Origin of the sequence: Bradyrhizobium sp. WYCCWR 13022 (assembly GCF_030435535.1) — a bacterium.
GTDB lineage: Bacteria > Pseudomonadota > Alphaproteobacteria > Rhizobiales > Xanthobacteraceae > Bradyrhizobium.
Map to the genome: position 1 here is coordinate 1 of NZ_JAUIZJ010000019.1, position 113043 is coordinate 113043.

Sequence of the window (113043 nt, forward strand, 5' to 3'; positions counted from 1 at the left end):
CCCAAAAGGCTCAACCGCAGGGAATCACAACTGGCGAATTACGCAACAGGCCCACAAGGGGAGAAGGGAAGAACGCGAGCCGCGTAGCCCTCAGGCCTCCCGGACCACAGTCTTCAAATAGTTGTACGCCTTGATGATCTCGATCAGGCGGTCTTCGGTGGAGCGGTCGCCGCCGTTGGCATCGGGGTGGTGCTGCTTGACCAGCGCCTTGTACTTGGTCTTGACGTCGGCGAGCGTGGAATTCGGACCGAGGCCCATGACCTGGAGCGCCTTGCGCTCGGCGTTCATGACCTTGCGCGTTTCGGCCTTGGGCTCCGCCTCCGGACCCTTCCGCCAACTGGCGCGGCCGTTGATCTCGCTGAACATGCTGAACGGATCGGAGGCCATGTCGATCTCGGCTTCCGCACCCTTCTTGCCGCCGTTGGCGCCCATCTTCCAGGTCGGGCGGTGACCGGTCAGCGCGTCCTTCTGATAGCGCGCAACGGCGTCGGCATTCATGCCTGAGAAGAAATTGTAGTTCTGGTTGTACTCGCGCACGTGGTCCAGGCAGAAGTGCCAGTACTCGCGCTGGTTATCACGGCCCTTCGGCGCGCGATGCGCGCCCTTGTTCTGGCACCCGGCCCACTCGCAGGCGACCACGGTGTCCCGCGGCTTCGCCTCGGGCTGCTTGCCCCGCGGCTTCACACGGATGGAGTCGAAGAACTTTGATGAATCGATCGGCATGGCTGACTTTGACTACGCAATGCAAAAACCTTCAAGTCTTGACATCGCAATTAGCTGACTACCCGTAGCCGAAGTTTCACTTCGGCGTCGCTTGAACTACGGCCGCCGGAGACGGCCTTATGCAATTGACGGAGCGCGATCGCAGGATTTAATGGCACTCATGGTTATGAAAGACACTATCAGCAACAAGTTGCAGGAAGCTTTCACGCCGGAAAGCCTGCAAGTCGTCGACGAGTCACATTTGCATGAGGGCCACGCCGGCCATCGGCCGAGCGGCGAGACGCACTTCCGCGTTTATATCGTGTCTCGGGCCTTCAAAGGGAAGAGCCGGGTCGACCGTCACCGCATGATAAATGCGGCGCTGGCCGCGGAACTTTCCGGCAGCGTGCATGCGCTGGCCATCCACGCGCAGGCGCCGGGGGAAAATTAGCTCCGTCATTCCGGGGCGGCTCGAAGAGCCGAACCTCAGCTGCGCAATTGCGCACCGGGGAATCTCGAGATTCCGGATTCGATGCTTCGCATCGCACCGGAATGACTGAGGGGTCAGAACGACGTCCCCGCCCGTCTCGGCCTCGCCTCTTCCATCTCGGCCTCGCGCGGGACCGGAGAAATACGGAGCGCGGTGATGCGGTTGCGTTCGCGGCGGAGGACGCGGAAGCGGAAGCCGTGGAACGTGAAGCTCTGGCCACGATCGGGGATCGAGCGCGCTTCGTGAATGACGAGGCCGGCTACCGTGGTTGCCTCTTCGTCGGGCAGGCGCCAGTCCATGGCACGGTTGAGGTCGCGGATCGGCACCGAGCCATCGACCACGACGGAGCCGTCGGGCTGGGCACGTACGCCCGCGACCACCACGTCGTGCTCGTCGGAGATGTCACCGACAATCTCTTCCAGAATGTCTTCCAGCGTCACCAGACCTTCGACTTCGCCATATTCGTCGACGACGAGCGCGAAATGGGTCTTGCGGCGGCGGAACGCCTTGAGCTGCTCGGCGAGCGGCCGCATCTCCGGCACGAACCAGGGCGGCAGCGCGATGGTGGAGACATCGATGCGCGAGGTATCGCCGTCGGAGGCGCGGATCGCGCGCAGCAGATCCTTGGCGTGAAGCACGCCGATGATGTTTTCCGGCTTCTCGCGCCAGAGCGGGATGCGGGTGTATTCGGTCGCCAGCACCTCGCGGACCAGATCGTCCGGTGGCATGTCGGCGTTGATCATCATCATCTCGGTGCGATGGATCATGACGTCGGAGACCTGGAGCTCGCGCAGATCGAGCAGGCCGCCGAGCATGTCGCGGTCCTGCTTCTCCACCTTGCCCTCGTGGTGCAGCAGGTCGACCGCGCCGCGCAGGCGCTCGGTCGGCGACAGGATCGCCTGGTGCTCGCCGGCAAGACCGAAGCCGCGCATCAGCAGGCGGACGATGACCTCGACGATCCGCAGCAGCGGCCCCAGCACATACATCGTCAGCCGCATCGGGCGCGCGACCGCGAGCGCCATGCGATCCGGCGCGTTGATGGCGATGGTCTTGGGCAGCACTTCCGCAAAAATCACGACCAGCGCCGTCATCACGCCGGTGGCATAGAGCACGCCGACATCGCCGAACCATGCGGTGAAGATGGAGGTTGCCAGCGCGGAGGCGCTGATATTGGCGATGTTGTTGCCGAGCAGCAGCGCGCCGATCAGGCGCTCGCGCATGTCGAGCAGCTGCGAGACCACGTCGGCGTCGCGATTACCCTGCTTGGACAGCCGCAGCATGCTGGCGCGCGAGGCGCCGGTCAGCGCGGTCTCGCTCGCCGCGAAGAAGCCCGACACGAGTAGGCAGAGAATGACGATTGTGAATCCGAGCCAGTCCATGAATCACTCGACAGCCGTACAGCCGCGTAATCACGCCTTGAGGGCGAGCTTCTCTTTCAGGAAATCGCGCACCGGAGTCGGCTCGACATCCTTTGCGATGACGGCACGCCCCACGGCCTCCAACAGGATGAAGGTGAGCTTGCCGCGCTTGACCTTCTTGTCCTGCGCCATCAGCGCCATCAGCGTGTCGGCATCGGCGAGGCCTTCCTGCGCAAAGCCCGCGATGTCCTGCAAGCGTGTCGGCAGACCGGCTTCGATCAGATGGCGCTCGACGCGGGCCGCCTCAATCTCGCCGATCATGCCGAGGCTTGCGGAAAACTGCGCCGCCAGTGTCATGCCGATGGCAACGCCCTCACCGTGGAACAGGCGGTCGGAGAAACCGGTCGCGGCTTCCAGCGCATGACCAAAGGTGTGGCCGAGATTGAGCAGCGCGCGCTCGCCGGTCTCGCGCTCGTCGCGCGAGACGACGCCCGCCTTGGCGCGGCAGGAGGTCGCGATCGCATGCTCGCGTCCCGGGCCGCCCTTGAAGATGTCCGCGTGATTCTTCTCAAGCCAGGTGAAGAAGGCCTCGTCGCCGAGCACGCCGTATTTGGCGACCTCGGCATAGCCGGCGCGGAATTGCCGCGGCGACAGCGTGTCGAGCACGGCCGTGTCGGCGATCACAAGCACCGGCTGGTGGAAGGCGCCGAGCAGATTCTTGCCCTGCGGCGAGTTGATGCCGGTCTTGCCGCCGACCGAGGAATCGACCTGCGCCAGCAGCGAGGTCGGCACCTGCACGAAATCGACGCCGCGGCGCAGAATCGCGGCGGCAAAGCCGGCGAGATCGCCGACCACGCCGCCACCGAGCGCGATGACAAGATCGTTGCGCTCGATCTTGGCGGCGATCAGGGCTTCGCTGACCTTTTCGAGGCCGGCATAGGTCTTCGAGATCTCACCTTCCTCGACGACGACGCGCGAGGTCGGAACGCCGGCCGCCGCGAGCGAGGCCTCGGTCGGCTCGAGCCAGTATCTTGCGACGGTGCGGTCGGTGACGATGGCCGTGCGCACGCCGGGGCGCAACGCGGCGACGCGCTCGCCGAGCGAGGACAACACGCCGCGGCCGATGACGATGTCATAGGCGCGGTCGCCGAGGGCGACGTCCACGTTGACAGGATCGGAATGCTTCAGAGGCGCGGTCATCGAACGGCACTCGCGATGTCGGCAGGAGATTGGGCAGCCGGCTCGCCGCAGAGATGCGCGTGCAGCGTCTCGATGGTCTCGTCGACGATTCTGTCGTGCGGCACGTCGCGCGAGGCGATGGTGAGATCGGCATGGCTGTAGACCGGCTCGCGCTCGGTGAGCAGGCGCGTCACGGTTCCCTCGGGGTCCGCGGTCTGGAGCAGCGGCCGATCGGCGCGGCGCCGCACACGGCGCATGATGACGTCGTGGTCCGCCTTGAGCCAGATCGATATCGCCTTCGACGCGATGCGGCTGCGCGTCTCCTCGCGCATGAAGGCGCCGCCGCCGGTCGCCAGCACCACCGGCCCTCCCTCGAGCAGGCGGGCGATCACCCTCGCCTCGCCGTCGCGGAAATGCGGCTCGCCATGGCGCTCGAAAATCTCCGGTATGGTCATGCCGGCCGCCGCCTCGATCTCAGTGTCGGCGTCGACGAAGGGCAGCTTGAGCCGGGCCGCCATGCGGCGGCCGATGGTCGATTTGCCGACGCCCATCATGCCGACCAACACGATCGAACGCGTCCCGAGCGCCGACAGGATGTCGGCCTCAGGGCTCGCTTGTGCTGGGAATACGGCGTCCGGCATCATGTCGCTCGATTGGATCTCGCTCAAACTGCCGACAAAGGCGGCATCCGGGCCACCTATACGACCCCCTTGGGGCCCTCGCCAGAGGACTCTTGCCACGAAACGGCGAACATGTTGGATGATTTCATAGGTTAATTTGCAATCCTGAGACTTTGCCGAGACCTTGCCCGATGCCCAGCCTGTTCCGCTTCCTGACGGTCGTCGCCGTGATCGCCGGCATCGTCTACGGCGTGGTGTTCGCGCTGGCCAACTTCGTCAATCCGAAGCCGCGAGAAATGACGCTGACGATCACGCCGGATAAATTTCTCAAGAAATAGGAGTTAGCCTCCAGGGCATGCCCAAATCCTCCAGCAAGCCCTCCGATGCCAAGCTCACCGGCCTGTTCCTCGACATGCTGGCGGCGGAACAGGGCGCCGGGGCCAATACGCTCGATGCTTACAGGCGCGACCTCACCGATTTCTCCGAGTTTTTGGGCCGCGTCGGTCACAGCTTTGTAGACGCCGAGACGCAAGTCCTGCGCGACTATCTCGGCGACCTCGATGCGCGCGGCTTCAAATCCTCCAGCGTTGCGCGGCGGCTGTCGGCAATGCGGCACCTGTTCCGCTTCCTGCTGAACGAGCGCATCAAGACCGAAGATCCCGCGGCGATCCTGTCAGGCCCCAAGCGCGGCCGCGGCCTGCCAAAGGTGCTGTCGATCTCTGACGTCGATCGCATGCTCCGCCGCGCAAAAGAGATGAGCGAGGCGGCGGACGTATCGCCCTCGCAGCGGCTGCGGGCCTTGCGGCTCTATTGCCTGCTCGAGGTGCTCTACGCCACGGGCCTGCGCGTCTCCGAGTTGGTGTCGCTGCCGCGCTCGGCGGCCAAACGCGATGCCCGCATGATCGTGGTGCGCGGCAAGGGCGACAAGGAACGGCTGGTGCCACTCAACGAAGCCTCGCGGCAGGCGATGGCGGATTATCTCGCAGCAACGGAGGCCGCGAAAGGTGAGAAGAAGGGCAGCCTCACCGCCTCGAAATGGCTGTTTCCCTCCTTCGGCGAGAGCGGGCACCTGACGCGGCAGCATTTTGCCCGAGACCTCAAGGAGCTCGCGATCGCCTCGGGACTTCAGGCGCGCCTGGTCTCCCCGCACGTGCTGCGGCACGCTTTCGCCAGCCACCTTCTGCACAACGGGGCAGACCTGCGCATCGTCCAGACCCTGCTCGGCCATACCGACATCTCGACGACCCAGATCTATACCCACGTGGTCGAAGAGCGGCTGAAGAGCCTGGTACGAGACCTGCACCCGCTGGCGGAGAAGTAACCGCCGCCGCTCCGCGGCGGGCGAAACCGCCTTGACTTCGGCCACATCTCCGCAGAAACAGCCGTGGCCTTGTCAGTGATTTGGCGCGCTCTCGGGAGCGCACAGGTCAAGCCCTTGAAGAAGCTGCACTTCTCATCAAGAAGCCAACCTCGCTTCGCCTCCCAGTCCCGTCCCCCTATATTGAAACGATGCCAGACCAGATGCGCAGCTATCTCGACTTCGAAAAGCCCGTCGCCGAGCTCGACTCCAAGGTCGACGAGCTCAGGACGCTGGCTGCCTCCGGCACCGACATTGCCGAGGAGATCGGCCGGATCGAGGACAAGGCCGCGCAGGCGCTGGCCGACCTCTATCTAAACCTGACGCCGTGGCAGAAGACACTGGTCGCGCGGCACCCGCAGCGGCCGCATTTCAACGACTTCATCAAGGGCCTGATCACCGAATTCACCCCGCTCGCCGGCGACCGCAAGTTCGGCGAGGACGAGGCGCTGGTCGCCGGCTTCGGCCGTTTCCGTGGCGAGGCCATCTGCGTGATGGGCCAGGAAAAGGGCGATTCCACCGAGAGCCGCATCAAGCACAATTTTGGCATGGCAAGGCCGGAAGGTTACCGCAAATGCGTGCGGCTGATGGAGATGGCCGAGCGGTTCGGCCTGCCGGTGCTGTCGCTCGCCGATTCCGCCGGCGCCTATCCCGGCATCGGCGCCGAGGAGCGCGGCCAGGCTGAAGCCATCGCGCGTTCGACCGATGCCTGCATGGCGCTGACGGTGCCGAACGTCGCCATCATCACCGGCGAGGGCATGTCGGGCGGCGCGATCGCCATCACCACCGCCAACAAGGTGTTGATGCTGGAGCACGCGATCTACAGCGTGATCTCGCCGGAAGCGGCCTCCTCCATCCTCTGGCGCGACGGCAGCAAGGCGCAGGAAGCCGCCAACAACATGAAGATCACGGCCCAGGACATGCTGCGCTTCGGGGTGATCGACACCGTCCTGAAGGAGCCGGTCGGCGGAGCCCATCGCGACCCCGCCGCCATGATCGCCACCACCGGGGAGGCCATCGCCAAGGCCTTTGACGAGCTCCGCGGCATGGACGGCGATGCCATCCGCAAGCAGCGCCGGCAGAAATTCCTCGATATCGGCCGAAAACTGGGCTGATCCGCCCGGATTTTGGTGTCTCAGACGCGGTGCGCCCCCTCTCCCGCTTGCGCGGAGAGGGTTGGGGCGGGGTCTCTCCTCTCGCGACATTCCCAATGAGGCGCGAGCCCCCTTCCGGCCTCCCCCGCGCGGGGGAGGAGAAGACGGGCCGGTAACCCCGCATTAACCCTTTTTTTGCCCAAATCGGCGATCTCAGTACTGGTTTGGCTGCAAGTCCAAGTTCCGGCCCAGTTTAAGTCTTCGTTGACCACGCCGCCTCGCCAACGGGCTCGTGATCCCCGGTCGGGTTGCGACCCCAAGGTGCGGAGGTTAGAATTTTAATCAATGGCTTCAGGGCATAAGCGCTGGGGCTTGGTCTGAGAAAGTCCGGATGTTCCGGTCAGGCCATGCTTCGAAATTGGGGTTTGCGCTCCTTGCCCGGCACGTTGTGGGGTCCATCTTGAATTCTCGTTCGCTTGCTCGCGCGCTCTTGGCTTCGGTTGCGCTTGCCGCCAGCATTGTGCTTGCCGGCTGCGATACCGATCAGGTGTCGCTGGCGACCAACGCCAAGGCCAACCAGCCGGTCCCGCCGAAACTCGTCGCCGCGATGGGCGAGAAGGACATGGATCTCAATTCGCCGATCCTGATCCGCCTGTTCAAGCAGGAGGCCGAGCTCGAGATCTGGAAGCAGACCCGCTCCGGCCAGTTCGCGCTGCTCAAGACCTATCCGATCTGCCGCTGGTCGGGCGACCTCGGTCCGAAGGTGCGCGAAGGCGATCGGCAGGCGCCGGAAGGATTCTACTCGATCAATCCGAGCCAGATGAATCCGCAGTCGGCCTATTACCTCTCGTTCAACACCGGATTCCCCAACGCGTTCGACCGCGCGCTCGGTCGCACCGGCTCGCAACTCATGGTGCACGGCGATTGCTCCTCGCGCGGCTGCTACGCGATGACGGACGAGCAGATCGCGGAGATCTATTCGCTGGGCCGCGAATCCTTCTTCGGCGGCCAGAAGGCGTTCCAGTTCCAGGCCTATCCTTTCCGGATGACGCCGGTGAACATGGCCAAGCACCGCAACAATCCGAACATGCCGTTCTGGCGCATGATCAAGGAAGGCTACGATCATTTCGAGGTGACGCGGCAGGAGCCGAAGGTCGACTTCTGCGAGAAAAAGTACGTGTTCGACGCCGCCAAGGCGCCCGACGCCAAGCGCGATCCCGTGTTCGACGCCTCCGCCAAGTGCCCGGCCTATGTGATCCCCGAGGAGATCGCCAGCGCCGTGCGCGAGAAGGAGCAGCGCGACGAGGCCGAATACAACAAGCTCGTCGCCAGGGGCACGCCTGTGGCGCGCATGAACACCGGCATCGATGGCGGCATGAACAAGATCTTCGCGTCCAAGATTCCGGAAGGCTCGACCGGCCTGTCGGACGGCGCCGAAGGCAACACGATTCAGATGCTGGCGATGTCGAAGGCTCCCGGCACGATTCCCGGTACGGTCAATCCGCCGAAGCCGAACTTCGAGCCGACGGCCGCTGCCCCGCAGGGAGAGCCGGTCGTCGCCGTCAGCGCACCCGCGACCAACACCCGCGTCGCGTCGGTCGCGCCCGCCGAGAAGTCGGGCTTCTTCTCGAACCTCGGCCGCAAGATGGGCTTCGGCACCGCCGACACCACGGCGACCACGCCGCCGCCAAAAGCGACCGCGTCGGTGACGCCGGCCCCGGCGGCCGTCACGCCGCCGAGCGCGGCCTCCAGGCTCAAGGCCGCGGTAACCCGTTTCGTGCCCGGCCATCACGATGCCGCAAAGGACAAGCCGGCAGTTGCCGCCAAGCCCGCCGAGCCGGCAAAGCCCGCCGAGACCAGGGTCGCCGCAACGCGGCCTGCGCTGAAGCCGTCGGTGAACGATGGTTCGGGTGAGAACGCACAGATGGCGGGCGCCGCGCCGGTGGTGTCGTCGAATTCGTTCGACAGCCGGTTTGGAGCCTTGAAGTAGGCGGGCGCCCCTCCGCCCGCCTAAATCTACGGCGCCAGATACCGCATCAATTCCGGATTGCCCCTGACCTCGCCCGCCGCGCCTTGCAGCGCGACGCGGCCGCGATCGAGCACGTACGCGTAGTCGGCGACGCGCAGTGCCAGATCGAGGTGCTGCTCGACGATGATGACGGCGATGCTCCTGGCAAGCTCGATCAGGCGTTCGGTGATCTCCTCGATCACACCGATCCAGACGCCTTCGGTCGGCTCGTCCAGCAGCAGCAGTTTGGGGTCGCCCAGCATGGCGCGTCCGATGGCGAGCATCTTGCGCTCGCCGCCGGAGAGCGTGCCGGCGGGCTGGTCGAGGCGCTGGCCGAGTTTCGGGAAAATGGCCAGCACGCGGTCGACGGCGGTGGAATCCTTGTTGAAGAGCGAGCCGACCGCGAGATTGTCGCGCACCGACAGGCGCGCGAACACCGAATGCTCCTGCGGCACGTAGCCGATGCCGGCGCGCACCCGCTCCTCCGGCCGCCTGCGGCTGATATCGCGGCCGTCGAAGCCGACCTCGCCCTTCCACGCCGGCAATTCGCCGACGATGGTCTTCATCAGCGTGGTCTTGCCCGCACCGTTGCGCCCGAGCACGGCAACGCCGCCCCGCCAGGGGATGCCGAGGTTGACGTCGAACAGGACCTGGCTGCGGCCATAGCCGGCGTCGAGATGCTTGATGTCCAAAAATTCAGGCACGGCGCAGATAGATCTCCTGGACGGATGTGTTGGCCTGGATCTCCGACACGGTGCCTGAGGCCAGCACCTTGCCCTGGTCGAGCACGGTCAGGCGATCGCAGATGTCGCGGATGAAATCGAGGTCGTGCTCGACGATGACGAGCGAGCAGTGCTGTTTGATCGGCTGCAGCAATTCGCCGGTGACGCGGCGCTCCTCAAGGCTCATGCCGCCGGTCGGCTCGTCGAGCAGCAGAAGCTTCGGCTTGCCCGCCAGCGCCATCGCGATCTCCAACCATTGCTGCTGGCCGTGCGAGAGCGCCGCCGCCGCATCGAAGGCGCGGTCGGCCAAGCGGAATTGCGTCAGCATGGTCATGACCTGCTGGTGCAGCGCGCCGCGGGTGCGCGAGAACACGAGGTCGAGCAGCGAGGACTGCGCCTGCAGAGCAAGCAGAATGTTGTCGTACAGCGTCAGCGACGGCAACACCGATGTGATCTGGAATTTCAGGCTCATGCCGGCACGGGCGCGCTCGGTCGGCGTGAACGCGGTGATGTCGGTGTTGACGAAGCTCACCTTGCCCTGCGTCGGCGCTTCCGCGCCGGCGATGCATTTCATCAGCGTGCTCTTGCCGGAGCCGTTCGGGCCGATCAGGCCGTGAAACTCGTTCTCGCCGACGGTGAGCGCAGCGCCATCGAGCGCGGTGAGCTTGCCGAAGACCTTTGAGATGCCGGCGGCTTCAAGGAGCGGCATTCTGCTTCCCCTTGAGTTTGGCACCGAAACTGCCGACCCGCTCGCGCTCGCCGAGGACAAAGCTGATCAGGCCGAGCGGCCGGAACAGGATGACCAGCAACAGCAACAAGCCGAGAATGATCGGCCAGACGTCGCGGTAATTGTCCGAGAGCCAGAAGCTGACGCCCTCGACGATGACGGTTCCGATGACCGCGCCGATCAGCGTGCCGGAGCCGCCGAACAGCACGTAGAGCACCACCTGCGTCGAGACGACGACGCCGACCATGTTGGGCCAGACGAACCCTTCGTGGAAGGCGTAGAGGCTGCCGGCGAGACCTGCGATGGCGCCGCCGATCGCGAAGATGATCGCTTTCAGGTGCTGCGCCTTGTAGCCGAAGAAGGCGATGCGCTGCTCGTTCTCGCGCAGGCCCGCGAGCGCGAGGCCGAACTGCGAGCGCACAAGGAATCGGCAGAGCAGATAGACGGCGACGAGGATGCCGAGCACGAGATAGTAGAACGCCGGCCCTTCCGAGAATTCGTAGCCACCCAGCGTCATCGAGGAGATCGAGGGGATGCCGTTCTGGCCGCCGAGATAATACCAGCCGCGTGCGAGACGGTCAGCAGCGTAGGAACCGGTGAGCGTACCAAGCGACACGAAGATCACGCTGGAGGGATGCCGGCCCAGCAGCAGGAAGCCGCCGAGCAACAGTGCGAAGGTCAGGCCGATCAGCGTGCCCGCAGGGAGCACCAGGAAGATGTTGGTGATGTCCAGGTCGCGGGCCAGCAGCGCAACGCCATAGCCGGCCGAGCCGAAGAACAGGGCCTGACCGAAGCTCATGATGCCGGCATAGCCCCAGACGAGGTCGAACGACAGCGCGAACAGCGCGAGGATGACCACGCGCGTTGCGAACACCGTGAGATAGTCCTGCAGCACCAGCGGCGCGACGAGCGCGGCGACGAGCACCACGACCTCCACGATCGGCAGGATTTTTCGTCCGGCGACGGCTCGCGCCGTCGCTCCGCTGCTGGCCATTTCGACATCCGTCTCCCCGCCGATCTCGGCGGGGATCGCCTGTTTCACTGCGCCCATCGACTTCGGCATTCCAGTCTAGCATTCCTTGGGATCGACGAGACCGTCGCTGCGTCCGACGATCTCGTAATTGCCGCCCTTGGCGACCGCGGTGTACATCTTCATCTTGCAGTGCCGCTTGCCGGGCACCATCTCGGCAGGTCCCCCGGGACCTTCGGCGATCTTGGCGTGGTCGAGCGCGGCCGCGACCGATTCGCGGTCGATCTTGCCGGCTTCCTTGACGGCGGCTTCCCACAGCTTGAGGCCGCGATAGGTGCCGGTCGCCGCGCTGCCGGCCGCGAACAGGAAATTGCCCGGAAAATCCTTTTCATAGGCCGCCTGAAGCTTGGCGTCGAACGGGTTCTCCTTGGTCAGAACCTTGAAATAATCGAGGCAGCTCGCGAGGCCCTCGATCTCGTTGGCCTGGTTGATGTTGAGGGTGTTCTCGTCATAGTAGACGCAGGCGAGACGCCCGCCGTTCTTGAGGAAGCCGGCTTCATAGAGCTGCTTGAAGAACGGGCCGACACCCGGTGGGATGACGGTGTTGAAGACGACGTCGACCTTGTTGGAAATGATGCGGTTGACGGTCGAGGAGAAGTCGATCTGGTCGAGCGGATAGTATTCCTCGAACACGACCTCGCCGCCGTTCGCTTCGATCACCTTGCGGGCGTAGACGTTGAGCGTGTGCGGCCAGACGTAGTTGGCGCTCGGCAGCGCGAACTTCTTGCCGCCGTTCTTGACCAGCCAGGGAATGAACTCGTCGCACTGCTGCGCCGGCGTCGGTCCGGTGCAGAACAGATAGGGCGTGCACTCCTTGCCTTCGTAGAGCTGCGGATAGATGTAGAGGGTCTTGCCGCGCGCCACGATCGGGTCCTTGATCGCGTTGCGCATCGACGAGGTGATTCCGCCCAGCACCATGTCGACCTTGTCGCGCTGGATCAGTTTTCGCACGTTGCCCACCGCGACGGACTCATTCGACGCGGTGTCCTCGATGTAGAGCTCGAGCGGACGGCCGAGCAGGCCGCCTGCGGCGTTGATCTCCTTGATCACCATCTTGGCGACGTTGGCGTCGGCATTGCCGGCATAGGCGATTGGACCGGTGAGGTCGGTCGCGATGCCGACCTTGATCGGGGCTTCGGCCGCGTTGGCCCACGGCGCCGGGATCACCCAGCTGCCGACGCCGGTCGCGACCGCGCCGGACGCAAAGGCGAAATTGGACAGAAAGCGGCGGCGCGAGAGTTGGCGATCGAACATATGACTAAACCCCTTTTCCAGCGATGAGGCCCTGCGGCCGGAATTTGATGAAGGCAATGGCGAGAACGAAGACCAGGACATCGGCGACCACGGGCGCCATGATCCACGGTAGCGCAGCGCTGAGCGTGCCGATCACGCCGGCTCCAGCGACCGGGCCGATGAAGGAGCCGACGCCTCCGACCATGACGGCGACGAAGCCCTGGATCAGGAAGCGGATACCGAGATCGGCGTAGAGGCTGAACACCGGCACGATCAGCGCGCCGGCAAGGCCGGCGAGCGCCGATCCGAAGGCAAAGGTGGCGCCGTACATCAGAGGCGTGGAAATGCCCGATGCACGTGCCAGCGACGGGTTCTCCAGCGTGGCGCGCATGCGCAGCCCAAAGCTCGTGCGCGACAGCAGGAGATAGCAGCCGGCCATCACCAGCAGCGTGATGACGATGATGGTGAAGCGCCACGCCGAGATGTGCATGGTGCCGATGTCGATCGAACCGCCGATCGGCTCGGGCACGGTGAGATAGAAGCCGCCGATCAGGCCGCGCACGGCTTCGCGGATGATCAGGCCGAGCGCGTAGGTGCCGAGCATGGCGACGATCGGCGCAGCGTAGAAGCGCCGTATGACCAGCGCCTCGAGCACGAAGCCGAGCGCGCCGACCAGGAACGGTGCGGCGACCATGCCGGCCCAGATCGGCAGGCCGTTGGCGTAGGCGAGATAGGTGATGTAGGCCCCGAGCAGGACGAACTCGCCCTGCGCGAAGTTGAAGATGCCCATCATGCTGGCGATGATCCCGAGCCCCAGCACGATCAGGACGATGATCGCGCCGAAGCTCAGGATTTCGAACGCCGCGACGAACGCGTTAGCCATCTGATGCTGTTCCGTCCGTCTGCATTGATTCTCCGCTCACATCTTCTTCCAGTCGCCGATCTGCTCGAAGGCGTGCGCGGCGCGGTAGATCGTGGATTCCTCGAACATCCTGCCGACCAGCATCAGGCCAACGGGCAAACCGTCGACCATGCCGCAGGGCAACGACATCGCCGGATGGTGGGTGATGTCGAACGGCGCGGTGTTGGAGATCATCTCGAGCGCGCGGGCGACGTAGTCCTCGCGGCTGGCGGTAGGCTCCGGCAGCTTCGTCGCCTTCATCGGCGTCGTCGGCAGCAGCAGCAAATCGTAGTCCTTGAACGCCTTGTCGTAGGCCGCGGTCAGGCGCCGGGAGATGTTGAGCGCCTTGCCGTAATAGCGGGGACCGAAAGTGTTGTTGATGTAGGTACCGAGCATCAGGAACAGCTTCGTGGTCTCGGACAGCGAGTCCGCCTGCCGGCGCCAGCCGCGATGGAAGTCCATCAGCGTGGTCGAGTAGAGGTCGGCGCGGGAGAGGCCATAGCCGTCGCCATACATCATGGTCTGGGTCATGCCCTCGGTGCCGATCGGGGTCCAGATCGCGGGGCCGACGAGATGCATCGGGATCGAGACGGTCTCGACGGTGGCGCCGAGATCCTTGAAGCGCTTGGCGGCTTCGCGCACGCTCTCGTTGACGGCGGCTTCGGCGGTTGCCTGCTCGAAACCTTCCTTCAAGATGCCGATCTTCATGCCCTTGACGCCCTGGCCGAGCGCCTTGGTGTATTCCTCGACCTTCGGGGCCTTGATGCGCGGATCGTAACCGTCGTCGCCGGCGAGCACTTCGAGCAGCAACGCGTTGTCGGCCACGGTCGCCGTCATCGGGCCGGTGTGATCGACGAATATCTCGATCGGCATGATGCCGGTGTAGGGAACGAGACCCCAGGTCGGCTTCATGCCGTAAGTGCCGCAGAACGAGGACGGCATGCGGATCGAGCCGCCCTGGTCGCCGCCGATCGCCATGTCGACTTCGCCGAGCGCGACCACGACGCCTGATCCCGAGGACGAGCCGCCGGCCGAATAACCCATCTTGTAGGGGTTGTGCACGGCGCCGACCGCGTTGGTGTGGCTGCCGCCCGACATGCAGAACGATTCACAATGCACCTTGCCGGCGATCTCGGCGCCGGCATCGAGCATGCGCGTGACGATGGTGGCGTCGAAATCCGGGACGTAGCCTTCGAGCGTGGTCGAGCCGTTCATCATGGGCACGCCGGCCAGCATGATGTTGTCTTTCAGCGCGACCGTCTTGCCCTTGAGCTTGCCGCCGGCCGCACCCTTCACGGTCGACTTGCGGTACCAGGCGTTGCGCGGATTTTCTTCCGCCGCCGGCCGGTAACCCGGCGTGCGCGGATATTTCACCTCCGGCACCTCGTCCGGCATCGCGCCGACGAGGTTGTAGGCGTCGATCGAACCCTGCATCAGGCCGCGGAACGAGGCGACGTCGGCGTCGGTCAGCGCGAGGCCGCACTGCTCGGCGACGTCGCGAAGCTGGGCTGGCGTGGGAAGGACAACTGTCACGGCGCTCTCCTGGAGTTTCTTGAAACGAAAATTGGGCGCTGCCGCCCCGGCACGACGCACCACCGGCCTCGCCGAAACATTCAAAACGGAAATATTTTCCTTTTCAAGTATTATTTTGCGTTCGGGCCTCCGCGGATTGTCGCGCGCGTGTCAGATCGGCTTGATCAGCTTGAAGTCGAGACCATCGGCCTCGGCGAGATGCATCGGCATCCGCACACGCCCGTTGCGGACGGTGACCTGCCCGCGGGCGCCGCTGTAGACGATGTTGCGGCCGGCTGCGAGCATCGGCCCCATCGCCAAAGAGCCGGCCTTGTTGGCGACCGCTTCGAGAAAGCGCATGCCCTCGTAACCGGATTGCCCGACCGAGCCGATCGGCGGCGCATTCGGTCCGAACATCGCGCGATAGCGGCCCTGGAAGTCGTCGTTGGCGCGGGCGCCGGTGCCGGTGAAATAGCCGGAGGCGCAGAACATGTTCTCGCTGTTGTCAGCCCCAATGCCGAGCAGGACGGTGTCGTCCATGGCGCCTGCAAATCGCAGCGTGGTGGCACCCAAGCCGCATTCGCCGAAGGCGCGATTGAAGGTGCTGCTGTCAGTGCCGATCAGCGAGATCAGCACCACATCAGGCCGCGCGGCGCGGATGCGCGCCAGATGCGGCTCGTGATTATCCTCGCCGAGGGGAACGAACTCTTCGCCGACGACGTGGCCGCCGGTTTCCCTGATGTAGTTCTTCACCGCGCGGTGCGATTGCCAGGGCCAGACGTAATCGCTGCCGATCAGATACCAGCGCTGCGCCTTCTTCACGTCGGCGAGCCAGTGGATCGACGGTCGGCTCTGCCAGCGCGGCGTCTCGCCGATCGCCATCACGCCCGGCGTGCGCTCGCCACCTTCATAGACCGGCGTGTAGACGTAGGGGATACGATGCCGCGTGGTGACGTCGCGCAAGGCGACCCGGACCGCGCTGGTGTGCAGGCCCACGATGACATCGACCTCGTCGAACGCGATGGCCTGCTCGGCACGGTTCAGCACGTCATCGAGCGGCCCGCCGGCGTCGTAGACGGAAAATTCGATCTCGCGACCGAGGATGCCGCCGCGCTTGTTGATCTCGGCGACCGCGAGCTGCGCGCTATAGGTCGCGCAGGGGCCCCAGACCCCCGGGGATCCCGTGCAGCAAATGAAGCCGCCGACACGCAGCCTGTTCGTGCCACGACGCCGGAGAAAGGCGTGATCGCTCGGCGACAACGAGCCATCAGCCGCCGATGACGACAGATTCCTGAACAGCAAGGACGGCGGCAACGCCGGACCGCCGTGAGCCGGGAAATTTACCGTCGCGCGCACGCCAACTCCTGTCTGGCACCAGACCTGAAAGCACATTGAGCAGGCGGCCGCGGCATCCGCCCTTTTGTTGGGCAATGATCCTATTTTGAAAATATTGAATATTCAACAATTGAAGTGCATATAGATGCAGCATTGATTGCAAGACATTCACTCATTTGGGTCAAGACGAAGTCTTAGCCGTGGCAAAATCGAACGCTCCCATCACCGAACACCTCGCCTACCTGCTCGCGCAAGCCAACCGCGAGATCAACCGGCAGCTCGAACTGCGGTTGAGCAAGGAGGGAGTTCCCGTCGAGCAATGGCGCATCCTGAAAGTGCTGTCGGATGGCGACGGCCATTCGATGGGCGAGCTTGCAGACGCCGTGCTGCTCAACCATCCGACGCTGACCAAGATGATCGACCGCATGGTCTCCGACACGCTGGTCTATCGCGTGCAGGACCCCAACGATCGTCGCAAGGTGCTGATGTTCATCTCCGATCGCGGAAAGGTGCTGTGCAAGAAGCTCAACTCGCTCGCGGTGGATCAGGAAGAGCACATCCTGGAGAGCTACGGCGACAAGTCGACGAGCGAGTTGAAGCGGTTGCTGGAGAGCTTGATCGACAGCTCGAATTGAAGCGGTACCCAGCGACGGCGCGCGCGGCGCGCAAGTGTCTGCCGGCGCATTCAAGGGGCATTTCGTCACCCTTCCGCACGATGGCCAAGTGATGTAGAGTTCCATGCAGCCGCCATAGGGCAGTGCCGAAGGCCCAAGATATCGTTAGCGGCAATTTGCCCACGGCAGGGCGCGCAATCCTTCATTGATCTCTTTTGCGCCGGCGCTTTTTCATCACGCCGGATGGACTGCATACATTCATTCATCACTCGCTCCCGAGAGGAGAAGTCATCATGCATTTCTGTATGACAGGACAGTACACGCCAAAATCACTCAACAGCATCATGGAAAATCCCAAGACGAATCGCTACGAGGCGGCGAAGGCTCTGATCGAGGCTGCAGGCGGCAAGCTGATTTCGATGTACAGCACGGCTGCCGACGGGCCCGGCGTGCTCGTCATCTTCGACGTGCCCGACCCCAGTGCCGCACCGGCAATATCCGGCACCGTGGTGGCGTCCGGCGCCATCCACCATGTGAACCTCACGCGTCTGTGGACGCAGGATGAGATCACCAAGGTCCGGCAAATGGCGAGCGAACTGCGGGGCAAGTATCGGCCGCCCGGCAGCTAGAGGCTCCGCGTCACCTCACAGCGCAACGTAACGGATGCCCCGGAGCCAAGCCGGGGCATTGCGCCGGAGTTGCGCGCGCCACATGCGATCACCCGATTTGTTCGGCCGATCCAGCACCCGGAGACTGATATGATTGAATCGAGAGGCCGCGACGTACCGGGTCGCCCGGTCGAGCCGGGCGACGACAGTGGAGCGTCAGGCGCCACCTCGCGCCCCACCAGGTTTCACGCCTTAAGCGTAGCGCCCGTGGCAGTGCTTGAACTTCTTGCCTGAGCCGCAGGGGCAGTCCTCGTTGCGGCCGACCTTGCCCCAGCTGGCCGGGTTCTTCGGGTCGCGCAGCGCGGCGTCGGTGGCCTGCGGGGCCAGCGAGACGTTGGCAATGGCCATTTCATCTTCGCCGGTGTTCGGGTCGAACTTGTGCGCTTCCATCTGCGGCAGCACGGGAGCTTCCTGCTCCGGCGGGACGATCTCGACCCGCATCAGCTGCGCGGTCACAGCCTCACGCAGATGCGCGCTCATCTCCTGGAAGAGGTTGAAGGCCTCGGTCTTGTACTCCTGCAACGGATCGCGCTGGCCGTAGCCGCGCAGGCCGATGACCTGGCGCAGATGGTCGAGCATGATCAGATGCTCGCGCCAGAGATGGTCGAGCGTCTGGAGCAGGATGGTCTTCTCGACGTAGCGCATCACGTCGGGGCCCCATTGCGCGACCTTGGCCGCCATGTGCTCGTCCGCCTTGGTCTCGATACGCTTGAGCAGCTCCTCGTCAGCGATGCCCTCTTCCTTGGCCCAGTCGTCGACCGGCAGGTCGAGATCGAGCACGCGCTTCAATTCGTCCTTCAGGCCGGCGACGTCCCACTGCTCGGCATAGGCATGCTCGGGCACGTGCTTGGCGACGAGATCGTCGATGAAGGCATGGCGCATGTCGGTGACGGTCTCGGCGACGCTGTCGTCCTTCATCAGGTCGACGCGCTGGTCGAAGATCACCTTGCGCTGGTCGTTCTGGACGTTGTCGAACTTGAGCAGGTTCTTGCGGATGTCGAAGTTGCGGGCTTCGACCTTCTGCTGCGCCTTCTCGAGCGCCTTGTTGATCCAGGGATGGATGATCGCCTCGCCCTCTTGCAGGCCGAGACGCTGGAGCATGCTGTCGAGGCGATCCGAGCCGAAGATGCGCATCAGATCGTCTTCCAGCGACAGGAAGAACTTCGAGCGGCCGGGATCGCCCTGACGGCCGGAGCGGCCGCGAAGCTGGTTGTCGATGCGGCGGGATTCATGCCGCTCCGAGCCGATGATGTAGAGGCCACCCGGCTTCTTGACGGTCTTGGCCGGCTTCGAGCCCTTGGCCGGCTCGAGTTCGACGGTCTCCTCGGCCTTCAGCACGATGTCGCGGAAATGCGCGATGTCGGCCTTGATCTGCTCGATCTTCCTGGCCTTCTCGGCCTCGTCCTCGATGCCGGCGGTTTCCTGCTGGAGGCGCATCTCGAGCGAGCCTCCGAGCTTGATGTCGGTACCGCGGCCGGCCATGTTGGTCGCGATCGTGATGGCGCCGGGAACGCCGGCTTCGGCGACGATGTAGGCTTCCTGCTCGTGGAAACGCGCGTTCAGCACCGCGAACAATTTCGCCGGCTTGCCGGCGCGGGCGGCGGCGTAGAGCTTGTCGAGCGCGTTCTCCTTGCCGAAGTCGATCTGCTTGTAGCCGTTCTGCTTCAAGAATTCGGCCAGCACTTCCGACTTCTCGATCGAGGCGGTGCCCACCAGCACCGGCTGGAGCCGGGAGTTGGCGCGTTCGATCTCGGCGAGGATGGCCTGGTATTTTTCCTTCTGGGTCCGATAGACCTCGTCGTCCTCGTCGAGGCGCGCGATGGTCAGGTTGGTCGGGATTTCCACGACCTCGAGCTTGTAGATGTCGAACAGCTCGTCCGCTTCGGTCGCAGCCGTACCGGTCATGCCGGCGAGCTTCTCGTACATGCGGAAGTAGTTCTGGAAGGTGATCGAGGCCAGCGTCTGGTTCTCGGGCTGAACCTGGACGTGCTCCTTGGCTTCCAGCGCCTGGTGCAGGCCTTCCGAATAGCGGCGGCCCGGCATCATGCGGCCGGTGAACTCGTCGATGATCACGACCTCGTCGTCGCGGACGATGTAGTCCTTGTCGCGGGTGAACAGCGTGTGGGCCCGCAGCGCCTGGTTGATGTGGTGCACGACGGAGACGTTCTCGACGTCGTAGAGCGACTCGCCCTTGAGCTGGCCGGCATCGCGCAAGAGCGTCTCGATCTTCTCCATGCCGCCTTCGGTCAGCGTCACGGTGCGCTGCTTCTCGTCGACCTCGTAGTCGGTCTTGTCGAGCTTGGGCAGGAATCCGTCGATGGTGTTGTAGAAATCCGAACGGTCGTCGAGCGGGCCGGAGATGATCAGCGGCGTGCGCGCTTCGTCGATCAGGATGGAGTCGACTTCGTCGACGATGGCGAAGAAGTGCGGCCGCTGGACCATGTCCTCGAGCCGGTACTTCATGTTGTCGCGAAGATAGTCGAAGCCGTATTCGTTGTTGGTGCCGTAGGTGATGTCGCAGGCATAGGCCGCCTTGCGCTCGGCATCGTCGAGGCCGTGGACGATCACGCCCGTGGTCATGCCGAGGAAGCCGTAGATCTGGCCCATCCAGCCGGAGTCGCGGCGGGCGAGGTAGTCGTTGACGGTAACGACATGGACACCCTTGCCGGCGAGCGCGTTGAGGTAGACCGCGAGCGTTGCAACCAGCGTCTTGCCTTCGCCGGTCTTCATCTCGGCGATGTCGCCCTCGTGCAGCACCATGCCGCCGATCAGCTGGACGTCGAAATGGCGCTGGCCGAGCGTGCGCTTGGCGGCCTCGCGCACCGTGGCGAAGGCGGGGACGAGTAGGTCGTCGAGAGTCTTGCCTTCGGCGAGCTGCTTCTTGAACTCGGCGGTGCGGGCCTTGAGCGCCTCGTCGGAGAGTTTCGAGACCTCAGGCTCAAGCGCATTGATCGCGTTGATGCGGGACTGGTATCCCTTCACCCGCCGGTCGTTGGCGGAGCCGAAAAACTTGCGGGCGAGCGCGCCGATCATGCCTAGTTCCTGTGTTCGCGATTCAACCGCGTTGCAGCCAAGAAGTTGTCACCCTCCGGCCCATCAACTCACCGTGACGCCTTATGGTGCCAGAGCCCGGACTATCGGGGGTCATCCGCCATATGGGTGGGAATTGGGCTAGTCTGGGTTCAACGGCCAAAAACGCAGCAAAATAAACGCCATCGCCATGGTCGCGACCGCGCAGAGATATGGCCCGGTCAGGGCCTTGTCAACGGCGGGCGCATTGCGGCTAATTCATCATTTTGACAGACTTTTCGCGTTGCCAAGCCTCCGCGATTGGGCGAGTGTCCGCCGCGCTTAAGCAGCCCCTGCTTCAACATAAGGATTTTCCATGACCACCTCGTTCCCGGTAACCACCGGCCAGCGTTTTCGCCATGCATCCGCCCTGGCTGGCTTCCTGGCCCTGGCGCTGTCCCTGGCGTTCGCGGGCCCGCTCCGGGCGGCCGACGATCCGGTTCTGGCCAAGGTCAATGGCGCTGAAATCAAGAAGAGCGACGTCACCATGGCCGAGGAAGAGCTCGGACCGAGCCTCGCCCAGATGGACCCGGCGACCAAGGACGAGAACGTCCTCTCCTTCCTGATCGACATGAAGATCGTGGCCAAGGCGGCCGATGACAAGAAGGTCGCCGACAGCGACGAGTTCAAGAAGCGGATGGCGTTTGCCCGCAACCGCCTGCTCATGGACAGCCTGCTGGCCCAGGAAGGCAAGGCGGCGACCACCGACGACGCCATGAAGAAGGTCTATGAGGAGGCCTCCAAGCAGATCACCGGCGAGCAGGAAGTGCGCGCCCGCCACATCCTGGTCGAAACCGAGGACGAGGCCAAGGCGGTGAAGGCCGAGCTGGACAAGGGCGCCGATTTCGCCGAGCTGGCCAAGAAGAAGTCCAAGGATCCGGGCTCCGCCGACGGCGGCGACCTCGGCTTCTTCACCAAGGAACAGATGGTGCCGGAATTCTCGGCCGTCGCGTTCTCGCTCGAGCCGGGCAAGATCTCCGACCCCGTGAAGTCGCAGTTCGGCTGGCACATCATCAAGGTCGAGGAAAAGCGCAACCGCAAGGCGCCGGAGTTCGACCAGGTCAAGCCGCAGATCGAGCAGTACGTCACCCGCAAGGCCCAGGCCGACTACGTCGCCAAGCTCCGCGCCGAGGCGAAGGTCGAGCGGCTGGACCAGCCGGCGGCGGACGCGTCCAAGGATGCCAAGCCGGCCGATGCGAAGCCTGCTGATGCGAAGCCGGCCGACAGCAAGATGGCGCCTCCCGCCAAGAAGTAAGAATTCGCTGTCACTTCGGCGACGCGAAGAGTATTTAAGCCTACCAGATGCCCGGCCCCGCAAAGAGGGGCCGGGCATCTGCATATCCAGACCTCACCAAGGCACCCAGCGATGTCCTCATCAGTCTCCCCGCTCGCCCCGAAGAACGTCCCTGACATGCCCATGATCGCGGGTGTCCGTCTTGCGACGGCCGAGGCCGGCATCCGCTACAAGAACCGCACCGACGTGCTGCTGGCGATCATGGACAAGGGCACCGCGGTGGCCGGTGTCTTCACCAAGTCGAAGTGCCCGTCCGCGCCGGTCGAATGGTGCCGTGCAAAACTGAAGGGCGGCAAGGCCCGCGCCCTGGTCGTCAATTCCGGCAATGCCAACGCCTTCACCGGCAAGACCGGCCGCGGCTCGACCGCGCTGACCGCGAAGATCGCGGCCAAGGCCGTCGGTTGCAGCGAGAGTGAGATCTTCCTGGCCTCGACCGGCGTGATCGGCGAGCCACTGGACGCGACCAAGTTCGACGGCGTGCTCGGCCGCCTGACCGAGACCGCGGAAGCCGGCGATTACCTCGCCGCCGCCAAGGCGATCATGACCACCGACACCTTCCCCAAGGTCGCGACCGCGACCGTGAAGCTCGGCAAGGCCAAGGTCACCATCAACGGCATGGCCAAGGGCGCCGGCATGATCGCTCCCGATATGGCGACGATGCTTTCCTTCATCTTCACCGACGCCCCGATCGCGCCCGCCGCGCTCCAGGCGCTGCTCAAGGCCGGCGTCGAGGACACGTTCAACGCGGTCACGATCGACGGCGACACCTCGACCTCCGACACGCTGCTGGCGTTCGCCACCGGCGCCGCCGGCCAGCACGGCGCGCCCAAGATCAGCCGCGCCAGCGATCCGCGCCTGAAGCCCTTCGTGAAGGCCTTCAACCAGATCCTCGCCAATCTCTCCGAGCAGGTCGCTCGCGACGGCGAAGGCGCGCGCAAGCTGGTCGAGATCACCGTCGAGGGCGCCAAGACCAAGGCTTCGGCCCGAAAGATCGCGATGTCGATCGCGAACTCCCCGCTTGTGAAGACCGCGATCGCCGGCGAAGACGCCAATTGGGGCCGCGTGGTCATGGCCGTCGGCAAGGCCGGCGAGCCGGCCGATCGCGACAAGTTGTCGATCTCCTTCAACGGCATCCGCGTCGCCAAGAGCGGCGCGCGCGATCCTGATTATGACGAGGCGCAGGTGTCGGAAGCGATGAAGGCCCCGGAGATCGCGATCAAGGTCTCGCTCGGCCTCGGCAAGGGTCGCGACCGCGTGCTGACCTGCGATCTCACTAAGGAGTACGTCGCGATCAACGGGGATTACCGGTCGTAGGCCTCAGCCCGCGATGCGCGCGTCGGCGACCGCCTTCTTGAACAGCGCGTTCATCGCGTCCGAGATTCCTTGGGTCGGGCTCACCTCGAAATAGAGCCCGGGCGAGGCGCAGCTCTGCATGTTCTGCGCGATCTGGCTGTTCGGCGACGGACCGAACGGTCCCTGGTTGAACGGATCGATGTAGGTCATGTACCAGCTGTTGGTCGGCAGCTGCAGATAGGTGGTGTAAAGCACCGCGATCTTGATGCCGCGGTTCTTGATCGTGGTGCAGAGCGAGACGTCGATCGGCGACTGGCAGCGGCCGCCGCTCACCGTCGGCTTGGAGCAGGCGGTGTTGTATTCGTCTGCAACGCCGTCCGAGACGAAGAACAGATATTTCATCGGCGCCGCCGAGGTGCCCGCGCCCGGCGTCGTGATTGCCGTGTTGATCGCCGGGAATACCGTGCTGAACTGGGTGTCCTTGTCGGCGGTATAGGCATCGTTGTTGCCGTAGACGCCCATCAAATCGATGGAGCCTGCCGCGGTCTTGGCACTCGACAGGCTCGCCGACAGCGAGAACAGCGCGCGCAGGCCGATGGTCTTCGACGCGGCGCCGAAATCGTAGATCGCCATGCGGAACTGGTTCGAATAGGTCTCGGTGGCCGCAGCCGTGTCCATCAGCGACTGGGTCGCGCTGCGCAGCACGTCGATCCGCGTGGTCACGCCGAGCGTCTTGGCGAGGTTGTAGTAATTGTTCGCGTCATTGTAGTCGTGACAGGCAAAGGCGCACTTGTCGGACGTGTTGCTGACCATCTTGGTGACATCCGCCGGCGTCGCCGCCACGCCCATCGACGGCGAATTGTCCAGCAGGAGATAGAAATCGACATAAAGCGGCATGTTGGCCGTCGAGGTCGACGTGCCCGTCACGGTGAGCGCGGTCTTGCCGATCAGGCCGAGGAACATGGTGTTGATATTGGCGCTGAACGCGACCGTCGAGGTGACGGTCGAGCCGCTCTTGACCACGGTCGGCGTGACGCTGTTGAGCGTGTAGCCGGTCAGATTGGCGCGGTTGGCATCGAAGATGTTCTGGGCGTCGGTCACGCCGGCGGGAATCGAGCCGTCCGACGTCATCGAGCCCGCCGCCACAAAGGCCGGCGAGGCCTTGGCGATCGAGCCGACGCTGGCCGCATCGGCGGCGGCCTGAAGCTTGGAGCGGGTCTGGGTCGCGCGGGAATAGTCGATCGCGCAGCCGACCGCGGTGATCAACGGGACGCAGGCAATGGTGAAGATGACCGCGATATTGCCACTGTTGTCGCGGACGAACCGGCGAATGAGAGTGCGAAGCGCAGCGCGCATGGATCGGACCTGGAATGGTTTTATGAGTTCCCACTCTAGGAACCGCCGATTAAATATGACTTATTGAGACCGTAGAACGCGGTCCCCAACGGGGTTAACAGACGGTTACCGATGACCTCCAGCGAACGACAGTTGCGCATGGCCGACCTTAAATTGACACTGGTGGTGGCCTGCGCGCTGGTCGATGCCGACAAGCGCGTCCTGATCGCGCAACGCCCGGAGGGCAAGACGCTCGCCGGCCTCTGGGAATTTCCCGGCGGCAAGCTCGAGCCTGGCGAACGGCCGGAGCAGAGCCTGATCCGAGAGCTCCACGAGGAGCTCGGAATCACGGTCGCCGAGCCGTGCCTCGCGCCGCTCACCTTCGCGAGCTACGGCTACGAGACGTTTCACCTCCTGATGCCGCTCTATATCTGCCGGCGCTGGGAAGGCCAGGTCACGCCGCGCGAAGGCCAGACCCTCGCCTGGGTCCGCGCCAACAAGCTGCGCGACTACCCGATGCCGCCGGCGGACATTCCGCTGATCCCGCATTTGATCGATTTGCTGCTGTGAGGGCGAGCTGGGTCACGGACGCAGCTCAATCTCTCCCAGCCTTCTTCACCGCCTCCGCCAGGCTCGCCTTCGCCGATCCCGGCTTCAGCGGCTGCTGCTGGCTCGCATGCGGCGCCCAACCGGAGAGCCAGATGATGTCGAAGGTCGCGCGGATGCGGCCGTCGGCATCGGCGAAGCCTTCGGCGTAGATTTCGGCCATGCGCAGCAATGTCCTGCGACGGCTCGGCGTGCGCCGCCGCTCGATCAGCACATTGGTCGCGCCCATGCGGCGGAGATCCTGCATCAGCGCGAACGCATTGCCATAACGCACCACGACGCGGTCGACATCGGTCACCGGCAACGCGAAGCCCGCCCGCTGCAGCAGTGCGCCGATGTCGCGCAGATCGGCGAACGGCGCGACGCGCGGGGACACGCCGCCTTCGCATTCGGCCTCCGCCGCGGCAAAGGCCTGGCGCAGCTCGGTCAGGCTATCGCCGCCGATCATCGCCGCCAGCAGCAAGCCATCAGGCTTCAGTGCGCGGCGGATCTGCGCGAGCACGCCCGGCAGGTCGTTGACGAATTGCAGCGCCAGCGCCGAGACGACGAGATCGAGGCTCTCGGGTGCGAACGGCAATGTCTCCGCACCCGCCCCATCGAGCGCGATCCGTTCGATAGAAGGCAGCCGCGTGCGCAATCCGGCGAGCCCCTCCCCTGGTGTCCAGAGCTCGACTGGGGCATGAAACTCGCGCGTCACCGCGGCAAGCCGGTCGGACATGTCTTCTGCGACCCGGTCGAGCAGGAAGGTCACATCACCCAGCGCCTGCGCACGTCGCTGTCGCGTATGCAGCAAGGTGCGGTCGAACAGAGCGGGCGGGGTTTGCGGGGTCTGAGCCATGCCGCTGGTTACGCCGATCACGACGGTTCTGGCAATCCGTTGCATGCGGCGCTAGCCTCTCTCCATGGACGCCGACGCCGCCCGCACCCGCTCCATCGCTGCACCCCTTCGTGCCGCGTGGACGGCCGGCCGCCACGTGCTGTCGCGCGCCGCGCGGCTTGCGCTCGACATTGCGCTGCCGACGCTGTGCGTGTCCTGCCGCGAACCGGTCGATGGCGAGGGCGTGTGCGCGGCGTGCTGGTCACGGCTGTCGTTCATCGAGCGGCCCTATTGTCCGCGGCTCGGCATTCCCTTCGTCTATGACCCCGGCCCCGACATGCTGTCGATGGAGGCGATCGCGAGCCCGCCGGCTTACATGCGCGCCCGCGCGGCGGTGCGTTACGACGACGTCGCGCGCACGCTGGTGCATGCGCTGAAATACCAGGACCGGACGGATCTCGCGCCCGCCATGGGCCGCTGGATGGCGCGTGCGGGCAGTGAGCTGCTCGCGGACGCCGACATGCTGGTGCCGGTGCCCCTGCATTGGCGCCGGGCCTGGCGCCGCCGGTACAACCAGTCCGGCGCGCTGGCGCAGATCGTCTCACGGCAGAGCGGGGTGAAGGTGCGCGGCGATGTGCTCCGCAGGGTGCGCGCCACCGAGCAGCAGATCGGCCTGTCGCGGGCCCAGCGCGCCACCAATGTACAGGGCGCATTCCAGGTATCCCCCGACCGCCAGGCCGAAATCCAGGGCCGGCGCATCATTCTTGTCGATGACGTCCTGACATCGGGTGCGACCCTGGATGCCTGCGCCCGCGCCCTGCTGCGCGCGAAGGCGGCCCAGGTCGACGTGCTGGTCTTTGCCCGGGTTGTCGAGATCAGGTAAACTCCCATATAATTCAATGAATTCATGACATGAGAGCGCTGGACGACATGACCGCTGCTGTCGAGATCTACACCAGGCCGGGGTGCGGCTATTGTTCCGCCGCCAGGTCGCTTCTGACCCGCAAGAAGGCGGCCTTCACGGAATTCGACGTCGCCCAGAATCCGGCCTGGCGCGAGGAGATGTACGACCGCGCCGGCGAGGGCTCGACCTTCCCGCAGATCTGGATCGGCGGAACCCATATCGGCGGCTGCGACGACCTTTACGCGCTCGATCGCGAGGGCAAGCTCGACGGCCTGCTCGAAAGCGTGAAGGCTACGTCATGAGCGACAGGACCTTCACCGCTGCGATGATCCAGATGCGGACCGGCCTGTTACCCGAGCCGAGCCTCGCACAGGCCACCAAGCTGATTCGGGAGGCGGCAGCCAAGGGCGCCGACTACGTGCAGACACCTGAAGTCAGCAACATGATGCAGCTGAATCGCAAGGCGCTGTTCGAGCATCTGCAGAGTGAAGAGGACGATGCCTCGTTGAAGGCGTATCGCGCGCTCGCAGCCGAGCTGAAGATCCATCTCCATGTCGGCTCCCTGGCGCTGCGCTTCTCGGCCGAGAAGGCGGTCAACCGCTCTTTCCTGATCGGGCCCGAGGGCCAGGTGCTCGCGAGCTACGACAAGATCCACATGTTCGACATCGAGCTGCCGGACGGCGAGAGCTATCGCGAATCCGCCAACTACCAGCCGGGCGAGACGGCCGTCATCTCCGACCTGCCCTGGGGTCGCGTTGGCTTGACGATCTGCTACGACGTGCGTTTCCCCGCGCTCTACCGCGCGCTCGCCGAAAGTGGCGCCTACTTCATCACCGTTCCTTCCGCCTTCACCCGCAAGACCGGCGAAGCGCACTGGCACATCCTGTTGCGCTCGCGCGCGATCGAGACCGGCTGCTTCATCTTCGCGGCCGCCCAGGCAGGCACCCACGAGAACAAGCGCGAGACCTATGGTCACTCGCTGATCATCGATCCCTGGGGCGAGATCCTCGCCGAGGGCGACGTCGAGCCCGGCATCATCATGGCCAAGATCGATCCCGCCAGGGTCGAGACCGCACGCCGCGCGATCCCGTCACTCCAGCACGGCCGCCGCTTCGGCGTCTCCGATCCCAAGGCCGGGCCGGATCATCTGCATCTGGTGCGGGGATCGGCATGATCCGCTACGCGCTTCATTGCGACCGCAAACACGAGTTCGAAAGCTGGTTCCAGAGCTCGGCTGCCTATGATTCGCAGGTGAAGCGTAAGTTGGTAACCTGCCCGATCTGCGGCTCGGCCAAGGTCGACAAGGCGATCATGGCGCCGCGCATCGTCGGCAAGAAGGGGCGCGCAACACCTCCGGCGGAGCCGGCCACGACGCCGCCGCCCGAGGCTACGCAGTCTGGATCCACCTCGCTGATGATGGCGCAGGAGCGCGAGCTGCGCACCAAGCTGAAAGAGTTGCGCGACCACATCGTCAAGAACGCCGACAATGTCGGCGAGCGGTTTGCCAACGAAGCCCGCGCGATGCATTACGGCGACAAGGAGCACCGGCCGATCTACGGCGAGGCCTCGCCGGAGGATGCGAAGTCGCTGATCGACGAAGGCATCGAGGTCTCGCCGTTGCCGACCCTGCCGGAAGACCGGAACTGACGGTTGCTGTCGTTCCGGGGCGCAAAGCGCGAACTCGGGTGCGCAGTTGCGCACCTGAGAACCTCGAGATTGCGGGTTCGATGCTACGCATCGCCCCGGAATGACAGAGAGCTAGAACCCCACCAGCAGCGCTACGCCGACCACGATCAGCATGATGCCGAAAATCTCGCGCGATGCGATCGGCTGCTTGAACGAGTAATACGCAACGGCTTGCGCGAACAACACCTCGATCAGCGCGAGGGTGCGGACATTGGCGGCGGCCGTCAGCGCGAACGCAAGGAACCAGAACTGGGAAGCGAAGGCGCCCATGAAGCCGGCCAGCAGCGACGGCCGCCATAGCCCGAGGATCGACTGAAGCACCTTTGGCGCGCGCCAGAGCAGATAGATCGTCAGGATCAGCGTCTGCACGAACAGGCCGAGCACCAGCGTGAACGAGGCCGCGGTCACGAAGGAGATGCCGGGAACGTTGATGATCGCGCCGCGAAAACCGACCGCCGACAGCGCGAACGCCGCAGCCGCGACGAGGCCGGTGATGGTCGGCTTCAACTCGGCAAAACTCTTCTCGCCGCCGGGCCGCAGCGCGGTGATGACGACACCGACAGTGGCGACCACGATCGCCAGCACCTTCAGCCAGGTCAGGTGATCGCCGAGGAAGACGAAGCCGAAGATCGCAGTCTGGATCGCCTCGGTCTTCAGATAGGCGGTCGTCACCACGAAGGAGCGGTCGTTCATCGCGAGCAGCATCAGCCCGGTCGCAACGATCTGGCTGAGTGCGCCCAGCAGCAGCCACGGCCAGAATACTGATGGCGGCATGCCGATGTGATCGCCGGTCGCGACCAGCACCAGCCCCAGAAACAGCAGCGAGAACGGGAAGCCGAACAGGAAGCGGATATTGGTCGCGCCCCACGTCCCCAGCGGCTTTGTCAGCGACCGCTGCATCGCGTTGCGCGCGACCTGGCCGAGCGCAGCAACGACGGTGAAGGGAATCCAGAGGCTGGTGACGGTGAACATGGGTGGGGTGGCTGCTGCAGAAATGTTGACGCAACCTGCCGTCAGCACGGCAAGAGGTCAATCACGCCCACGTCATAGGAGCGATGCTCTCGCTACACTCTCCGCCGTCGTCCCGGCGAGTACTTAGAGACTGCTTGGCTTCACACCATTCCTTCCGCCACCACCATGTAGTTCACGTCCATGTCCGACGAAAGCGTCCATTTGTCGGCGAATGGCGAGTAAACCACACCGGTCTGCTCGGTGATGACGAGACGGTTGTCGAGGAGGTATTTGGTCAGTTCGTCCGGGGTGACGAACTTGTTCCATTCGTGGGTGCCGCGCGGCAGCCAGCGCAGGACGTATTCGGCGCCGACAATGGCGAGCGCAAAGCTCTTCCAGTTGCGGTTGAGCGTGGACACTACCATCAGGCCGTTCGGCTTCAGCATCGAGGCGCAGCGCTTCAGGAAGACGCCGACGTCGACGACGTGTTCGACCACTTCCATCGCCAGGACGATGTCAAAACGCTCGCGCGGGTCGATCTCCTCCACCGTGGTGCAGCGATAGTCGATCGACAGATGGCTCTTGCCGGCATGCAGCTTTGCGGCAGCGATGTTGCTGGCCGACGGATCGACGCCGATGACCTGCGCGCCAAGGCGCGACAGCGGCTCGCACAACAGGCCGGCACCGCAGCCGATGTCGAGCACGCGCAGGCCGCCGAGGCAGTTGAGACTGCGCACGTTGCGCTCGAACTTGCGGCAGGCGGCGTCGCGGATATAGCCGAGCCGCAGCGGATTGATCCGGTGCAGCGGCGCCATCTTGCCCTTGGGATCCCACCACTCGGCCGAGAGCTTTGAGAATTTCGCGATCTCGGCGGCATCGACGGTCGAGCCCGCCGGCGGGGAAGCAGTTGCGGAAGAATCTTGCTGCATGCTCATGGTTACGCGCGGTCCTACCGCGTGGTGATCGAACTACGGAAGGCGAGCGGAGAGGCGATGGTGCGGATGGTCTCGCGTCCTTCGCCGACGCCATTGATGGTCACGTCGCCGTAGTTGAGAATACGTCCGAGGATGGTCTGGTTGACGTCGACACTCTCGACCTTGTCCAGCGCCATTTCAAAGGTGCGGCGCTTGATGAAGCCGATCTTGTGCACAACCCGGAGATTGGTGACATCGGTCTCCGTGGTGAGGCGATGGAACCAGCCTTTCACCGTCCAGTAAAGGGCGGCCAGCGCCACCAGGCCGGAGCCGAGCAGGCACAGCATCTCCACGCTGTAGATATCGCTCCGGCGGGAGACCGCGAACAGGACCAGGGCCACGATCCAGGCCAGAATGGCCGGGAAATAGAAAATCCAATGCGCATTGGTCGAATACAGCACCCGCTCGCCGGGCTGCAGGATTTCGTCAATATAGCGCGCCATAACCTCTGATAACCCATTGCCCGGATTGGGCCCTGCAGGAACCCGCTTGCCCCCGGCCCCGCCCCTCTGTATACGCGCGGTCGGTATCCCCCAGGGCATCCGTCCGGCGCGGGTCACCATACTGATCCTCAAGAGGGAATGCACGCGTCGTCATGAGCCGTCTCGTGATGAAATTCGGCGGCACGTCCGTCGCCAACATCGAACGTATCCGCAACGTCGCACGCCATGTGAAGCGTGAGGTCGACGCCGGCCATGAAGTGGCGGTGGTCGTCTCGGCGATGTCGGGCAAGACCAACGAACTGGTGGCCTGGTGCACCGAGGCCTCGCCGATGCACGACGCGCGCGAATACGACGCCGTCGTCGCATCCGGCGAACAGGTGACCTCCGGCCTGCTGGCCATCGTGCTCCAGAGCATGGGTATCCAGGCCCGCTCCTGGCAGGGCTGGCAGATCCCGATCAAGACCAGCGATGCCCATGCCTCGGCCCGGATCGAGGGCATCGACGGCAGCGAGATCATCTCCCGTTTCAAGGATCGCAAGGAGGTCGCCGTCATCGCCGGCTTCCAGGGCATCGATCCCAAGACCAACCGCATCACCACGCTCGGCCGCGGCGGCTCCGACACCTCGGCCGTGGCGGTCGCCGCAGCCGTCAAGGCCGACCGCTGCGACATCTACACGGACGTCGACGGCGTCTACACCACCGATCCGCGAATCGTGCCGAAGGCCAAGAGGCTCGACAAGATCGCGTTCGAGGACATGCTGGAACTGGCTTCCCAGGGCGCCAAGGTGCTGCAGGTGCGCTCGGTGGAACTCGGCATGGTCCACAACATGCCGATCTTCGTCCGCTCGAGCTTCGACAAGCCCGAGGACATCGACCCGCACGCCAACCAGCCGCCCGGCACGCTGATCTGCGGCGAGGAGGAGATCATGGAAAATCACGTCGTCACCGGTATCGCCTTCTCGAAGGACGAGGCCCAGATCTCGGTGCGCCAGATCGAGGACAAGCCCGGCGTCGCCGCGTCGATCTTCGGCCCGCTCGCCGAGGCCAATATCAACGTCGACATGATCGTCCAGAACGTGTCGGAAGACGGCAAGACCACCGACCTGACCTTCACGGTGCCGGCCGCCGACTACGTCAGGGCCAAGGACACGATTACCGCCGCCAAGGCCAAGATCGGCTATGCCAGGCTCGACACCGCGACCGACGTCGCCAAGATCTCGGTGATCGGCAGCGGGATGCGCAGCCATGCCGGCGTCGCCGCCCAGGCGTTTTCAGCCCTCGCCGGACGGAATATCAACATCCGGGCCATTACAACCTCCGAGATCAAGTTCTCGGTTTTGATCGACACCGCCTATACCGAGCTTGCCGTGCGCACGCTGCACACGCTCTACGGCCTCGATCAGGCCTGAAGCGCGACCGTCGTCGCGCTTCAAGTTCTTGTTTGAGCACGGTCTCTCCGGAAAACCGCTTCGCATTTCCGGACCATGCCTGGACTAATTTTCTCTTAGCGGTCGCAGCAAATGCGAAGGTGTACACACCTTCGCGTTTGGCAGGCGTTTTGCTTGGCAAAACAAGCCTCAATTCGCTATACGGCGAACAGGGTGGGCTGCCGCAGACTGTGTCCCAGTTCAGGCCGCTGATTCGGTGCAAGCACTGAATCTCAAGAGGATTTGGGTTTGCGCCTGCGCCGGACAAACAAATTGATTGTTTTTCTGGAATTTTAGGCCAGCCGCCGGCCAATATCGCCGGGCCGGCAGACGGAGGAGATTGACGGTTCATGCGGAGCGCGTCGGGAGGTCCCCGCGTCTTGTTGAGACGGCTCCGCGAAACCATGGCGGAGCAGGTCTCGGCCCAGGAGCGGCTGGACAAGATCGTGGTGCTGATCGCCGCCAACATGGTGGCCGAGGTGTGCTCGGTCTATGTGCTGCGCATCGACAACACCCTCGAGCTCTATGCCACCGAAGGTCTGAACCGCGAGGCGGTGCACCACACCGTGCTGAGCGCCCATGAGGGCCTGGTCGGCCTCGTCGCCAGCGAAGCCACGCCGCTCAATCTGAACGACGCACAGAGCCACCCGGCTTTCTCGTTCCGCCCGGAGACCGGCGAAGAGATCTATCACTCCTTCCTTGGCGTGCCGATCCTGCGCGCCGGCAACACCCTCGGCGTGCTGGTGGTGCAGAACCGCGCCAAGCGCACCTATGTCGAGGAAGAGCTCGAGGCGCTGCAAACCACCGCCATGGTGCTGGCGGAGTTGATCGCCTCCGGCGAGTTGTCCGCGCTGGCCCAGCCCGGCCTGGAGCCGGCCGCGCGCCATTCCACGCAGAAGGCCGGCGCCATTCTCTCGGAAGGCATCGCGCTCGGTCATGTCGTGCTGCACGAGCCGCGCGTCGTCATCAAGGACTATATCGCCGAGGACCTGCCGAAGGAGATCAAGCGGCTCGACGCCGCGCTGGCCAAGCTGCGCTCGGATCTCGACCGCATGCTGGAGCGCGGCGACGTCGCCGAGGGCGGCGAGCACCGCGACGTGCTCGAAGCCTACCGCATGTTCGCCAACGACCAGGGCTGGTCGCACAAGCTGCACGAGGCGGTCGCCACCGGTCTTACCGCGGAAGCTGCGGTCGAGCGCGTCCAGTCCGACACCCGTGCCCGCATGCTGCGCGTGACCGATCCCTACTTGCGCGACCGACTGCACGATCTCGAGGATCTCGGCTATCGCCTGATGCGGCAGCTGGTCGGTCAGGACCATGCGCCCTCGCGCGAGCAGATGCCCGACAATGCCATCGTCATCGCGCGCGCGATGGGCCCGGCGGCGCTGCTCGACTACGACCGCAAGCGCCTGCGCGGCATCGTGCTGGAGGAAGGCACCGCCAACTCCCACGTCTCGATCGTGGCACGCGCGCTCGGCATTCCCGCGGTCGGTGAAGTCCCGAACGCGCCCGGCATTGCCGACCCCGGCGACGCCATCATCGTCGACGGCACTTCGGGCTCGATCTATGTGCGCCCGTCGCAGGAAATCGAAGCGGCTTATGCCGAGCGGGTGCGTTTCCGCGCCCGCCGCCAGGCGCAATATCTGGCGCTGCGCGACCGGCCTTGCGTGACCAAAGACGGCGAGAAGGTCGAGCTGCTGATCAATGCGGGCCTCGCCATCGACCTGCCCCATATCGACGACACCGGCAGCGCCGGCATCGGCCTGTTCCGCACCGAGTTGCAATTCATGGTCGGCCAGAGCCTGCCGCGCACCAGCGACCAGCTCGCGCTCTACCGCGCCGTGCTGGATGCCGCAGGCCAGAAGCCCGTCACTTTCCGCACCCTCGACATCGGGGGCGACAAGGCGCTGCCATACATGGAAACGGTGATCGAGGAGAACCCCGCGCTCGGCTGGCGCGCGATTCGCCTCGGGCTCGATCGTCCCGGCCTGTTGCGCGGCCAGATCCGCGCGCTCTTGCGCGCCGGTGGCGGCCGCGCGCTGCGCATCATGTTTCCGATGATCTCGGAGGTCGCCGAGTTCGATTCGGCGAAGGCCCTGGTCGAGCGCGAGCTGACATATTTGCGGCAGCACGGCCACACGCTGCCGGAGCGCATCGATATCGGCACCATGGTCGAGGTGCCGGCGCTGCTCTATCAGCTCGACGAGCTCCTGAAGAAGGTCGACTTCATCTCGGTCGGCTCGAACGATCTGTTCCAGTTCCTGTTCGCGGTCGACCGCGGCAATGCCAAGGTCTCCGAACGTTTCGACACGATGTCGACGCCGATCCTGCGTGCGCTGCGCGATATCGCGCAAAAGACGCAGGCCGCGAAGAAATCGCTGTCGCTCTGCGGCGAGATGGCCTCGAAACCGATCGGTGCGCTGGCGCTGCTCGCGATGGGCTACCGCTCGCTGTCGCTGTCGGCGACCGCGCTCGGCCCGGTCAAGGCGATGGTGATCGACCTCGACGTCAAGAAGGCCGCAGCGATGCTCGGCCCGCTGCTGGATGCGCCGACCGGCAGCGTCTCGATCCGGCAGAAGCTGACGGAATTTGCCGAGGCCGAGGGCCTGGCGTTGTAGCGGGCCTGCCGCCCGTTCTCGCCCTCTCGCCTCCCTCCGCCATTTGAGACTGAACCGATGTCGTCACTCCCCGAAGCCAAACTGGACGTTCTGCTCGCGCATCACGCTTCGCTCGAAGCCGAATCGCTCGGACAACTCTCGTCCGAACGCTACGTACAGGTCACGCGCGAGCTTGCCGAGATCACCCCGCTGATCGAGGCGGTGAAGACTTATCGCTCAGCCGTCAAAGAGCTCGCCGACACCGAGGCGCTGATCGCCGATCCCGCGACCGATGCCGAGATGCGCAGCATGGCGGAAGCCGAGCGCGACGAGCTCAATCCGAAGATCGAGGAACTGGTCCAGAAGATCCGCATCGCGCTCCTGCCCAAGGACGCCATGGACGACCGCAACGTCGTACTGGAAATTCGCGCCGGCACCGGCGGCGACGAGGCCTCGCTGTTCGCCGGCGATCTGTTCCGGATGTACGAGCGCTTCGCGAGCTTGCAAGGCTGGAAAGTCGAGGTGATCTCGGCGAGCGAAGGCACCGTCGGCGGCTACAAGGAAATCATCGCGGAGGTGCAGGGCCGCGGCGCATTCTCCAAGCTGAAATTCGAATCCGGCGTGCACCGCGTGCAGCGCGTGCCCGACACCGAGACGCAGGGGCGCATCCATACCTCGGCGGCCACGGTCGCCGTGCTGCCGGAAGTCGAGGATGTCGACGTCGAGATCAAGAACGAGGATCTGCGCATCGAGACCATGCGCGCGCAAGGCGCCGGCGGCCAGCACGTCAACAAGACCGAATCGGCGATCCGCATCACCCACATCCCGACCGGCATCGTGGTGATGATGCAGGACAGCCGCTCGCAGCACAAGAACCGCGCCTCCGCCATGAACATCCTGCGTTCGCGCATCTACGACGCCGAGCGGCAGCGCGTCGACGCCGCGCGCTCGGCCGAGCGCAAGGAGAAGGTCGGCTCCGGCGATCGCAGCGAGCGCATCCGCACCTATAACTTCCCGCAAGGGCGCGTCACGGATCACCGGATCAATCTGACGCTCTACAAGCTGCCGCAGGTGATCGCAGGCGAAGCGCTCGGCGAACTCACCGATGCGCTGACCACCGAGCACCAGGCCGCTCAGCTTGCCGCGCAAGGGGCGGCGGCATAACGGGGCCTACGACGCTCAGGCGTCGCCGGGCTCTCCGAACGACTTCAACAGACGGCTCAGCGCCGAGCTCGGGACGCGGCGGAGTTCCTCGAGGTTTTTCCGCGAGAGCGCCTGGAGCTTCTGCTCACCCTTCTTCGCAAGCCTGAGGTGTACGCGTCTGGCGTCTTCGGGATCGGCGACGCGGCTGACCAGTTCCAGCTTTTCGAGCCGGTTGATCAGTTCGACGGCGGAGTGATGCCGGATCAGCAGAAACTTCGCGACGTCTCCGACAGTTGCCGGGCCCGGACGGACAAAGCCCTTGATGCCGAGCAGCGCCTGGTGCTGCGTCGGCGTCAATCCCTGCTTGACGGCAGCCGCCTCGCTGAATGCCAGAAAGCTGCGGATCTGGTAGCGAAACTGCGCCAGCGCTGCGTAATCCGAATCACGCATCGCACTGCCGGTGCGCCTGGCTGACGTCACCACCTTGGACCGCTGCGCCTTCTTCGCCTGAGCCATGCCCCACCTCGACCATGCCGCCCGCCATGGCGGGAGGCTTAGCCTAAAGTAGCAAGCGGCCGCGACCGGACCAACCGGGCGGTGATACCGATGCACATCTATCCGATCGTCTATTCGAAGCTCGAGAGCAGGATCTTCACCAGGATGACCTGAAACGCGATCGGAATTCGCACGCTTTTCCTCCTGACAGACCGCTGCAGCGCGCTGACGATCTCGGTGCTGGTCAACGCGCCAGAGGCTGCGTTGGCGATCAGCTTTTCCCACATCTCGGACAACGAGCCGCCGGACTTGATCACCGGCTTGATGGTGACGCCGCAGCCCTGCGCCCAGTCGACGATTTCCCGTATCGTATGCGGCCCGCAATTGCGCGCGGTCGCGAGGTGCTCGGCGGTCAGCGCGCGCAGCAGATCGCGCGAGGGCGACCAATTCCCCTTCGGCGGCTGCTCGCCGGTGAGCTCGAGCGCGAGCTCTTTCAGGACGTTCTGGGCCCGCACGCCCAATCGCTTCATCGGTGCCGGCGCGCGCTTGGCCTGAACCGCGCCGACGGCGGGTCCGCGCTCACCAGCCGGGCGATTGCGCGGCTCGGACGCGCGAGCGGCATCGCTACCCTCCCCCGAAGGCCGCGCAGCCTCCTTCCGCTCCGTCTCCTGCGGCCAGGCCTGTCGCTTCCGGCTGCCCATCACTGTCGTTTGTCGCGCCATTTCCCTTGCCGAACCCGCCAGCCTCGTACTCACAAAGACTAATATATATCGCGATCCGATATGTTTTCACGACATAATTTCCATCGTTCGACCAAAGGCGAAATTGACAGAAGGCCTTCACAAGCAATGCTTGCGTCCAAGAGCTACACGCGGATGTGACGTGCCCGGCGCGCGCAGGCCTTCGAGGTCGGCCGCCGCCGGACAACTCGTGTTTTGCCTACAAACAAGAATGATGTTCGGAGGAACCACCATGACTGACGATCTCATCCGCCGCGGCCTTTCGCGCCGTGGTCTGCTCCAGACCACCGCAGGTCTCATCGGCGGCTCGGTGCTGCCCGCGATGCCCGCCTTCGCCGAGGACAAGCCGGCGATCGGCACCTATCCCGCGGGCGTATCGGGTTCCACTGCCTTCATCGGAATCTCGGTTCCGCGCACCGGCACATACGCCGTGCAGGGCGAGGACGAGCTCAAGGGCTATCAGCTGGCGATCGAGCACATCAACGAAGGTCACGAGCTGATCAAGAAGATCTCGCCGAAGACCAGCAAGGGCGTGCTCGGCAAGGAACTGAAGTTCGGCGTCGCGGATTCCGCGGCGAAGCCCAACGAAGCCGTGCAAGCGCAGCAGCGCTTCATCAGCGAGAACAAGGCGATCATGATCACGGGCGGCACGTCGAGCGCCGTCGCCGTGGCGTTGAACAAGCTGGCCCAGCGCGAGCATGTGCTGTTCGTGTGCGGCATCTCCGGCTCGAACGACACCACCGGCAAGGACTGCGTGCGCTACGGCGTTCGCCAGAACTTCTTCGGCCAGACTGCTGCGGCGGCGATCGGCCCGGTGATGGTGCGGGAGTTCGGCAAGGGCAAGAAGGCCGCGTATCTGACCCCCGACTACACCTACGGCCACACCGTCACCAAGTCGATGCAGGACTTCCTCGCGACAGCCGGATGGACCACCGTCACCAACCAGGTCGCCCCGCTCGGCGCGCCTGACTATTCCTCGTATCTGCTCAATGTCGCCAACTCCGGCGCCGACGTGCTCATCAACGTGAACTGGGGCCATGACGCGGTGCTGTCGACCCAGCAAGCCAAGCAGTTCGGCGTGCTCGACAAGATGAAGCTGGTGGTTCCCTACCAGGTGCCCTTCATCGCGCGCGAGACCGGCGGCCTGATGCAGGGCGTATTTGCCGCGACCGATTACTGGTGGACGATCGAAGACAAGTTCCCGCTTGCCAAGATGTTCAACGAGGCCTTCGAGAAGAAGTACGGCTACAAGCCGGAATGGGGCGCGGAGAACGCCTATGTCAGCTTCGCGCACTGGGCCCACATGTGCGAGGAAGCCGGCAGCTTCAATCCGCCGGACGTGATCAAGGCCTACGAGAAGGGCGAAACGATCCCCTCGCTCGTCGGCGACGTGCACTACCGTCCCGAGGATCACCAATGCGTTCGCCCGGTCATCATCGTCAAGGGCAAGCAGCAGAAGGACATGAAGAGCAAGGAAGACTGGTACGACGTCGTCGAGATCGTTCCGGGTGAAGGCCTGATGCAGAAGCCCGACGCGTTCGGCTGCCATCTCGGCGACTACACCTGAGCCCGAGCTAACCCCTGTGACGCCGTAGGCCACCCTCTGGACCTGCGGCGTCACCTTTTTTGACGCAGCTCAAACGCGCGTCACAACGGCGATCGTCGCATGATCAGTTGGCCTAACCTCGTTTCGCAGCTTTTCAACGGGCTCGCGCTCGGCGCTCTGCTCGCGCTGATCAGCTCCGGCCTGACCATCATCTACGGCACCCTCGGCGTGCTCAACCTCGCGCATGGCGCGATGTTCATGATCGGCGGCTATGCCGGCTACGTCACCTACCAGTACACGGAATCGTTCATCCTCGCCGTCATCGCTGGCTCGCTGTTCGTGATGCTGCTCGGCGTGGTGATGGAACGCGTCATTATCCGCCATTTCTATCACCGGCCGCACGAGGACCAACTGCTGGTGACGTTCGGGCTCGGCATCTGCTTCGTCGAGATCGTGCGGCTGATCTTCTCGAGCCAGTCGCTGGTGGTGCCGCCGCCGGCGCTGTTCCAGGGCATCACCAATCTCGGCTTCATGTTCTATCCGACCTACCGCCTCGCCGTGGTCGGCATCGTCGCGATTGCGCTCGGCGCGCTGTTCATCGTGCTCTACCGGACCCGCCTCGGCATGATCGTGCGCGCCGGCATCGAGGACTCGGTGATGGTCGATTCGCTCGGGATCAACGTCTACCAGGTCTTCATGGTGGTGTTCGGCATCGGCGCGATGGCCGCAGGCTTTGCCGGCATCGTCAACGCGCCGGTGGTGTCGCTGACCCCTGGCGTCGGCGACGACATTCTCGTCGAGACCTTCGTCGTGGTGGTGATCGGCGGCGTCGGCTCGTTCCCCGGCGCGATCCTCGGCGGCCTGATCGCAGGCGAGATCATCAGCGTCACCTCCATGTTCAACCCCGGTTACGCCTATGTGATGCTGTTTGCGGCAATGACGCTCGTGCTCGTGGTGCGACCGCATGGCCTGCTCGGCGTGCAGGGCCGCGAATAAGTGATCCGCCGATGCTCAAGCAACGCCCGTTCCTGATCGAGACACTGACGGCCATCGGCCTGATCGTGGCTCCCTTCGTACTGCCCCATCTCGGCTTCGCACCGAACACGGTGAACCGGATCCTGGTCTGGGGCCTGTTCGGCCTCGGCTTCGACATCCTGTTCGGATTCACCGGCCTGTTGTCGTTCGGCCAGTCCGCCTTCTACGGCACCGGCGGCTTCGTCGCCGCATACCTATTGACCCGCACCGGCTTCAGCAACGTGCTGGGCGCGCTGGTCATCGGCATGATTGCAGCGGCAGCGACCGGCTATCTGATCGGCCTGATCGCACTGCGCCGCACCGGCATCTACTTCGCCATGATCACCGTGGCGATCGCGGAGGTGTTCTTCTTCGTCGAATTCAATCCGCTCTCGGATTTCACCGGCGGCGAGAACGGGCTACCGGGCGTACCGACGCCGAGTTTCAATCTCGGCTTCACCACCATCCATTTCACCAATGGTTGGTCGCTCTATCAGTTCATCGCGCTGTGCTATTTCGTCGGCGTCATCATCGCACTCCGGATCGTGCGCTCGCCGGTCGGCGCCATCTTCAGCGCGATCAGGGACAATCCGCTGCGCGCCACCGCGGTCGGCCACAACATCCACGGCTACAAGCTGACCGCCTTCGTGATCGCCGCCGCTTACGCGGGTTTCGCCGGCGGCCTGCTCGGCGTGCTCCAGGCCTTCATGCCGCCCGACGCCTTCACGTTCGACACCTCCGGCCAGCTCGTGATGCAGACCGCGATCGGCGGCCGCGGCACGCTGTTCGGGCCGCTGGTCGGCGCGACCGTCTGGCTATTCCTGCAGGATTTCCTCCAGTCCGCACTTGGGCTGGGAGCGGCCTGGAAGCTCGTGCTCGGCGTCGTATTCGTGCTGCTGGTCTGCTTCCTCCGGGGCGGCATCGTCGGCGGCCTCGTCGATCTCTACGGCCTCGTCTCGGGCAGGCGCGCCCGTAAGGCTGCCGAGAGCGAGGAGGCCGAGGTCGAGACGCCTCAGCAAGCGCCGCCTGCCCCGATGCAGGCCAAGGAGGTCGAACACCCCGCCTATTCCGGGCCGATCCTGAAAGCCACCGGCCTCACCAAGCGCTATGGCGGCCTCGTCGCCAACAGTGACATTGATTTCAGCGTCAATCAGGGCGAATTGCGCGGCATCATCGGTCCCAACGGCGCCGGCAAATCGACCTTCTTCAAGATGCTGACCTGCGAGATCGCGCCGACCTCCGGCCAGATCGTCTTCGAAGGGCGCGACATCACGGGATTGAAGGTCACGGACGTCTGCCAGCTCGGGCTGACCAAGAGCTACCAGGTCAACCAGCTCTTTACCGGCCTGACGGTGCGTCAGAACCTGACGATCGCCGCCCTCGCCGAGCTGCGCGGCAAATTCCGGCTCGACCTGTTTCGCTCGCTCGCCGGCGTCAAAGGCCTGACGGAGCAGGTGGCGCACACGCTCGCGCTGGTCAACCTGACCCGGCGCGCCGACACGCCTGTCTCCGAGCTCGCCTATGGCGAGAAGCGCAGGCTTGAGATCGGGCTTGCGCTGGCGACGTCACCGCGCCTGCTCCTGCTCGACGAGCCGCTCGCCGGCATGAGCCCGCGCGAGCGCGTCGAGACCGTCAAGCTGCTCAAGTCGATCGCGCGCGGCCGAACCATGATCATCATCGACCACGACATGGATTCGCTGTTCGAGCTGGTCGAACGTGTGACGGTGCTCCAGGAGGGCAAGGTGCTGATCTCGGGAACGCCCGAGGAAATCAAGAATAACGCGGCCGTGCAGGAAGCCTATCTCGGCGGCGTGCATGGGGAGATCGCCGCATGAGCCTGATCGAGGTCAACGGCCTGAACAGCTATTACGGCGATTCCCACATCCTGTTCGACGTCGACCTGCATGTCGAGCGTCACGAGGTGGTGGCGCTGCTCGGCCGCAATGGCGCCGGCAAGAGCACCACGCTGAAGAGCCTGATGGGCGTGGTGACGCCGCGCAGCGGCAGCGTGAAGTTCGACGGCACCGATGTCGCCGGCCGCAGGAGCCACAAGATCGCGCAGGCGGGCATGCAGCTCGTCCACGAGGAGCGTCGCATCTTCGGCAGCCTGTCGGTCGAGGAGAACATCCTTCTCGCCGGCATCACCGCGCCAAAGCGCTGGCCGCTCGGGCGCATCTACGAGATGTTTCCGCGGCTGAAGGAGCGGCGCGGCAACCGCGGCACCGAGCTCTCCGGCGGCGAGCAGCAGATGCTGGCGATCGCACGCGCCTTGGTTCGCGATCCCAAGATCGTGCTGCTGGACGAGCCATTCGAGGGACTCGCGCCCGTCATCGTCCACGATCTCGTCAAGGCCTGCCGCGAGCTCGCCGCCGCCGGCCAGACCATCGTGCTGGTCGAGCAGAATCTGGCGGCGACGCTGGCGCTGGCGACGCGGATCTACATCATCAACAACGGCCATATCGTCCACGAGGGGCCGGCGCAGGAGCTCAAGGCCCAGCCAGAGCTGCTGCAGCGCTATCTCGGCGTTTAGCTCCCAATTGCCACAATCATCCGCTTGGCGTGATCTGCGAGCACGGCCATGTCTTCCTTGCGCGTCTGCGCGGGCAGCAGCTCGACGCCGGCCCTGACCGGCATGACGTGCATGTGCAGATGAAACACCACCTGCCCGCTGGCCGGCTCGCTGAACTGCTGGAGGATGATCCCTTCCGCGTCGAACGCCTTCATGCCCGCAACCGCGATCCGCTTGGCGGTCCGGGCCACCGCGGCAAGATCGTCGTCGGCAATGTCGAGAATGCCGCGCGCCGGCGCCCTCGGAATCACCAGCGTATGCCCGGGCGAGCGCGGCATGATGTCGAGGAAGGCGAAGCTGCGGTCGTCCCTGAACACCTCGAAACAGGGAATCTCGCCGCGCAGGATCTTGGCGAAGACGTTCTGACTGTCATAGGCGTTCATTGACGTTCTCCTTTGCAGCGCGGTGCGCGATCAAACGCGCTCCTTTCCATTGACGCAAGCAAGGCCGCCGATCTATCCACGATGCCAGGCAGGATGGTTCCCTTGGCGACAGGTTTCGATTCCGGACACAGCATCGAGAGCGCGCGGCGCGCGCTCACGACGCGGCTGCAAGCAGCGGGTATCGAAGAACCCTCCCTCGATGCACGCCTGCTCGTCGGCGCCGCGCTGGGGCTCGATCTGACCGGGCTGATCACGCAGGCGACGCGGCAACTCTCGCTGGACGAGGCAGCGCGGCTCGAGGGATACGCGCAGCGCAGACTCGCGCGCGAGCCGGTCGCTCGCATTCTCGGCATGCGGGAATTCTGGGGCCTGTCGTTCCGACTGTCCGAGGCTACGCTGGTGCCGCGGCCGGATACCGAGACCGTGGTCGAGCTGGCGCTCGAGATTTTTCGCGAGCTGGCGATCGCTGGGCGGCGACCCCGCATCGCCGATATCGGCACCGGGTCCGGCGCGATCCTGCTCGCGCTGCTGCACGAGATTCCCGATGCGTTTGGCGTCGGCACCGATCTCAGCCTGACCGCGCTTCATACCGCCAGAGGCAATGCCGCCGCCCTCGGCCTTGCCGACCGTGCCGGCTTCGTCGCCTGCTCCTACGCGGCGGCGCTCTCGGGTCCGTTCGATCTGATCGTGTCGAACCCGCCCTATATCCCCGCAGGGGAAATTCCGAAACTCGGCATCGAGGTGCGCGAGCACGATCCGCATCTGGCGCTCGACGGCGGCAATGACGGTTACGACGCCTACCGCGTCCTGATCCCGCAGGCGGCCGAGCGGCTCGTCCCCGGCGGCGCCCTGATCGTCGAGGCCGGACAGGGCCAGGCCGCGGATATTGAAACCTTGATGGCAGCTGCCGCGTTATCGATCGACCGGCCGCCCAAGGCCGACCTGGCAGGCATTCCCAGGGCCGTCTCGGCCCGAAAAATGCCCCCATAAAAGCCGGATTGGGCTCTAAAAAACCTCTTGGAATATCCCGTGGGAACGACTACGTTCCGGTCAACACATCGGTGCCGGCCCCGTAGACCTACGGGCGAAAGCCGGGCTCTCGGGCGAGAGCTTTACTGATTATAGGTTCCAAGCCGCAGGTCCTGTTGAGCGCGATGGCCAGAGGCGCCGCGCTGCTCTCCGACCGCAAAGTGAACGAAAGCCTGATATTGCGCTTGAAGACTTACGCAGCAAAGCTGGGCTTGTTTCGGCAAGCGATATGAATGGGTTCGCTGGCAATGAATGCTGGCGGGTGGGGAACGCGTCTTTGTTGAACGCGACGGTCGACGAACATTGGCAGGGTTCAATCCGCTCCAGCGCGCGGTGCGCGCGAGGCTTGTGAACCGCTGTCACCAGGTCACTCCTAGCAATCAGTAATGCGTGCAACCTTTAGGGCTGGAATTAAAGGCAGGACATGAGAAACGGTCAGAACAAGCAGCGGATGCGCAACCGCAATAACAACAACAATAACAACAACCGGCGTGGCCAGAACCCGATGACCCGGGTCTACGAATCGAACGGCCCCGACATCAAGATCCGCGGCACCGCCTCCCACATCGCCGAAAAATATCTCCAGCTTGCGCGTGATGCGCGCTCCTCGGGCGACCCGGTCGCCGCCGAAAACTACTACCAGCATGCCGAGCACTATTTCCGCCTGATCGCAGCGGCGCAGGAACAGTTCCGCCAGAGCCAGCAGCCGCGCGGCGACGAGCCCATCAGCACCAGCAGCGACGATAGCGATGACGACGGCGAGAATTTCTCGGCGTTCGGCCAGGAGCCCGGCTTCGTTCCGCAGCCACCCCAGCAGCAGCAGCCCTTCATGCGCGACCGCGACGGCCAGCGCGATCACCAGCGCGACTATCAGCAGCGCGACAATCGCGATAGCCAGCAGCCCTATCAGCGCGACCAGCAGCAGCCGCGCGAGCACCGCGAACGCGACCATCGTCCGCAGCCGCAGTATCATCAGCAGCCGCAACCGCAGAACCAGCCGCAGCCCGTCGTCGCCGACGCCGGCAGCGTCGATCGCCTGCCGTCCTTCATCACCGGCGCACAGCCGCAGACGAACGGTGCGCCCGGCGGCTTCGAAGGTGGCAATGGTGGCGGCGGTGGCGAGCGCTATCCGCGACGGCGCCGCCGGCCGCATGGCGGTCCGCGCCCCGAGCGCGAGGCCGCTCCGGCCGCGACCAGCGACGATCTCGCCCCCGGCGAGTAAGCCGCACCCATCCCCGATCTCATGGACTGCTTCGTCCCGGCTTCGCCGGGACGATTTGTTTTCAGGTCCGCGTTACAGTCGTCGAGGACGGCACCAGCACCGGCTTCAGCGAAGGGATCAGCCGCGCCCGTTCGCGCTTGGCGGGGATCGCACGATAGACCTGCTTGGTCGCTTCGACGATGTGGACGCCTGCGAACGGCAGCGAGAGCGCAGCGCCCGCTCGCTCCCACATCTGCGCCGATTTGAGCACCCAGCGGCCCGCATAAGGCGGCATGAACAATGCCTCGCCCCAGCCGGTCGGCGTGAACCAGGTCTGGCGCAACAGGTCCGTGATCTGCGAGCGCGAATAGGGTCGGCCGTGGCCGAACGGCGTATTGTCGCTGCGTGTCCACACCCCGCGCCGGTTCGGGATCACAGCGATGACGCGCCCGGACGGCGAGAGCACCCGCCAGACCTCCCGCAGCAGCGCGGCGGGATCATCCGACATCTCGAGCGCATGAACCAGCAGGATACGGTCCACCGCAGCGTCGGGGAGCGGCAGTGAGAACTCGTCGACCAGCGTGGCCAGCGCGGGCCGCCCCGTGGGCCATTTCAACACGCCCTGGGCCGCCGGCATGAAGGCGATGCAGCGCTCGGCGTCTTCGCGAAACAGCCCGAGATAGGGCGTCGGATAGCCTACGCCAAGCACGCGCTGGCCCTCGGCGCCCGGCCAGCGCTGCCTGATGCCGCGATTGATCATCTGCCGCGCCACGATACCGAGGCGGCGGGAATAGAACTCGCGAAGGTCGACGACGTCGATGGTCATGACGGCAATGTAACATGCACAGGGCGCTCGCCGCGCGCTGAATATTGCATTGCCTGCGCAACGTTAACGCCATATTTGTCTGGCGGGGCTGAGCGCGATGGAGATGTCATGGCCGCCGAAATTCGTACTTTCACCTGTTTAAACGACAATTTCGGTTATCTGATCCACGATGTGGAAACCAAGGCAACGGCGTCGATCGACGCCCCCGAGGCCGGTCCCATCATCAAGGCGCTGGAGCGGGAGGGCTGGCAGCTCACCGACATCCTGATCACCCATCATCATGGCGATCATGTCGGCGGCGTCGCCGAGCTCAAGCGGAAATACGATTGCCGCGTCGTCGCGCCGCACGACAAGACGACGAAGATTGCCGATGTCGATTTGCGCGTCGCCAATGGGGACGTGGTCAAGGTCGGCTCGCTGCTGGGGCGCGTGCTGGAAACGCCCGGCCATACGCTCGACCACATCTCCTACGTGTTCGACACCGAGAAGACGCTGTTCGCCGCCGATACGCTGTTCTCGATCGGCTGCGGCCGCGTGTTCGAGGGCAACTATCCGATGATGTGGGACTCGCTGTTGAAGCTGCGGGCACTGCCCGACGACTTCAAGCTCTATTGCGGCCACGAGTACACGGCGTCCAACGTCAAATTCGCTCTCACGGTGGAGCCCGACAATGCGGCGCTGCAGGCGCGCGCGGCCGAGGTTGCGAAGCTGCGAGCGGACAACAAGCCGACGATTCCCTCACTGCTTGGTGATGAGAAGCGAGCAAACGTGTTCCTCCGCGCTGATGAACCGTCGGTCGCAGCCAGGCTACACATGAAGGGCGCGGAGGCCGCCGCGGTGTTCGGCGAGCTGCGCGAGCGCAAGAACAAGTCCTGAAGATTAAATCCTGACGGGGATCGATGCCGACCGCAGCCGAGATCATCGCGCGCCTCGAACTCCGCCCGCACCCCGAGGGCGGGCACTATCGCGAAACCTTTCGCGACCAGACCACCGACGCCAACGGCCGCTCACGCTCGACCCTCATCTATTTCCTGCTCGCGCGCGGCGAGCGCTCGCACTGGCATCGCATCGATGCGGTCGAGACCTGGCATTATTACGCCGGCAGCCCGCTGACGCTGCGCATCGCCCATGAGGGATGCTCGCAGCACGAGGTGCGCCTCGGCACCGATCTTGTCGGCGGCGAGCGGCCGCAGGCGATCGTACCGGCGGATGCATGGCAGATGGCGGAGACGTCAGGCGAGTGGACGCTGGTCGGCTGCACCGTGGCCCCCGCTTTCGAGTTTGCAAAGTTCGAGCTCGCGCCGAAGGGCTGGGAGCCTTGATCTCAATCTGAAATCGGGTGGGTTCGATCGGCTTCCCCCACTACGACAGCGCTTCCAATCAAAAGGAGCGCATGATGCACGGAACACTCGGTCCCGCTGCCGTCCAGATCGACCCGGCCATTCTGTATTTCGGAACGCCGGTCGTCCTGATCGGATCGACCAATGACGACGACTCTCACAATCTCGCACCGATGTCCTCGGCGTGGTGGGTTGGATGGCGCTGCATGTTGGGGCTCGCGCGCAATTCGAAGACCACCGAGAACATGATTCGCACCGGCGAATGCGCGCTCAATCTGCCCTCGGCCAATCTCGTCGGCGCCGTCGACCGCCTCGCGCGCACCACGGGCTCCAACCCTGTACCGCCTGGAAAACTCTATCGCGGCTATCGGCACGAGAAGGACAAGTTCGAGCTCAGCAGCCTGACGGCATTGGCGAGCGAAACGATCCGGGCGCCGCGCGTGGCCGAGTGCCCGGTGCAGATGGAAGCGAAGGTCGCTCATGTGCGCGAGATGGCGCAGGACGATGCAGCCTGGGGCGGCAATCTCACTGCGATCGAGGTCCGCATTACCCGCGTGCACGCGCATCCCGACATCATGATGGATGGCTCAAGCAACCGTATCGATCCTGACAAATGGCGGCCGCTGATCATGAGCTTTCAGGAGTTTTATGCCCTGACGCCGCAACGCTTGCAGCGCTCCGAGCTTGGACAGATCCCGGAGGCGATGTACCGGCCTCCGGGCTGGCAGCCGGCGCGTTGATGCGCTTCAGCGCTTCCGCAGCACCATGTCCTTGGCTGCGATCAGGCCGCCACCGGCGATCAGGATCGCGGCGACAGCAATGTTGGCGCTGGCTTTGGCGAAGCCGGCGGCGATGAGGAAGCCGGTCGACAGCAGCGGCGTCGCGTAAGACGCGGCGCCGAGAACGCGAATATCACCGCGCTTCATGCCGATATCCCAGGCGTAGAAGGCCGCGCCGACGGGACCGATGCCGAGCCCGACCACCGCAAGCCATTGCAACATGGTCTCGGGCCAAACCGTGGTCTCCAGTCCAGCATGCATCAGCGCGGCGAGCGCCGATGTGGCGAGGCAGAAGCCTGCGACTGCGTCGGTCGGGACAGCCTTCAATCGCCGCGACAAGACCGAATAGGCGGCCCAGACAAAGGCGGCGATGAACGCTGCGATCAATCCCGGCACGGCGCCCGGCGCGAAGCCCGACGTATTGCCGGCAAACAGCAGCACGGTGCCGACGAGGCCGAGCACGGCACCGATGATGTGATGCACGGCCAAGCGCTCGCCCGGAAGGAAGGACGAGAACAGCACGATCAGCAGCGGCCACATGTAGTTGAGAAGTCCGGCTTCGGCCGGCGGCGCGAAACGCAGCGCGAGGAAATACAGCGCATGATAGCCGAACAGGCCACCGACGCCGACGACCCAGACGACCAGCGGCTGACGCAGGCTCTTCGCGGCGTCGCCGCGGCCAATCCAGGTCAGCAGCCCAACGAGACCGCCGATCGCAAACGTCATGGCGGCAAGCTGAAAGGCCGGGATCTTGCCGGTGGCCACCGTCATCACCGACAGCAGCGACCACATCAGGATCGCGGTCAGCCCGATCAGGGTGGCGGTGCGCGGGGTCATGAATCACAAGGCTCTGAGGACGCTTATGCCCGGCACGAGGCCGGGCATTTGCGTCTTCACTATCGCCTTGTCATGCCCAACGCTACAAGCTTGATTCCTGTCAGGCCTGATACTGGCCACCGTTGATGGACAGCGTCGATCCCGTGATGAAGCCGGCTTCGTCGGCCGCCAGGAACACGACCGCGCGCGCGATCTCCTCTGGCTCGCCGAGCCGGTTGACCGGGATCTGCGGGATCACGTTTTTCTCCAGGACGTCCTTCGGCACCGCCTGGACCATTTCGGTGTTGATGTAGCCGGGGCAGATCGCATTCACTGTGATGCCGCCCTTGGCGTTCTCGAGCGCGAGCGCCTTGGTGAAACCGATATCGCCGGCCTTCGCCGCGGAATAGTTGACCTGGCCGAACTGGCCCTTCTGGCCGTTGATCGACGAGATCGAGATGATACGGCCGAACTTGCGGGCACGCATGCCCTCGATCACCTGGCGCGTCATGTTGAACAGCGAACCGAGATTCGTGTTGATGACGGCGTTCCACTGCTCGAGCGTCATCTTGTGGAAGGCGGTGTCGCGCGTGATGCCGGCATTGTTGACGAGCACCTCCACCGGTCCGAGATCGGCCTCGACCTTCTTCACGCCCTCGGCGCAGGCATCGAAGCTGCTGACGTCCCATTTGTAGACGGCAATACCGGTCTCGGCCTTGAACTTCTCCGCCGCCGCGTCGTTGCCGGCATAGCTCGCCGCAACCCTGTAGCCGGCCGCCTTCAAACCCTTGCTGATCGCAGCACCGATGCCCCGCGTACCACCCGTGACCAATGCAACACGTGCCATATCGTATTCCTTCCCTTGGACTCTTCGGACGTTTCTGACGTGATCGTTTTTTAGTGGTGGATTATGCGGCTGCTTTGACGGACATCAAGAACAAAACGCCCGGCGTTGAGCCGGGCGTTTGTATTTAGTCGAGGCTTGCGCGGTTGCGAAGAATATTTGATTTGCAACCGCCGCCTTTTTAGTCGCGTGCAACGCACCCACTCATGTGTGCAGCGCACGCGCAAGTTACGCGTCAGTGTGGTGTCAGCTTCAGTCGCGCGCGAGACACATCGCGATACCCATGCCACCGCCGATACACAGCGTGGCAAGGCCCTTCTTCGAATCGCGCTTCTGCATTTCGTGCAGCAGCGTCACCAGTACGCGCGCGCCTGATGCGCCGACCGGGTGGCCGATCGCGATCGCGCCGCCATTGACGTTGACCTTGGACGTATCCCAGCCGAGGTCCTTGTTGACGGCACAGGCCTGCGCCGCAAAAGCCTCGTTGGCCTCGATCAGGTCGAGATCGCCGACGCTCCAGCCGGCCTTCTTCAGCGCGGCGCGCGAAGCCGGGATCGGGCCCGAGCCCATGATCTTCGGATCGACGCCGGCCTGCGCCCAGGACACGATGCGCGCGAGCGGCTTCTTGCCTTCCTTGGCGGCCTGCTTGGCGGTCATCAGCACCACGGCAGCGGCGCCGTCATTGATGCCGGAGGCCGAGCCTGCAGTGACCGTGCCATCCTTCTCGAAGGCGGGGCGAAGTTTCGCCATCGCATCGAGGGTGGCGCCGTGACGCGGATATTCGTCGGCGCTCACGACGACGTCGCCCTTGCGGGTCTTGATGGTGACCGGCACGATCTCATCGTTGAACTTGCCGGCCTTCTGCGCAGCTTCAGCCTTCTGCTGCGAGGCAACGGCGAACTCGTCCTGCTGGGCGCGGGTGATCTGCCACTGCCGCGCGACGTTCTCGGCAGTGTTGCCCATGTGGTAGCCGTTGAAGGCATCCCACAAGCCGTCCTTGATCATGGTGTCGACGAATTCGAGGGCGCCCATCTTGACGCCGCCGCGCAGGTACTGGGCGTGCGGAGCCATGCTCATGGACTCCTGGCCGCCGGCGACCACGATCTCGGAATCGCCGTTGAGCAGCGCCTGGTAGCCGAGCGCGACGGTCCGCAGGCCCGAGCCGCAAAGCTGGTTGACACCCCAGGCCGGGCTCTCCACCGGAATACCGGCGCCGATCGAGGCCTGGCGGGCGGGGTTCTGGCCCTGGGCGGCGGTGAGGATCTGGCCCATGATGACTTCCGAGACCCGGCCGGGCTCGATGCCACCGCGCTCCAACGCAGCCTTGATGGCGACGGCGCCGAGATCGTGTGCGGGAAGGGTCGCGAAGGCTCCGTTGAAGCTTCCGACCGGGGTGCGGGCGGCGCTGACGATGACGACATCGTCTGACATGGGCATCTCCTGAGGCTTGAGGTTCTGAAGAAAAGGGGCAGCCGGGCGTTGGAAAATGACCCGTCAGTCTCGTCCGGCATCCTGTTAACGTCATTGAACCATGTCAATGCCGCAGCGCATTCAAAATAGCGTTCTTGGCGCTTTCGCAAGCAGGTTTTTGCTGTGCGATTAACCGTGCCGCACAAAACGGTAGCGTGAGCCCTTTGAAAATGCTTATTTTGTTGCGTTGCGTACTCTTCCCGCCCTGCGGCATTGGCCGCTGGGTTCCCGTTCTCAGCGTCTTTCAAGTGAGAGCCCATGGCGAAATCAGACCAACCCACCACCATCAAGAAATACGCGAACCGCCGGCTCTATAACACCGGAACGAGCACCTATGTGACGCTGGAAGACCTCGCCGCCATGGTCAAGGACGGCGAAGATTTCCTGGTCTATGACGCCAAGACCGGCGACGACATCACCCGCTCCGTGCTCGCCCAGATCATCTTCGAGCAGGAGAACAAGGCCGGCCAGAACCTCTTGCCGACCACCTTCCTGCGCCAGTTGATCCGCTTCTATGGTGACAGCATGCAGATGGTGGTGCCGAAATATCTGGAGCAGTCGATCGCGACGCTGACCCAGGAGCAGGAGAAGTTCCGCAAGCAGATCGCCAACACGCTGTCCGGCACCCCCTTTGCGCCGCTGGAAGAACAGGTCCGCCGCAACATGGAGCTGTTCCAGCAGACCTTCTCGATGTTCAAGCCCTTCGCCCCCTCCGCGGGGCGCCCGGCAACCCCGGAGCCGGAGCCCGATGCCAACGCCCCGGCGGCGACGGACAGCAACATCGACGACCTGCGCCAGCAGATGAAGGACATGCAGGAACGCCTCGAGCGGATGTCGAAGAAGGACGAGTAGGCCTCGCCTTCGTACCTGCGCGTCCGCACATGCGGGCGCGCGAACTGACAATTGATTGCGGCGTCGCCACTGTCGCGCCACCATCCCGGCAAAGGGCCGGAGCCGCCATGTCCGACCGAACCACGCACTGGCAGAACGTCTACGCCACCAAGGGCGAGGCCGAGGTCAGCTGGTTTCAGGATAGCCCGGCGATCTCGCTCGAGATGATTCGTGCAGCCAGTCCGGATCATGACGCTGGCATCATCGACATCGGCGGCGGCGCGTCGCGGCTGGTCGATGCCTTGCTGCACGACGGATATCGCGACGTCGCAGTGCTGGACCTCTCCGCCAACGCGCTCGATGCGGCAAAGAAGCGCCTCGGTACGGCCGCCTCAATGGTCGACTGGATCGTTGCCGATGCGACCACGTGGCGGCCGGCAAAGACCTGGGATGTCTGGCACGATCGCGCAGCGTTTCACTTCCTGACCGATCCGCGCGACCGGGCCGCCTACGTCGAGCGCCTGCGCTCGGCGCTTGCGCCGGGCGGCCAAGTGATCATCGCGACGTTTGCGCCTGACGGTCCGGAGAAATGCAGCGGCCTGCCGGTGCAGCGGCACGACAGCGCCAGCCTTTCCGCGGAGCTTGGCCCGGAGTTCTCGCTGGTCGAGACCCGCAGCGAGACCCATCACACGCCGTGGCATTCGACGCAGGCCTTTCAGTTCAGTCGGTTTCGGCGGCGCAGCTAGCTCGCGTCAGGCCGCCAGCTTCAACGCATGAGCAAAGTCCCAATATAGCTTGCGCGCCCTGGTGTAGAGCGGGCCCGGCTTCAGCTCGCGCTGGTCGATGCGAATCACCGGTGCGACTTTCGCAAAATTGCCGGTGGAGAAGATCTCGTCGGCGGCGAGGAAATCCGCATAGCGCAGCGTCTTCTCGACCACGGTGATGCCGTCGCCGCGGAGCAGGCTGATCACGCGCTGGCGCGTGATGCCATTGAGGAAGGTGCCGTTCGGCACCGGCGTGAAGACCACGCCGTCTTTCGCCATGAACACATTGGAATTGCCGAACTCCGCGACGTTGCCGAGCATGTCGAGCATCAGCGCGTTCTGGAAGCCGCGCGAGGCCGCTTCCGCCAGCGCGCGCGAATTGTTCGGATAGAGGCAGGCGGCCTTCGCGTCGACCGGCGCGCATTCCGCCGTGGGCCTGCGGAACGGCGACAGCGTGATCGCATTGCCTGTCGGTTTCGGCATCGGTGCCTCGTAGATGCAAAGGCACCAATCGGTGGTTTCGGGATCGAACAGCACGCCGCCGCCCGAGCCGTTCTGCGCCCAATACATCGGCCGGACATAGAGCTCGGCATTCGGCGCAAAGCGCGCGATGCCTTCGCTCGCGAGCGTCATCCAGGTGGCGGCATCGACCACCGGCTTCAGGCCAAAATTGATCGCTGACTGGTTGGCGCGGGCGACGTGGCGATCGAGATCGGGGGCGACGCCTTCGAACGCGCGCGCACCGTCGAATACCACCGAGCCGAGCCAGGCGGCATGCGTACGCGGTCCCATGATCGGCACGTTACCCTCGTGCCATTTACCATCGAAGAAGGTCCAACTCGGCGAATATTCGATCGGCTTCTTGATCTCGGCCATATCAGGCCTCCCCTCGAAAATATCCGGGTACTATTGTCCCAATTTCTAAACGATTTGCTGTGGGGAAGCACCACCTCTCCCGTCCAGGAGGTTAAGACACCATCGCGTCCGAACCGGCTATAATGCCGGGCACGTCACGGAGTTTTCCCATGCCGCTCGATCCGCTCGCAAAGCGCTTGTTGACCATGATGGCTGCGGCTGCGCCACGGGCGCCGAGCCGGCCGAGCGTCGAGGCACGGCGGCAATCGCTGGCGAAGCTGATGCAGTTCGCGCGAGCCGAGGCGCCCGAGGTGGCCGCGTCCGACGGAACGCTGCCGGGCCCCGGCGGAGAGCTGCCCTATCGGCTCTATTCTCCCGCGTCGTCAGGCGAACGCGCGCCGGGTTTCGTGTTCTTTCATGGCGGCGGGCTCGTGGCCGGCAGCGTCGCAACGCATGACCGCATTGCGGCCGCGCTGGCACATGCGACCGGCTGCCGCCTCGTCTCGGTCGACTATCGGCTCGCGCCCGAGCACAAATATCCCGCCGCCGTCGACGACGCGATCGCGGCCACCGAATGGGTCGCGCGAGAAGCTGAAACGCTCGGCATCGACGCCGAGCGGCTGGTGATCGGCGGCGATTCCGCCGGAGCCACGCTGGCTGCGATCGTGTGCCAGGAGGCAGCGCAGAGCGCCGGCCTCTCTATCGTCGCGCAATGCCTGATCTGCCCGGTGCTGGATTTCGAGGAGACCTCACCCTCGCGGGAGGCGTTCGCGGAAGGGCATCTGATCGACCGCGTCACGATCGAGGCCGATCTGGCCGACTATCTGCCCGAGGGACTGGATGCCGCCGATCCGCGCATCTCGCCGCTGCGCGCGACGCGGCTCACGGATCTGCCGACCGCGATCATCCACACCGCCGAATTCGATCCGATGCGCGACGAGGGCAATGCCTATGCGCGCAAGCTGCTCGCCGCCGGCGTCGCCGTCGAGCATGTCTGCCACGACGGCATGGTTCATAATTTCCACGCCATGGGCGCGATCCTGCCGCAGGCACAGCTCGTGCTGTCACAGATCGGCGAGCAGGTCAGGCGCGCGGTGGAGAAGTAGTCACGCGCGCGCGTCGAGCACGGCCCTGGCCGCCTCGACATAGTCAGGCCAATGCGCGGCGGCGACGGCCGCCGGAGCCGCGGCAGGGCCCGCCAGGCCAGCGAGCAGGAAGCGGCGTGACGTGTTCATGGCTGTTGTCCTTCAATTGTCAGACCTGCACTCAGGCGTAAGAGGAGTCAGGACGAGCACGGCGCGGTAACCGGGCACTTCGATATCGTCCATCGTTTGCGGATAACGCTTGACCAGGCAAACGATCACGTTCCAACTAACAACGGCTCCGTCATCAAATCGTCGCGCGTCGGATTGTCACGTGTCTCATTGCAGCCGATCGACCCGCTCAGCCCTGCGCGTTGTCGCGACGGGATTGCTTTGTGCGACGATCCCGGCCGGCGCCGCCCGTGCTGCCGACGAGGAGGACTCGCCGGCAAAACCGGCCGTTCCCAACATCTATCTCGATCTCCGCACGACCTATGCCACGATCCCTGCGGGCACGCTCGGGCTTGGCTTCGGCAACAGCTCCCTCTCAGCCGCGTTCGAGGCGCTCGCGGCACAACGTGGCGTGACCCTGCCGAACGGCTTGCCGGCCGCAAAATCGATCGCGGTCGACCTGCCGCTGACCGTGGATGTCAGCGACCGCGTGTCGCTGTATGGCGGTGTCTCCGGCTCGTCGACGAACATCGGCGGCGGCTGGTCGTCCTTCGATATCACCAGCTGGAACATCGGCGTGCAGGCCGATCTCCACCAGCAGAACGGCGGCAAGATCCCGACCATCACGTTGCAATCGACGCTGACGCAGTCGGTGCCGAACGAACAGGGCATGACGAATTCGTTCAACAATGTGCTCGAATTCGATTACGCGCTGGACGAGGACGAGACTCGGGGCTGGCTCGCCGGCATGCAATACACCCACACCGACATCGCGAGCCTCGTCGCCCGGATCAAGCCGAACACGATCCTCTATGCCGGCGGCTACTACCAGTGGCCGAACGACTGGAAGTTCACAGGCCGCCTCGGCGTGCAGTCATTCGGCGGCGCGCAACTCGCCGGCCGGACGCTCGCGGAGCCCTTCACGCAGCCAATCCTGCGGCTCGACCTCGATCGCATGGATGACAATGACAATCGCCTGTTCGGGATCACCGCGCAAATCGCGTGGATGCCGAAGCCGTCCTACCAGGTGACCCTGCGCACACCCCTCTACGCGGTGCGCAACTAACAGCGAACCTGGGAATTTTGTAGGTTCCGCGTCAACCGGTCGTTAATCCTCATTCGAAAACATCGAGAGTGTTAGATTACCGCAAGTAACCTTGCGCGACACTCAGGCGGCTTTTCGCATGAAGTTCAGCGTCGGAGACTGCGAATGTCCCGCTTGGTCACGGAACGGACGTTCCTTGCTGGGAAGATCTTCTTCAATTTCGGCCAATCGTCGATCGACTGTGTCGTGCGTCGGCTGTCCGAAGAGGCCGCGACACTGGAGATGGAAAGCGGCCTCGGCGTGCCCGAGCGCTTCCAGCTCAGACTCGCGGGGCGCGAGACCCTGGCCTGTCGGGTGGTTTGGCGGTCCGACCGCCAAGTCGGGGTCGCCTTCGAACAGCCCGGCGGCGAGCACCCGACGGGCGAGGAGCGCGACCGTTCGTCCGACGCGCTGATGCGCGGCCAGATGTTGGCGCTACGCGCCGCGCTCGATCATGTGCCGACCGGGATCGTGCTGCTCGACACCCACCTCAGGGCCCGCCTCATCAACCGCTCGTTTCGCCAGATGTGGCACCTGCCCGACGAGGTTGCCGACAGCAATCCATCCATTCTCACACTGCTGCATCACGGACGTGACATCGGAGCCTATGAGGTGCCGGATCCTGCCCTCGATGCCCATGTCAGGGAGCGTGTCCGCGTCATTGAGGCGGGCGATCCGACACCGGTCGATGTACGTCGAACCAATGGCGATGTCGTGCGCGTACAGTGCACGCCATTGCCCGACGGCGGGCGCATGCTGACCTATACCCCGGTCACCGATATCGTGCGTGCCTCGGACGAGCTGAAGCTCCTGCGGGACGCCCTGGAGAATGTTCAGGACGGCGTTCTCCTGCTCGATTCCAGCCTGAACGCAAGCTTCATGAATCTGCGGATGCGGCGGTTCTGGGAGGTGAGCGAAGAGGAGGCCGCCGCCCGCCCGGCCTATGCTTGGCTGGTGAGCCGCGCGCACCGCGCCAGTGCACCGGACCTTCCGGCGAACGAGCTGGCAAAATTTCCGACCAAGCGCGTCGCCGAGGTCATGGCCGGCGATCACGTGCGCGACCTTCAGACGCCCGACGGGCGGCGGATCAGGGCCCATTGCACCACGATGTCGAACGGCGGCCGCATGTTGACCTATGTCGACATCACCGATCTCAACAACAAGGCCACCATGCTGGAGCGGCTGGCGACCACCGATCCACTCACGGGCCTGTTCAACCGTCGGCATTTCCTGGGGGCACTCGATGCGGAATGGAGCCGCTTCCAGCGCTACTACCGCTCGGTCTCGGTCCTGATGCTCGACATCGATCATTTCAAGTCGGTCAATGATCGCTACGGCCACGCGGTCGGCGACGAAGCGATCAAGGCCGTTGCAGCCGCATGCAACGAGGGCAAGCGCAAGTCCGATCTCGTCGGTCGCATTGGCGGCGAGGAGTTCGCGGTTCTGCTGCCCGAGACCAGCCTCTCACGCGCCAAGCTCGTCGCCGAGCGAATCCGCAAGCGTGCGATGGCGACCCGGCTGAACGCGCATCAGGTGCAATTCGGCGTTACCGTGAGCATCGGCATTGCCGAGGCCACAGTCGGCATGTCCGGCATCGACGCGCTGATGGGTGCGGCCGATCAGGCGCTCTATCAGGCCAAGGACGAAGGCCGCAATCGCTGTGTCGCCTGGACGCCCGAGCCACCTGCAAGCAAGGCGGCGGAGTGATAAGGACGCGGCGGCACCGTTCCTGGCGCGGACCGCGGCCCCGGCTATGACGCAGGGCTTCATATGCTCTGCGGATTTCCGACGTCGTCGACTGTGAGCGTCAACGGCTCACCCGTCGCGAGGAACGACGATAGGGCCGCCTCGACCGGCCCCGGATCGAGGCCGCGGGCCTTCAGCCAATTCGGCTCATAATAGGTCTGCCGGTAACGCTCGCCGGAATCGCAGATCAACGTCACGAGCGATCCGGTCTGGCCTGCCTTTCGCATTTCCGAGGCCAACCGGCACAGCACAAGGAAATTGGTCCCCGTGGAGCCGCCGACCGCGCGGCGCAGCCAGCGCGACAACACGTTCATCGCGGCGATCGTCGCCGCATCCGGGATCTTCATCATGCGGTCGACCACGCCTGGCACGAAGGACGGCTCGCAGCGCGGCCGGCCGACGCCTTCGATCAACGAGGGACGCTCGCAAACACGCGAGCGATCCTGCGCGCGGAAGCAGTCGAAGAAAGCGGAATGCTCGACATCGGCAACGCATAGCCGTGTCGGATACTGGCGATAGCGCAAATAGCGGCCGATGGTGGCCGAGGTGCCGCCGGTACCCGCTCCCATCACGATCCAGTCCGGCAGCGGCCGCGGTTCGCCCTTCAATTGCGTGAAGATCGATTCGGCGATGTTGTTGTTGCCGCGCCAGTCGGTGGCACGCTCGGCGAAAGTGAACTGGTCCATGTAGTGACCGTCCAGACGCGCGGCGAGCGCGGCCGCCTCGGCATAGAGCGCGCGGCCATCGTCGATCAGGTGGCAATTGCCGCCGTAATGCTCGATCGCGGCGATCTTCTCCGCCGAGGTCGTGCGCGGCATCACGGCGTAGAAGGGCACACCGATCATCTGTGCGAAATAGGCTTCCGACACCGCAGTGGAGCCGGACGACGCCTCGACAACGGGCGTACCTTGGCGAATGTGGCCATTGCAGAGCGCGTAGAGGAACAGCGAGCGCGCCAGCCGATGCTTGAGGCTTCCGGTCGGGTGCGTGGACTCGTCCTTCAGATAGAGGTCGATGCCCGAGAGTGCCGGAACGATCAGCCGGATCAGATGAGTGTCGGCCGTGCGGCACTGATCGGCTTCGATCGCGGCGATGGCCTCGTCGACCCAGCCGCGCCGATAGCTGGGGGCGGCGGGATCGTGCTGGCGAAAGGGAAGCGGCTGCATCGGTCGAATCTCGCATGAGGCATATTGCGCATCAATGGGTCCCGCTTAGAACTCCAGCGGCGCGTTGTCGACGACCTCTTTCATGACGAAGAAGGTGCGGGTCTGCCGGACGCCGGGCAGCGCGATGAGCTGCTCGCCGTGGATGCGGTTGAAATCTTCCATGTCGCCGACGCGGATTTTGAGGAAATAGTCGAAGTCGCCGGCGACGAGGTGGCAGTCGAGCACGAATTTCAGCCTGGCGATCGCCTGCTCGAAGGTGGCAAAGCTCTCCGGGGTCGAGCGGTCGAGCACCACGCCGACCATCACCAGCGTGCCCTTCGCCACTTTCTTCGGCTCCACCATGGCCCGGACAGCGGCGATGAAGCCATCCTCGAACAGGCGCTGGGTGCGGCGATGGCAGGTGGCGGGGCTGATCGCGACTGATGCGGCCAGCTCGGCATTGCTGAGCCGACCGTTATTCTGCAGCAATCTCAACATCTTGAGGTCGATGCGGTCCAGTCTAGCTGACATGGAAGAAACTTCCGTAAAATAGGCACACTCTGGAAGAACTAATAGCCAAACTCGAATATCGTGCAAGACCACTCACAAGAACGGTGCAATATTCGAAAGCACCTTCTTGCGGTGCAATGCTAGGCACATCCCAGACACAACGCCAATTGGGATGATCCAATGAACCTGGACAAATTCGCACGCTATCCGCTCACCTTCGGCCCGACGCCCATCGAGAAGCTGGAGCGGCTGTCGAAGCATCTCGGCGGCAACGTCGAGATCTACGCCAAGCGCGAGGACTGCAATTCCGGCCTCGCCTACGGCGGCAACAAGCTGCGCAAGCTCGAATACATCATTCCCGACGCGATCGCCTCGAACGCCGACACGCTGGTCTCGATCGGCGGCGTGCAGTCGAACCACACCCGCATGATCGCGGCCGTAGCGGCCAAGATCGGCATGAAGTGCCGCCTGGTGCAGGAAGCCTGGGTGCCGCACGAGGACGCCGTCTATGACCGCGTCGGCAACATCATGCTCTCGCGCATCATGGGCGCCGACGTGCGCCTGGTCGACGACGGCTTCGACATCGGCATCCGCAAGAGCTGGGAGCAGGCGATCGAGGAAGTGAAAGCCGCCGGCGGCAAGCCCTACGCAATCCCGGCCGGCGCCTCCGTGCATAAATTCGGCGGGCTCGGCTATGTCGGCTTTGCCGAGGAAGTACGCAAGCAGGAAGCCGAGCTCGGCTTCAAGTTCGACTACGTCATCGTCTGCACCGTCACCGGCTCGACCCATGGCGGTATGCTGGTCGGCTTCGCCGCCGACGGCCGTGCGCGAAAGGTGATCGGCATCGATGCCTCGTTCACCCCGGCGCAGACGAAAGCGCAGGTGCTCGCGATCGCCCAGAACACCGCGAAACTCGTCGAACTCGGCAAGGACATCGTTGCAGACGACGTCGTGCTGATCGAGGACTACGCCTATCCCGCCTATGGCGTGCCCTCGGAAGAGACCAAGGAAGCGATCCGCCTCACCGCGCGACTCGAAGCCATGATCACCGACCCTGTCTATGAAGGCAAATCGATGCAGGGCCTGATCGACCTCGTGAAGAAGAACCATTTCGAGAAGGGCGCGAAGATCCTCTACGCCCATCTCGGCGGCGCGCCGGCGCTGAACGGTTATGGTTACGCGTTCAGGAACGGCTGAGGTAGCCTGGCTCGAGCCCGCCCTCAACTGTCGTCCCGGCGAAAGCCGGGACCCATGACCCCAGGGAGACGTTTGGCGAAGGACGTCTCCCCCCTGCCTCAAGATAAATCACGCGGTATGGATCCAGGATCTGCGCTCCGCTTCGCTGCGTTTGTCCGGGATGACAAGATATCCTACCGCGTCCTGACGATCTGCAGCAGTTCGTCGCCGTAGTGCTCGAGCTTCTTGTCGCCGATGCCGGGGACGTTGCGCAATTCGTCGAGCGTGGTCGGCCAGGCCCGGACGATGCCGTCGATGGTGGCATCGTGCAGCACGACATAGGCAGGGACGCCGCGCTCGCGCGCCACATCCGAACGCCAGGACCGCAAGCGCGCGCGCAGCGCGGGATCGACATCGCCCTGCGGCGCGCCGGCAGCCGGCGCGAGGTCGCCGCGGCGGGATCTTGTTCGGCTGGCGCGAACGCGCGTCGTGGGCGCCTCTTCGCGCAACCATACCTCGGTCTCGCCGCGGAGCACGCCGCGCGCAGAGTCGGTCAGCTTCAGCGCGCCGAAGGCTTCGCTATCGGCCTGCAAATGTCCCATTGCCACCAGCTGCCGCAGCACGGTGCGCCACTGCTTTTCGTTGAGTTCGCGCCCGATCCCGAACACGGACAATTTGTCGTGGCCGAACTGCGTCACTTTTTCGGTCAGACGCCCGATCAGCACATCGATCAGGTGCATCGCACCGAAACGTTGTCCGGTGCGGTAGGCACAGGACAGCAGCTTCTGGGCCAACACCTTGCCTTCGCGCATTTTCGGCGGCGTCAGGCAATTGTCGCAATTTCCGCAGCTCTCGCCATGCAGGGTCTCGCCGAAATAGGCGAGCAACCGCCTCCGCCGGCACTGCGTGGTCTCGGCGAGCCCGACCAGCGCATCGAGCTTGCCGATCGACACGCGCTTGAAGTCGTCGGAGCCACTGGACTCGTCGATCATGCGGCGCTGCTGCACGATGTCGGAGAGGCCATAGGCCATCCAGGCGGCCGAAGGCTTGCCGTCGCGCCCCGCACGGCCGGTTTCCTGATAATAGGCCTCGATGCTCTTGGGCAAATCAAGATGGGCGACGAAGCGGACGTCGGGCTTGTCGATGCCCATGCCGAAGGCGATGGTCGCGACGATGACGATGCCGTCCTCGTTGAGGAAGCGGTCCTGATTGCGCGAGCGCACCTGGCTATCGAGCCCGGCGTGATAAGGCAGCGCCGCAATGCCCGCATCGTCGAGCGCAGCGGCGACTTCCTCGACCCTGTTGCGCGACAGGCAATAGACCACGCCGGCGTCGCCAGTGTGGCGGTCCCGGATGAACTCCTTCAGCTGCGACACCGCGTTGCGCTTGTCGACGATCTCGTAGCGGATGTTGGGGCGGTCGAAGCTCGAGACGAATTGCGGGCTGTCCGCGAGCTGGAGCCGGTGGACGATCTCCTTCCGCGTCAGCTCATCCGCCGTCGCGGTCAGCGCGATGCGCGGCACGTCGGGAAAGCGCTCGGCGATGATGGAGAGGCCGACATATTCAGGCCGGAAATCGTGCCCCCATTGCGAGACGCAATGCGCCTCGTCGATCGCGAACAGCGCCACCTTGGCCTGCGCCAGCATCGACAGGCAGCGCGGGGTCACCAGCCGCTCCGGAGCGACATAGAGCAGGTCGAGATCGCCCGCGATCAGGCGCCGCTCGATGTCGGAAGCCTCCTGGAACGACAGCGACGAGTTCAATGCGGCGGCGTTGACGCCGGCCTCGATCAGGCCTGCGACCTGGTCGCGCATCAACGCGATCAGCGGCGAGACCACGATGCCGCAGCCTTCGCGCAGCAACGACGGCAATTGATAGCATAGCGACTTGCCGCCGCCGGTCGGCATCAGCACCAGGCAATTGCCGCCATCGGTGACGTGCCTGACGATCTCGCCCTGCGCCCCGCGAAAGCCCGGCAGGCCGAACACTGAATGCAGCACCGACAGCGCATCACGGCCGTCGGCCGGCGCTGGCAGCGGAGCGGTGGAAGGGGCGGACATGGGCGTGTCGGAGGCTTTGAGAGATTCGTCACAACGCCAGTCGCATGGCGGCGTTGGCGTGGCAAGCACATCTTCTCCCTCCACAAGCGGGTAGAGGTTGAAAAGCTACGCCCCAATCCTGCGCAGGGCCTCCGCGACGGTCACGATCGGCATGTTGCGCCTTTCCGCCGCCTCCAGCGCGTGGCGCAGCAGGGCCGGCGTGCAGCCATAGGGGCTCGGCGCATCGACGACGTCATGACCGTAGAAGATCAGCCAGCCGCCGCTTGCGACGGCCTCGTCGAAGTAGCGGTCCACGCCCGCCGTGTCGATCTCGCAATTGACCAGCGGCGAAGCGCGCAGGAACTGGAGATCGATGACGTCACTGTTGACGCCCGGAAGGATGCCCCGCGCAGAGCGGAAGTTTTGGGCGAGCTGCGGCTTGCGCCAGACCGAGGCGAGCCCATAAGGATAGGCGAAATTCTCGAGCCGGATCGAGGAGTCGATGCCGAGGAAATGACTGCGGTTGCGTTCGATCTCGTGCGCCATCGCGCTCTCGTCGAGATCCACCGCGCGCAGATGCGAGAAGGTATGGCAACCGATCTCGTGGCCGGCACGATGCAGCCGGACGATCGCACCGTTCGACAGGCCGTGCCAATGATCGTCGGGCTGGTCGATCAAGCTGCCGGAGAGATAGAAGGTGCCGCGCCCGCCATGAGCCTCCAGCAGCGCGGCGCCCTCGCCTGCGGCGCTGTCGGGCGCGTCATCAAAGGTGAAGCTAACCATCGGCGCATGCGCCGGCAAACGGTGCGGCGCGGCGCGGAAATGCCGGGCCAGTCGATTGCTCACGCGTCCGTTGAGGGCCGACAGCACGGGTGCGTTTCCTGTGATTTCATATTTCTGCACTGAAACATTTGCGCACGGCCTGAGGCAAGCTTAACGCCCCGGTAATCCTAACGCGGAACCTGCGGCTCCGGGTCAACGCGCGAGCAGCGGAGCATCCGTCTCCGCGCCGAGATATTGCAGCCAGTTGCGAAATAGCGCCGCTGCAGCGGTGCCGGCGGCGATATCGGCGCGCAAAGTCAGCGCCGGCAGCTCGTTGGTCAGCGCCGGATGGCGCTGGTGCCTCGCCCGCTTCTCGAAGCGAGCGAGCTTCTCTTCCGTCGCTGCGTCAAAATAACTCACGGGAAGGGCCGGATAGACCTCGCGCTCGCGCGCGAGGTAGCGGCCGATGTCGCGCAGATATTCGCGCTGGAGCGACAGCGCGTCGTATTCAGGATGGCCCTGGAAGAACACGAAGCGGCTGGCATATTGCCTGACGAAGACGTCGACCCCGGCTTGGGCCGACCGGGTCAGCACCTGATAGCCGGCCTGTGTGAGATCGTCGGCAGTGACTTCGTTCAGGCGCGAATGCGAGACCTTGAGCGGCGCGGGCGCATCGCGCGTCAGCGGATCGGCGGTTGTGGGTTCACAGTCAAAGATACCGTGACATTTGGTCGGCAGGCGCCGGCGTTCGACGCGATCGAGATGCAGCACGGCCGCATGGGCGGCGAGGCACGACCAGATCGTCGAGCGGGTGTTGACCTTGGCCCAGTCGATCAGCTCGGTGAGGTCGCGCCAATATGGCTCCTGGTCCAGTTCGGGCGCGATCGGCTCGGCGCCGGTGACGATAAGCCCGTCGAAGGTCTGCCGCCCGAGATCGGAGAGATCGGAATATTCACTCTCGACGTGCCATTTCGCTTCCGGCGAGCGCTTCACCGTCGGCAGCGAAAAGCAATGGAAGCGGATGCGGCGGGGCCCTGCAGCGGCCTGGAGCAGTTTCATGAACTGCCGTTCGGTCGCCTTCAGCGCAGGATCGGGCATGTTGTTCATCAGTCCGATGGTGAGCTCAGCGTCGCCATGATCGCGCGCGGGATCGCCCTCGGCCGGCACCAGCGCCGGACTTGCGATACCTTGATCCCTGGCGATCAGGACGCTCATCGGCCCGATTGCCTACTCCGCGGCCTGAAGACGCGCGGCCGGACAGGCCTTTTCCAGAGCCTGGTCGATGTCCTCGATGATATCGGCAGCATGCTCGATGCCGATCGAGAGGCGGATGGTCTCCGGCAGCACGCCGGCGGTGCGCTGCTGCTCCGCCGACATCTGCCGATGCGTGGTCGATGCGGGATGGCAGGCCAGCGACTTGGCGTCGCCGATATTGACGAGACGCGTGATCAGCTTCAACGCATCGTAGAAGGCCTTGCCGGCCTCCATGCCGCCCTTGATGCCGAAGGTGAACAGCGATGAGGCATTGCCGTCGAGATATTTCCGGACCAGCGGATAATAGGGGCTATCCGGGAAGCCGGTGTAATTCACCCAGGCGACACGCGGGTCGTTGCGCAGGAATTCGGCGACCTTGCGGGCGTTCTCACAATGGCGCTCCATGCGCAGCGCCACGGTCTCGATGCCTTGGAGCAGCAGGAAGGCGTTGAACGGCGACAGCACCGAACCCATGGTGCGCTGATAGACGCTGCGGGCGCGCTCGATATAGGCGGTCTTGCCGAAGCGCTCGGCATAGACGAGGCCGTGATAGGAGGCGTCCGGCTTGTTGTAGGCCGGGAAGCGGTCGGCATGCTCCGCCCAGGGGAAGTTTCCGGAATCGACGATGGCGCCGCCGAGCGTGGTGCCGTGGCCGCCCAGAAACTTGGTCAGCGAGTGCACGGCGATGTCGGCGCCGTAGTCGAACGGCTTGAGCAGAATGGGCGTTGCGACCGTGTTGTCGACGATCAGCGGCACGCCATGGGCGTGCGCGATCTTGGCCAGCGCCTCGATGTCGCAGACATTGCCGGCAGGATTGCCGATGGTCTCGGCGAATACGGCGCGGGTATTCTCGTCGATCAGCCTTGCGATGGCGTCGGGCGCATCGCTCTCGGCAAAGCGGCCGGTGATGCCCTGCCGCGGCAGGATGTGGGAGAGCAGCGTGTGCGTGGTGCCGTAGAGCTGCGGCACGGAAACGATGTTGCCGCCGTGATCGGCGACGTTGACGAAGGCGAAATGCAGTGCGGCCTGACCGGTCGCGACCGCGAGCGCGCCGACGCCGCCTTCGAGCTGGGCGATGCGCTTCTCCAGCACGGCGCTGGTGGGATTGGCGATGCGGCTGTAGCGGAAACCTTCGGCCTCGAGATTGAAGAGCGCCGCGCCGTGGTCGGCGCTGTCGAACGCGTAGGCCGCGGTCTGGTAGATCGGCACGGCAACCGCGTGCGTGGTGGCTTCGGGCTCGTAGCCGGCGTGAATAGCGATCGTCTCGTTGCGCATCGTACCACCTCCGCGTGGGACGCGGGCCGCACTTATTGGCCTGTATGAGGCATGTGCGTTGTCCGCCGTCCCTCTGTTAGAGGCCGGTGGTAAAGCGGACAATAATTCGCTTAGAGATCGAGGAAGTAACCCTAATGGTTGTTGGTGAATCGGCTAAAATTTGAGTCGATTTGGATTAACTACGCCGCTGGCGTCACCAGGAAGCCCGCGCGCGGAAAGTGGACGACGATCTCGCCCGCGAGGTCGTCGTGGCGGCGGATGGCGATGCTCTGGGCCGACAGCGCCACGATTCGTCCGCGCACGGCGATCTTGCCGTAATCGTCGGGCCTGACGTCGACGAGGTCGCCGACCTTGCGGCCGTTGGGATCGTGGGGGTCGTCCGTCTCCCGCGTCTGCGGCGTTGCTGCCCGGCCGACCTGGAGCGCCTCCGCGGCCGACATCTCGGTCCGCATGCCATGGCCGATCGCGCGGACGCGCTCCTCCCAGGCGCGCAACCTGGGAAACTCGGCAAGCAGTTGATCGGCGACCGGCAGGTTGGAGCGGACGTACCAGACATTCATGTAAGCGTTGATGTCTATCAGGCCCGCCGCGCTCCCGCACAGCCATTGGTGACCTCCGGCCAGTTCGGCCTCGATCCAGCCGACATGCGCGCGATACTGGTCGCGCATTTGCGGGATCGCCGCCGTCATCGCCGCGACGTCGAACCTGGCGCCACGCAGCTTCTCGCGATCCTCGATGAAGCTCTGCGGCACCTTGTCGGCGAGTGAACCGAACACCAGGTTCACCGTGTTCTGGAAGAAGGATTTGTCGGTCCACATCGCGCTCGCCCAGGCGAGCCCCTCGCTTCGATCAGGAAACAGGGTCGGCGCAGGAAAGCGACGTTCGAGCTCACGGGCGATGCGCTGGGTGTCGCAATAGATGTCCGCGCCGATCTGCATCACCGGTGTGCGCCGATACCCTCCGGTCATCGGCATCAGGTCGGGGCGTGGCATGATCCTGGAGATGCGCACCGAGGTCCACGCCATGTTCTTCAGCCCGAAGATGAGACGGATCTTCTCGGAGAATGGCGACTCGTCGAAATGATGCAGGATGACCGGAAGATTGTCCGGCATGCCGTCCTCCCCTACTGCAAGTTGACGCGCTCTCGCTCGGCGCGACCTGCGTGCAGGTTGGATGCAAACGCCGGCGCCGGTCAAGCGCGCCCCCGGAGTACTACGGGATTCGCCGAGTGAGGTACGCAAAAACGGCTATTTTTATAGGCAATTTCGTCCCACCGGCGATACGATCAGCAACATGCAGACACGCGTTTATGGAACCCGGTCAACCCTTGCGTAAGTTCCACGATGCTAGCGTCCGCGCATCGTTGTTCGCGTAAGGATGTGTTTGCTTGAACATTGCCACCGGGAATGCTCATCGCCTCTTGTCGAAATTTGCTTCCGACCGCCGTGGCAATATCGCCGTCATCTTCGCGCTCGCGCTGGTGCCGCTGCTGTCCTTCGTCGGCGCCGCCGTCGACTATTCCCTGGCCGCCCGGGCGAGAGCGAAGCTGGCCTCTGCGCTCGACACCGCCGTACTGGTCGCCACCGCCAAGAGCGAAATCACCAGGAGCACTTCGGCGGCGCAGAGCGATGCGCTGAACACGTTCACCGGACAGATGTCCGCGCTCGGCATGAGCTCGACCGCCGTGACCATCAACGTGGTCGACAGCGTCACCACCCGAACCGCCACGGGAACGGCGTCGGCGACGGTGACGACCTATTTCATGGGGATTCTCGGCTACAAGACCATGGACGTCTCGGCGTCCTCGACCGCAGCGGCCTCATTGCCGGCCTATGTCGATTTCTATGTGCTGCTGGACAATTCGCCGTCGCAGGGACTGGGCGCGACCACGGCGGACATGACGGCCCTGCAGAGCGCGACCTCCGATAGCTGCGCCTTCGCCTGCCACGACACCTATACGTCGAGTTCGAAGAAGACCAAGCAGACCAACAGCTACTACTCGATCGCGAAGAACCTCGGGATCAAGATGCGGATCGACCTGGTGCGCGACGCGACGCAGTCGCTGACCGACACCGCCACCGCCAGCCAGCTCGTCAGCAATCAATACCGGATGGCAGTCTACACCATGGGCAGCGACTGCGGCGCGATGGGCCTGACCACGATCTCTGCGCTCACCTCGAGCCTGTCCTCGGTGAAGACCGCAGTTGCCGGCGTCGACCTGATGACGATCCCCTACACCAACTACAACAACGATATGTGTACCGACTTCGACGGCACCATGTCGTCGATGAACACCACGATCCCGACGCCAGGCGACGGCTCGTCCTCCTCGCCGCAGAAATGGCTGTTCTTCGTCACGGATGGTGTCGCCGACTATTACTATCCCTCGACCTGCAGCCAGACCGTGATCACGTCGTCGGGACGGTGCCAGGAGCCGCTGACGACGACGATCTGCGACACCATCAAGGCGCGCGGCGTCAAGATCGCGGTGCTCTACACTACCTATCTCGCGATCACCAACAACTCCTGGTACAACACTTACATCGCACCGTTCCGCAGCTCGATCGCGACCAAGATGCAGGCTTGCGCGACGTCGGGTTATTATTACGAGGTCTCGAGCGATTCCAGCATCAGCGCGGCGCTGAACGCGCTGTTCCAGAAGGCGATCGCAGCCTCGCATCTGACGAACTGATCCAACCGCCTCGTCAGGGCCTCGCGCTTGTTGCGCGAAGCCCCCGGAAAGCAAAGGTCAGGCCATGGTTTCCCATAGCCGATGGGCCAGCACGCCGGCGCGCTTCTCGATCGCGGCGGCAGCGTCCAGCGCGAGATCCTCGCGATAGCGTCCGGCGATCAGCTGCACGCCGATCGGCTTGCCATCGTGCACGGTCACAGGCACCACGGCGCCGGGCAGGCCAAGCACGTTGATCGCCGAGATGAAGCGGATCTCGCCCCAGAATATTTCCTGGACGCGCTCGGCGCTGACGGTGTCCTCGCGCGGACCCGGCGTCGGCTTCACCGTGGTCGGCGCCAGCACCACCGGATACTCCTCGAAGAACAGCTGCCAGGCGCGGATATGGCCGCTGCGCGCGGCGGTCGCCTGCATCCAGGCCTTGAGGTCGAGAACATTGGCCTTGGCTTTCATTCCGCCCCACGCCTTGTGGAAATCTTCCGACGTGACCTTCAGCATGCCGGCCTCCTGCATCACCACCGTCTCGTTGGTAATGATGTCGCACCAGGTCTGCCAAACACCGTTGATGTCGGGCACGTCGACCTCACTGACGCGATAGCCGGACCGCTCCAGGTGATCCGCTGCCTGGCGGAGCGCCGCGCTGACCGCCGGATCGACCTTCATGTCGTCGGGGATCTTGGCCAGCGCGACCTTGATCGGGCCCTTCGGCTTCGGCCCCGTCAGCGGCGCCGGCACCCACCAGGGATCGCGCGGATCGCGCTGGCTCATGACCTCAAGAGCCAGGCGGACGTCGCCGACGTGGCGGGCGAGCGGCCCCTGCGCCGACATCAGATGCGCGAGCATCGGCCGTTCCGCCGTCGCGCTTGGGTTGAAGGCTGGAATGCGGCCCTGCGTCGGCTTGATCGTCGCGACGCCGTTGCAATGCGCAGGCCAGCGCAGCGAGCCACCGATGTCGTTGCCATGCGCGATGGTGCCGATGCCGGCGGCGACCGCCGATCCCGCGCCGCCCGAGGAGCCGCCGCAGGTGATGTCAGGGTCCCAGGGATTGAGCGTCAGCCCATGCAGCGGGTTGTCGGTGAAGCCGCGGAACGAGAATTCAGGCGTGTTGGTGAGGCCGATGACGATCGCTCCTGATTTCTTCAGGTTGCGGACGACAGGCGAATCCGACGGCGCGATGAGACCCTTGTTGGCGGGTACGCCGTTGTAATTGGGCCGGCCCTCGTAATCGACATTCTCCTTGATGGTGATGGGCACGCCGTGCAGGAGGCCGAGTTCGCCGCCTCTGGCGCGCTGCTTGTCAGCCGCGTGCGCGGCCTTCAGCGCGTCCTCGCCGAGATCGACGACGACCGCATTCAGCCTGGGATTGACCGCATGCATCCGCTCCAGATGCGCCTCGACGGTCTCGACCGCCGAGATTGCGCCGGAGCGGATCGCCGCCGCGGTGTCGACCGCCGACCATTGCCAGGCCGGCCCCCTGGGACGACGTGGCGCGGCCTTCTTGACTGTTTTCTTGACCGGCTTCGCCGCAGCCGCCTTGCGAACGGCGGTCATCTTGCTCGCGGTTTTCGCTGCTTTCTTCGAAGAGCTTCTCTTCTTGGTCGCCGTCTTCTTCGCCACGTTGCATCTCCTGAAATTGCGACGCGAAGGTTACGGACGGCGCTGCAGCCTGTACAGCAGCGTTTCTGCATGGCGCATTGGCGGCGGCCGCCAATGCGACGAATTGTCAGGGATCGATGGACTCACACAAGCGGTGGGTTCAGCCGCGCAAACCCGTCCTGGATGCGATACGGATAATAAGGATAAGGCGGCATCACTGTGCTGACCTCGTCGAGGCGTCTCAGTTGATCCGCGCCCAACGACCAGCCGACGGCACCGAGATTGTCGCGCAGCTGCGCCTCGTCGCGGGCGCCGATGATCACCGAGGAGACCGTCGGGCGCGACAGCAGCCAGGCGATCGCGACCTGCGGCACGGTGCGGCCGGCCTCGGCGGCGATCGCGTCGAGCACATCGACAACGGCATGGAGCCGCTGCTCATCCACGGGTGGTCCGAACTGCGCAGTCGCGTGCAGGCGGCTGTTTTGCGGCAATGGCTGATCGCGCCGGATCTTGCCGGTGAGACGGCCCCAGCCGAGCGGGCTCCAGACCAGCGCACCGACGCCCTGATCGCGCGCGAGCGGCATCAGCTCCCACTCGTAGTCGCGGCCGAGCAGCGAGTAATAGACCTGATGCGCGACATAGCGTTGCCAGCCGCGGCGGTCGGCGATAGCCAGCGACTTCATCAATTGCCATCCGGCGAAATTGGAGACGCCGACGTAGCGCAGCTTGCCTGAAAGCACGAGCGTATCGAGCGTGGACAGCACCTCCTCGATTGGCGTGAAGGCGTCGAAGGCATGGAGCTGGAGCAGGTCGATACAATCGGTGCCTAGCCGCCGCAGCGCGGCATCGACCGAAGCCAGCAGCCGATGCCGCGACGAGCCGGCATCCAGCGGACCATCGCCCATCGGCAGGCTCATCTTGGTCGAGATCAGCACCTTGTCGCGCCGGCCCTTGATGGCGGCGCCGAGAATCTCCTCGGAGGCACCGCTCGAATAGACGTCGGCGCTGTCGAACAGATTGACGCCGGCCTCCAGGCAAATGTCGACCAGTCGACGCGCCTCGTCAGTGCCGCTGCGGCCCCAGGCCGAGAACAGCGGGCCCTCCCCGCCGAACGTGCCGGTGCCGAAGGCGAGAACGGGCACCTTGAGTCCGGAAGCGCCGAGATTGCGATATTCCATGTGACCTTCCTCCTATTCTGCCGGGCACGCCGCGACGACTGCCTGGCCGCGGTCGAGCTGAAGGCTCCACAGCGCCAGCGCGAGCCCGACCGCCGTGATGCCGGCCGCAACCAGCGGCAGCGCGGAGAGGCCGAGCCCGCGATCGATGGTGACGCCACCGGCCCAGGCACCAAGTGCGTTGCCGAGATTGAAGGCAGCAATGTTGAGACTCGAAGCCAGCGTACGGCCGCTCGGGCCGGCAGCTTCCAGCACGCGCAGCTGGAGCGGCGCGACAGTCGCGAACGCCGCAACGCCGAGCAGCAGGATCAGAGCGATCGTCGGGATTTTCACGGACAGCACAGCCGCAAGACCAGCCAGCACGACGGCAAGTGCAGCCAGCGTGCCGGTCAGCGCGCGGCCAAGGCCACGATCGGCGAGCTTGCCGCCGGCGACATTGCCGATCGCAAGTCCAACGCCGAACACCAGAAGGATCGGCGATACCGCCGCTTCCGAGAAGCCTGTGAAGCGCGTCAGGATCGGCTGGATATAGGTGAAGACGACGAACAGACCGGCAAAGCCGAATACGGTCATGGCAAGGCCAAGCAGCACCTGCGGTCGGCCAAGCACTGCGACCTCCTCCGCCAGCGTGATCGGCTTGTCGTTTTTGCCGACATGGCCGGGCACCAGCACCGCCACCACCGCAAAGGCGATCACCCCGATCGCCGTCACCGCCCAGAACGCCGCACGCCAGCCGAGCATCAGGCCGAACCAGGCACCGAACGGCACGCCGAGCAGGGTTGCGACCGTGAGGCCGATGAACATGGTCGCGATGGCGGAGGCGCGCTTGTCCTCGGCGACCAGGCTTGTGGCGACCACCGAGCCGACGCCGAAGAAGGTGCCATGGGCCAGCGAGGTCAGCACGCGCGCCGCCATCAAGAGCTCGTAGTTCGGCGCCAGCGCGCACGCCGCGTTGCCGAGGGTAAAAATCGCCATCAGCGCCAGCAGCACGGTCTTTCGCGGCAGCCGGCGGGTCGCGAGCGTCAGCACCGGCGCGCCGACGAAAACGCCGAGCGCGTAGCCGGAGACGAGCAGGCCCGCGACCGGCACGGAGACGTGCATGTCGGCGGCGACCTGGAGCAGCAGGCCCATGATGATGAATTCGGTAGTGCCGATGCCGAAGGCACCGGCGGTGAGCGCGAGAACGGCGGGAGGCATGCGTGGCTCCAATGGATGAGACGAGCCACGCAGATAGCGGCGCTCGCACAAAACCATTAGAACGTCCGCAATCCAATCATTTGTGACCTGAATTCAACATGGCCCATTTCGACACCAACCGCTCCGCCGAGATGGAGGTTTTCGTCCGCGTCGTCGATCTCGGCGGCTTCACGCAGGCCGCCCGAAGGCTGCGCCTGACGCCGTCGGGCGTCAGCAAGCTGATCTCGCGGCTGGAGGCGCGGCTCGGCTCGCGGCTGATCAACCGCACCACGCGCAAGCTGACGCTGACCGAGGAGGGCCAGGCCTTCTACCAGCGCTCGTTGCGCATCCTCGGCGAGATGGAGGAGGCCGAGCGCGAGGCGGCATCGGGCGCCACGCCGCGCGGCCGTCTCACGGTCAACAGCAACATCCCCTTCGGCATGCTGCATCTGATGCCGCTGGTCCCGCGCTTTCTCGAACGACATCCCGAAATCACGCTCGATCTCGTGCTGACGGACACGCTGATCGACCTGATGCAGGAGCGCGCCGACGTCGCCATTCGCGTCGGTCCGCTGAAGACTTCACGCCTGATTGCGCGCAAGCTCGGCACCAGCCGCATGGTCGTCGTCGCCTCGCCGGATTATCTGGCGCGCGCGGGCACGCCGAAGACTCCGGCGGATCTTGCGGAGCATCGCGGCATCGGCTGGACCTTTTCGCGCATCCGCGGCGGCTGGCCGTTCAAACGCGGCGACCGTACCGAGGAGGCGGTGCCGCCGCCTGCCGCCCGCGTCAGCGACGGCGAAGCCGCGCGCCGCCTCTGCCTCGGAGGCGCCGGCCTCGCTCGCCTCGCCCTCTTCCACATCGGCCCCGACATCGAAGCCGGCCGCCTCGTGCCGGTGCTGCAAAGCTATAATCCCGGCGACCGCGAAGACATCCACGCCGTCTATGTCGGCCATGCAGCGCCCCTGCCGGCCCGCGTGCGCGCCTTCATCGACTTTTTGGCGGAGCATGTCCGGGTGAACGATCCAGCGCTGAAGCGCGCGGGGGAGGGGAAGTGGAAATTGATGGTATGAGGCTGTATGGCGGAGAGAGTGTCCGACTAACTTATGGTTTTCGCCATTCGCCACAGACCGCCGATGATTACGGATCTCCTATAAATACCGGCTGGATATTCGCTCTTGTCCGCCACCGTCTATTTCAGTTCGCCCAAAGCCGTGCTATTTTTGGGGACCGACTTGGGGACCGGATCGGGGACAAAAATGGCCAGCAAGCTCACCGCGCGCAAAGTCGAAACCGCCAAGCCGGGCAAATACAGCGACGGTGGTAACCTCTATCTGGTCGTTTCCGACACCGGTGCCCGAAAATGGGTTCTGCGCTTCACGTGGCGCGGGAGAGCCAAGGAAATGGGCCTTGGCAGCGCGGCCAACGTTCCCCTCACTGACGCCCGTGAGAAGGCCGCGAGCGCGCGGCGGCAGATTGCCCAAGGGTTGAACCCCATTGAGGAGCGCAAGCGGGACGGCGGCATCCCGACCTTCGGTGAAATGGCCGACGACGTGCGCGAGGCACTTTCGGCCGGCTTCCGCAACGAGAAGCACAAGGCACAATGGAAATCGACGCTGGAGACCTATGCCGCAACGCTGCGAGGGAAACCAGTGGACACCATCGCCACCGACGATGTGCTGGCGGTCCTAAAGCCGATCTGGACCACAAAAGCCGAAACCGCATCACGGGTGCGCGGGCGAATTGAGAAGGTTCTGGACGCGGCTAAGGCCAAAGGCTTCCGCGATGGCGAGAACCCTGCCCGCTGGCGCGGCCATCTGGACCACCTGTTACCCAAGCCGCTCAAGCTGGCGCGCGGCCACCATCCGGCGATGCCCTATGAGGAGGTCGCCGCCTTCATCGCCGATCTGAGGCAGCGGGAGGCAACGGCGGCGCTGGCACTGGAGCTTTGCATTCTAACCGCCGCGCGTTCTGGCGAGGTCTTGGGAATGCAGTGGTCGGAAGTCGACCTCGATAAGAAAGTCTGGACGGTGCCGGCGGAACGGATGAAGGCGGGTCGGGAGCATCGCGTCCCCCTCTCCTCGCGAGCCGTCGCAATCCTACGCCAACTTGAAAAGCTCAAAGCCGGCGATTTCGTTTTGACCGGGCAGGCCCGCAACAAGCCGCTGTCCAACATGGCGATGGAAATGGTCTTGCGCCGGATGAAGATTGCGGACGCAACCGTACACGGCTTCCGTTCGAGCTTCCGAGATTGGGCCGGCAACGTTTCCCACTTCCCGCGCGAGGTTGTGGAGACTGCGCTGGCGCACGTCATCGGCGACAAAGCGGAGCAAGCCTACCGGCGGAGCGATGCGCTCGATAAGCGTCGCAAGCTCATGGATGCGTGGGCGGCCTATTGCGAGCCAAGGCGCTCGGCCAACGTTGTGCAAATCCGGAAGCAGAATTGATTCGTGAAGCGCCACCGGCCTTATCGGTGAAACAACCCCCACACCGATAGGACTGCGGTGAGGACCACGCCCACGAACCAAATTAAGCCCTTGTTGTTGGCGTAGAACCCTTCAACCCATTTCGAGAGGGGCAATTGCGTCGGCTCGTGTTTGATCTTGTCCTCCAGCAGAGCGCGATGCGCCTGGGCTAAACGCATAATCTCAGCGCCGGCCTGGTCCCCGCGGCCGACGCTGTCGGCATAGTTGACTGGACTGAACGCAGGCTACGATCCGTTTGGAGGCTTTGCTGTAGGATTTTCGTCACGAACTGATTCAAATTCCTCTCAACGCCAGCGATCGAGTCCAGTCGAATCTTATTCGAATAGCGGCTGGTTTCGGCTTCCCACCGCTGGAACGTTTCATGGACCTTCAGCATCAGATACCGGTCAATGGCTTGCCAATATACTTGCTGCTGCTGATCTCCGAATCGGATGCCGGCGTAGCAGATTCGGCCGCCGCGGAAGTCATCCACGTCCGTTTTTCCGCCCTCGTATGTCATGCCATGCCAGCGAAAGAGCCAGTCGTTCCCGAACCGCTGCCCCTCGACATTCAGATCGTTTTCTAGTGCCAACTCAAACGGTGTCATTGAGGTCCCCAAGCCAGCCGACGAGGCGAGTTGAACTCGTTCCAGTGGTGGCGACTCAGCCTATTATGGCTAGAATACGTTTGCGCGGATAGGACGGCCATCCGACAAGCCGGCAGCACCACCGGTTTCCGCGCGACCCTTCGGTGCGTCGCAAGGTGCATGATGGAGTGGCAGGACTGGAAGGCGGACACCCGAGATGTTTTGCTCGACTTGGTACGTCGGGGGCGATTCTCTCCGGACGAAGCTGAGCGAGAGGCCATAAGACGAGGAATTGGTCCCCTCGCTTCCAAACCCGATCCAATCAGTTTTGACCCAGACGAAATGCCTTGGTGGTCGCTTCCAATGGCGCTTGCTTGGATTGCATGGCGTAATGCCGGAAGCGTTCGCGAACACTGCGCTGAATTTCGCGAAAACTGGTCTCACTGGGTGCCTGGATCATGGAATGCTCCAAACAGCGACGGCACCGGCTTCGAGCGCATTGACGGTCACGAGTTGAAGTCAGTTCTACATTCGACGACCGCCCGCCTACGCTTGGTCGAGGCCTATCTAATTTCTACCAAAAGCCTGCCTACAACCGCGCAAATGACAGTTGCGGAGGCGGAGAAACAACTGTTTGCCGCGCTCGCAGCTGGCCGTGTTGTGGCTATCGCGAAAGACCTCGCCGGCAATGTTGTAGATATCCCGCAGAGAGAGTGGCCGTACCTGGAACTCTTTGAAGAAGAGGAACGCGATGTGCTCAAGCACGATGCCCTAGATCGAAAAGCAGCGTTCTCGGCGATAAAACTTCCGCGCGACACTCTAAAGGAAATTTGGGGGGAATCTCTTGTCGAACCCTATATGATCGAACCGATGATGCGTGTGGGCACGGCAGGTTATGTACCTTTCTGTTCTGTTGTCCATTGGATCATGACGGAAGCCGGTCGTAATATACAACACCTTGAAGATTCGAGATTATGGAAAGCCAGCGTCGATAGGCTTCTTCCGCTCATATCGACCGGCGAGGTGCAGATCATTGGCACCCCGCAGTCAGGCGGCGCGCCGAAGCCGATTGAGGGCCACGTTTTCGCTGGAGTACTCGTAAGCGAACCTCTGCGCGATTCATTTGACATGATAACCGGGGACAAGCCGTGGATAAGCTGCATCCCGTATGTGGACGAAGAACATTGGAATAATGATTTCAACGACCAGCTCTACTTATCCAAGTCTGGTGGTGCCGCCTGGACTCACTTGCAGGTAAGAAAAAGCGATGTCATTCGCGAGGTAAGCTTTCAGGATAGCTCGGCTTTGTCGGATGCTTCCGAAGCCCCCAAGCGAAAGAGTGGAAGAAAAGCTCAATACGATTGGGTCGAAGCCAAGCTGTTCGTTGAACAGCAACTAGAAGCCAGGGGCGATTTCGATGAGCCCGATCAAATGGACAATTGGAAATCTCAAGCTGACCTGGAGCGATGCCTAGCTGACCACTTCTCCGAAAAAGGGGAGGGGAAAACACCTGCTCCAAGTCTGATCCGCGCAAGGATTGGCCCTATCGTAGCGGCGTGGCGTTCGAAGAAGAACTCAGCCTGAAATAGCCAATAATGGATTGCTGGCCATTTTAGGCCATTGCTGGCCGACTTATAACCGCACAGCCGCGATGCTCCGCCTGCGTTCGTGAGATTGTTCGCGAACGGAATAGGAGATGTCGCAATGACGCCGTTGGAACGCGAGGCTCTTTCCATTTCGGAAGCCTGCGCAGTAGCCGGAATCGGCAAAACCAAAATCTACCAAGCAATCAGCGATGGCGCTTTGAAGGCGCGGAAGTGCGGGAAGCGTACTCTCGTGCTGCGCGACGACTTGCGCAAATTCCTGGCCGCGCTTCCAGGTGCAGCGTGACTGCATTTCAAATGAAAAACCCCGGAGCAGTGGTCGAGACCGCTCCGAGGTTATCGCCAAGACCCTCTTGCAAAGGAATTCTGACAATGAAGCGTGTAGCACGCATTCACCGACAACTCCACTTCCCAGACCTGTTTGATTGGGCCGCCAGCCGAGCAATTCCTGCTCATGACTATCGCGTCCGGTGGGTGGCAAAACGGTGCAGGGTTTCCCTCGCCACCGCCCAAACCATAGTTGCAAACGCGGGCTTCTCTGACTGGGAGGGCCGCCGATGATTCTGATCGTAAAGGCCCAGATCGGCGAAGCCGGGCAAGTCGTCACGCTACGCGGACGCGACGCATGGGCGTTGCTAGAACTGAAGGCTGCCAACGACAACGGTTGCACTCCGATCGATCATCCTGGTCCGCGCTGGAGCGGGTACGTTCACAAGCTCCGCAAGGCCGGCATCATCATCGAGACCATACGGGAGAGCCACGGTGGGCCATTCGCCGGCGAGCACGCGCGCTATGTCCTGCGGAGCTTGATTACCATCCTTGAAACCAAGGGCGGCAAATCATGATGGCGATTCCTGGCCCACAAATCGTCGCTGGCGGGGATTCGGCCCCGCCCGCACTTCAGGCCCGCCCAACATCGCGAACAATCACGAACAGGGTTCCGGCCGTTCTAAGGGGGTGCCGTGCCGAAGCCCCGTAGACGGAACAAGCGGCTCGATGCTCCTCATGTGCGCATGTATCGGTGGATGTTGGATTCGCCGGCCTATCTGTCCCTCACCTGTCCTGCCCGCGCCGTCCTGATCGAAATTGCCAGAGGTCACGACGGCACGAACAATGGCAGGCTTGGGCTTTCGATCCGGCGGGCTTCGGAACGGTGCAACATCGCACGCGGCACAGCTCAGCGCGCCTTTGTCGAATTGCAGGAGCGTGGCTTTATCGACTGCATGACAAAGGGAGCGTTCAGCCGAAAGGCGCTGCACGCCACGGAGTGGCGACTGACCTGGTGGGGTTGCGATGTCACCGGAGAGCTGTCGAGCAAGAGGTTCATGAGTTGGGGCCGGGAAAAACAAAAGCCGGTGTCAAAATCTCCCGTCGCGGTACCAAATCAGATCCACCGCGCCGCATGAAAATCACCAATATCGGCCTCACGGTGCCCTCGATTGGTACCGTGGGGGTTCAGAAGTCAGCTGTCGCGGTATCAATCCGAGGCACACATATAGTTTACCATAGGGGGAAGGCGGTTCGCGAAGCGCGCCCCCAAGGTGCGCTGTAGCGAGCGAACCGCCGGTCTCACGGTCTCAGAAATGGACATCGAATGACGAAAGCGAAAACTGCCCTGAAGGAAAGTAAGGCGCCGCCGGCGAGAACGCATAAGCTGGACAGCTCCGATCCAAAGCTGACGTATATCGGGGGATCCAAATTCGATGCCTGGAACGGCACCGTCGCCAATCAAGCGCTGTCCTCTGCTTGGTACGGGAACAGTCCGGATGCAGATCGAACCCATAAGCTGCAATCGGCTTCTCTCAGCTTTCTCGCCGGCCTCGAGCCAAAGGACGAACTGGAGGGTATGTTGGCAGCGCAGTTGCTGGCTTCACATAATGCGGCGATGGAATGCTATCGGCGGGCGATGATTTCGGAACAGACGTTTGAAGGCCGGAAAGAAAATCTAAATCAAGCAAACAAGCTTTCACGAACGCACACCACGTTGCTGGAGGCACTGAATCGCCACCGCGGCAAGGGGCAACAGAAAGTCACGGTCGAGCACGTACACGTTCACAGCGGCGGGCAAGCTATTGTTGGCAACGTCGCGGGGGGTGGGGTGCTAACCAAATCGGAGGATCAACCCCATGCTCTTGGATATGCGCCGGGCGAAACGTTGCGGGGCGAGAAGTCGGAACGGGAAGCCATGCCAGTCGCCAGCGATGGCAAACGGTAGGTGCAGGATGCACGGGGGGCCCTCACCGGGAGCGCCGAAAGGCAATCAGAACGCATTCAAGCACGGCCGTTTTACCAGGGATGCGATTTTGCGACGGCGGGAGATTTCGGCACTGGTCCGTAGTGCCCGCGCCCTAGAAACAAACAGGCTCTAAGCGAATAGCGGATCGGTGATCCGCCTTTTTGGCATTGTCTGACAACCAATCTCTTATGCAGCGCATTGCCGTCATTGGGTAAATGTGTTCGCCACACGGCGGGATTTCCGGATGTACGGAATCCAAATTGCCGCGCCGATCATGACGGCAACCAGTTGGCTACCGTCTTTCGAATCAAAGCTTAGGAAATCGGCGAACGGCCTGCCGGTGGCGACCGCAATCGTGAATGCCGCCCATAGCAATGAAACGATCGGTGTACAAATCGCAGCGACGAATTGAAAAATAAAGTAGCGCGGAAAATTGCGCGACCGCCGAAAATACAACAGCGTCGTGTACGCAAAGAGCCAAATAAGCGCTCCGTTCATCGCGGCTTCCCCCCACATGGTGGTGGGGAACTTCGTGAAAAGCTGGCCATCGATTTTGCTATAGTATTCGCCGATGGTGACTAGAAAGCGCAGGCTACCGGTAACCTGCCCGAATCCGATGAGCGCCAGCCACCCGCCGAGACCTGTGAGCTCCGGCTTTACGTCTTTGAAATGGGCGGCGTCCTCCGCGTCGACAACCGGCTCGCGCACGCGCGGAGCCGATGTGGAGGGTATAGGGGGCGGCCCGGGGTTCAGGGACGGCGGCCGAAAAACCTGCTGCGCGACTTCGCGGACATCTTCAATCGGCTTCCAATCATCAAAGCCATAGCGCCATAGCTTGATACGGCGAGGATCGGAAATTCGTACGAGCAGCGGGATCAGTTGGTCCATCGGTAGCGGTCCGCGGGACTCCTCTCCTTCCGCGTAGTACCATAGGTCTGTCATAGAGAGGTGCCCCTAAGCCCTGCCGTTTTGTTGCGGCGACACGAGTTGGGAAGCAGCATTATCGGGAAAGCCACGGCGCTGACTGCTATTCGTCCGCAATTTTGTACCAGTTTCCGCTGGAATCCTTCATATCGCGATGCGCAGTCCCTTCATCCCAATCGTAACAAGTTCGAATATCGGCGGAATCATTAAACGAGCAGATTTCCCTCCGGATAATCTTGTCTTTCATATCCTTGGTAACTTTCACCATACTCAGCTTGCCGTCACTCGCGACGACCGAAACGGCATCGTAGCATGTCTTAAATTCTGGCTGGCAGCCGCGGGTGTAATACGGCTTACCATTGTTTTGATCCGCTGACCGCTTGATGACTTTATCCAGGAACTCAGCCCACGAAGTCTGCGCTGCACTTTTGGTCTGCGGCTGCAACTGTGTTGGCTCGCCCGGTTGCGTCTGCTTCGGCATAATTGAAGAGTCAGCTGTCGCCGTCGGCGAAATAGGGGTTTGAGATGGTTTCCCAACCATGGTCGTCCCCATTGACTGCAAATCCTGAGGGGTAAGCCAGACCATTTCGCTGGGAGGCGTTACAACCATTCGGCCGATAATTGCGGCTGGCACACCCAGGTCCTTCGCAGCCCGCGCCATGGACACAGTAGCCGCACCTGATGCTACCGTTTCTTCGCCTTGCTTGTCCGACGCACCATGCACTCCAACCTGAGCATTGTAGTTCGCGAATTTCGTCGAGCCGGCTGCGTAAACAAGGAAACATGCCGAAGCACAGGTTGCATTTGCTGCAACATTGGTTGCGACCTTTGCAAAACGCACTGCGTCCGCAAGTTTAAGGCCCTCTAGCAGATTCCCGCCCGGGGAATTCAACCGCACGCCGGAGACGAGCTTCCCCGCATCGTTCGCGCTTTTTATCGCAGCCTTGAGGGTGTCGGCATCGCCTTCGATGATTTCACCCGTTAAGAAAATTATGGTCTTGCCATCCTTAGCCGCGACACTCTTGAAGGTCGCCCCCAAAAGTTTGGACGGTATGGCCGATGACAAAACGATCGTTAAAGCAATACTGCCTACGCGAAGAATTCTATTCTTCATACCCAGCCCCCGCCGTGCAGAGACACTATTTTCGATCGCAGATTGAGTCCATCCAGTCTTTAGCCCAATTTGGGGATCGATTTGGGGGCTAGCGGCAACATCATATAAAATATTGCATTTAAATCAAAGGATTAGACGAAACGCATGGCGGAGAGAGTGGGATTCGAACCCACGGTACGGTTTCCCGCACACACGCTTTCCAAGCGTGCGCCTTAAGCCACTCGGCCATCTCTCCGGAGCGCCCTCTCTTGAAGGGGCGACGGGGATTTTGCAAGGGATCGCGGGTAAATCGGATGAATTTTCCGCAACATATTGTATTTACTGGAGAATATATCACCGTGCGAACCCATCCGGAACCCGACTTAGACTGAACCGGTCGCGGGTTTGGCGCGACGATTCACCTGACGACGCCAAACATGAGCGGGGACGCCATGACCATCCGCAAGACCCTCGCTGCCCTTAGCCTGATTTCTGCCATTGGCGCCGGCTTTACCGCCCCGGCTCAGGCCCAGGCCTGCACGCGTCAAGGTGTCGATGTGACCTGCGACGACGGGCGGCGCGGGATCCTTTCAGGTGACGCCATCCTCTGGCCGGACGGAACCCGTTCCAGCTCGACGCCGCATCAGAGCGTGATCGTCGGCAACAAGAGTTCGGTGCATGTCGGGCCCGGCGTGTTCGTCGGCCAGGGCAAGGGTGTTGTGCCGATGGATGATCCGAACGCGCCGAACAAGCGGCAATGCGCAATCCTGGATGGCGTGTCGTATTGCTATTGAGAGCTCGCCTCTCCCGTCGAGGACCGGGAGAGGCAAAGAGGCTAGATCAACCGCACACCTGAGATCGCGGATTTCAGCCAGCGCAGCGCCTGCGGCGGCTGGGCAGCGAGCGGCGCCGCTCCGACTTTCTCGGTGCGGCATTTCTCCAGCTCGGCGACGAAATCCGACGACCATTGCTGGATGGTGTGGCCGCGCAATGTCTTCATCATCGCCTCCCACCGCATCTTGCGCTCGGTGAGCGGCATCGCGGCAGCGACAGCGATCGCTCGTGCCATGCCGTCGATGTCGTGCGGATTGACCAGCAGCGCGGTATCGAGTTCGTTGGCGGCACCGGCGAATTTCGAGAGCACGAGCACGCCGGGATCACCAGGGTTTTGCGCGGCGACATATTCCTTGGCGACCAGATTCATGCCGTCATGCAGCGGCGTCACCACGCCGACCTGCGCAGTGCGATAGAGGCCCGCGAGCACGGCCTGGCTGAATCCCTTGTTGAGATAGCGGATCGGCGTCCAGTCGACCTCGCCATGGCGGCCGTTGACGTCGGTGACGAGACGCGCGACCTCGTTCTGGAGGTTGCCATAAGCCTCGATGCCACCGCGCGAGGGATTGGCGATCTGGAGCAGCGAGATGCTGCGCGCGAGCTGCGGTTGGTCGGTCCAAAGCCGATCGAACGCGCTGATGCGATTGACGAGACCCTTGGAATAATCGAGCCGGTCGACGCCGATCGCGAGCCGCTCGCCGTTGAGGCTGCGGCGCAGTCGCGATACGTCGGGATGCGACGCCGACTTCGCGGCATAGGCTGCAAACTTCTCCGCGTCGATGCCGATCGGAAACACCTCGCAGCGCGTACGACCGTGCTGCGAGAGCACGACGCCGTCGTCGATGATGAGGCCAAGCTCCCCGCTGGCATAGGCGATAAAATTTTGGCGATCCTCCTCGGTCTGGAAACCGAGCAGATCGTAAGCCAGCATCGCCGTGATCAGCTCACGATGATTGGGCACGCCCTGCATCACGGCTGCCACCGGCCAAGGCGTATGCAGGAAGAAGCCGATGGGATCATCAACGCCGAGGTCGCGCAGCTCCGCACCGAGCGCCAGGAAATGGTAATCCTGCACCCAGAAGGCCGTCTGTGGTTTGCGGAAACGCATCAAGGCGCGCGCCATGAAGGCGTTGACCTCGCGATAGCTGACGTAGTCGTCGCGCGAGACGCGAATCAGATCGCTGCGCGAATGCAGCGCTGGCCAGAGCGCAGAATTGGCAAATCCTTCATAATAGCCGCCATAATGCGCCGACGGCAGATCCAGCGTCGCAATGGCGCCCGAGCCAAGTGCCTCTATTTCCGCGAACGGTTCCTTCTGATGGCCATCACGCACACGGCCGGAGGACCCCACCCAGATGGCACCCGAATACTCAACAACGGGAAGCAATGCCGCTGCCAAGCCGCCCGTCATGGGTTCGTTAGGTTTGCCGCGCGCAACTCGATTTGAAACGACGACTAAGTTCACAGGTCGTCCCCTCCTGTTCATTCCACCCCGTTTAACTGCCGTTCATCAATATGGTTCCTGTCATCATTTCCACGAAATGAAACCAAAGTCGGGCGAGCGCGTTGGAACCAGTTTCCTTGCAGGGAACCCGGCGATTTCATTTGGTGAAAGATCGAATTCGCCACGGCATGAGCTGCGCCTGACACGGCACTGCGCGCGCCACAATGTGGCTCCCGCGTGACGTTGCCTTATTCCAACCTTGTGTCGTCGAGCAGGCGCGCAAGGAACGCACGAACATCGTTTGGCGCATCGAAGTGACCGTTGACGCCGATGGCGCGCCGGCCGACCGAGAAAGAGAGACCGTTCATGTCGGGCATGATCGCAAATACGGTCTCATCGGTGACGTCGTCGCCAATGAAGATAGGGCGGCGCCCTCTAAACGGCTCATGCTTCATCAGCTCGCGCACGCCAGTCGCCTTGGTGAACCCGGAATGCTTGATCTCGCAAACGAACTTGCCGGGCAATACCTCGATCGGTGCATTGGGCAGATCTGCGCGGATCAGCGAGACGGCTTCATAGATCGCCTTTTCCGCATGTGGCGCGAGGCGATAATGCAGCGCCAGCGAATAGCCCTTGTCCTCGAGCAGGATGCCGGGGCTGAGCTTTGCGATCGCGGCCAGTCGACGCTTCAGCTCCTTGTCCATCGGTGGCGCGTGCACGTCGTCGGCCTCGTTGTCCACCGTCAGGCGCATCTCCGCGCCGTGACCGGCGACGGCGCGAAACACATCGGGCGCAAATATCAGGTCGATGTCGTTGAGCGAACGGCCGCTGACCATGGCCAGCGCACCCGAGGTACGCTCCGTCAGCCGGTTCAGCGTCTCCGACAGGCCCGGCGGCACCCAGACCTCACGCGGCGTCGGCATCAGGTCGAGCAGCGTGCCGTCGATGTCGAGCAGGATCGCGGTCTCGTCGAGATGCGGGACGAGTGCGTGCGGCACCGGCACCGCGTCGGGCGCTTCTTCGTCGGACATGGCGCGTGTCTGGTCCAGTTCAGCGAGTTGCGATGTCATAGTCTACTCCATTGAAGCGAGCGGCCGCGCGATTTGTTCGAGCGATTTGCGCTCCGCGGAGACGGCGTAGCGCCACGCCACGATCGCGGCCGCTATCATCAGAAACGCCCCCAGCAAATAACCGGCGAACACACTGTTGCGCGACCCCGTATCGATCAGCGCCCCGAACAGTGCGGGACCCGCGACGCCGCCGATGCCGGTGCCTACCGCATAGAACACCGCGATCGCGAGCGCCCGAACCTCCAAGGGAAAGGTTTCGCTCACCGTGAGATAGGCTGCGCTGGCCGCGGGCGAGGCAAAGAAGAAGATCACCATCCAGGCAATGGTCTGCCCCTGTGCGCTCAGCGCGCCGATCGAGAACAGATAGCCCGAGAACGCCAACAGCAGGCCCGAGACACCATAGGTGAACATGATCATGGCGCGGCGCCCGAGCGTGTCGAACAGACGTCCGAGCAGCAGCGGCCCGAGGAAATTGCCGGCAGCGAACGGCAGCAGGTACCAGCCGACGTGATCGGCGCTGATGCCGTAGAAGTCGGTCAGCACCAGCGCGAAGGTGAAGAAGATCGCGTTGTAGAAGAAGGCCTGCGCGACCATCAGCACAAGCCCGACCAGCGCGCGCTGACGATAGGTGCCGAACAGCGTTTGCACGACTTCGCCGATCGGGGTGTGATCACGCATCTTCAGCCGCATCTTGGGAAAGCGTCTCTCGTCCGCATCCTGATCTCGTCCGATCACCGAGCGCTCGATGTCGTCGACGATGGCGTGGGCCTGGTCGGGGCGACCATGGATCATCAGCCAGCGCGGGCTTTCCGGGATCCACATCCGCATCAGCAGCACGACGAGGCCGATGATTGCGCCGATGAGATAAGCGAGCCGCCAGCCGAGGTCAGGGCCGATCGCCGCGGGATCAAGCAGCACGATGGCCGCGACTGCACCCATTGCCGCGCCGATCCAGAAGCTCCCATTGATGACGAGATCCGTCCAGCCGCGATAGCGTGCAGGCACCAGTTCCTGGATGGTCGAGTTGATCGCGGTATATTCGCCGCCGATGCCGGCGCCAGTCAGAAAGCGGAACAGCGCGTAGCTCGCGACATCCCAGGACAACGCGGTCGCGGCCGTCGCGGAGAGATAAAGCGCGAGCGTGATGAAGAACAGTTTCTTGCGGCCGATGCGGTCGGTCAGCCAGCCGAAGCCGAGCGCACCGAGCACCGCGCCGGCGAGATAGGCGGAGTTGGCGATACCGAGATCGAGATTGGAGAAGTGCAGTGTCGGGCTTTGCTTCAGCGCGCCCGAGAGCGCGCCGGCGAGCGTCACTTCGAGACCGTCGAGAATCCAGGTGATGCCGAGCGCCAGCACGACGCGGGTGTGAAAGCCGCTCCACGGCAGCGAATCGAGCCGCGCGGGAATGCTGGTCTCGACGATGCGATCGGTCCCGGCGGCTGCCGAGACTGCAGGTCCATCGTTCAGCGCGGGGCTCTGCTGCAATTTCATCGCGTTGCTGGAGTCGTGGGGACGCGGCATTCCGCCTGCCACCTGCGACAACGCTTGCGGCAGAGGCCGGTTCCCTTGGGAACGGCCGCGAATACCGGCCGTTTCTGCTGGAGCCGCAAGGAGTTGACGCATGGCTCATGTCAGAAAGACGACACATTCGCGCAAACCAGCAACACGCAAGAAGTCCGGCGCTCGGCGATCGTCCGCGCGCAAGAGTACCAGGCGCGTGGCGCCAAAGCGCTGGTCGCAGCGCGTGACCAAGCAAAGCGACGCGCTCGACCTCAAGCGCGGCGTGTTCACACTCTCGAGCCCGAGGAAGATCGCCGCATCGCTGAAGCGCTCGGCCGAGCACAGCGCGCGCCGCAAGACCGGCGCTTATCGCTCCGCGCTTTCGATGCTGACGTTCTATATCAACCGCGCCGGCACGCCCCTGCCGAAGATGCAGCGGGCAAGACTGGAGAAGGCCAAGGTGGAGCTGAAGCGGGCGTTTGGGAGGGAGTGATCCCTACGCCGCCCGGATGTTGCCCATGAAGCGGTCGAGTTCAGCGCGCAGGCGCGTGCTTTCGGACGACAGCGTCTTGGCCGAGTTCAGCACCTCTTCCGAGGCCGAGCCGGTTTCGGCAGCCCCGCGGTTGACCTGGCCGATATCGGTCGCGGCGGCCTGGGTGCCCTGCGCGACGTTCTGAACGCTGCGGGCAATCTCCTGGGTCGCGGCGCCCTGCTCTTCCACCGCGCTGGCGATGGAAGTCGAGATCGATGAGATCTTGCCGATGGTGGCGCCGATCTCCTTGATCGCGGCGACCGACTCGGCAGTGGCGCCCTGCATGCCCGCGATGTGCGAGGAAATCTCGTCGGTGGCCCTCGCCGTCTGGCTGGCCAGCGACTTCACTTCGCTCGCAACCACCGCGAAGCCGCGGCCAGCGTCACCGGCGCGTGCCGCCTCGATGGTGGCGTTGAGCGCCAACAGGTTGGTCTGCTCGGCAATCGCGGTGATTAGCTTGACCACCTCGCCGATTTGCTGGGCGGCGTGAGAGAGCTTGCCGATGCGGCCGTCTGTTTCCTTGGCCTGCACGACGGCGGCTTCGGCAATACGGCTGGAGTCGCGAACCTGACGGCCGATCTCCTCGACCGAGGCCGACAGCTCTTCCGTCGCGGTCGCGACCGACTGCATGTTGCTGGAAGCCTGCTCGGACACGCCGGCGACCTGGCTCGACAGCGTCTGCGTGGTCTCGGCGGTACGGGTCAAGGTGGACGCAGACGACTCGAGTTGCACGGCGGAGGCCGAAACGTTGGAGACGATCGCTCCGACGGCGGTCTCGAAATCATCGGCAAAGCGGATCAGCTCGGAGCGGCGAGCCGCTGCCTGTTCCTTGTTCTGGACTTCGCTGGCGGCGGCGTCGCGCTCGGCCTTGGCGACCGCCTGAACCTTGAACTCCTCGACCGCGCCGGCCATCTCGCCGATCTCGTCCTTGCGCCCCAGGCCCGGCAGCACGACGTCGAAATTGCCCGAGGCGAGCTCCCGCATCGCCTTGCACATCGCGATCATCGGCCGCGAAATGCCGGTGCCGAGCAGGAAAGCGAGAATCACGCCGAGCAGCGTGCCGCCGACGGCGAGCATCAGCACCAGGTGCTCGGTCTTCCCGATGGTCGCTTCCGATTCCGAATCCAGCCGCTGCTGTTCGGCGACCAGATCCGCCTTCATGGCGGTGGCGCCGCGAAGAATCGCGCCCGCCGAGCCGCTCATCTCGGTGACGAGCTCATCGACCAGCTTGGCGTTGGCGATCAGCTTCTGCAGCGCTTCGCGATAGGCGACGAGGATCGCCTTGGCGTCCTTCAGGCCGGCCACGATATTGTCGTCCATGGAATAGACCGCACCGAGCGAATTCTCGACGAATTTCAGCCGCGCCAGTGCACTGTTTGCGATCGACTGGTCGGACGTCAGCACGAAATTGGTCGCCGCGGCGCTTGCGGTCTGGAACTGGGCATTGACCTGCTTGGTGCCGAATTCGATGGCCTGGGCCTCCGAATCGGAGGCGTTGTTGCCGATGTCATCGAGCTTGTATTTCAGCAGGTTGGCCTGGCGCGAGAGCTGGTTCTGCACCAGCAGCGCGCTGTCACGCTTGGCCTGGAGGACCTTGGCGAAGGTCGCCGAGAAATTGGCAAACTCCTTGGCGAGCTTGTCGAGGCTGTCCTGCCGCGCCGGCGTCTTGGCGCTCTTGACGGCCAGGTCGATGGCGTTCTTCAGGCTGGCTTCGGCGTCCAGCGCCGCCTTGGCGTCGTCTTCCTTGCCGGTGACGACGAAATATTTGACGGCCGAGCGGTAGCCGAGCAGCTCGCGGTCGATGTTGCGGGCGAGATCGGCCTCCGAGACGCTGCTGCGATAGGAGCCGACGCCGGATGAGACCCGCTCGAAGCCGAAATACGCGAACGCCATGCTGCCGGCCGAGATCACCAGCACCGCGGCAAAGCCGAGGATGATCTTGGCGCGGAACCGGAGGGTCGGAAAGATGCTGCGCTTAGACGGCGACGCGGTACGCCCGGACATTCCCAACCCCCATATGCTCTTCCAGCCGCAATCGAGAGGCGCCCCGCCCCCGGACCCGGATGCGCAAAACTAGGGCAGAATCGATAAAGGGCGGTAAATTCGGCACCCCCGGCAAGGCTGATCTGTTCGGCCCGACAGATGCTGGCCGAGGCCGGTCTCCGAGTTGCGGCAGGACCGAAAAAACCATACAGTCTGGATACTTGTCAGGCACTTGGCGCAAGACCAAGGTGAGCCTCGAGGGAGAAACGGAGTGGGGCAAGCCGACTTTCGGATGAGCGACGCATCCGGCGTTGCCGTCGCGAAATCGAAGGCTGCGACCGTCGATGGAGCTGTAGCCGAGCTTGCGGCGCAGCTGCCTTCGGACGACCTCGCCCTGATCCTGGTCTTCCTCTCACCTCACTACGACCCCCACCATTTCATTGCCGAGATCACCCGGCAATTCGACACGACCCCTGTCTGCGGCTGCACCACCGCGGGCGAGCTCGCGCCCGACGGCTGGGACGAAAACAGCGTCGTGGCGCTGGCATTCAGCCGCGCTGACTTTTCCGCAGTGGTCCGGCCGATCCTCAATCTCGACAGCTTCCGGGTCGAGGACGGGCGGCGGATCGGCGGCGAGCTGCGCCACGAGCTGTTGCGCGTGACGCCAGAGGTGGACCGGGGCAATTCGTTCGGCCTGGTCTTGATCGACGGGCTCTGCCGCCGGGAAGAAGCGGTGATGTCCGCCATCTACGCCTCGCTCGACGACATCCCGGTCGTCGGAGGGTCGGCAGGCGACGGGTTGCGCTTTGAAAAGACCTGGGTGTTCTTCGAAGGCAACGCCTATACGAATGCCGCCCTCCTGATCCTTCTGAACACGTCGCTGCCCTTCAGGGTCTTCAAGTGCGACAATTTCGAGCCGATGCCCCAGAAGATGGTGGTGACCGAAGCCGACATCGAGAGCCGCACGGTGAAGGAGCTGAACGCGGAGCCCGCCGCCGAGGAATATTCGCGGATGGTCGGGATCATGGAGGACGCCAAGCTCGACCCTTTTTCTTTTGCGTCCCACCCGGTGCTGGTTCGCGTCGGCGGCTCCTACTACGCGCGGTCGATCCAGCGCGTCGAGCCCGACGGCTCACTGCATTTCTTCTGCGCCATCGACGAGGGCATGGTGCTCACCGCCGCGACCTCGCGAAGTCTCGTCGGCTCGACGCAGGACGTCTTCGCGCAAACGCAGGATCAGATCGGCGAGGTGTCTCTCTATATCGGCTTCGAGTGCCTGCTGCGCCGGCTGGATGCCGAGCAGCACCAGCTCGCCCGTGACATGTCCGAGCTCTATCGGCAGAACCGGGTGGTCGGTTTTCACACCTACGGCGAACAGTTCGGCTCGATGCATGTGAACCAGACGTTCACGGGCGTCGCGATCGGCAGGCGGCAGGCGTGAGCGAGACGTGGCAGGATCCTGCGACGGTCGAGCAGCTGCGGCGCGAGGCCGCGAAGCTGAAGAAGATCAATGCCGCGTTGATGTCCCGCGTCGAGCGCTCGATGGACCAGCAGTTCAACGCCTTCTCGCTGTTCGAGACGGCCATCGCGCTGGACCACCAGGTTCGCGACCGCACGTATCAGCTGCGTGAGGCACTGCATTCGGTCGAACGCGCCAACGAGGGCCTGTATCGGGCCAAGCAGCAGGCGGAGGCGGCGAGCTCGCTGAAATCCTCGGTGTTGATCTCGGTCACCCACGATCTGCTGCAGCCGCTGAACGCCGCGCGCCTGACATTGTCGGCACTGACGGAGATGATGGAATCGCAGGAGGCCGGCCTGCTGATCGATCAGGTCGACCGCTCGCTGCTGACGCTGGAAGACCTGCTGCGCTCCTTGCTGGAGATCGCCAAGCTCGATGCCGGCGCACTCAAGCCCGACGTGCGTCCCCTGGCGCTGGCGCCCCTGTTCGAGCAGCTCCGCAATGAATTCGAGCCCATCGCTGCCCGGCAGCGCCTCGCTTTGCAGATCTGCACGACGGACCTGACGGTGTCCTCGGATGCGATGATGCTCAGGCGGATTTTGCAGAACCTGATCGCGAATGCGATCCGCTATACGCGCGCTGGCCGCGTCACCATGACCTGCGGGCATCGCCTGGACCGGGTCTACGTCGAGGTGTCGGATACCGGGCCGGGAATTCCACAGGCCCAGCAGGAGGCGATCTTCCGCGAATTCCAGCGCGGCGATGCCAGCGCAACCGACCAGGCGGGCTTCGGGCTCGGCCTGTCCATCGTTCGCCGTTTCGCGACCGTGCTCGGGCACGAGGTGCGCCTGTCGTCGCAGATCGGCCAGGGATCGACCTTCACCCTCGAGATGGAGCCGGCCGATCGCGCCGACGTCGGCGACGAGGCCCAGGCCGTCAAGCTCGCGGAACGGCAATATGGCGGGCTCGAAGGCGCCAAGATCCTTCTGATCGAAAACGATCCGTCGGGCTCCGAGGCGATGGCTGCCCTGCTCGAAGGCTGGGGCTGCGATGTCGCCACCACGCGGTCGGGCGCGGACGCACTGCTGCGCCTCAGCGAACTCGGCGGCGCGCCGGACGCCGTCATCGCCGATCTCCACCTCGACCACGGCGAGAGCGGCCTGTCCGCGATCGGCGAGATCAGGCGCAAGCTGGACATGGAGGTGCCCGCCATGATCATCACCGCCGACTATTCCGAAAAGGCCGCCAAAGAGGCGAGCCTGTGCGGGCTCGAAGTGCTGAAGAAGCCGATCAAGCCGGCCGAGATGCGCGCGCTGCTCTCGTTCCTTTTGAGCTAGCTGCACGGCGGCACGCACAAACACCGCAAAACAACCCCATGCACAGTAGCGGTATCATAATAATATCATGCAACGATCTGATTCATCGTAGAAACCATCCGCGGGATTGCATGCGCCTGATGAGGCGCGGCACGAAAACATCGCGTCACGGCTGATCCGGCTGGGCCCGCTCGCGCCGCGCCGAATTGCCCTCTGCGGCCAGCGTCGAAAAATCGATCCGGGACATTTCGACGATCGCCTTGGTGCGACTCAAGACGTTCAGCTTGCGCAGAATGTCCGAGACGTGAACCTTCACCGTCGTCTCCGAGATCTTCAGCTCGTAGGCGATCTGCTTGTTCTGGAGGCCGCGCCTGAGCATTTCGAGCACGCGCAATTGCTGCGGCGTCAGATCGTGCAGGCGCTTGATGAGATCCTGCGCGGGGCCGCCGGCACGCTGCGGACGCGTCGCACGATAGGCGACGGGAACACAGACCGCGCCGCGCAGCACTTCGCCGATCGACTGCGCAAGATCCTGCTTGGACGAGGATTTCAGGATGTAGCCGGCGACGCCGAGCGACAATGCAGCGGAAATGATCTGCGCGTCCTGATGCGCGGAGACGATCACCACGGGAATCCTGGGAAACGTCTTGCGAATGCGGATGACGCCCGAAAGACCCGTGGTGCCCGGCATCGACAGGTCAAGCAGAATGAGGTCGAACTCCGAGGTCATCGCGACCTGCTCGAGCGCTCCGTCGATCGAAACCGCCTGGAGAATCTCGGCCGCAGGCTCGACCATCCGAAGCGCGCCTTCGAGCGCCTCGCGAAACAGCGGATGGTCTTCGACGATCAGAAACCGCATCGCGCGTGAGCCATCCTGAATGTCTGTCCAGAGCCTGGACGTCGCCGGGATCGACGGTGGATTGCCGGACCATCATAATGTCCCAGCCAGCTCACGCCGGCTTGATCCAGCTCAAGAACCACACCGCCCATCACGACGACCTCCCGCGATCGGGGCGCGCATTGGGCCGATTGCGCGGATCGGGCAGATCCATCTTGCCGATCTCGATGACCGCCTTGTTGCGGCTGAACAGACCGAGCTTGCGCAGGATCTCGGTGATGTGCGCCTTCACCGTCGATTCCGCGAGCTGAAGCTCCTGGGCGATCTGCCGGTTCGGGTGGCCGCGACGCAGCAGGTCGAGCACGCGAAGCTGCTGCGGCGTCAGCTCGCGCAGCTTGACCTCGATCGCCTTGCTGGCGTCGGCGCGGCGCCGCTGCGGCGCCCCCACGAAATCCTTCGGGACCGACACCGATCCGCTCAGCACGCCCTCGATCGATTGCGCCAGCTCACGCTTCGACGTCGACTTGGGCAGATAGCCGGCGGCCCCCAGCGCCAGCGCCTCGCCGACCACACGCTGGTCTTCCTCACTGGACACGATGGCCACGGGCAGGCGCGGATAGGCCTCGCGCAGCCGCAGAAAGCCGGAGAAGCCCGTGGCATCCGGCAGCGACAGGTCCAGCAATGCGAGGTCAATTCCCTGCTCGGCCGAGAGGGTCCGCATGGCATCCTCGATCGACATCGCCTCGAGGATCCGCGCCTCGGGCAGCGCCAGCCGCACGGCATTGCCGAGCGCCTCGCGAAAAAGCGGATGATCATCGATGATCAGGAAGCTGGCCATGGCACCTTCCAGGAAATCCACCGCACGGGCGGCAGCAGCGCACTCACCCCGCGTCGGTCTGGCGTCGGGAGGATGGTGACTGGACGCTAGCACATCTGCGCACTCCCGTAAGGTCAAGGCGTTTCAGTCGTTCGATTCCGTCTGGACCGTCTGCAGGAAGGAATAGATGCTGTCGAACTGCTCGTCGGTGAAGACCTCCTGCCAGGCCGGCATGCCCTTGGACGGCCGGCCTTCATGCACTGTCTTCCAGAACACATCGCGGGTGTCGTCGCCGTAGCGGTGATGCAAGAGCCGAAGGTCTATCTTCCGCTCGCTCTGGATGGCGTCGGGCCCGTGGCAATGGGCGCAGGTGCCGTTGAAGATCTCCTTGCCCGCGCCGACGGCCGCGGCGCTTGGCGCGGCCGCGTCACCCTTGGCCTCGGTCGCCACCACATTGGCGACCTCGCTCACACCGGCGTGGGTTCCCGCCCCCGTCGTCGTTCCCGCCGGCACTGCTCGCGCCGCGCCGAAGCGCACCGGTTGTCCGGTTGGCAAGCCATACTTCACCGCGAGCTCGCCGATCGTCTTCTGAAGCTGCGGCAAGACGGCATCGACGCGATCGCGGAGCTCGGTGGATGTCTTCGCAAAGCCGATTGCGGCATCCCATGACAGGCCTTCGCCCTCGGTGAGCTGTATCTGATAGCGATCGTCGTAGCTGGTCTTGTTCAGCCAGCCGGCAACGGGTCCCCAGATGAAGGCGACGTCGACCTTGCCTTGATCGAGGGCCTGCATGCCCTCTTCCGGCGACAGCACGGTCACCTTCTGGATGTCGTCACGGCTCGCGAGCAGGTTTTGTGGCGTGCTGGCGAACTGAACCGCGACCCGCTTGCCCTTGAGCCCATCGACGCCGCCGATCGCCTGTCCCTTCGCCGCCACCAGGGCATAGCCCTCCTTGGCGAAGGCGTTGGAGAAGATCACAGCCGGCCCCATGAAATCCTCGGAGCGCGGCAATCCGATCATGGCGTCGCATTGCTTGCCGAGCAGCGTGACGCGGACGGTGCGCTTGCCGAAATAGGACTTGTACCAGTCATAGGCGATCGGCCGGCCGAGCGCGTGCGCCAGCGCCTGCCCGATCTCGACATAGAAGCCCGGCTGCGACGGACTATCGCTCGAGAACGGCAGATTGGTCGGATCGGCACAGAGCCGGAAAGGCTGGGCCTCGTCTGCGTGCAACGGCGAGGCCGGAACGACCAAAGCCGCGGCGACGCATGCGAGCAGGCCTGAGATGGCGCGATTTCGGTTCGTGCCAATGCCGGAATGATTCGGACGCACCCTCGTCTCCCATAGCTTCGTTGGGCCGGAACCTTGTTGAACCAGGGGTTGCGGCACCGGGCATCCGCCGATGCCGCAACCATTGTCCTGAAAAAGCGCGCGCGTATCCCGTCACCTGGAGGATACGCGCGCGAGGGTCACTGGACGGAGAACACGAAGAGGGAACCGCCCTCGGGAGCAGCGGCCGTCATCTTCTTGCCTACCTCGCCCAGGAACGCGGGCAACGCAGCCGTGCGACCGACGACGACGGCGACATATTGCTTGCCGTCGACCTGGTAGGTCACAGGTCCCGCGCCGATCCCGGAGCCGAGATTCTTGCTCCACAGCACCTTGCCGTTCTTCGCATCGATGGCGCGGAAGTCGCCATGAAGGTTGCCGGCAAACACCAGGCCACCGCCGGTGGTCAGCGTGCCGCCATTGAACGGCAGGTCCTCCTTGATCGACCAGACCTTCTTCTGCGCGACCGGATCCCAGGCCATCAGCTCGCCGAGGAAGCCGCCCGGACCTTCCTTGGTCGGAAATTCGGCGCCGAGATAGAACACGCCGCGCTTGTACGACACGTCAGAGACGGACCAGTCCATGCAGACATTGTTGCTGGGGATATAGACGAGGCCGGTCTGCGGATTGAACGACATCGGCTGCCAGTTCTTGCCGCCGATCAGGTTCGGGCAGATGTCCTTGGCCGGATGGTTCGGTCCCGGACGCTTGTCCGGATCCTCCTCCGCGCGCATGGTGTTGACGTCCCACTTCTTGGCCCAGTTGGAGAAGACGTACTTCTCGGCCGAGAGAACCTTGCCGGTCTCGCGATTGGCGACGAAGAAGTAGCCGTTGCGATCCGCCTTCATCAGCGCCGGGACGGTGCTGCCGCCGATCTTCAGGTCGGCGAGCACGGCTTCGTTGACGCCGTCATAGTCCCAGGCATCGGCCGGCGTGGTCTGGATGTGCCACTTGATCTTGCCGGTGTTGGGATCGAGCGCGAGCGTCGAAGCCGTGTAGAGATTGGTCAGCTTGCCGAAATTGCTGTCGCCGGTCGAACGCACCGCGGTGTTCCACGGGCCGGGATTGCTGGTGCCCCAATACACCGTGTCGCTCTTCGGATCGTAGGAGCCGACCAGCCAGGCCGCGCCGCCGCCGTGCTGGGCGGTGTCGCCCTTCCAGCTGTCGCCGCCGGGCTCGTCCGGCGAGGGAACGGTGAAGGTCTGCCAGAGCTGCTTGCCGGTATTGATATCGAAGGCCTGCAGCGAGCCGCGCACGCCGTACTCGCCGCCACCGAAGCCGGTGATGACCTTGTCGCGCACCACGAGCGGCGGCGAGGTGATGACCGAGCCCTGCTTGTAGTCGACCACTTTCGTCGTCCACAGCACCTTGCCGGTCGCGGCATCCAGCGCCGTCAGCTTGCCGTCGAGGCGACCGACGAAGATCTTGCCGTCGGCATAGGAGACGCCGCGGTTGTTCACGTCGCAGCAGGCGAATTGCAGCACGTCATCGGGAATATCTGGCTCGAAGGTCCATTTGCGCGCGCCGGTGGCTGCATCGAGAGCGTAGACGTATTTCGGCCCCCACGAGCTGGAGACGTAGAGCGTGTTGCCGACGACGATCGGCGAGGATTCGTTCGAGCGCAGCGAGGCGAGCGAGAACGAATAGGCGAGCGTCAGCTTGCCGGCGTTCTCGGTGTTGATCTGCTTGAGCGGACTGAAGCGCGTGTTGCCGTAGTCGTGACCGGCGACGGCCCACTGGTTGGAATCGGCTTGCGCCTTGATCAGGGAGTCGTTGGCGCGAGCGCCTGGCGTAGCGGCGGCCAGCATCGCAATCATCGAAATGCCAGCCAATAAGCCCTTGGTTCCAAAGGTCATGTATTCCCTCCGATGTTGTTGTGTGCACCGCGTTGGGCGCTCGAGCGCGGCGCGCTCGCGATGCGCAGTTTGTCTGCGAACCATCGTCGGGAATTACAACATCGCCACTGCGCGCTTAGTATGGGCGGAAGGTAGTAGTGCAAATCATTGGCGACTTTGGCCGCGCATCTCGTTGTCGAAGCTTGCGTCTTGCCCTTATTTTACAGCTCGAAACGGACTATCGGATTTTGGGAAGTCCCAGGACTCGACCGTCGTCCCGGACAAGCGGAGCGAAGCGACGTGCAGATCCGGGACGACGACTGAGACGAGCTACCGCGCGCGTCGGCAATGGGTTCGAAATCACGCGGTCGGCGCTACCACGGCCGCGAAGCTTTCGAAGAAATTCGCCGCGAGCTTGCGCGACGTCGAATCGATCAGCCGCGAGCCGAGTTGCGCGAGCTTGCCACCGATCTGCGCCTCGGCCTCGTAGTGCAGGATGGTCATTTCGGGCGATTCTTCCTCGAGCCTGACCTTCGCACCGCCCTTGGCAAAGCCTGCGACGCCGCCGGCGCCTTCGCCGATGATGCGATAACCGTTGGGCGCATCGATATCGGTCAGCGTCACCTTGCCGCTGAACGTCGCCTTCACCGGGCCGACCTTCAGCACCACGGTCGCAACCATCTCCGTCGGCGATGACATCTCGAGCGATTGGCAGCCCGGAATGCAGCGCCGGAGAATGTCGGGATCGTTGAGCGCAGCCCACACTTTGGCCTTCGACGCCGGGATACGTTGACTGTCGTTCATCTGCATCGCGTCCACCCTTTCACTTTTGCTTGTGAGGCTCGACTAGGGTGGCGTAGCGCAGCGATCAATCGCCAGGAAGTACTAGGTCTGCTTGTCCTGGCGTCTCGTTCACGCGAGAAACGTCGTTGCTGGCCGCAACCAAGGCGCGCGCCCGCGCAACTTGCCGGCCCGAGTTCGCTGCATCGCCGCGCGTGAAATCAATGACTTAGCTCGCCACCCCCTACTACCAAGATCGCGATTACAAAGGCACGGGTGCGTGCTCCTATTCGCGCAACGAACGAGGCATTTGAGGGGAGAAACGGGCGCGCGACCGGGCCGAGGTCTCGGACACGACCAGGCAATCGCCTTACGCGGTGGCCATCGCGCATGCGCGATTACAGCGCAGCGGAAAGTCCTTGCATGGTCGCGTCATGCGCCGGCGGCGCCACGGAAAGTCGTGACCGAATCGCACATCTGCGACGGCCGCCACGGTGACCTTTCCATGACACGCGATCATCAAAATCTCAGTTGCAAAGTTCCGTTCGCGCTGTCTCTAATTGGATAACGACAAACATCGGGAGGTACACACGTGTCTACAGTCAAACTGACGGTGAACGGCAAGGCCGTTGCTGTCGACGTCGAGGACCGCACGCTGCTGGTTCACGTCCTGCGCGATCACCTCAACCTCACCGGAACCCATGTCGGCTGCGACACCAGCCAGTGCGGCGCCTGCGTCGTGCACTTGGACGGCAGGGCGGTGAAGTCCTGCACCATGCTGGCCGGCCAGGCCGACGGCGCCAGCGTCACCACCATCGAAGGCATCGCCAAGGGCGACGAGCTGCACCCGATGCAGGCCGCCTTCCGCGACAATCACGGCCTGCAGTGCGGCTATTGCACGCCGGGCATGATCATGTCGGCGATCGACATCGTGCACCGTCACGGTGGCCAGCTCGACGAAGCCACGGTCCGTCACGAGCTCGAGGGCAATATCTGCCGCTGCACCGGTTACCACAACATCGTCAAAGCCGTGCTGGACGCAGCCGGACGCATGAAGGTCTCGCAGGCGGCCGAGTAGGCGGCGCGCCTCGATAGAACAACCACCGCTGCAGCTTTCGAGGGAAAGCGCGGTCAAGACAATTCCGGTCGGGAGGACCAGACATGGGTGTTGAAGGCATCGGCGCACGCGTCGTGCGCAAGGAAGACAAGCGTTTCATTACCGGCAAGGGCCGGTACGTCGACGACATCAAGCTACAGGGCATGACCTTTGCCCATTTCATCCGCAGCCCGCACGCGCATGCCAGGGTGAAGAAGATCGACTCGTCCGCCGCGCTGAAGATGCCGGGCGTGGTCGCGGTGCTCACCGGGCAGCAGCTCGTCGACGACAAGGTCGGCAACCTCATCTGCGGCTGGGCCATCACCTCCAAGGACGGCAGCCCGATGAAGATGGGCGCATGGCCGGCGATGGCGCCGGAGACCGTGCGCTTCGTGGGCCAGGCCGTTGCGGTCGTGATCGCCGAGAGCAAGAATCTGGCGCGTGACGCGGCGGAAGCCGTGGTCGTCGACTACGAGGAACTTGCCGCGGTCGCCGACGTCCATGCCGCCATCAAATCAGGCGCGCCACAGCTCCATCCCGAGGCCCCCGGCAACCAGGTCTATGACTGGGTGATCGGCGACGAGGCCGCGACGGATGCCGCCTTCGCCAAGGCCGCGAACGTGGTGAAGATGGATGTCACCAACAATCGCCTGGCGCCGAACCCGATGGAGCCGCGCTCGGCGATCGCCAACTACGACACCGCGGAGGAGCATTTCACCCTCTACACGACGTCGCAGAACCCGCACGTGGCCCGCCTCGTGCTGTCGGCGTTCTACAACATCGCCCCCGAGCACAAGCTGCGCGTCATCGCACCCGACGTCGGCGGCGGCTTCGGCTCCAAGATCTACATCTACCCGGAAGAGATGGTCGCGCTCTGGGCCTCCAAGAGGACCGGCCGCCCCGTGAAATGGACCAGCGACCGCACCGAGGCCTTCCTCACCGACGCGCATGGCCGCGACCACGTCACCCATGCCGAGATGGCGTTCGACGCCAACAACAAGATCGTCGGGCTGAAGGTGAAGACCTACGCCAATTTCGGCGCCTACATGTCGCTGTTCTCGTCAGCCGTGCCGACCTATCTCTACGCGACGCTGCTGTCGGGCCAGTACAACATCCCGCAGATCCATGCCGAAGTGATCGGCGTCTACACCAACACCACGCCGGTCGACGCCTATCGCGGCGCGGGCCGTCCCGAGGCCAGCTATCTCATCGAACGTCTGATGGAGACGGCGGCGCGGCAGCTCAAGGTCGATCCGGCCCAGCTGCGCCGGACCAACTTCATCACCCAGTTCCCGCACCAGACGCCCGTGATCATGGCCTATGACACCGGCGACTTTAATGCCTCGCTCGACGCCGCGATGAAGGCGATCGACTATGCCGGCTTCTCCGCGCGCAAGGCGCAGGCGAAGTCGCAGGGCAAGCTGCGCGGCATCGGCGTGTCCTGCTACATCGAGGCCTGCGGCATCGCGCCGTCGAAGGCGGTCGGCAGCCTGGGCGCCGGCGTCGGCCTCTGGGAGTCCGCGGAAGTGCGGGTCAACCCGGTCGGCACCATCGAGATCCTCACGGGCTCGCACAGCCATGGCCAGGGTCACGAGACGACATTCTGCCAGCTCGTCGCGGATCGCCTGGGCATTCCGATCAGCCAGGTCTCGATCGTCCACGGCGACACCGACAAGGTGCAGTTCGGCATGGGCACCTACGGCTCGCGCTCTGCGGCCGTCGGTCTCACCGCGATCCTGAAGGCCATGGAGAAGATGGAGTCCAAGGCCAAGAAGATCGCGGCCCATGCGCTGGAAGCCTCGGAAGCCGACATCGTCATCGAGAACGGCGAGTTCAAGGTGACGGGCACCGACAAGGCGATTGCGCTGCCGATGGTCGCGCTCGCGGCCTACACCGCGCACAATCTGCCTGACGGGATGGAGCCGGGCCTGAAGGAGAGCGCCTTCTACGACCCGACCAACTTCACCTTCCCGGCCGGCGCCTACATCTGCGAGCTCGAGGTCGATCCCAGCACCGGCAAGACCTCTTTCGTCAACTTCGTCGCCGCCGACGATTTCGGCCGGCTGATCAACCCGATGATCGTCGAGGGCCAGGTCCATGGCGGCCTGGTTCAAGGCATCGGGCAGGCGCTGCTCGAGCACGCGATCTACGACGGCAACGGCCAGCCGGTGACGGCCTCGTTCATGGACTACGCCATGCCGCGCGCCGACGATGTGCCCTCCTTCAACCTCTCCCACACCACGACGCTGTGCCCGGGCAATCCGCTCGGCATCAAGGGTTGCGGTGAGGCCGGCGCGATCGGCGCCTCTGCGGCCGTGATCAACGCGATCACGGATGCGATCGGCAAGAACAACCTGGAAATGCCCGCAACCCCTGACCGGGTGTGGCGCACGATCCATTCGGCTTGAGAGGGAGGAACGAAGATGTACCAGACCAACTATCATCGCGCTTCCTCGGTCGACGAAGCCGCAAGCCTTTTCGGCAAAAGCAGCGAGGCGAAGTTCATCGCTGGCGGCCAGACGCTGCTGCCGGTGATGAAGCAGCGGCTCGCGGGGCCTTCCGACGTCATCGACGTCGCCAAGATCAAGGAGCTGATCGGCGTCGAGGCCGCGGGCGACACGCTGACCATCAAGGCCGCCACGCCGCATTACGACGTGGCGACCAGCGATGCCGCGAAGAAGGCGATCCCCGCGCTCGCCTATCTGGCCTCGCTGATCGGCGACCCCGCCGTGCGCTATCGCGGCACCATCGGCGGCTCGATCGCCAACAACGATCCGGCCGCGGACTACCCGGCCGCGCTGCTCGCGCTCGGCGCCACCGTGAAGACCAACAAGCGGTCGATCGCGGCGAATGATTTCTTCAAGGGCCTGTTCACGACGGCGCTTGAAGACGGCGAGATCATCACTGCCGTATCGTTCCCGGTTCCGGCCAAGGCAGGCTACGCCAAGATGCGGCATCCGGCCTCGCGCTTCGCGCTCACCGCGGTCTTCGTCGCACAGACGAAGTCGGGCGAGATCCGCGTCGCCGCGACCGGCGCCTCGCAGAGCGGCGTGATGCGGGTTGGCGCGATCGAAGCCGCGCTGAAGGCGAACTGGTCGCCGTCGGCGCTCGACAGCGTCAGCATTCCTGCGACCGGATTGCTGGCCGACATCCACGGCACGGCGGAGTACCGCGCCAACCTCGTCAAGGTGATGGCGCAGCGCGCGGTGGCCGCAAGCTGACCATCGCTCTCTAGCGCCTCAACACAATTCTTCCGCGGCGCGCAGCAATGCGCGCCGCTTTTTATTATGCGCCCATGCATGAAAAGCGCTTGCCTCGCTGGCGTGAAGGCAGGAAAAGTTAATCAGCCAATTAAATCGCCCAGAGAGGAATGTCCGAGGCGTTGCCGGAACATCGGCACCGCCCGCGACCCGAGGAAACAAGCACGTGCTCGATAAACCAGCCCCCTCCGCGTCCGTCCGCACCTCAGGCCCGCTCGCGGGCTTCCGCATCGTCGAATTCGCCGGTATCGGGCCCGGCCCTTTCGCCTGCATGATGCTGGCAGACATGGGCGCCGACGTCGTCACGCTCGACCGCGTCGGCGCGAAGAAGAGCATGAAGTCGGTCGCGGGCCGCGGCCGCAAGGTGATCGAGCTCGATCTCAAGGACAAGGCGGCGATCGGGCAGGTGCTCGACCTGCTCGCCAGCGCCGACGCGCTGGTCGAAGGCTTTCGCCCCGGCGTGATGGAGCGGCTCGGCCTCGGGCCCGATGTCGTGCTCGCACGCAACCCGAAGCTCGTCTACGGCCGCATGACCGGCTGGGGCCAGGAAGGCCCGCTCGCCAACGCCGCCGGCCACGACATCAACTACATCTCGATCACCGGTGCGCTCGCCGCGATCGGCACCAGGGAAGCGCCGGTGCCGCCGCTCAACCTGGTCGGCGATTTCGGCGGCGGCGCGCTCTATCTCGTCGTCGGCGTGCTCGCCGCGCTGCTGGAAGCCCAGAAGTCCGGCAAGGGCCAGGTGGTCGACGCCGCCATGTGCGACGGCGCGGCATCGCTGATGTCGTTCTTCTTCGACATGAAGACGCTCGGCCGCTGGACCGAAGGCCGCGACCGGAATTTCCTCGACGGCGGCGCCCACTTCTATGGCGTCTACGAATGCGCCTGCGGCCACTTCGTTTCGATCGGCTCGATCGAGCCGCAATTCTACGCGCTGCTGCGCCAGCACGCGGGCCTCACCGACGCCGACTTCGACGCGCAGATGGACCCCAAGGCCTGGCCCGCGCTGAAGGAGAAGCTGAAGGCCGTGTTCAAGAGCAAGACGCGCGAGGACTGGTGCAAGATCATGGAAGGCACCGACATCTGCTTCGCGCCCGTTCTGACCATGTCGGAGGCGACCGAGCATCCGCACATGGTCGCCCGCAACGTCTTCATCGAGCGCCACGGCGTGAAGCAGCCCGCGCCGGCGCCGCGCTTCTCGCGCACGCAGTCCACGGTCCGGGAGCCGGAAGGCGCGGACATTGGCGCGGTGACTGCGGCGTGGAAGCGATAGGTCCGGCCGCCGCAGCCATCGCGTAGGGTGGCCTACGCCGCGTTGTCCACCTTCAACACCCCGCGGCGGATCTGATCCTCCTCGATCGACTCGAACAGGGCCTTGAAATTGCCCTCGCCGAAGCCGTCGTCGCCCTTGCGCTGGATGAACTCGAAGAAGATCGGGCCGATCGCGTTGGCCGAGAAGATCTGCAGCAGCACCTTGGTCTGGCCGCCATCGACCACGCCCTCACCGTCGATCAGGATGCCGTTCTTCTGCAAGCGTGCGACATCTTCGCCATGCTTGGGCAGGCGCGCATCGATCCGCTCGAAATAGGTCTCCGGCGGCGACGGCATGAAGGGCAGGCCGGCTTCGCGCAGGCCTTCGATCGTGCGATGGATGTCGCGGCAACCGCAGGCGATGTGCTGGATGCCCTCGCCGCGATAGATCGTCAGATATTCCTCGATCTGGCCGGAATCGCCGGCATCCTCGTTGATCGGAATCCGGATCTTGCCGTCGGGGCTGGTCAGCGCGCGCGAGAACAGGCCGGACGCGCGGCCCTCGATGTCGAAAAAGCGGATCTGGCGGAAGTTGAACAGTTTCTCGTAAAAGCTCGTCCAGACATCCATGCGGCCGCGATGGACGTTATGGGTGAGGTGATCGAGATAGAACAGGCCGGCGCCGACGGGCCGCGGATCGCGCGCACCCAGCCAATCGAACTCGGCATCATAGGCCGAGCCCTTGGCGCCGTAGCGATCGACGAAATAGAGCAGGCTGCCGCCGATGCCCTTGATCGCGGGCGCGTCGAGCGTCTTCTGTGCGGACGAAGCTTCCGCAGGCTCGGCGCCGAGCGCGATGGCGCGGTCATAGGCCGCCCTCGCATCGACCACACGGAACGCCATCGACGGCGCGCAGGGACCGTGCGCTGCGACGAACTCGGTGCCGTGGGTGCCGGGCTCCTCGTTGACGAGATAGTTGATGTCGCCCTGGCGATAGACCGTGATCTTCTTGGTCTTGTGACGCGCGACGGGCGCATAGCCCATCAGCTTGAACAGATCGTGCAGTTCCTGCGGATTGGGATGCGCATATTCGACGAACTCGAACCCGTCGGTGCCCATCGGATTGTCGGCGCTGATCGTGGCGGGCGGTGCATCGTGCGGAAACGGACCCATGGTGTTCTCCCGGATTTGCTGCTGGCTGGAACTATCCTTCATGCCGCGTGCAATGGGCGTGCAAATGGGGCGCGATTTCGCTATTCTATGCACGATCCGTGCATGAATTGGACAAAAGTCGCATGATTTCAGTGGATGCCTTCGACCTCAAGATCCTCGGCGCGCTCCAGGATGATGGCCGCCTCACCAACCAGGAACTGGCGGAGCTTGCAGGACTCTCCGCCTCGCAATGCTCGCGCCGGCGAATGCGGCTGGAAGAGGAGAAGGTGATTGCGGGCTATCACGCCGACCTCTCCAGCGAGGCGCTCGGCTTCGGCGTGATCGCCTTCATCCAGGTGGGGCTTGCGACCCACTCGCCGGACAATTCCAAGCGATTTCGATCGCTGGTGAACCGGATCGACGAGATCCAGGAGGCCTATTCACTGACGGGCGATGCAGACTACGTGCTCAAAGCCGTGCTGCGCGACCTCAAGGGGCTCTCGAATCTCGTCAACGACGTGCTGATGCCGCACCAGAGCGTGGCGCATGTGCGCTCATCCATCGTGCTGGACCGGCTGAAGGAAAGCGCAAAGCTGCCGCTGAAGGATTTGAAGGCTGGCTGAAATCGAGGGAACTACGCCATTCGCGCAACGCGAGCGATCTGCGATGATCGCCGTCAATCCGGGAGACTCAGCGATGGCCCTCCAGCTGCGACCGAACTGCGAATATTGCGACCGCGACTTGCCGCCTGATGCAACGGATGCGCGGATCTGCTCCTATGAATGCACGTTCTGTGCGGAGTGCGTCGAGACGAAGCTCTTCAACGTCTGCCCGAATTGCGGCGGCGGCTTTGCCCCGCGCCCGATCAGGCCGACGCAGGAATGGCGGCCGGGCGTGTGCACGAGCAAGCAGGCGCCGTCCGACAAGCGCGTGCATTTGAAGTACAGCCTTGACGACGTCGCCGCGCATTGCGCGCGGGTGCGCGACGTGCCGCCGGAGAAGCGATAGCTAATCCGCCGCCAATATCGTCCCCTCGACCTCGCCGAAGCCGACGCGATAGCCGCTGCCCTGGCACCAGCCGCGCATGACGAGGCTGTCGCCGTCCTCAAGGAACGAGCGCCGGGCGCCGCCGGGCAGCTCGACCGGCTCGGTGCCGTTCCAGCTGATCTCGAGCAAGCTGCCGCGCTGGTTCTTCTCCGGGCCGGATATGGTGCCGCTGCCGAGAAGATCGCCGACATTCATGGCGCAGCCGGAGGACGCGTGGTGCATCAACTGCTGCACCGAGGACCAGTACATGTATTTGAAATTGGTGCGGCTGATGCGCGTGGGCGAATTGGCACCGGCCGCGCGCAGGGAGACATCCAGCTCCAGGTCGTAGTTCTGCGGCCTCGCCTGCCTGAGATAATCCAGCGGCACCGGCTGCTGCGCCGGCCCGTTCAGGCGGAACGGCTCCAGCGCCTCGCGCGTCACCACCCACGGGCTGATCGAGGTCGCGAACGCCTTGGCGAGGAACGGGCCGAGCGGCACATACTCCCATTGCTGGATGTCGCGCGCGCTCCAGTCGTTGAGCAGCACGAAGCCGAAGATCATCTCCTCGGCCTGGCTCTCCGTGAGCATGCCGCCGATCGGCGAGGGCTGGCCGATCACCACGCCCATCTCCAGCTCGAAATCGAGCCGCTTGCAGGGGCCGAAGCTCGGCACCTCCACGTTCGGCGGCTTCAGCTGCCCGCGCGGCCGCTTCACCTTGGTGCCGGACACCACAACCGTGGAGGCACGGCCATTGTAGGCGATCGGCATGTGCAGCCAGTTCGGCTGCAGCGCATTGTCCTTGCCGCGGAACATCACGCCGACATTGGTGGCGTGCTCTTTGGATGAATAGAAATCGGTGTAGCCGGAAACCGCGAACGGCAGATGCAGTCTTGCATCGCGCATCGGCACCAGCGCCTGCCTGCGCAGCTCGTCGTTGTCGCGCAGCTCCGGATCATCGTGGCGCAACAGCTCGCTGATCCGCGCCCGTGTCCTGGTCCAGACCTTCGGCCCGAGCGCCATGAATGCATTGAGCGACGGCCCCGAGAACACGCCGAGCGCGCCGACATCGAGCCGCGAGTCCTGCTCCAGTTCCCAGAGATCGAGCACGTAATTCCCGATCGCAACGCCGACGCGCGGCGTCGGGTTCGCTGCGGTCGAGAACACGCCATAGGGCAGGTTCTGGATCGGGAAGTCGGAGGAAGGATCGACCTCGATGAAGGAGCGGAGGCTGGGGTCGTTGGGGTGGGTTGTCACTTTTCGCTCGGTCCTATTTCCTTCTCCCCCTGCGGGAGAAGGTGGCGCGAAGCGCCGGATGAGGGGTTCTATCCGCGAGTTCAAAAGAAAGAGGTTCACTCGCGGAGAGAACCCCTCACCCGTCTCACCGCTACGCGGCGAGCCACCCTCTCCCACAAGGGGAGCGGGAAAGCGAGCTACGGCCGGTTCGGATCGAACCGCTTCTCGAGGCCCTTCCAGCAATCCGCGTAATCGTCCTGCAGCGTCGACGCGTTCGCGGCATGCGCCGTGACGCGCTGCGGGTAGCGGGTCTCGAACATGAAGGCCATGGTGCCCGTGAGCTTCACCGGCTTCAGCTCGCCGTTGCTGGCGTGCTCGAAGGCGTCGCGGTCGGGGCCGTGCGGCAGCATGCAATTGTGCAGGCTCATCCCGCCCGGAACGAACCCCTGCGGCTTGGCGTCGTAGACGCCGTAGATCAGGCCCATGAACTCGCTCATGATGTTCATGTGATACCAGGGCGGCCGGAAGGTGTTGTCGGCGACCATCCAGCGCTCGGGGAAGATGACGAAGTCGATATTCGCGGTACCGGCAGTCTCCGACGGCGAGGTCAGCACCGTGAAGATCGAGGGATCGGGATGGTCGAAGCCGATCGCGCCGACTGGCGAGAAGGTGCGCAGATCGTATTTGTACGGCGCGTAATTGCCGTGCCAGGCGACCACGTCGATCGGCGAATGCGGCAGCGTGGTCTTGAACAGCGAGCCGCCCCATTTCACGAACAGCTCGGTCGGCGTGTCCTTGTCCTCGTAATTGGCAACGGGTGTAAGGAAGTCGCGCGCATTGGCGAGGCAATTGGCGCCAATCGGCCCCCGCTCCGGCAGCGTGAAGGCGCCGCCATAGTTCTCGCAGAGATAGCCGCGCGCCGGACCGTTCGGAATCTCGACGCGGAATTTCACGCCGCGCGGGATCACCACGATCTCGCCGGGCTCGGCATCGATGCGGCCGAACTCGGTGACGATGCGCAAGTTGCCCTGCTGGAGCACGAACATCAGCTCGCCGTCGGCATTGTAGAAATGCTGGTCGACCATCGACCTGGTGACGAGGTAGACATGCGCGGCCATGCCGGCCTGCGTGTTCACGTCACCCGCCGTCGTCATCGTCTGCACGCCCTGGACGAAGGTAACGTCCTCCTTCGGCAGCGGCGTCGGATCCCAGCGCAACTGCGCGATCGGCAGATCGTATTCATGGCAAGGCGCCGAGCGCCACAGCCCGGCATCAATCTTCTCGAAGCGACCGGAATGCTTCACCGAAGGGCGGATGCGATAGAGCCAGGAGCGCTCATTCGTGCCGCGCGGCGCAGTGAAGGGCGAGCCGGAGAGTTGCTCGGCATAGAGGCCATAGGCGCAGCGCTGCGGCGAGTTGCGCCCGATCGGCAGCGCGCCTGGCAGAGCCTCGGTTTCGAAACTGTTGCCGAAGCCGGACATGTAGCCCGGCGTGACTTGCGCCGAGCTGCGGACGATCTGATCGGGCGAGGTATTGATGTTCATGACTATCCTCCTCCTTGCAGGGCTGCCCACATTTCCTGGTCGCGCTTGTCGGTCCAGATCACGGGATCGTCGATCCCCGACGCTTCGTCATAGGCACGCGACACGTTGAACGGCAGGCAGTGCTCGTAGATGGCGAAACTGTGGAATTTCGGATCCATCACCTCGCGCGTTGCCGCCATCGATTCCTTCAGCGTGCGCCCCTTGGCGACCGAGATTTCGGCGGCACCGTAGAGCGAGGTCACGAAGTCGCGCGTCATCGCGATGGCTTCACGCACCGTGGCCGCGCCCTTCAGCGCATCGCCGCGGCCGGGCGCAATCGCCTTCGGATTGAAATTTCGGATCTCGTTCAGCGTCATCGGCCATTCGCGCAAATGCGCGTCGCCGCAATAGCAGGCGGAGTGATACTCGATGAGATCACCGGAGAACATGACTTCGGCATCGGGCACCCAGGCGACGATGTCGCCGGAGGTGTGGCCGGCACCGAGTTGCATCAGGCGCACTTCGCGTTTTCCCAGATAGATCGACATCTCGCCTTCGAAGGTGAGCGTCGGCCAGGTCAGGCCGGGAATGCTCTGCGCGTCCTGGAACAGGCGCGGGAAGCGGCCGTACTCGGAATCCCAATCCTGCTTGCCGCGCTCTTCGATGAGACGATAGGTCTCCTGCGAGGCGACGATGCCTTGCGCCTTGTAGGCGGACGCGCCCAGCACCCGCACGGCGTGATAGTGCGACAGCACGACATATTTGATCGGCTTGTCGGTGACGGTGCGGACGCGCTCGATCACCTTGTTGGCCATCGCCGGCGTCGCCTGCGCGTCGAACACGAGACAGCCGTCGTCGCCGACGATGACGGCCGTGTTCGGATCGCCCTCGGCGGTGAAGGCGTAGAGATCGGTGCCGATCTCGGAGAAGGTGATCTTCTTCTCGGAGAGATCGCCGGTAGATGCAAAGTTCTTCGCCATCAGTTCATCCTCAAGTCTTTGCTTTGAGCTCTGGGTTATTGTTGTTGCTGCTGTTGCTGCTGGCCATCGATCATACGGCGTTTCGCCAGCACGAGCGCGTCCCTGAGCACGTCGATGTCGCCGATATGGTTGGCCAGGATCAGCACCAGCGCCGCGTCGAAATCGGCGCTCTGCTCGTCGGTGAGGCCACGATGCGCCTCGACGATGGCGCGAAAGGCGTCGTCGGGCCGCGCGAAGTTGGAGCTGGTGGAGAGCGGCATCTAAAACCTCGATTCAAACCTTTCAATTCAAGCCTTGGGCCCGCGACAGCGCGGCGGCGATCGCCTCCCGCGTCGGATGGCGGAAGCGCGCCGCGACATAGCCGTCTGGCCTGAGCAGATAGGCCGTATCAGGCTCGGCGTCGTAGCGCCTGGCAACAAGGCCCTGGGGATCGGCAAGCCCGCCATCGCCGCCGATGCGGATGTCCTTCACGCCATCCGGCGCGTCGATCGCTGCGGCATTGCTGAACGAGAGCAGGGTGAAGTCCGCTCCACCCCTGCGGAACGCATCCGTCAGATAAGCCTGCTCGCCCGCGCGTGTCGTCACCGGTGCATCGAGCATGGAACAGCCAGGCGACGGTCCACCGCGCCAGGAATCCGCATCGCGCGATGACAGCGGCGAGTCGTAGCTGCACGGCACCGACAGCCGACCGCCATTGACCATGCGCTTGCCGAACTCGGTTTCCCTGGCGAGCGACAGCACCGCCTTGCGCAGCCGCGCTTCCTGATGCGAGTTCGGCGCCATGAAGTCGGTCGAGCGGGTGGATTCGCGGATGTTCTCGTCGGCAGCTAAGCTCCGCTCGACATGATAGGTCTCGAGCAGGCTCGCGGGGGAGGCGCCGCGCAGCACGCGGTCGAGCTTCCAGGACAGATTCTCGGCGTCCTCGAGTCCCGAGTTCGCTCCGCGCGCGCCGAAGGGCGAGACCTGATGGGCGGAATCGCCCGCAAAGATCACGCGGCCGTGGATGAAGCGATCCATCCGCCGGCACTGGAACTTGTAGAGCGAAATCCACTCGAACTCGAATTTGTCGTGACCGAGCATGCGCGCGATGCGCGGCCGCACATTCTCGGGCTTCTTCTCGACGACCGGATCGGCGTAGCGGTTGAGCTGGAGATCGATGCGCCAGACGTCGTCGGGCTGCCGGTGCAGCAGCGCGGAGCGTCCCGCATGAAACGGCGGATCGAACCAGAACCAGCGCTCGGTCGGAAATTCCGCGGTCATCTTGACGTCGGCGATCAGGAACTGGTCCTCGAACACTTGTCCAGCAAACTCGGCGCCGACCATCTGCCGCAGCGAGGACCGTGCGCCGTCGCAGGCGACGACATATTGCGCGTTCAGGCGATAGGCCCCTTCAGGCGTCTCGATCGTCAGCAGAGCGGAATCATTGCGCTGCTCGAGCGCCGTCACCTTGTTGCGCCAGCGCAGGTCGATCCCAGGCAGATCGCTGATGCGATCGACCAGATAGGCCTCGGCGTAATATTGCTGGAGATTGATGAAGGCCGGCCGCTTATGGCCATCCTCAGGCAGCAGGTTGAACTGATAGAGCTGGGACTCGCCATGAAAGATGCGGCCGACGCTCCACACCACGCCCTTGTCGACCATGCGGTCAGCAACGCCGAGCCGGTCCCAGTATTCCAGCGAGCGCTTCGAGAAGCAGATCGCGCGCGAACCCTCGCCGATGCGGTCGGCATCGTCCAGGAGCACGACGCGCTGGCCGCGCTGGGCGAGATCGATTGCCAGCGACAGCCCGACAGGGCCGGCACCGACGACCACGACCGGATGCTCGGCCGGGCTTTGGCCGGGGCGGTCCTGGTCGGAGTGGCGGCGATAGCCGAACTGGGTTTTGGCCTTTTGCGTATTGGCTTCCGCCATACACGAACCTCGGCTCTGGTCAGGACAGGACTGATCTGCTAGATAGTCTCACGTGCAACTATTTTGGACCGGAGCCGGCCGGCCGTCAACTGGAATTCGGAGCGCTCTCCTTGGCGAGGACATCCAGCGACATCGCGCTGAAGACAAAAGAAGCCAACGAGGCTTCGCCGCGGCCCAAATCGCGGCTCGATCTGTTCAAGTTCGTGCCGTTCCGCCTCAACCGACTCGCGGCGGAAGTCAGTTCCGCGCTCGCGGTCGAGTATCAGGAGCGGCATGGCCTCGACATTCCCGCCTGGCGCGTGATTGCGACGCTCGGATTCCGCAACGATGCCTGCAGCGCGCAATTCATCTCGCAATGTACCCGCACGCATAAATCGACCATCAGCCGCGCGGTGACGACGCTGCTGCATGACGGCCTGATCGAGCGGGTCGAGAACGAGGCGGACCGCCGCGAATTCCGCCTGCAACTGACCAGGAAGGGACGCGCGCTCTACGAGGAGTTGTTCCCGCAATTGCTGCGGCGGGAAGACGAGATTTTGGCGTGCCTCTCTGCGCAGGAGCGCAAGCAGCTCTCCGCACTGCTCGGCAAGATCGAGGAGAGCCTCGATTTGATCCAGACCAGCGAGGAGGCCGACGCCAAGCAGGCGTATTAAGGCGTATACGCATAGACGCCTGGACCGGTTGAGAAAGCTTGGTAGGCTCGTGAAGGCACAGGCTTATATCGCGGCGCTACTTGTGGCATTTGCCGCAACTCGCGCATACGCCGCCGACATCGGTTATCTGGCTCCTCCGGGAGTCGCTGCGAACGAGTTTCCCTCGCCGCAGCGCCCCGTTGCACGGATCGTCAGCCCACGCCGTGCCGCCGAAGAGCGCCGCGACGCCCTCAATGAGGCCGGCCAGATCGCACGTGCTCTCGAACTGAAACCAGGCATGACGGTCGCCGACATCGGAGCAGGCAGCGGCTACCACACGGTCAGGCTCTCGCGCCTCGTCGGCCCCGCCGGCTCCGTCATTGCCCAGGACGTCACGCGGGACTACCTCGTCGAGCTCGCCAGGCGAACAGAACTTCTGAAGTTGACGAACGTGCAATTCGCGCTCGGCGAACCACACGACCCGCGCCTGCCCGCTTCCTCGCTGGATGCCGCAATTCTCGTGCACATGTATCACGAGATCGCCCAGCCCTATGCCTTCCTCTACAATCTCGCGCCCGCCTTGAAGCAGGGTGCGCGGATCGGGATTGTCGATCTCGAGCTTCCGACGTCGAAGCATGGCACGCCAATCGAGCTCTTGCGCTGCGAATTGACCGCCGTCGGCTATCGCGAGGTCGCCGCATATCAGCTTGCAGGGGACACAGGATACCTGGCGATATTCTCTCCGCCGGAGCCAGCGGCGCTAAAATCTCCCCGCGATATCGTTGCTTGCAGCGATCCTGCCGGTACTCGCTGACAGCGCACCCGTTGCTCGTCTCGGAGGTTGAACAGATCCGGAGATCGAGGAGAGCCTCGGCCTGATCCAGACCCGCGAAGAGGCTGACGCCAGGCAGGCGGATTAGCCACCATCGTCACTTCGCAAACGACCGCGTCGGCGGCAGGTGCAGCGCCCAGGCATCGACCTTGTCGCTCGCGCGCGGATAGATTTCGGTCACGATCGGATCGTGGCCGGGAATGTAGCGATCGGGATGGCCGGCGAGACGTTCGATCGTCTCCCAGCCGACCGCCATGTCGCCGACATTGTAGACGATCGGGAACGGGCTGCGGCGCTGCAGATTGGCGTAGTAATGCGCAGCGTCCGATGCCAGCACCACGGGACCGCGCGCCGTCTCGACCTTGACCACCTGCAGGCCGTCGGAATGGCCACCGACACGATGCACGGTCACGCCGGGCGCGACCTCGCCATCACCGGAATAAAAATTCACGCGCTCGCCATAGACATGGCGGACCATCTGCGTGACGTGCTCGACCGAGAATGGATGTCGCAGCAGTCCGTTGCACATGCAGCGGCCCGTGGCGTAGGCCATCTCGCGCTCCTGGAGATGGAAGCGCGCATTCGGGAAGCGATCGAGATTGCCGGCGTGGTCGTAGTGCAGATGCGTCACGATGATGTCGCGAATGCTGGATGCCGCGACGCCGAAGCGCTCCAGCGCGTCGACCGGATTGAGCGTCAGTTTTCGCGCGCGCGAGGCAGCCTCTTCGGCATTGAAGCCGGTATCGACCAGGATATCGCGGCCCTGCCCCCGGATCAGCCAGACGAAGTAGTCGAGATCCTGCGCCGCGCTCTCATGCGGATCGGGCGCCAGAAAATTCATGCTGGGGGTGCGCGGCGACATCGTCGCATAGCGCAGGGCGTAGATTTCGTAGGCGTTTCCCATGGCGTTGATCCCGGCTCTTGCTTTTTTCTGAATGGGCCTGCCGCGCACCAAGCCATCGTCCGCCGCAAAGGTCAAACGTCCGAGGCCGCGGCGAATGCGGGGCTGCAATGTGAGACCAATCACA

The 113043-nt window shown here is 63.9% G+C and carries 108 protein-coding genes and 1 tRNA gene; 54 read left to right on the top strand and 55 right to left on the bottom strand.

Going from position 1 to position 113043, the window contains the following annotated elements:
• Window positions 1-90: 90 nt before the first annotated feature.
• Window positions 91-723 carry a J domain-containing protein gene (locus QY049_RS25385; protein WP_194479129.1) on the bottom strand — a complete coding sequence of 211 codons (633 nt, stop codon included), beginning with the start codon at window positions 721-723 and terminating at the stop codon, window positions 91-93.
• Window positions 724-874: 151 nt separating this feature from the next.
• On the opposite strand from QY049_RS25385, the gene QY049_RS25390 reads away from it, so the two are divergent.
• Complete coding sequence (locus QY049_RS25390; protein WP_194479128.1) at window positions 875-1153, top strand: BolA family transcriptional regulator; 279 nt, start codon at window positions 875-877, stop codon at window positions 1151-1153.
• A 113-nt stretch (window positions 1154-1266) separates the two neighbouring features.
• Here the strand turns inward: QY049_RS25390 and QY049_RS25395 are convergent, their stop codons facing one another.
• From QY049_RS25395 to QY049_RS25405, 3 genes are read right to left on the bottom strand one after another with little or no spacing between them, the layout of a single operon-like run.
• Window positions 1267-2571: an HlyC/CorC family transporter gene (locus QY049_RS25395; protein ID WP_194479127.1), complete on the bottom strand. Its 1305-nt coding sequence runs from the start codon at window positions 2569-2571 to the stop codon at window positions 1267-1269.
• A 30-nt stretch (window positions 2572-2601) separates the two neighbouring features.
• Window positions 2602-3750, bottom strand: coding sequence for a 3-dehydroquinate synthase (aroB, locus tag QY049_RS25400; RefSeq protein WP_258764716.1), 1149 nt, complete (start codon window positions 3748-3750; stop codon window positions 2602-2604).
• The gene (locus QY049_RS25405; protein WP_194482569.1) at window positions 3747-4370 is read right to left on the bottom strand and encodes a shikimate kinase; all 624 of its coding nucleotides are present in this window, start codon (window positions 4368-4370) and stop codon (window positions 3747-3749) included. Before QY049_RS25405 ends, aroB begins: the two co-directional genes overlap by 4 nt.
• A gap of 170 nt (window positions 4371-4540) precedes the next feature.
• Here QY049_RS25405 and QY049_RS25410 point away from each other — a divergent pair, with 170 nt between their 5' ends.
• From QY049_RS25410 to QY049_RS25425, 4 genes are all read left to right on the top strand, one after another.
• Complete coding sequence (locus tag QY049_RS25410; RefSeq protein ID WP_194479125.1) at window positions 4541-4687, top strand: histidine kinase; 147 nt, start codon at window positions 4541-4543, stop codon at window positions 4685-4687.
• Window positions 4688-4704: 17 nt separating this feature from the next.
• Complete coding sequence (gene xerD, locus QY049_RS25415; RefSeq protein ID WP_258764714.1) at window positions 4705-5670, top strand: site-specific tyrosine recombinase XerD; 966 nt, start codon at window positions 4705-4707, stop codon at window positions 5668-5670.
• A 188-nt stretch (window positions 5671-5858) separates the two neighbouring features.
• Window positions 5859-6821 carry an acetyl-CoA carboxylase carboxyltransferase subunit alpha gene (locus QY049_RS25420; protein ID WP_258764713.1) on the top strand — a complete coding sequence of 321 codons (963 nt, stop codon included), beginning with the start codon at window positions 5859-5861 and terminating at the stop codon, window positions 6819-6821.
• Window positions 6822-7260: 439 nt separating this feature from the next.
• Window positions 7261-8790, top strand: a complete 1530-nt coding sequence (locus tag QY049_RS25425) for a L,D-transpeptidase family protein (RefSeq protein WP_258764712.1) — start codon at window positions 7261-7263, stop codon at window positions 8788-8790.
• Window positions 8791-8816: 26 nt separating this feature from the next.
• On the opposite strand, the gene QY049_RS25430 is transcribed toward QY049_RS25425, so the two are convergent.
• The 7 genes from QY049_RS25430 to QY049_RS25460 form a co-directional block, all read right to left on the bottom strand.
• Window positions 8817-9512, bottom strand: coding sequence for an ABC transporter ATP-binding protein (locus QY049_RS25430; protein WP_258764710.1), 696 nt, complete (start codon window positions 9510-9512; stop codon window positions 8817-8819).
• The gene (locus tag QY049_RS25435) at window positions 9505-10239 is read right to left on the bottom strand and encodes an ABC transporter ATP-binding protein (RefSeq protein WP_258764709.1); all 735 of its coding nucleotides are present in this window, start codon (window positions 10237-10239) and stop codon (window positions 9505-9507) included. The genes QY049_RS25430 and QY049_RS25435 overlap by 8 nt, the downstream gene beginning before the upstream one ends.
• Window positions 10226-11320, bottom strand: coding sequence for a branched-chain amino acid ABC transporter permease (locus QY049_RS25440; RefSeq protein WP_258764708.1), 1095 nt, complete (start codon window positions 11318-11320; stop codon window positions 10226-10228). Before QY049_RS25440 ends, QY049_RS25435 begins: the two co-directional genes overlap by 14 nt.
• 6 nt (window positions 11321-11326) lie before the next feature.
• Complete coding sequence (locus tag QY049_RS25445; protein ID WP_258764707.1) at window positions 11327-12541, bottom strand: substrate-binding protein; 1215 nt, start codon at window positions 12539-12541, stop codon at window positions 11327-11329.
• A gap of 4 nt (window positions 12542-12545) precedes the next feature.
• Window positions 12546-13403, bottom strand: a complete 858-nt coding sequence (locus tag QY049_RS25450) for a branched-chain amino acid ABC transporter permease (RefSeq protein WP_258764705.1) — start codon at window positions 13401-13403, stop codon at window positions 12546-12548.
• 36 nt (window positions 13404-13439) lie between these two features.
• Entirely contained in the window at window positions 13440-14954 is a 1515-nt protein-coding gene (locus tag QY049_RS25455) for an amidase (RefSeq protein ID WP_258764704.1), read from the bottom strand.
• A 150-nt stretch (window positions 14955-15104) separates the two neighbouring features.
• Entirely contained in the window at window positions 15105-16289 is a 1185-nt protein-coding gene (locus QY049_RS25460; protein ID WP_194479115.1) for a substrate-binding domain-containing protein, read from the bottom strand.
• 179 nt (window positions 16290-16468) lie between these two features.
• Here QY049_RS25460 and QY049_RS25465 point away from each other — a divergent pair, with 179 nt between their 5' ends.
• Together QY049_RS25465 and QY049_RS25470 are read left to right on the top strand one after the other, a co-directional pair.
• Window positions 16469-16903, top strand: coding sequence for a MarR family winged helix-turn-helix transcriptional regulator (locus QY049_RS25465; protein ID WP_057747431.1), 435 nt, complete (start codon window positions 16469-16471; stop codon window positions 16901-16903).
• 272 nt (window positions 16904-17175) lie between these two features.
• Window positions 17176-17511 (top strand): GYD domain-containing protein, encoded by a 336-nt coding sequence (locus QY049_RS25470; RefSeq protein ID WP_194479114.1) that lies wholly within the window; start codon window positions 17176-17178, stop codon window positions 17509-17511.
• Window positions 17512-17742: 231 nt separating this feature from the next.
• Here QY049_RS25470 and secA read toward each other — a convergent pair whose 3' ends face one another.
• Window positions 17743-20583 (bottom strand): preprotein translocase subunit SecA, encoded by a 2841-nt coding sequence (gene secA, locus QY049_RS25475; protein WP_194479113.1) that lies wholly within the window; start codon window positions 20581-20583, stop codon window positions 17743-17745.
• A gap of 352 nt (window positions 20584-20935) precedes the next feature.
• Between secA and QY049_RS25480 the strand changes: the two genes are divergently transcribed.
• Together QY049_RS25480 and argJ are read left to right on the top strand one after the other, a co-directional pair.
• A complete protein-coding gene (locus QY049_RS25480) occupies window positions 20936-21874 on the top strand; it encodes a peptidylprolyl isomerase (RefSeq protein ID WP_194479112.1) in 939 nt (312 codons plus the stop codon).
• A gap of 111 nt (window positions 21875-21985) precedes the next feature.
• On the top strand, window positions 21986-23227 hold the full coding sequence (argJ, locus tag QY049_RS25485) for a bifunctional glutamate N-acetyltransferase/amino-acid acetyltransferase ArgJ (protein WP_258764701.1): 1242 nt from the start codon (window positions 21986-21988) through the stop codon (window positions 23225-23227).
• 3 nt (window positions 23228-23230) lie between these two features.
• Here argJ and QY049_RS25490 read toward each other — a convergent pair whose 3' ends face one another.
• On the bottom strand, window positions 23231-24562 hold the full coding sequence (locus QY049_RS25490) for a TadE/TadG family type IV pilus assembly protein (RefSeq protein WP_194479110.1): 1332 nt from the start codon (window positions 24560-24562) through the stop codon (window positions 23231-23233).
• 138 nt (window positions 24563-24700) lie between these two features.
• Here QY049_RS25490 and mutT point away from each other — a divergent pair, with 138 nt between their 5' ends.
• The gene (mutT, locus tag QY049_RS25495; RefSeq protein WP_194479109.1) at window positions 24701-25111 is read left to right on the top strand and encodes an 8-oxo-dGTP diphosphatase MutT; all 411 of its coding nucleotides are present in this window, start codon (window positions 24701-24703) and stop codon (window positions 25109-25111) included.
• 25 nt (window positions 25112-25136) lie between these two features.
• On the opposite strand, the gene QY049_RS25500 is transcribed toward mutT, so the two are convergent.
• Complete coding sequence (locus tag QY049_RS25500; RefSeq protein ID WP_258767106.1) at window positions 25137-25985, bottom strand: methyltransferase domain-containing protein; 849 nt, start codon at window positions 25983-25985, stop codon at window positions 25137-25139.
• 64 nt (window positions 25986-26049) lie between these two features.
• Here QY049_RS25500 and QY049_RS25505 point away from each other — a divergent pair, with 64 nt between their 5' ends.
• Genes QY049_RS25505 through QY049_RS25520 form a run of 4 tightly spaced genes read left to right on the top strand, consistent with a single transcriptional unit; the run spans window position 26050 to window position 28515 of the window.
• The gene (locus QY049_RS25505; RefSeq protein ID WP_258764700.1) at window positions 26050-26847 is read left to right on the top strand and encodes a ComF family protein; all 798 of its coding nucleotides are present in this window, start codon (window positions 26050-26052) and stop codon (window positions 26845-26847) included.
• A gap of 47 nt (window positions 26848-26894) precedes the next feature.
• On the top strand, window positions 26895-27170 hold the full coding sequence (gene grxC / locus QY049_RS25510) for a glutaredoxin 3 (protein WP_258767105.1): 276 nt from the start codon (window positions 26895-26897) through the stop codon (window positions 27168-27170).
• Entirely contained in the window at window positions 27167-28042 is an 876-nt protein-coding gene (locus QY049_RS25515; RefSeq protein ID WP_194479107.1) for a carbon-nitrogen hydrolase family protein, read from the top strand. The genes grxC and QY049_RS25515 overlap by 4 nt, the downstream gene beginning before the upstream one ends.
• Window positions 28039-28515, top strand: coding sequence for a DUF1178 family protein (locus tag QY049_RS25520; protein ID WP_194479106.1), 477 nt, complete (start codon window positions 28039-28041; stop codon window positions 28513-28515). The genes QY049_RS25515 and QY049_RS25520 overlap by 4 nt, the downstream gene beginning before the upstream one ends.
• Window positions 28516-28626: 111 nt before the next feature.
• Here QY049_RS25520 and QY049_RS25525 read toward each other — a convergent pair whose 3' ends face one another.
• From QY049_RS25525 to QY049_RS25535, 3 genes are all read right to left on the bottom strand, one after another.
• Entirely contained in the window at window positions 28627-29526 is a 900-nt protein-coding gene (locus QY049_RS25525) for an EamA family transporter (protein ID WP_194479105.1), read from the bottom strand.
• Between the two features lie 140 nt (window positions 29527-29666).
• Entirely contained in the window at window positions 29667-30440 is a 774-nt protein-coding gene (gene ubiG / locus QY049_RS25530; protein WP_258764698.1) for a bifunctional 2-polyprenyl-6-hydroxyphenol methylase/3-demethylubiquinol 3-O-methyltransferase UbiG, read from the bottom strand.
• A gap of 14 nt (window positions 30441-30454) precedes the next feature.
• Window positions 30455-30922: a PH domain-containing protein gene (locus QY049_RS25535; protein ID WP_194479103.1), complete on the bottom strand. Its 468-nt coding sequence runs from the start codon at window positions 30920-30922 to the stop codon at window positions 30455-30457.
• Between the two features lie 152 nt (window positions 30923-31074).
• Between QY049_RS25535 and QY049_RS25540 the strand changes: the two genes are divergently transcribed.
• The 3 genes from QY049_RS25540 (at window position 31075) to prfA (ending at window position 36110) form a co-directional block, all read left to right on the top strand.
• Window positions 31075-32331 carry an aspartate kinase gene (locus QY049_RS25540; RefSeq protein ID WP_258764696.1) on the top strand — a complete coding sequence of 419 codons (1257 nt, stop codon included), beginning with the start codon at window positions 31075-31077 and terminating at the stop codon, window positions 32329-32331.
• 368 nt (window positions 32332-32699) lie between these two features.
• Window positions 32700-34967 (top strand): phosphoenolpyruvate--protein phosphotransferase, encoded by a 2268-nt coding sequence (gene ptsP, locus QY049_RS25545; protein WP_194479101.1) that lies wholly within the window; start codon window positions 32700-32702, stop codon window positions 34965-34967.
• A 57-nt stretch (window positions 34968-35024) separates the two neighbouring features.
• Window positions 35025-36110, top strand: a complete 1086-nt coding sequence (gene prfA / locus QY049_RS25550; RefSeq protein WP_194479100.1) for a peptide chain release factor 1 — start codon at window positions 35025-35027, stop codon at window positions 36108-36110.
• Between the two features lie 15 nt (window positions 36111-36125).
• On the opposite strand, the gene QY049_RS25555 is transcribed toward prfA, so the two are convergent.
• On the bottom strand, window positions 36126-36605 hold the full coding sequence (locus QY049_RS25555; protein ID WP_258764693.1) for a MarR family winged helix-turn-helix transcriptional regulator: 480 nt from the start codon (window positions 36603-36605) through the stop codon (window positions 36126-36128).
• Window positions 36606-36715: 110 nt separating this feature from the next.
• Window positions 36716-37306, bottom strand: a complete 591-nt coding sequence (locus tag QY049_RS25560) for a hypothetical protein (RefSeq protein ID WP_258764692.1) — start codon at window positions 37304-37306, stop codon at window positions 36716-36718.
• Window positions 37307-37556: 250 nt separating this feature from the next.
• Between QY049_RS25560 and QY049_RS25565 the strand changes: the two genes are divergently transcribed.
• From QY049_RS25565 to QY049_RS25580, 4 genes are all read left to right on the top strand, one after another.
• Window positions 37557-38891, top strand: a complete 1335-nt coding sequence (locus QY049_RS25565) for a substrate-binding protein (RefSeq protein ID WP_258764691.1) — start codon at window positions 37557-37559, stop codon at window positions 38889-38891.
• A 99-nt stretch (window positions 38892-38990) separates the two neighbouring features.
• Window positions 38991-39866 (top strand): branched-chain amino acid ABC transporter permease, encoded by an 876-nt coding sequence (locus QY049_RS25570; protein ID WP_194479096.1) that lies wholly within the window; start codon window positions 38991-38993, stop codon window positions 39864-39866.
• Between the two features lie 11 nt (window positions 39867-39877).
• On the top strand, window positions 39878-41719 hold the full coding sequence (locus tag QY049_RS25575; protein WP_258764690.1) for a branched-chain amino acid ABC transporter ATP-binding protein/permease: 1842 nt from the start codon (window positions 39878-39880) through the stop codon (window positions 41717-41719).
• Window positions 41716-42414 carry an ABC transporter ATP-binding protein gene (locus QY049_RS25580; protein WP_194479094.1) on the top strand — a complete coding sequence of 233 codons (699 nt, stop codon included), beginning with the start codon at window positions 41716-41718 and terminating at the stop codon, window positions 42412-42414. The genes QY049_RS25575 and QY049_RS25580 overlap by 4 nt, the downstream gene beginning before the upstream one ends.
• Here the strand turns inward: QY049_RS25580 and QY049_RS25585 are convergent.
• Window positions 42411-42836, bottom strand: a complete 426-nt coding sequence (locus tag QY049_RS25585) for an HIT family protein (protein ID WP_194479093.1) — start codon at window positions 42834-42836, stop codon at window positions 42411-42413. The genes QY049_RS25580 and QY049_RS25585 overlap by 4 nt on opposite strands.
• Before the next feature lie 93 nt (window positions 42837-42929).
• On the opposite strand from QY049_RS25585, the gene prmC reads away from it, so the two are divergent.
• Window positions 42930-43826: a peptide chain release factor N(5)-glutamine methyltransferase gene (prmC, locus tag QY049_RS25590; RefSeq protein WP_258764687.1), complete on the top strand. Its 897-nt coding sequence runs from the start codon at window positions 42930-42932 to the stop codon at window positions 43824-43826.
• A 463-nt stretch (window positions 43827-44289) separates the two neighbouring features.
• Window positions 44290-45087: a DUF4167 domain-containing protein gene (locus tag QY049_RS25595; RefSeq protein ID WP_194479092.1), complete on the top strand. Its 798-nt coding sequence runs from the start codon at window positions 44290-44292 to the stop codon at window positions 45085-45087.
• A 61-nt stretch (window positions 45088-45148) separates the two neighbouring features.
• Here the strand turns inward: QY049_RS25595 and QY049_RS25600 are convergent, their stop codons facing one another.
• Entirely contained in the window at window positions 45149-45892 is a 744-nt protein-coding gene (locus tag QY049_RS25600; RefSeq protein ID WP_194479091.1) for a methyltransferase domain-containing protein, read from the bottom strand.
• Window positions 45893-46000: 108 nt separating this feature from the next.
• Here QY049_RS25600 and gloB point away from each other — a divergent pair, with 108 nt between their 5' ends.
• From gloB to QY049_RS25615, 3 genes are all read left to right on the top strand, one after another.
• Entirely contained in the window at window positions 46001-46768 is a 768-nt protein-coding gene (gene gloB / locus QY049_RS25605; RefSeq protein ID WP_194479090.1) for a hydroxyacylglutathione hydrolase, read from the top strand.
• Between the two features lie 23 nt (window positions 46769-46791).
• Complete coding sequence (locus QY049_RS25610) at window positions 46792-47214, top strand: cupin domain-containing protein (RefSeq protein ID WP_194479089.1); 423 nt, start codon at window positions 46792-46794, stop codon at window positions 47212-47214.
• 74 nt (window positions 47215-47288) lie between these two features.
• The gene (locus QY049_RS25615; protein ID WP_258764682.1) at window positions 47289-47972 is read left to right on the top strand and encodes a flavin reductase family protein; all 684 of its coding nucleotides are present in this window, start codon (window positions 47289-47291) and stop codon (window positions 47970-47972) included.
• Between the two features lie 6 nt (window positions 47973-47978).
• On the opposite strand, the gene QY049_RS25620 is transcribed toward QY049_RS25615, so the two are convergent.
• The 3 genes from QY049_RS25620 to QY049_RS25630 all read right to left on the bottom strand — a co-directional run bounded on the left by QY049_RS25620 (window position 47979) and on the right by QY049_RS25630 (window position 51102).
• Window positions 47979-48848, bottom strand: coding sequence for a DMT family transporter (locus tag QY049_RS25620; RefSeq protein ID WP_258764681.1), 870 nt, complete (start codon window positions 48846-48848; stop codon window positions 47979-47981).
• Between the two features lie 100 nt (window positions 48849-48948).
• Entirely contained in the window at window positions 48949-49674 is a 726-nt protein-coding gene (gene phbB, locus QY049_RS25625; protein WP_258764680.1) for an acetoacetyl-CoA reductase, read from the bottom strand.
• A gap of 249 nt (window positions 49675-49923) precedes the next feature.
• On the bottom strand, window positions 49924-51102 hold the full coding sequence (locus QY049_RS25630; protein ID WP_194479085.1) for an acetyl-CoA C-acetyltransferase: 1179 nt from the start codon (window positions 51100-51102) through the stop codon (window positions 49924-49926).
• Between the two features lie 297 nt (window positions 51103-51399).
• Between QY049_RS25630 and phaR the strand changes: the two genes are divergently transcribed.
• Entirely contained in the window at window positions 51400-51993 is a 594-nt protein-coding gene (gene phaR, locus QY049_RS25635; protein ID WP_194479084.1) for a polyhydroxyalkanoate synthesis repressor PhaR, read from the top strand.
• Window positions 51994-52100: 107 nt separating this feature from the next.
• Entirely contained in the window at window positions 52101-52718 is a 618-nt protein-coding gene (locus QY049_RS25640; RefSeq protein ID WP_258764678.1) for a trans-aconitate 2-methyltransferase, read from the top strand.
• A gap of 6 nt (window positions 52719-52724) precedes the next feature.
• Here QY049_RS25640 and QY049_RS25645 read toward each other — a convergent pair whose 3' ends face one another.
• Complete coding sequence (locus QY049_RS25645) at window positions 52725-53612, bottom strand: branched-chain amino acid aminotransferase (protein WP_258764676.1); 888 nt, start codon at window positions 53610-53612, stop codon at window positions 52725-52727.
• 149 nt (window positions 53613-53761) lie between these two features.
• On the opposite strand from QY049_RS25645, the gene QY049_RS25650 reads away from it, so the two are divergent.
• A complete protein-coding gene (locus QY049_RS25650) occupies window positions 53762-54697 on the top strand; it encodes an alpha/beta hydrolase (RefSeq protein WP_194479081.1) in 936 nt (311 codons plus the stop codon).
• Here QY049_RS25650 and QY049_RS25655 read toward each other — a convergent pair whose 3' ends face one another.
• Window positions 54698-54826: a hypothetical protein gene (locus QY049_RS25655; RefSeq protein WP_256442498.1), complete on the bottom strand. Its 129-nt coding sequence runs from the start codon at window positions 54824-54826 to the stop codon at window positions 54698-54700.
• A gap of 214 nt (window positions 54827-55040) precedes the next feature.
• Here QY049_RS25655 and QY049_RS25660 point away from each other — a divergent pair, with 214 nt between their 5' ends.
• Window positions 55041-55910, top strand: coding sequence for a hypothetical protein (locus QY049_RS25660; protein WP_309493998.1), 870 nt, complete (start codon window positions 55041-55043; stop codon window positions 55908-55910).
• Between the two features lie 144 nt (window positions 55911-56054).
• Window positions 56055-57635 (top strand): diguanylate cyclase, encoded by a 1581-nt coding sequence (locus QY049_RS25665; protein WP_258764674.1) that lies wholly within the window; start codon window positions 56055-56057, stop codon window positions 57633-57635.
• Window positions 57636-57694: 59 nt separating this feature from the next.
• Here QY049_RS25665 and QY049_RS25670 read toward each other — a convergent pair whose 3' ends face one another.
• The gene (locus QY049_RS25670) at window positions 57695-58840 is read right to left on the bottom strand and encodes a PLP-dependent cysteine synthase family protein (RefSeq protein WP_258764672.1); all 1146 of its coding nucleotides are present in this window, start codon (window positions 58838-58840) and stop codon (window positions 57695-57697) included.
• A gap of 45 nt (window positions 58841-58885) precedes the next feature.
• Entirely contained in the window at window positions 58886-59350 is a 465-nt protein-coding gene (locus QY049_RS25675; RefSeq protein WP_194479078.1) for an Lrp/AsnC family transcriptional regulator, read from the bottom strand.
• Between the two features lie 159 nt (window positions 59351-59509).
• Between QY049_RS25675 and QY049_RS25680 the strand changes: the two genes are divergently transcribed.
• The gene (locus QY049_RS25680) at window positions 59510-60526 is read left to right on the top strand and encodes a 1-aminocyclopropane-1-carboxylate deaminase (RefSeq protein ID WP_194479077.1); all 1017 of its coding nucleotides are present in this window, start codon (window positions 59510-59512) and stop codon (window positions 60524-60526) included.
• 173 nt (window positions 60527-60699) lie between these two features.
• On the opposite strand, the gene recQ is transcribed toward QY049_RS25680, so the two are convergent.
• From recQ to QY049_RS25705, 5 genes are all read right to left on the bottom strand, one after another.
• Window positions 60700-62565 carry a DNA helicase RecQ gene (gene recQ / locus QY049_RS25685; RefSeq protein WP_258764668.1) on the bottom strand — a complete coding sequence of 622 codons (1866 nt, stop codon included), beginning with the start codon at window positions 62563-62565 and terminating at the stop codon, window positions 60700-60702.
• A gap of 105 nt (window positions 62566-62670) precedes the next feature.
• Window positions 62671-63414, bottom strand: a complete 744-nt coding sequence (locus tag QY049_RS25690; protein ID WP_258764667.1) for a polysaccharide deacetylase family protein — start codon at window positions 63412-63414, stop codon at window positions 62671-62673.
• A gap of 105 nt (window positions 63415-63519) precedes the next feature.
• Entirely contained in the window at window positions 63520-64521 is a 1002-nt protein-coding gene (locus QY049_RS25695) for a homoserine O-succinyltransferase (protein ID WP_258764666.1), read from the bottom strand.
• 12 nt (window positions 64522-64533) lie between these two features.
• Entirely contained in the window at window positions 64534-65835 is a 1302-nt protein-coding gene (locus QY049_RS25700) for an O-acetylhomoserine aminocarboxypropyltransferase/cysteine synthase family protein (RefSeq protein WP_194479073.1), read from the bottom strand.
• 179 nt (window positions 65836-66014) lie between these two features.
• Window positions 66015-66947 carry a glutathione S-transferase family protein gene (locus QY049_RS25705; protein WP_258764665.1) on the bottom strand — a complete coding sequence of 311 codons (933 nt, stop codon included), beginning with the start codon at window positions 66945-66947 and terminating at the stop codon, window positions 66015-66017.
• 308 nt (window positions 66948-67255) lie between these two features.
• Between QY049_RS25705 and QY049_RS25710 the strand changes: the two genes are divergently transcribed.
• A complete protein-coding gene (locus QY049_RS25710) occupies window positions 67256-68527 on the top strand; it encodes a TadE/TadG family type IV pilus assembly protein (protein ID WP_258764664.1) in 1272 nt (423 codons plus the stop codon).
• Window positions 68528-68584: 57 nt separating this feature from the next.
• On the opposite strand, the gene QY049_RS25715 is transcribed toward QY049_RS25710, so the two are convergent.
• The 3 genes from QY049_RS25715 to QY049_RS25725 all read right to left on the bottom strand — a co-directional run bounded on the left by QY049_RS25715 (window position 68585) and on the right by QY049_RS25725 (window position 72492).
• Window positions 68585-70141: an amidase family protein gene (locus QY049_RS25715; RefSeq protein WP_258764663.1), complete on the bottom strand. Its 1557-nt coding sequence runs from the start codon at window positions 70139-70141 to the stop codon at window positions 68585-68587.
• Window positions 70142-70263: 122 nt separating this feature from the next.
• Entirely contained in the window at window positions 70264-71298 is a 1035-nt protein-coding gene (locus QY049_RS25720) for an aldo/keto reductase (RefSeq protein ID WP_301270086.1), read from the bottom strand.
• A 12-nt stretch (window positions 71299-71310) separates the two neighbouring features.
• Window positions 71311-72492: an MFS transporter gene (locus QY049_RS25725; protein ID WP_194479068.1), complete on the bottom strand. Its 1182-nt coding sequence runs from the start codon at window positions 72490-72492 to the stop codon at window positions 71311-71313.
• 98 nt (window positions 72493-72590) lie between these two features.
• On the opposite strand from QY049_RS25725, the gene QY049_RS25730 reads away from it, so the two are divergent.
• The 9 genes from QY049_RS25730 (at window position 72591) to QY049_RS25770 (ending at window position 79495) form a co-directional block, all read left to right on the top strand.
• The gene (locus tag QY049_RS25730) at window positions 72591-73544 is read left to right on the top strand and encodes a LysR family transcriptional regulator (RefSeq protein WP_258764661.1); all 954 of its coding nucleotides are present in this window, start codon (window positions 72591-72593) and stop codon (window positions 73542-73544) included.
• Between the two features lie 186 nt (window positions 73545-73730).
• Window positions 73731-74918 (top strand): site-specific integrase, encoded by a 1188-nt coding sequence (locus QY049_RS25735; RefSeq protein ID WP_301270096.1) that lies wholly within the window; start codon window positions 73731-73733, stop codon window positions 74916-74918.
• A 400-nt stretch (window positions 74919-75318) separates the two neighbouring features.
• On the top strand, window positions 75319-75522 hold the full coding sequence (locus QY049_RS25740; protein WP_301270087.1) for a hypothetical protein: 204 nt from the start codon (window positions 75319-75321) through the stop codon (window positions 75520-75522).
• 180 nt (window positions 75523-75702) lie between these two features.
• A complete protein-coding gene (locus QY049_RS25745) occupies window positions 75703-77106 on the top strand; it encodes a hypothetical protein (RefSeq protein WP_301270088.1) in 1404 nt (467 codons plus the stop codon).
• A 120-nt stretch (window positions 77107-77226) separates the two neighbouring features.
• Window positions 77227-77412, top strand: coding sequence for a helix-turn-helix domain-containing protein (locus QY049_RS25750; protein WP_301270089.1), 186 nt, complete (start codon window positions 77227-77229; stop codon window positions 77410-77412).
• A gap of 271 nt (window positions 77413-77683) precedes the next feature.
• On the top strand, window positions 77684-77971 hold the full coding sequence (locus QY049_RS25755) for a hypothetical protein (RefSeq protein WP_301270090.1): 288 nt from the start codon (window positions 77684-77686) through the stop codon (window positions 77969-77971).
• Between the two features lie 117 nt (window positions 77972-78088).
• Complete coding sequence (locus QY049_RS25760) at window positions 78089-78532, top strand: hypothetical protein (RefSeq protein ID WP_301270091.1); 444 nt, start codon at window positions 78089-78091, stop codon at window positions 78530-78532.
• A gap of 188 nt (window positions 78533-78720) precedes the next feature.
• Window positions 78721-79341 (top strand): hypothetical protein, encoded by a 621-nt coding sequence (locus QY049_RS25765; protein ID WP_301270092.1) that lies wholly within the window; start codon window positions 78721-78723, stop codon window positions 79339-79341.
• Complete coding sequence (locus tag QY049_RS25770) at window positions 79265-79495, top strand: HGGxSTG domain-containing protein (RefSeq protein ID WP_301270097.1); 231 nt, start codon at window positions 79265-79267, stop codon at window positions 79493-79495. Before QY049_RS25765 ends, QY049_RS25770 begins: the two co-directional genes overlap by 77 nt.
• A gap of 71 nt (window positions 79496-79566) precedes the next feature.
• Here QY049_RS25770 and QY049_RS25775 read toward each other — a convergent pair whose 3' ends face one another.
• The 3 genes from QY049_RS25775 to QY049_RS25785 all read right to left on the bottom strand — a co-directional run bounded on the left by QY049_RS25775 (window position 79567) and on the right by QY049_RS25785 (window position 81635).
• Window positions 79567-80304 carry a DUF2569 family protein gene (locus QY049_RS25775; RefSeq protein WP_301270093.1) on the bottom strand — a complete coding sequence of 246 codons (738 nt, stop codon included), beginning with the start codon at window positions 80302-80304 and terminating at the stop codon, window positions 79567-79569.
• A gap of 85 nt (window positions 80305-80389) precedes the next feature.
• Window positions 80390-81400, bottom strand: a complete 1011-nt coding sequence (locus QY049_RS25780; protein WP_301270094.1) for an ATP-dependent Clp protease proteolytic subunit — start codon at window positions 81398-81400, stop codon at window positions 80390-80392.
• A gap of 145 nt (window positions 81401-81545) precedes the next feature.
• Window positions 81546-81635 (bottom strand) — tRNA-Ser (locus QY049_RS25785).
• A 196-nt stretch (window positions 81636-81831) separates the two neighbouring features.
• Here QY049_RS25785 and QY049_RS25790 point away from each other — a divergent pair.
• Window positions 81832-82173, top strand: coding sequence for a hypothetical protein (locus QY049_RS25790; RefSeq protein ID WP_258764660.1), 342 nt, complete (start codon window positions 81832-81834; stop codon window positions 82171-82173).
• Between the two features lie 41 nt (window positions 82174-82214).
• Here QY049_RS25790 and QY049_RS25795 read toward each other — a convergent pair whose 3' ends face one another.
• The 3 genes from QY049_RS25795 to QY049_RS25805 all read right to left on the bottom strand — a co-directional run bounded on the left by QY049_RS25795 (window position 82215) and on the right by QY049_RS25805 (window position 86218).
• Window positions 82215-83678 (bottom strand): trehalose-6-phosphate synthase, encoded by a 1464-nt coding sequence (locus QY049_RS25795; protein ID WP_258764659.1) that lies wholly within the window; start codon window positions 83676-83678, stop codon window positions 82215-82217.
• A gap of 227 nt (window positions 83679-83905) precedes the next feature.
• On the bottom strand, window positions 83906-84727 hold the full coding sequence (gene otsB / locus QY049_RS25800; RefSeq protein ID WP_258764656.1) for a trehalose-phosphatase: 822 nt from the start codon (window positions 84725-84727) through the stop codon (window positions 83906-83908).
• Between the two features lie 3 nt (window positions 84728-84730).
• Window positions 84731-86218, bottom strand: a complete 1488-nt coding sequence (locus tag QY049_RS25805; RefSeq protein ID WP_194482563.1) for an MFS transporter — start codon at window positions 86216-86218, stop codon at window positions 84731-84733.
• A 130-nt stretch (window positions 86219-86348) separates the two neighbouring features.
• Between QY049_RS25805 and QY049_RS25810 the strand changes: the two genes are divergently transcribed.
• The gene (locus QY049_RS25810; RefSeq protein WP_258764655.1) at window positions 86349-86720 is read left to right on the top strand and encodes a DUF3175 domain-containing protein; all 372 of its coding nucleotides are present in this window, start codon (window positions 86349-86351) and stop codon (window positions 86718-86720) included.
• Between the two features lie 3 nt (window positions 86721-86723).
• Here the strand turns inward: QY049_RS25810 and QY049_RS25815 are convergent, their stop codons facing one another.
• Window positions 86724-88763, bottom strand: coding sequence for a methyl-accepting chemotaxis protein (locus tag QY049_RS25815; protein ID WP_258764654.1), 2040 nt, complete (start codon window positions 88761-88763; stop codon window positions 86724-86726).
• 250 nt (window positions 88764-89013) lie between these two features.
• Here QY049_RS25815 and QY049_RS25820 point away from each other — a divergent pair, with 250 nt between their 5' ends.
• Both QY049_RS25820 and QY049_RS25825 read left to right on the top strand, forming a co-directional pair.
• Window positions 89014-90183, top strand: coding sequence for an FIST N-terminal domain-containing protein (locus QY049_RS25820; RefSeq protein ID WP_194479062.1), 1170 nt, complete (start codon window positions 89014-89016; stop codon window positions 90181-90183).
• Window positions 90180-91538 carry a hybrid sensor histidine kinase/response regulator gene (locus QY049_RS25825; RefSeq protein WP_194479061.1) on the top strand — a complete coding sequence of 453 codons (1359 nt, stop codon included), beginning with the start codon at window positions 90180-90182 and terminating at the stop codon, window positions 91536-91538. The genes QY049_RS25820 and QY049_RS25825 overlap by 4 nt, the downstream gene beginning before the upstream one ends.
• 145 nt (window positions 91539-91683) lie before the next feature.
• On the opposite strand, the gene QY049_RS25830 is transcribed toward QY049_RS25825, so the two are convergent.
• The 5 genes from QY049_RS25830 to QY049_RS25850 form a co-directional block, all read right to left on the bottom strand.
• Window positions 91684-92376, bottom strand: coding sequence for a response regulator transcription factor (locus tag QY049_RS25830; RefSeq protein ID WP_258764653.1), 693 nt, complete (start codon window positions 92374-92376; stop codon window positions 91684-91686).
• 130 nt (window positions 92377-92506) lie between these two features.
• Window positions 92507-93193, bottom strand: coding sequence for a response regulator transcription factor (locus tag QY049_RS25835; RefSeq protein WP_194479059.1), 687 nt, complete (start codon window positions 93191-93193; stop codon window positions 92507-92509).
• A gap of 123 nt (window positions 93194-93316) precedes the next feature.
• Complete coding sequence (locus tag QY049_RS25840) at window positions 93317-94504, bottom strand: transporter substrate-binding domain-containing protein (RefSeq protein ID WP_258764652.1); 1188 nt, start codon at window positions 94502-94504, stop codon at window positions 93317-93319.
• A 137-nt stretch (window positions 94505-94641) separates the two neighbouring features.
• Window positions 94642-96357: a PQQ-dependent methanol/ethanol family dehydrogenase gene (locus tag QY049_RS25845; protein ID WP_258764651.1), complete on the bottom strand. Its 1716-nt coding sequence runs from the start codon at window positions 96355-96357 to the stop codon at window positions 94642-94644.
• Between the two features lie 339 nt (window positions 96358-96696).
• The gene (locus tag QY049_RS25850; RefSeq protein ID WP_194479057.1) at window positions 96697-97146 is read right to left on the bottom strand and encodes a carbon monoxide dehydrogenase subunit G; all 450 of its coding nucleotides are present in this window, start codon (window positions 97144-97146) and stop codon (window positions 96697-96699) included.
• Window positions 97147-97708: 562 nt separating this feature from the next.
• Between QY049_RS25850 and QY049_RS25855 the strand changes: the two genes are divergently transcribed.
• From QY049_RS25855 to QY049_RS25870, 4 genes are all read left to right on the top strand, one after another.
• Window positions 97709-98194, top strand: coding sequence for a (2Fe-2S)-binding protein (locus QY049_RS25855; RefSeq protein WP_258764650.1), 486 nt, complete (start codon window positions 97709-97711; stop codon window positions 98192-98194).
• 83 nt (window positions 98195-98277) lie between these two features.
• Window positions 98278-100620: a xanthine dehydrogenase family protein molybdopterin-binding subunit gene (locus QY049_RS25860; RefSeq protein ID WP_194479055.1), complete on the top strand. Its 2343-nt coding sequence runs from the start codon at window positions 98278-98280 to the stop codon at window positions 100618-100620.
• A 15-nt stretch (window positions 100621-100635) separates the two neighbouring features.
• A complete protein-coding gene (locus QY049_RS25865) occupies window positions 100636-101433 on the top strand; it encodes a xanthine dehydrogenase family protein subunit M (protein ID WP_258764649.1) in 798 nt (265 codons plus the stop codon).
• A gap of 205 nt (window positions 101434-101638) precedes the next feature.
• The gene (locus QY049_RS25870) at window positions 101639-102745 is read left to right on the top strand and encodes a CaiB/BaiF CoA-transferase family protein (RefSeq protein ID WP_258764648.1); all 1107 of its coding nucleotides are present in this window, start codon (window positions 101639-101641) and stop codon (window positions 102743-102745) included.
• 32 nt (window positions 102746-102777) lie between these two features.
• Here QY049_RS25870 and hppD read toward each other — a convergent pair whose 3' ends face one another.
• Complete coding sequence (gene hppD / locus QY049_RS25875) at window positions 102778-103896, bottom strand: 4-hydroxyphenylpyruvate dioxygenase (protein ID WP_258764647.1); 1119 nt, start codon at window positions 103894-103896, stop codon at window positions 102778-102780.
• Between the two features lie 122 nt (window positions 103897-104018).
• On the opposite strand from hppD, the gene QY049_RS25880 reads away from it, so the two are divergent.
• Window positions 104019-104498, top strand: a complete 480-nt coding sequence (locus tag QY049_RS25880; protein ID WP_258764644.1) for an Lrp/AsnC family transcriptional regulator — start codon at window positions 104019-104021, stop codon at window positions 104496-104498.
• A 73-nt stretch (window positions 104499-104571) separates the two neighbouring features.
• Window positions 104572-104883 (top strand): DUF1272 domain-containing protein, encoded by a 312-nt coding sequence (locus QY049_RS25885; RefSeq protein WP_258764643.1) that lies wholly within the window; start codon window positions 104572-104574, stop codon window positions 104881-104883.
• On the opposite strand, the gene fahA is transcribed toward QY049_RS25885, so the two are convergent.
• From fahA to QY049_RS25910, 5 genes are all read right to left on the bottom strand, one after another.
• A complete protein-coding gene (gene fahA, locus QY049_RS25890) occupies window positions 104884-106158 on the bottom strand; it encodes a fumarylacetoacetase (protein WP_258764642.1) in 1275 nt (424 codons plus the stop codon).
• Window positions 106159-106334: 176 nt separating this feature from the next.
• Window positions 106335-107681 (bottom strand): homogentisate 1,2-dioxygenase, encoded by a 1347-nt coding sequence (gene hmgA, locus QY049_RS25895; RefSeq protein WP_258764640.1) that lies wholly within the window; start codon window positions 107679-107681, stop codon window positions 106335-106337.
• 2 nt (window positions 107682-107683) lie between these two features.
• On the bottom strand, window positions 107684-108640 hold the full coding sequence (locus QY049_RS25900) for an MBL fold metallo-hydrolase (protein WP_194479047.1): 957 nt from the start codon (window positions 108638-108640) through the stop codon (window positions 107684-107686).
• 35 nt (window positions 108641-108675) lie between these two features.
• Complete coding sequence (locus QY049_RS25905; RefSeq protein WP_258764636.1) at window positions 108676-108900, bottom strand: DUF2783 domain-containing protein; 225 nt, start codon at window positions 108898-108900, stop codon at window positions 108676-108678.
• Between the two features lie 22 nt (window positions 108901-108922).
• Window positions 108923-110551: an FAD-dependent oxidoreductase gene (locus QY049_RS25910; protein WP_258764635.1), complete on the bottom strand. Its 1629-nt coding sequence runs from the start codon at window positions 110549-110551 to the stop codon at window positions 108923-108925.
• 110 nt (window positions 110552-110661) lie between these two features.
• Here QY049_RS25910 and QY049_RS25915 point away from each other — a divergent pair, with 110 nt between their 5' ends.
• A complete protein-coding gene (locus QY049_RS25915; protein ID WP_194479045.1) occupies window positions 110662-111204 on the top strand; it encodes a MarR family winged helix-turn-helix transcriptional regulator in 543 nt (180 codons plus the stop codon).
• Between the two features lie 49 nt (window positions 111205-111253).
• On the top strand, window positions 111254-111997 hold the full coding sequence (locus tag QY049_RS25920; RefSeq protein WP_258764634.1) for a class I SAM-dependent methyltransferase: 744 nt from the start codon (window positions 111254-111256) through the stop codon (window positions 111995-111997).
• A 115-nt stretch (window positions 111998-112112) separates the two neighbouring features.
• Here QY049_RS25920 and QY049_RS25925 read toward each other — a convergent pair whose 3' ends face one another.
• Window positions 112113-112919, bottom strand: a complete 807-nt coding sequence (locus QY049_RS25925) for an N-acyl homoserine lactonase family protein (RefSeq protein ID WP_258764632.1) — start codon at window positions 112917-112919, stop codon at window positions 112113-112115.
• Between the last annotated feature and the right edge of the window lie 124 nt (window positions 112920-113043).

What these genes read in the sequence shown, in the direction of transcription:
- QY049_RS25385 (WP_194479129.1), bottom strand. Translation starts at nt 723, where the DNA reads ATGCCGATCGATTCATCAAAGTTCTTCGACTCCATCCGTGTGAAGCCG.
- QY049_RS25390 (WP_194479128.1), top strand. Translation starts at nt 875, where the DNA reads ATGGCACTCATGGTTATGAAAGACACTATCAGCAACAAGTTGCAGGAA.
- QY049_RS25395 (WP_194479127.1), bottom strand. Translation starts at nt 2,571, where the DNA reads ATGGACTGGCTCGGATTCACAATCGTCATTCTCTGCCTACTCGTGTCG.
- aroB (WP_258764716.1), bottom strand. Translation starts at nt 3,750, where the DNA reads ATGACCGCGCCTCTGAAGCATTCCGATCCTGTCAACGTGGACGTCGCC.
- QY049_RS25405 (WP_194482569.1), bottom strand. Translation starts at nt 4,370, where the DNA reads ATGCCGGACGCCGTATTCCCAGCACAAGCGAGCCCTGAGGCCGACATC.
- QY049_RS25410 (WP_194479125.1), top strand. Translation starts at nt 4,541, where the DNA reads ATGCCCAGCCTGTTCCGCTTCCTGACGGTCGTCGCCGTGATCGCCGGC.
- xerD (WP_258764714.1), top strand. Translation starts at nt 4,705, where the DNA reads ATGCCCAAATCCTCCAGCAAGCCCTCCGATGCCAAGCTCACCGGCCTG.
- QY049_RS25420 (WP_258764713.1), top strand. Translation starts at nt 5,859, where the DNA reads ATGCCAGACCAGATGCGCAGCTATCTCGACTTCGAAAAGCCCGTCGCC.
- QY049_RS25435 (WP_258764709.1), bottom strand. Translation starts at nt 10,239, where the DNA reads ATGCCGCTCCTTGAAGCCGCCGGCATCTCAAAGGTCTTCGGCAAGCTC.
- QY049_RS25440 (WP_258764708.1), bottom strand. Translation starts at nt 11,320, where the DNA reads ATGCCGAAGTCGATGGGCGCAGTGAAACAGGCGATCCCCGCCGAGATC.
- QY049_RS25445 (WP_258764707.1), bottom strand. Translation starts at nt 12,541, where the DNA reads ATGTTCGATCGCCAACTCTCGCGCCGCCGCTTTCTGTCCAATTTCGCC.
- QY049_RS25450 (WP_258764705.1), bottom strand. Translation starts at nt 13,403, where the DNA reads ATGGCTAACGCGTTCGTCGCGGCGTTCGAAATCCTGAGCTTCGGCGCG.
- QY049_RS25470 (WP_194479114.1), top strand. Translation starts at nt 17,176, where the DNA reads ATGCATTTCTGTATGACAGGACAGTACACGCCAAAATCACTCAACAGC.
- secA (WP_194479113.1), bottom strand. Translation starts at nt 20,583, where the DNA reads ATGATCGGCGCGCTCGCCCGCAAGTTTTTCGGCTCCGCCAACGACCGG.
- QY049_RS25480 (WP_194479112.1), top strand. Translation starts at nt 20,936, where the DNA reads ATGACCACCTCGTTCCCGGTAACCACCGGCCAGCGTTTTCGCCATGCA.
- argJ (WP_258764701.1), top strand. Translation starts at nt 21,986, where the DNA reads ATGTCCTCATCAGTCTCCCCGCTCGCCCCGAAGAACGTCCCTGACATG.
- QY049_RS25490 (WP_194479110.1), bottom strand. Translation starts at nt 24,562, where the DNA reads ATGCGCGCTGCGCTTCGCACTCTCATTCGCCGGTTCGTCCGCGACAAC.
- mutT (WP_194479109.1), top strand. Translation starts at nt 24,701, where the DNA reads ATGGCCGACCTTAAATTGACACTGGTGGTGGCCTGCGCGCTGGTCGAT.
- QY049_RS25500 (WP_258767106.1), bottom strand. Translation starts at nt 25,985, where the DNA reads ATGGCTCAGACCCCGCAAACCCCGCCCGCTCTGTTCGACCGCACCTTG.
- QY049_RS25505 (WP_258764700.1), top strand. Translation starts at nt 26,050, where the DNA reads ATGGACGCCGACGCCGCCCGCACCCGCTCCATCGCTGCACCCCTTCGT.
- grxC (WP_258767105.1), top strand. Translation starts at nt 26,895, where the DNA reads ATGACCGCTGCTGTCGAGATCTACACCAGGCCGGGGTGCGGCTATTGT.
- QY049_RS25515 (WP_194479107.1), top strand. Translation starts at nt 27,167, where the DNA reads ATGAGCGACAGGACCTTCACCGCTGCGATGATCCAGATGCGGACCGGC.
- QY049_RS25520 (WP_194479106.1), top strand. Translation starts at nt 28,039, where the DNA reads ATGATCCGCTACGCGCTTCATTGCGACCGCAAACACGAGTTCGAAAGC.
- QY049_RS25525 (WP_194479105.1), bottom strand. Translation starts at nt 29,526, where the DNA reads ATGTTCACCGTCACCAGCCTCTGGATTCCCTTCACCGTCGTTGCTGCG.
- ubiG (WP_258764698.1), bottom strand. Translation starts at nt 30,440, where the DNA reads ATGAGCATGCAGCAAGATTCTTCCGCAACTGCTTCCCCGCCGGCGGGC.
- QY049_RS25535 (WP_194479103.1), bottom strand. Translation starts at nt 30,922, where the DNA reads ATGGCGCGCTATATTGACGAAATCCTGCAGCCCGGCGAGCGGGTGCTG.
- QY049_RS25540 (WP_258764696.1), top strand. Translation starts at nt 31,075, where the DNA reads ATGAGCCGTCTCGTGATGAAATTCGGCGGCACGTCCGTCGCCAACATC.
- ptsP (WP_194479101.1), top strand. Translation starts at nt 32,700, where the DNA reads ATGCGGAGCGCGTCGGGAGGTCCCCGCGTCTTGTTGAGACGGCTCCGC.
- prfA (WP_194479100.1), top strand. Translation starts at nt 35,025, where the DNA reads ATGTCGTCACTCCCCGAAGCCAAACTGGACGTTCTGCTCGCGCATCAC.
- QY049_RS25555 (WP_258764693.1), bottom strand. Translation starts at nt 36,605, where the DNA reads ATGGCTCAGGCGAAGAAGGCGCAGCGGTCCAAGGTGGTGACGTCAGCC.
- QY049_RS25560 (WP_258764692.1), bottom strand. Translation starts at nt 37,306, where the DNA reads ATGGCGCGACAAACGACAGTGATGGGCAGCCGGAAGCGACAGGCCTGG.
- QY049_RS25565 (WP_258764691.1), top strand. Translation starts at nt 37,557, where the DNA reads ATGACTGACGATCTCATCCGCCGCGGCCTTTCGCGCCGTGGTCTGCTC.
- QY049_RS25570 (WP_194479096.1), top strand. Translation starts at nt 38,991, where the DNA reads ATGATCAGTTGGCCTAACCTCGTTTCGCAGCTTTTCAACGGGCTCGCG.
- QY049_RS25575 (WP_258764690.1), top strand. Translation starts at nt 39,878, where the DNA reads ATGCTCAAGCAACGCCCGTTCCTGATCGAGACACTGACGGCCATCGGC.
- QY049_RS25580 (WP_194479094.1), top strand. Translation starts at nt 41,716, where the DNA reads ATGAGCCTGATCGAGGTCAACGGCCTGAACAGCTATTACGGCGATTCC.
- QY049_RS25585 (WP_194479093.1), bottom strand. Translation starts at nt 42,836, where the DNA reads ATGAACGCCTATGACAGTCAGAACGTCTTCGCCAAGATCCTGCGCGGC.
- prmC (WP_258764687.1), top strand. Translation starts at nt 42,930, where the DNA reads ATGGTTCCCTTGGCGACAGGTTTCGATTCCGGACACAGCATCGAGAGC.
- QY049_RS25595 (WP_194479092.1), top strand. Translation starts at nt 44,290, where the DNA reads ATGAGAAACGGTCAGAACAAGCAGCGGATGCGCAACCGCAATAACAAC.
- QY049_RS25600 (WP_194479091.1), bottom strand. Translation starts at nt 45,892, where the DNA reads ATGACCATCGACGTCGTCGACCTTCGCGAGTTCTATTCCCGCCGCCTC.
- gloB (WP_194479090.1), top strand. Translation starts at nt 46,001, where the DNA reads ATGGCCGCCGAAATTCGTACTTTCACCTGTTTAAACGACAATTTCGGT.
- QY049_RS25610 (WP_194479089.1), top strand. Translation starts at nt 46,792, where the DNA reads ATGCCGACCGCAGCCGAGATCATCGCGCGCCTCGAACTCCGCCCGCAC.
- QY049_RS25615 (WP_258764682.1), top strand. Translation starts at nt 47,289, where the DNA reads ATGCACGGAACACTCGGTCCCGCTGCCGTCCAGATCGACCCGGCCATT.
- QY049_RS25620 (WP_258764681.1), bottom strand. Translation starts at nt 48,848, where the DNA reads ATGACCCCGCGCACCGCCACCCTGATCGGGCTGACCGCGATCCTGATG.
- phbB (WP_258764680.1), bottom strand. Translation starts at nt 49,674, where the DNA reads ATGGCACGTGTTGCATTGGTCACGGGTGGTACGCGGGGCATCGGTGCT.
- QY049_RS25630 (WP_194479085.1), bottom strand. Translation starts at nt 51,102, where the DNA reads ATGTCAGACGATGTCGTCATCGTCAGCGCCGCCCGCACCCCGGTCGGA.
- phaR (WP_194479084.1), top strand. Translation starts at nt 51,400, where the DNA reads ATGGCGAAATCAGACCAACCCACCACCATCAAGAAATACGCGAACCGC.
- QY049_RS25640 (WP_258764678.1), top strand. Translation starts at nt 52,101, where the DNA reads ATGTCCGACCGAACCACGCACTGGCAGAACGTCTACGCCACCAAGGGC.
- QY049_RS25645 (WP_258764676.1), bottom strand. Translation starts at nt 53,612, where the DNA reads ATGGCCGAGATCAAGAAGCCGATCGAATATTCGCCGAGTTGGACCTTC.
- QY049_RS25650 (WP_194479081.1), top strand. Translation starts at nt 53,762, where the DNA reads ATGCCGCTCGATCCGCTCGCAAAGCGCTTGTTGACCATGATGGCTGCG.
- QY049_RS25655 (WP_256442498.1), bottom strand. Translation starts at nt 54,826, where the DNA reads ATGAACACGTCACGCCGCTTCCTGCTCGCTGGCCTGGCGGGCCCTGCC.
- QY049_RS25665 (WP_258764674.1), top strand. Translation starts at nt 56,055, where the DNA reads ATGTCCCGCTTGGTCACGGAACGGACGTTCCTTGCTGGGAAGATCTTC.
- QY049_RS25670 (WP_258764672.1), bottom strand. Translation starts at nt 58,840, where the DNA reads ATGCAGCCGCTTCCCTTTCGCCAGCACGATCCCGCCGCCCCCAGCTAT.
- QY049_RS25675 (WP_194479078.1), bottom strand. Translation starts at nt 59,350, where the DNA reads ATGTCAGCTAGACTGGACCGCATCGACCTCAAGATGTTGAGATTGCTG.
- QY049_RS25680 (WP_194479077.1), top strand. Translation starts at nt 59,510, where the DNA reads ATGAACCTGGACAAATTCGCACGCTATCCGCTCACCTTCGGCCCGACG.
- recQ (WP_258764668.1), bottom strand. Translation starts at nt 62,565, where the DNA reads ATGTCCGCCCCTTCCACCGCTCCGCTGCCAGCGCCGGCCGACGGCCGT.
- QY049_RS25695 (WP_258764666.1), bottom strand. Translation starts at nt 64,521, where the DNA reads ATGAGCGTCCTGATCGCCAGGGATCAAGGTATCGCAAGTCCGGCGCTG.
- QY049_RS25700 (WP_194479073.1), bottom strand. Translation starts at nt 65,835, where the DNA reads ATGCGCAACGAGACGATCGCTATTCACGCCGGCTACGAGCCCGAAGCC.
- QY049_RS25705 (WP_258764665.1), bottom strand. Translation starts at nt 66,947, where the DNA reads ATGCCGGACAATCTTCCGGTCATCCTGCATCATTTCGACGAGTCGCCA.
- QY049_RS25720 (WP_301270086.1), bottom strand. Translation starts at nt 71,298, where the DNA reads ATGGAATATCGCAATCTCGGCGCTTCCGGACTCAAGGTGCCCGTTCTC.
- QY049_RS25725 (WP_194479068.1), bottom strand. Translation starts at nt 72,492, where the DNA reads ATGCCTCCCGCCGTTCTCGCGCTCACCGCCGGTGCCTTCGGCATCGGC.
- QY049_RS25730 (WP_258764661.1), top strand. Translation starts at nt 72,591, where the DNA reads ATGGCCCATTTCGACACCAACCGCTCCGCCGAGATGGAGGTTTTCGTC.
- QY049_RS25735 (WP_301270096.1), top strand. Translation starts at nt 73,731, where the DNA reads ATGGCCAGCAAGCTCACCGCGCGCAAAGTCGAAACCGCCAAGCCGGGC.
- QY049_RS25740 (WP_301270087.1), top strand. Translation starts at nt 75,319, where the DNA reads ATGGACCTTCAGCATCAGATACCGGTCAATGGCTTGCCAATATACTTG.
- QY049_RS25745 (WP_301270088.1), top strand. Translation starts at nt 75,703, where the DNA reads ATGATGGAGTGGCAGGACTGGAAGGCGGACACCCGAGATGTTTTGCTC.
- QY049_RS25750 (WP_301270089.1), top strand. Translation starts at nt 77,227, where the DNA reads ATGACGCCGTTGGAACGCGAGGCTCTTTCCATTTCGGAAGCCTGCGCA.
- QY049_RS25755 (WP_301270090.1), top strand. Translation starts at nt 77,684, where the DNA reads ATGATTCTGATCGTAAAGGCCCAGATCGGCGAAGCCGGGCAAGTCGTC.
- QY049_RS25765 (WP_301270092.1), top strand. Translation starts at nt 78,721, where the DNA reads ATGACGAAAGCGAAAACTGCCCTGAAGGAAAGTAAGGCGCCGCCGGCG.
- QY049_RS25770 (WP_301270097.1), top strand. Translation starts at nt 79,265, where the DNA reads ATGCGCCGGGCGAAACGTTGCGGGGCGAGAAGTCGGAACGGGAAGCCA.
- QY049_RS25775 (WP_301270093.1), bottom strand. Translation starts at nt 80,304, where the DNA reads ATGACAGACCTATGGTACTACGCGGAAGGAGAGGAGTCCCGCGGACCG.
- QY049_RS25780 (WP_301270094.1), bottom strand. Translation starts at nt 81,400, where the DNA reads ATGAAGAATAGAATTCTTCGCGTAGGCAGTATTGCTTTAACGATCGTT.
- QY049_RS25790 (WP_258764660.1), top strand. Translation starts at nt 81,832, where the DNA reads ATGACCATCCGCAAGACCCTCGCTGCCCTTAGCCTGATTTCTGCCATT.
- otsB (WP_258764656.1), bottom strand. Translation starts at nt 84,727, where the DNA reads ATGACATCGCAACTCGCTGAACTGGACCAGACACGCGCCATGTCCGAC.
- QY049_RS25805 (WP_194482563.1), bottom strand. Translation starts at nt 86,218, where the DNA reads ATGAAATTGCAGCAGAGCCCCGCGCTGAACGATGGACCTGCAGTCTCG.
- QY049_RS25810 (WP_258764655.1), top strand. Translation starts at nt 86,349, where the DNA reads ATGGCTCATGTCAGAAAGACGACACATTCGCGCAAACCAGCAACACGC.
- QY049_RS25815 (WP_258764654.1), bottom strand. Translation starts at nt 88,763, where the DNA reads ATGTCCGGGCGTACCGCGTCGCCGTCTAAGCGCAGCATCTTTCCGACC.
- QY049_RS25830 (WP_258764653.1), bottom strand. Translation starts at nt 92,376, where the DNA reads ATGCGGTTTCTGATCGTCGAAGACCATCCGCTGTTTCGCGAGGCGCTC.
- QY049_RS25835 (WP_194479059.1), bottom strand. Translation starts at nt 93,193, where the DNA reads ATGGCCAGCTTCCTGATCATCGATGATCATCCGCTTTTTCGCGAGGCG.
- QY049_RS25845 (WP_258764651.1), bottom strand. Translation starts at nt 96,357, where the DNA reads ATGACCTTTGGAACCAAGGGCTTATTGGCTGGCATTTCGATGATTGCG.
- QY049_RS25850 (WP_194479057.1), bottom strand. Translation starts at nt 97,146, where the DNA reads ATGCAGATGAACGACAGTCAACGTATCCCGGCGTCGAAGGCCAAAGTG.
- QY049_RS25860 (WP_194479055.1), top strand. Translation starts at nt 98,278, where the DNA reads ATGGGTGTTGAAGGCATCGGCGCACGCGTCGTGCGCAAGGAAGACAAG.
- QY049_RS25865 (WP_258764649.1), top strand. Translation starts at nt 100,636, where the DNA reads ATGTACCAGACCAACTATCATCGCGCTTCCTCGGTCGACGAAGCCGCA.
- hppD (WP_258764647.1), bottom strand. Translation starts at nt 103,896, where the DNA reads ATGGGTCCGTTTCCGCACGATGCACCGCCCGCCACGATCAGCGCCGAC.
- QY049_RS25880 (WP_258764644.1), top strand. Translation starts at nt 104,019, where the DNA reads ATGATTTCAGTGGATGCCTTCGACCTCAAGATCCTCGGCGCGCTCCAG.
- QY049_RS25885 (WP_258764643.1), top strand. Translation starts at nt 104,572, where the DNA reads ATGGCCCTCCAGCTGCGACCGAACTGCGAATATTGCGACCGCGACTTG.
- hmgA (WP_258764640.1), bottom strand. Translation starts at nt 107,681, where the DNA reads ATGAACATCAATACCTCGCCCGATCAGATCGTCCGCAGCTCGGCGCAA.
- QY049_RS25900 (WP_194479047.1), bottom strand. Translation starts at nt 108,640, where the DNA reads ATGGCGAAGAACTTTGCATCTACCGGCGATCTCTCCGAGAAGAAGATC.
- QY049_RS25905 (WP_258764636.1), bottom strand. Translation starts at nt 108,900, where the DNA reads ATGCCGCTCTCCACCAGCTCCAACTTCGCGCGGCCCGACGACGCCTTT.
- QY049_RS25910 (WP_258764635.1), bottom strand. Translation starts at nt 110,551, where the DNA reads ATGGCGGAAGCCAATACGCAAAAGGCCAAAACCCAGTTCGGCTATCGC.
- QY049_RS25925 (WP_258764632.1), bottom strand. Translation starts at nt 112,919, where the DNA reads ATGGGAAACGCCTACGAAATCTACGCCCTGCGCTATGCGACGATGTCG.